The organism is Lamprobacter modestohalophilus, from assembly GCF_016583905.1.
GTDB classification, from domain to species: Bacteria; Pseudomonadota; Gammaproteobacteria; order Chromatiales; family Chromatiaceae; genus Lamprobacter; species Lamprobacter modestohalophilus.
Window position 1 is genome coordinate 1 of the sequence record NZ_NRRY01000015.1, and the last position, 99174, is coordinate 99174.

At 63.2% G+C, this 99174-nt stretch carries 83 protein-coding genes and 3 pseudogenes; 36 read left to right on the forward strand and 50 right to left on the reverse strand.

Annotated features, from left to right (window positions below):
- Positions 1-330: 330 nt before the first annotated feature.
- The 5 genes from CKO42_RS10645 to CKO42_RS10665 form a co-directional block, all read right to left on the reverse strand.
- On the reverse strand, positions 331-618 hold the full coding sequence (locus tag CKO42_RS10645; RefSeq protein WP_200243424.1) for a hypothetical protein: 288 nt from the start codon (positions 616-618) through the stop codon (positions 331-333).
- Positions 619-921: 303 nt separating this feature from the next.
- Entirely contained in the window at positions 922-4593 is a 3672-nt protein-coding gene (locus CKO42_RS10650) for a mechanosensitive ion channel domain-containing protein (protein ID WP_200243431.1), read from the reverse strand.
- 35 nt (positions 4594-4628) lie between these two features.
- Positions 4629-5240, reverse strand: coding sequence for a rhodanese-like domain-containing protein (locus CKO42_RS10655; RefSeq protein WP_200243434.1), 612 nt, complete (start codon positions 5238-5240; stop codon positions 4629-4631).
- A gap of 129 nt (positions 5241-5369) precedes the next feature.
- A complete protein-coding gene (locus tag CKO42_RS10660; RefSeq protein ID WP_200243438.1) occupies positions 5370-6152 on the reverse strand; it encodes a 3-hydroxybutyrate dehydrogenase in 783 nt (260 codons plus the stop codon).
- A 198-nt stretch (positions 6153-6350) separates the two neighbouring features.
- Positions 6351-6728, reverse strand: a complete 378-nt coding sequence (locus tag CKO42_RS10665; RefSeq protein WP_200243441.1) for a PLDc N-terminal domain-containing protein — start codon at positions 6726-6728, stop codon at positions 6351-6353.
- Positions 6729-6940: 212 nt separating this feature from the next.
- Between CKO42_RS10665 and CKO42_RS10670 the strand changes: the two genes are divergently transcribed.
- The 3 genes from CKO42_RS10670 to CKO42_RS10680 all read left to right on the forward strand — a co-directional run bounded on the left by CKO42_RS10670 (position 6941) and on the right by CKO42_RS10680 (position 11035).
- Positions 6941-8797, forward strand: coding sequence for an SLC13 family permease (locus CKO42_RS10670; protein WP_200243443.1), 1857 nt, complete (start codon positions 6941-6943; stop codon positions 8795-8797).
- A gap of 142 nt (positions 8798-8939) precedes the next feature.
- Positions 8940-9734, forward strand: coding sequence for a hypothetical protein (locus CKO42_RS10675; RefSeq protein ID WP_200243445.1), 795 nt, complete (start codon positions 8940-8942; stop codon positions 9732-9734).
- A gap of 176 nt (positions 9735-9910) precedes the next feature.
- On the forward strand, positions 9911-11035 hold the full coding sequence (locus CKO42_RS10680) for a baeRF11 domain-containing protein (protein WP_200243447.1): 1125 nt from the start codon (positions 9911-9913) through the stop codon (positions 11033-11035).
- 108 nt (positions 11036-11143) lie between these two features.
- Here the strand turns inward: CKO42_RS10680 and CKO42_RS10685 are convergent, their stop codons facing one another.
- The 6 genes from CKO42_RS10685 to katG form a co-directional block, all read right to left on the reverse strand.
- Complete coding sequence (locus CKO42_RS10685; RefSeq protein WP_200243448.1) at positions 11144-11434, reverse strand: type II toxin-antitoxin system RelE/ParE family toxin; 291 nt, start codon at positions 11432-11434, stop codon at positions 11144-11146.
- Positions 11434-11655, reverse strand: a complete 222-nt coding sequence (locus CKO42_RS10690; protein WP_200243450.1) for an addiction module protein — start codon at positions 11653-11655, stop codon at positions 11434-11436. The genes CKO42_RS10685 and CKO42_RS10690 overlap by 1 nt, the downstream gene beginning before the upstream one ends.
- Before the next feature lie 136 nt (positions 11656-11791).
- Positions 11792-12331: a hypothetical protein gene (locus CKO42_RS10695; protein ID WP_200243452.1), complete on the reverse strand. Its 540-nt coding sequence runs from the start codon at positions 12329-12331 to the stop codon at positions 11792-11794.
- 63 nt (positions 12332-12394) lie between these two features.
- Positions 12395-13195: a response regulator transcription factor gene (locus CKO42_RS10700; RefSeq protein ID WP_200243455.1), complete on the reverse strand. Its 801-nt coding sequence runs from the start codon at positions 13193-13195 to the stop codon at positions 12395-12397.
- Between the two features lie 227 nt (positions 13196-13422).
- Positions 13423-16020 carry an ATP-binding protein gene (locus CKO42_RS10705; protein ID WP_200243458.1) on the reverse strand — a complete coding sequence of 866 codons (2598 nt, stop codon included), beginning with the start codon at positions 16018-16020 and terminating at the stop codon, positions 13423-13425.
- A 156-nt stretch (positions 16021-16176) separates the two neighbouring features.
- Entirely contained in the window at positions 16177-18363 is a 2187-nt protein-coding gene (gene katG, locus CKO42_RS10710) for a catalase/peroxidase HPI (protein ID WP_200243471.1), read from the reverse strand.
- 294 nt (positions 18364-18657) lie between these two features.
- Here katG and CKO42_RS27280 point away from each other — a divergent pair, with 294 nt between their 5' ends.
- The gene (locus CKO42_RS27280; RefSeq protein WP_242479295.1) at positions 18658-19176 is read left to right on the forward strand and encodes an SLC13 family permease; all 519 of its coding nucleotides are present in this window, start codon (positions 18658-18660) and stop codon (positions 19174-19176) included.
- Between the two features lie 110 nt (positions 19177-19286).
- Here the strand turns inward: CKO42_RS27280 and CKO42_RS10720 are convergent, their stop codons facing one another.
- The 10 genes from CKO42_RS10720 to CKO42_RS10765 all read right to left on the reverse strand — a co-directional run bounded on the left by CKO42_RS10720 (position 19287) and on the right by CKO42_RS10765 (position 27767).
- Entirely contained in the window at positions 19287-19889 is a 603-nt protein-coding gene (locus CKO42_RS10720; RefSeq protein WP_200243472.1) for a HupE/UreJ family protein, read from the reverse strand.
- Positions 19886-20497, reverse strand: coding sequence for a HupE/UreJ family protein (locus CKO42_RS10725; RefSeq protein ID WP_200243473.1), 612 nt, complete (start codon positions 20495-20497; stop codon positions 19886-19888). Before CKO42_RS10725 ends, CKO42_RS10720 begins: the two co-directional genes overlap by 4 nt.
- A 10-nt stretch (positions 20498-20507) precedes the next feature.
- The gene (locus tag CKO42_RS10730) at positions 20508-21512 is read right to left on the reverse strand and encodes a HupE/UreJ family protein (RefSeq protein WP_200243474.1); all 1005 of its coding nucleotides are present in this window, start codon (positions 21510-21512) and stop codon (positions 20508-20510) included.
- Complete coding sequence (locus CKO42_RS10735) at positions 21509-22393, reverse strand: peptidyl-prolyl cis-trans isomerase (protein WP_207148712.1); 885 nt, start codon at positions 22391-22393, stop codon at positions 21509-21511. The genes CKO42_RS10730 and CKO42_RS10735 overlap by 4 nt, the downstream gene beginning before the upstream one ends.
- A gap of 50 nt (positions 22394-22443) precedes the next feature.
- Positions 22444-24396 (reverse strand): DUF3604 domain-containing protein, encoded by a 1953-nt coding sequence (locus CKO42_RS10740; RefSeq protein WP_200243478.1) that lies wholly within the window; start codon positions 24394-24396, stop codon positions 22444-22446.
- A gap of 301 nt (positions 24397-24697) precedes the next feature.
- Complete coding sequence (locus tag CKO42_RS10745; RefSeq protein WP_200243480.1) at positions 24698-25222, reverse strand: hypothetical protein; 525 nt, start codon at positions 25220-25222, stop codon at positions 24698-24700.
- 132 nt (positions 25223-25354) lie between these two features.
- Entirely contained in the window at positions 25355-25690 is a 336-nt protein-coding gene (locus CKO42_RS10750) for a hypothetical protein (protein ID WP_200243482.1), read from the reverse strand.
- Complete coding sequence (locus CKO42_RS10755; RefSeq protein ID WP_200243484.1) at positions 25687-26475, reverse strand: DUF2092 domain-containing protein; 789 nt, start codon at positions 26473-26475, stop codon at positions 25687-25689. Before CKO42_RS10755 ends, CKO42_RS10750 begins: the two co-directional genes overlap by 4 nt.
- 110 nt (positions 26476-26585) lie before the next feature.
- Positions 26586-26906, reverse strand: a complete 321-nt coding sequence (locus CKO42_RS10760; RefSeq protein WP_200243486.1) for a hypothetical protein — start codon at positions 26904-26906, stop codon at positions 26586-26588.
- A gap of 45 nt (positions 26907-26951) precedes the next feature.
- Positions 26952-27767 carry a porin family protein gene (locus CKO42_RS10765; protein WP_200243487.1) on the reverse strand — a complete coding sequence of 272 codons (816 nt, stop codon included), beginning with the start codon at positions 27765-27767 and terminating at the stop codon, positions 26952-26954.
- Positions 27768-27939: 172 nt separating this feature from the next.
- Between CKO42_RS10765 and CKO42_RS10770 the strand changes: the two genes are divergently transcribed.
- Together CKO42_RS10770 and CKO42_RS10775 are read left to right on the forward strand one after the other, a co-directional pair.
- Complete coding sequence (locus tag CKO42_RS10770) at positions 27940-29010, forward strand: AraC family transcriptional regulator (protein WP_200243492.1); 1071 nt, start codon at positions 27940-27942, stop codon at positions 29008-29010.
- 140 nt (positions 29011-29150) lie between these two features.
- Positions 29151-29591 (forward strand): annotated as a pseudogene (locus tag CKO42_RS10775) (DUF3037 domain-containing protein); the annotation flags it as partial.
- Here CKO42_RS10775 and CKO42_RS10780 read toward each other — a convergent pair.
- Positions 29536-30567, reverse strand: coding sequence for a phospholipase A (locus CKO42_RS10780; RefSeq protein ID WP_242479296.1), 1032 nt, complete (start codon positions 30565-30567; stop codon positions 29536-29538). The pseudogene CKO42_RS10775 and the gene CKO42_RS10780 sit on opposite strands and share 56 nt — an antisense overlap.
- Positions 30568-30737: 170 nt before the next feature.
- On the reverse strand, positions 30738-31067 hold the full coding sequence (locus CKO42_RS10785) for a hypothetical protein (RefSeq protein ID WP_200243495.1): 330 nt from the start codon (positions 31065-31067) through the stop codon (positions 30738-30740).
- A gap of 102 nt (positions 31068-31169) precedes the next feature.
- Between CKO42_RS10785 and CKO42_RS10790 the strand changes: the two genes are divergently transcribed.
- The 3 genes from CKO42_RS10790 (at position 31170) to CKO42_RS10800 (ending at position 37742) form a co-directional block, all read left to right on the forward strand.
- Positions 31170-33032, forward strand: coding sequence for an autotransporter assembly complex protein TamA (locus tag CKO42_RS10790; RefSeq protein ID WP_200243498.1), 1863 nt, complete (start codon positions 31170-31172; stop codon positions 33030-33032).
- A gap of 28 nt (positions 33033-33060) precedes the next feature.
- A complete protein-coding gene (locus CKO42_RS10795; RefSeq protein ID WP_200243505.1) occupies positions 33061-36282 on the forward strand; it encodes a translocation/assembly module TamB domain-containing protein in 3222 nt (1073 codons plus the stop codon).
- A gap of 188 nt (positions 36283-36470) precedes the next feature.
- Positions 36471-37742, forward strand: coding sequence for a V-type ATPase 116kDa subunit family protein (locus tag CKO42_RS10800; RefSeq protein ID WP_200243507.1), 1272 nt, complete (start codon positions 36471-36473; stop codon positions 37740-37742).
- Between the two features lie 33 nt (positions 37743-37775).
- Here the strand turns inward: CKO42_RS10800 and CKO42_RS10805 are convergent, their stop codons facing one another.
- From CKO42_RS10805 to CKO42_RS10815, 3 genes are all read right to left on the reverse strand, one after another.
- Positions 37776-39305: an esterase/lipase family protein gene (locus CKO42_RS10805; protein WP_338034900.1), complete on the reverse strand. Its 1530-nt coding sequence runs from the start codon at positions 39303-39305 to the stop codon at positions 37776-37778.
- A 117-nt stretch (positions 39306-39422) separates the two neighbouring features.
- Positions 39423-39656, reverse strand: coding sequence for a glycine zipper family protein (locus tag CKO42_RS10810; RefSeq protein WP_200243510.1), 234 nt, complete (start codon positions 39654-39656; stop codon positions 39423-39425).
- 142 nt (positions 39657-39798) lie between these two features.
- Complete coding sequence (locus CKO42_RS10815; RefSeq protein ID WP_338034901.1) at positions 39799-40197, reverse strand: Rap1a/Tai family immunity protein; 399 nt, start codon at positions 40195-40197, stop codon at positions 39799-39801.
- Between the two features lie 781 nt (positions 40198-40978).
- Between CKO42_RS10815 and CKO42_RS10820 the strand changes: the two genes are divergently transcribed.
- The 3 genes from CKO42_RS10820 (at position 40979) to CKO42_RS10830 (ending at position 44732) form a co-directional block, all read left to right on the forward strand.
- Positions 40979-42181: an alpha/beta hydrolase gene (locus tag CKO42_RS10820; RefSeq protein ID WP_200243512.1), complete on the forward strand. Its 1203-nt coding sequence runs from the start codon at positions 40979-40981 to the stop codon at positions 42179-42181.
- Between the two features lie 116 nt (positions 42182-42297).
- The gene (locus tag CKO42_RS10825) at positions 42298-44043 is read left to right on the forward strand and encodes an alpha/beta hydrolase (protein WP_200243514.1); all 1746 of its coding nucleotides are present in this window, start codon (positions 42298-42300) and stop codon (positions 44041-44043) included.
- Positions 44044-44294: 251 nt separating this feature from the next.
- Entirely contained in the window at positions 44295-44732 is a 438-nt protein-coding gene (locus tag CKO42_RS10830) for a YqaA family protein (RefSeq protein WP_200243516.1), read from the forward strand.
- Positions 44733-44909: 177 nt separating this feature from the next.
- Here CKO42_RS10830 and rfaE1 read toward each other — a convergent pair whose 3' ends face one another.
- Both rfaE1 and CKO42_RS10840 read right to left on the reverse strand, forming a co-directional pair.
- Entirely contained in the window at positions 44910-46454 is a 1545-nt protein-coding gene (gene rfaE1 / locus CKO42_RS10835; RefSeq protein WP_242479297.1) for a D-glycero-beta-D-manno-heptose-7-phosphate kinase, read from the reverse strand.
- 7 nt (positions 46455-46461) lie between these two features.
- The gene (locus tag CKO42_RS10840) at positions 46462-47073 is read right to left on the reverse strand and encodes a D-sedoheptulose-7-phosphate isomerase (RefSeq protein WP_242479298.1); all 612 of its coding nucleotides are present in this window, start codon (positions 47071-47073) and stop codon (positions 46462-46464) included.
- A 354-nt stretch (positions 47074-47427) separates the two neighbouring features.
- On the opposite strand from CKO42_RS10840, the gene pstS reads away from it, so the two are divergent.
- Entirely contained in the window at positions 47428-48498 is a 1071-nt protein-coding gene (gene pstS, locus CKO42_RS10845) for a phosphate ABC transporter substrate-binding protein PstS (RefSeq protein ID WP_200243520.1), read from the forward strand.
- Between the two features lie 5 nt (positions 48499-48503).
- Here the strand turns inward: pstS and CKO42_RS10850 are convergent, their stop codons facing one another.
- The 3 genes from CKO42_RS10850 to argH all read right to left on the reverse strand — a co-directional run bounded on the left by CKO42_RS10850 (position 48504) and on the right by argH (position 52793).
- On the reverse strand, positions 48504-49973 hold the full coding sequence (locus tag CKO42_RS10850; RefSeq protein WP_200243524.1) for a glycogen synthase: 1470 nt from the start codon (positions 49971-49973) through the stop codon (positions 48504-48506).
- A 37-nt stretch (positions 49974-50010) separates the two neighbouring features.
- Positions 50011-51324 carry a serine/threonine-protein kinase gene (locus CKO42_RS10855; protein WP_200243527.1) on the reverse strand — a complete coding sequence of 438 codons (1314 nt, stop codon included), beginning with the start codon at positions 51322-51324 and terminating at the stop codon, positions 50011-50013.
- Positions 51325-51395: 71 nt separating this feature from the next.
- Positions 51396-52793 carry an argininosuccinate lyase gene (gene argH, locus CKO42_RS10860; protein WP_200243532.1) on the reverse strand — a complete coding sequence of 466 codons (1398 nt, stop codon included), beginning with the start codon at positions 52791-52793 and terminating at the stop codon, positions 51396-51398.
- A gap of 236 nt (positions 52794-53029) precedes the next feature.
- Here argH and hemC point away from each other — a divergent pair, with 236 nt between their 5' ends.
- Together hemC and CKO42_RS10870 are read left to right on the forward strand one after the other, a co-directional pair.
- Positions 53030-54004 (forward strand): hydroxymethylbilane synthase, encoded by a 975-nt coding sequence (hemC, locus tag CKO42_RS10865; RefSeq protein ID WP_200243538.1) that lies wholly within the window; start codon positions 53030-53032, stop codon positions 54002-54004.
- On the forward strand, positions 54001-54789 hold the full coding sequence (locus CKO42_RS10870) for a uroporphyrinogen-III synthase (RefSeq protein ID WP_200243540.1): 789 nt from the start codon (positions 54001-54003) through the stop codon (positions 54787-54789). Before hemC ends, CKO42_RS10870 begins: the two co-directional genes overlap by 4 nt.
- Before the next feature lie 90 nt (positions 54790-54879).
- On the opposite strand, the gene CKO42_RS10875 is transcribed toward CKO42_RS10870, so the two are convergent.
- A complete protein-coding gene (locus tag CKO42_RS10875; protein ID WP_200243543.1) occupies positions 54880-55911 on the reverse strand; it encodes a CDP-6-deoxy-delta-3,4-glucoseen reductase in 1032 nt (343 codons plus the stop codon).
- Between the two features lie 94 nt (positions 55912-56005).
- Between CKO42_RS10875 and CKO42_RS10880 the strand changes: the two genes are divergently transcribed.
- The 5 genes from CKO42_RS10880 to CKO42_RS10900 all read left to right on the forward strand — a co-directional run bounded on the left by CKO42_RS10880 (position 56006) and on the right by CKO42_RS10900 (position 59726).
- Positions 56006-56875, forward strand: coding sequence for an SDR family oxidoreductase (locus CKO42_RS10880; RefSeq protein ID WP_200243664.1), 870 nt, complete (start codon positions 56006-56008; stop codon positions 56873-56875).
- Between the two features lie 265 nt (positions 56876-57140).
- Positions 57141-57488: a Rap1a/Tai family immunity protein gene (locus tag CKO42_RS26930; protein WP_242479299.1), complete on the forward strand. Its 348-nt coding sequence runs from the start codon at positions 57141-57143 to the stop codon at positions 57486-57488.
- A gap of 79 nt (positions 57489-57567) precedes the next feature.
- Positions 57568-57795 carry a glycine zipper domain-containing protein gene (locus tag CKO42_RS10890; RefSeq protein ID WP_242479300.1) on the forward strand — a complete coding sequence of 76 codons (228 nt, stop codon included), beginning with the start codon at positions 57568-57570 and terminating at the stop codon, positions 57793-57795.
- A 163-nt stretch (positions 57796-57958) separates the two neighbouring features.
- Positions 57959-59266, forward strand: a complete 1308-nt coding sequence (locus CKO42_RS10895) for a permease (RefSeq protein ID WP_200243550.1) — start codon at positions 57959-57961, stop codon at positions 59264-59266.
- 193 nt (positions 59267-59459) lie between these two features.
- Complete coding sequence (locus CKO42_RS10900; protein ID WP_200243552.1) at positions 59460-59726, forward strand: RNA recognition motif domain-containing protein; 267 nt, start codon at positions 59460-59462, stop codon at positions 59724-59726.
- A gap of 99 nt (positions 59727-59825) precedes the next feature.
- Here CKO42_RS10900 and ubiD read toward each other — a convergent pair whose 3' ends face one another.
- The 3 genes from ubiD to egtB form a co-directional block, all read right to left on the reverse strand.
- Positions 59826-61292 carry a 4-hydroxy-3-polyprenylbenzoate decarboxylase gene (gene ubiD / locus CKO42_RS10905; protein WP_200243555.1) on the reverse strand — a complete coding sequence of 489 codons (1467 nt, stop codon included), beginning with the start codon at positions 61290-61292 and terminating at the stop codon, positions 59826-59828.
- A 148-nt stretch (positions 61293-61440) separates the two neighbouring features.
- Positions 61441-62424, reverse strand: a complete 984-nt coding sequence (gene egtD / locus CKO42_RS10910; protein ID WP_200243556.1) for an L-histidine N(alpha)-methyltransferase — start codon at positions 62422-62424, stop codon at positions 61441-61443.
- Positions 62421-63713: an ergothioneine biosynthesis protein EgtB gene (egtB, locus tag CKO42_RS10915; RefSeq protein WP_200243557.1), complete on the reverse strand. Its 1293-nt coding sequence runs from the start codon at positions 63711-63713 to the stop codon at positions 62421-62423. Before egtB ends, egtD begins: the two co-directional genes overlap by 4 nt.
- A gap of 331 nt (positions 63714-64044) precedes the next feature.
- On the opposite strand from egtB, the gene CKO42_RS10920 reads away from it, so the two are divergent.
- The 6 genes from CKO42_RS10920 (at position 64045) to CKO42_RS10945 (ending at position 69032) form a co-directional block, all read left to right on the forward strand.
- Positions 64045-64950, forward strand: a complete 906-nt coding sequence (locus CKO42_RS10920) for an MDR/zinc-dependent alcohol dehydrogenase-like family protein (RefSeq protein WP_242479301.1) — start codon at positions 64045-64047, stop codon at positions 64948-64950.
- Positions 64951-65066: 116 nt separating this feature from the next.
- The gene (locus CKO42_RS10925) at positions 65067-66365 is read left to right on the forward strand and encodes a cation:proton antiporter (RefSeq protein ID WP_200243559.1); all 1299 of its coding nucleotides are present in this window, start codon (positions 65067-65069) and stop codon (positions 66363-66365) included.
- An 11-nt stretch (positions 66366-66376) separates the two neighbouring features.
- Positions 66377-67393, forward strand: coding sequence for a serine/threonine protein kinase (locus tag CKO42_RS10930; RefSeq protein ID WP_200243568.1), 1017 nt, complete (start codon positions 66377-66379; stop codon positions 67391-67393).
- Positions 67394-67577: 184 nt separating this feature from the next.
- Positions 67578-67895, forward strand: a complete 318-nt coding sequence (locus CKO42_RS10935) for a DUF4342 domain-containing protein (RefSeq protein ID WP_200243570.1) — start codon at positions 67578-67580, stop codon at positions 67893-67895.
- Positions 67896-68016: 121 nt separating this feature from the next.
- Positions 68017-68235 carry a hypothetical protein gene (locus tag CKO42_RS10940; RefSeq protein WP_200243572.1) on the forward strand — a complete coding sequence of 73 codons (219 nt, stop codon included), beginning with the start codon at positions 68017-68019 and terminating at the stop codon, positions 68233-68235.
- Positions 68236-68321: 86 nt separating this feature from the next.
- Entirely contained in the window at positions 68322-69032 is a 711-nt protein-coding gene (locus CKO42_RS10945; protein ID WP_200243574.1) for a lipid-binding SYLF domain-containing protein, read from the forward strand.
- Between the two features lie 210 nt (positions 69033-69242).
- On the opposite strand, the gene CKO42_RS10950 is transcribed toward CKO42_RS10945, so the two are convergent.
- The 4 genes from CKO42_RS10950 to CKO42_RS10965 form a co-directional block, all read right to left on the reverse strand.
- Positions 69243-70112, reverse strand: coding sequence for a phosphatase PAP2 family protein (locus tag CKO42_RS10950; protein ID WP_242479302.1), 870 nt, complete (start codon positions 70110-70112; stop codon positions 69243-69245).
- A 142-nt stretch (positions 70113-70254) separates the two neighbouring features.
- Positions 70255-71874, reverse strand: coding sequence for an ArnT family glycosyltransferase (locus CKO42_RS10955; protein ID WP_200243576.1), 1620 nt, complete (start codon positions 71872-71874; stop codon positions 70255-70257).
- A complete protein-coding gene (locus CKO42_RS10960; RefSeq protein WP_420844289.1) occupies positions 71874-73040 on the reverse strand; it encodes a glycosyltransferase family 2 protein in 1167 nt (388 codons plus the stop codon). The genes CKO42_RS10955 and CKO42_RS10960 overlap by 1 nt, the downstream gene beginning before the upstream one ends.
- Positions 73041-73173: 133 nt before the next feature.
- Positions 73174-74187 carry a class 1 fructose-bisphosphatase gene (locus tag CKO42_RS10965; protein ID WP_200243579.1) on the reverse strand — a complete coding sequence of 338 codons (1014 nt, stop codon included), beginning with the start codon at positions 74185-74187 and terminating at the stop codon, positions 73174-73176.
- 300 nt (positions 74188-74487) lie between these two features.
- On the opposite strand from CKO42_RS10965, the gene CKO42_RS10970 reads away from it, so the two are divergent.
- A complete protein-coding gene (locus tag CKO42_RS10970; RefSeq protein ID WP_242479303.1) occupies positions 74488-74838 on the forward strand; it encodes a hypothetical protein in 351 nt (116 codons plus the stop codon).
- 163 nt (positions 74839-75001) lie between these two features.
- On the forward strand, positions 75002-75754 hold the full coding sequence (locus CKO42_RS10975) for a HesA/MoeB/ThiF family protein (RefSeq protein WP_200243581.1): 753 nt from the start codon (positions 75002-75004) through the stop codon (positions 75752-75754).
- Here the strand turns inward: CKO42_RS10975 and CKO42_RS10980 are convergent.
- From CKO42_RS10980 to CKO42_RS28490, 4 genes and pseudogenes are all read right to left on the reverse strand, one after another.
- A complete protein-coding gene (locus CKO42_RS10980; protein WP_200243583.1) occupies positions 75751-76794 on the reverse strand; it encodes a cytochrome-c peroxidase in 1044 nt (347 codons plus the stop codon). The genes CKO42_RS10975 and CKO42_RS10980 overlap by 4 nt on opposite strands.
- 356 nt (positions 76795-77150) lie before the next feature.
- Positions 77151-81203 carry a DUF7948 domain-containing protein gene (locus CKO42_RS10985; protein ID WP_200243584.1) on the reverse strand — a complete coding sequence of 1351 codons (4053 nt, stop codon included), beginning with the start codon at positions 81201-81203 and terminating at the stop codon, positions 77151-77153.
- Between the two features lie 651 nt (positions 81204-81854).
- A pseudogene (locus CKO42_RS10990) lies at positions 81855-86226 on the reverse strand (Lhr family helicase); the annotation flags it as partial.
- Between the two features lie 6 nt (positions 86227-86232).
- Positions 86233-87009, reverse strand: a pseudogene (locus CKO42_RS28490) (DEAD/DEAH box helicase); the annotation flags it as partial.
- 69 nt (positions 87010-87078) lie between these two features.
- On the opposite strand from CKO42_RS28490, the gene CKO42_RS11000 reads away from it, so the two are divergent.
- The 6 genes from CKO42_RS11000 to CKO42_RS11025 all read left to right on the forward strand — a co-directional run bounded on the left by CKO42_RS11000 (position 87079) and on the right by CKO42_RS11025 (position 91797).
- Positions 87079-87759, forward strand: coding sequence for a hypothetical protein (locus CKO42_RS11000; protein WP_200243585.1), 681 nt, complete (start codon positions 87079-87081; stop codon positions 87757-87759).
- On the forward strand, positions 87756-88508 hold the full coding sequence (locus tag CKO42_RS11005; RefSeq protein WP_200243586.1) for a MotA/TolQ/ExbB proton channel family protein: 753 nt from the start codon (positions 87756-87758) through the stop codon (positions 88506-88508). The genes CKO42_RS11000 and CKO42_RS11005 overlap by 4 nt, the downstream gene beginning before the upstream one ends.
- Entirely contained in the window at positions 88498-88887 is a 390-nt protein-coding gene (locus tag CKO42_RS11010; RefSeq protein WP_200243587.1) for an ExbD/TolR family protein, read from the forward strand. The genes CKO42_RS11005 and CKO42_RS11010 overlap by 11 nt, the downstream gene beginning before the upstream one ends.
- A gap of 69 nt (positions 88888-88956) precedes the next feature.
- Positions 88957-89400, forward strand: coding sequence for an ExbD/TolR family protein (locus tag CKO42_RS11015; protein WP_200243589.1), 444 nt, complete (start codon positions 88957-88959; stop codon positions 89398-89400).
- 12 nt (positions 89401-89412) lie between these two features.
- Positions 89413-90369 carry a TonB family protein gene (locus CKO42_RS11020; RefSeq protein ID WP_200243591.1) on the forward strand — a complete coding sequence of 319 codons (957 nt, stop codon included), beginning with the start codon at positions 89413-89415 and terminating at the stop codon, positions 90367-90369.
- A 171-nt stretch (positions 90370-90540) separates the two neighbouring features.
- Entirely contained in the window at positions 90541-91797 is a 1257-nt protein-coding gene (locus CKO42_RS11025) for an NRAMP family divalent metal transporter (RefSeq protein ID WP_200243594.1), read from the forward strand.
- A gap of 126 nt (positions 91798-91923) precedes the next feature.
- Here the strand turns inward: CKO42_RS11025 and CKO42_RS11030 are convergent, their stop codons facing one another.
- The 5 genes from CKO42_RS11030 to modA all read right to left on the reverse strand — a co-directional run bounded on the left by CKO42_RS11030 (position 91924) and on the right by modA (position 96165).
- Complete coding sequence (locus tag CKO42_RS11030) at positions 91924-92481, reverse strand: YeeE/YedE thiosulfate transporter family protein (RefSeq protein ID WP_200243598.1); 558 nt, start codon at positions 92479-92481, stop codon at positions 91924-91926.
- 170 nt (positions 92482-92651) lie between these two features.
- The gene (locus tag CKO42_RS11035; RefSeq protein ID WP_274608904.1) at positions 92652-93191 is read right to left on the reverse strand and encodes a YeeE/YedE thiosulfate transporter family protein; all 540 of its coding nucleotides are present in this window, start codon (positions 93189-93191) and stop codon (positions 92652-92654) included.
- A 113-nt stretch (positions 93192-93304) separates the two neighbouring features.
- Positions 93305-94648: a molybdenum ABC transporter ATP-binding protein gene (gene modC, locus CKO42_RS11040; protein ID WP_200243602.1), complete on the reverse strand. Its 1344-nt coding sequence runs from the start codon at positions 94646-94648 to the stop codon at positions 93305-93307.
- Positions 94645-95322, reverse strand: a complete 678-nt coding sequence (gene modB, locus CKO42_RS11045) for a molybdate ABC transporter permease subunit (RefSeq protein ID WP_200243613.1) — start codon at positions 95320-95322, stop codon at positions 94645-94647. Before modB ends, modC begins: the two co-directional genes overlap by 4 nt.
- Before the next feature lie 90 nt (positions 95323-95412).
- Complete coding sequence (modA, locus tag CKO42_RS11050) at positions 95413-96165, reverse strand: molybdate ABC transporter substrate-binding protein (protein WP_200243615.1); 753 nt, start codon at positions 96163-96165, stop codon at positions 95413-95415.
- Positions 96166-96415: 250 nt separating this feature from the next.
- Here modA and CKO42_RS11055 point away from each other — a divergent pair, with 250 nt between their 5' ends.
- Both CKO42_RS11055 and modD read left to right on the forward strand, forming a co-directional pair.
- Positions 96416-96844, forward strand: a complete 429-nt coding sequence (locus CKO42_RS11055) for a TOBE domain-containing protein (RefSeq protein ID WP_200243626.1) — start codon at positions 96416-96418, stop codon at positions 96842-96844.
- 183 nt (positions 96845-97027) lie between these two features.
- A complete protein-coding gene (gene modD / locus CKO42_RS11060) occupies positions 97028-97873 on the forward strand; it encodes a ModD protein (RefSeq protein ID WP_200243632.1) in 846 nt (281 codons plus the stop codon).
- Between the two features lie 24 nt (positions 97874-97897).
- On the opposite strand, the gene CKO42_RS11065 is transcribed toward modD, so the two are convergent.
- Complete coding sequence (locus CKO42_RS11065; RefSeq protein ID WP_200243674.1) at positions 97898-98557, reverse strand: methyltransferase; 660 nt, start codon at positions 98555-98557, stop codon at positions 97898-97900.
- A 35-nt stretch (positions 98558-98592) separates the two neighbouring features.
- A partial coding sequence (locus CKO42_RS11070) for a TOBE domain-containing protein (RefSeq protein ID WP_200243638.1) occupies positions 98593-99174 on the reverse strand: 582 nt, incomplete at its 5' end.

Genomic DNA, 99174 nt, shown 5'->3' on the forward strand with positions numbered 1-99174 from the left:
GACTCCGCGATGCCAGCCGCTCGAAGAGATCCCAACTCGGGTTCATCATCAACACGTCCTTCGCCTGGGCTGCGCTCCTGAGCACGGATGTCGGGGTTTCCACAGCCTGGGCTGAAGCCGCTGGAGGTGAGGCGATGGCAGGTTTCAGCCCCGTGAACGGTTACGCCGTTATGTGTCGCGTTTTTGGCGCGTGATTGACGCCTGCGAGTTAGACAGGATTGAGCAAAAGGACATCCTGACAACCATCAACCAAGGCGAAGACATGATTGCTGCCGCGACATTGCTTGCCAAGCACTTTGCAAAAAGAAGCGGGCGTGATTTTGCGAGGATTCAAGCGGCCTTGCTGTTAACCGGAGCTGCGCGCGAAGACCTTTTTCTTGACGCGCTCTCTGGCGTCATCGAGTCCCAGAGCAACTGAGTCGCCACGAAATCTTGATCGGACACCTGGCCAATGAACGACATGGACCGCTCCTGGTCGCCGCGCATCGCAAAAAGCGAAGCAAGGTCGATCAACGCTTGATCGTTCGTGATGCCTTCAAGATAGCGATCCTTACCCGCCGGGCCTGAGAAATACCGCAACTCTTCGGCCGTCGGATCATGGTCAAAAATCGTCTCCATCGTTTCACCCTCCAAGCACAAAACCGACCTAAAGCCTAGCGCCAGTGCGCCGAATCAGCAACCCTGTCGGCGCGACAGGCACCGCCCGGTAGCGGTGTCAGTGACCGAGGGCGTGCCACCGAGATCGAAGAGTAAGCAAATCGTCTGCCTGGCAACCTACCGCAAGGTTTGAAGGCCGTGCGCGAGGGATGGCCAAAAGAAAAGGCGCCGAACTGCCCGGCGCCTTGCATCGTTTCCCGCGCGAGCCGACAGCGGCCTTCCGGTACTTCGACGCTTCATTCATAGTCTAGATGCCCTCGTTGTTCAACTAGGGTCTCTCCCACCTGCTCTCGCCAGCGCCTCATCGCGCAGCCGCACGTCCCGCTGCGGCAGCCCAATCGCAATGCCAGCAGCACGCAGTTGCCGGTCGATGGCGACGATCAGCTCGCCGCGGATCTGGATGCGGTTGGCCAGCGTCGGCAAGAAATAGAGGAATAGCAGCTCGATCCCCCGCTCACCGAACTCGGCGGCGGTGATCACGGGTGCCAGGTCGGTCAGCAGGCGCGTATCGGCGGCGGCGATCTCGGCGAGGATGCGCAGGGCGGCCTCGATGTCGCTGCCGTACTCGATGCTCAAACGGATCTCGCCGCGGATGACCTGATCGGTTAGGGACCAGTTGATGACCTCCTGCGTGATCAATTGGTTATTGGGCACCAGCAGCTCGCGCTGGTCCCTGATCCGAACCGTGGTCGCGCGCGCCTCGATGTGGGTGACGATGCCTTCGTTGAGGCCCACGGTGACGGTGTCGCCGACCCGCACCGGGCGCTCGAAGAGCAAGATCAGCCCGGCGATGAAATTGGCCGCGATCTCGCGCAGGCCGAAGCCGATGCCGACACCTAGCGCTGCGACCAGCCATTGCAACTGCTCCCAGTGCAGCCCCAGCCGCCCCGCCCCATTGATCAAGGCCACCGCAATGATGCCGTAGCTGGTCAAGGTGATGATGGTGTAGCGCGCACCGGCGCTGACGCCGGTGTGCTTGAGCATCAGGATCTCGAGCAGGGCCGGCAGATAGCGCACGGCGACAATGGCGCCGGTGGCGATAATCAGCACGATCCCCAGGTCGGCCAGGGTCACCGGCAATAGGCGGCTCTCGCCTTCGACCAAGCGGGTGCTGTGCCAGAGCGGGATACGCTCCAGGACACCGAGCGCTGGCAGCACATCGGACCACAGCATCCAGAGCGCGAGGCCAGTGCCGATCGTCAACAGTGCACTGATTAAGCTGCGGGTTTGACCGTCGAGCGCCATCAGGTCCAACGCGGTCTCGAACGCCGTCTCGGTCCTCGCAGCGGCCGCGCCACCATTGTCCCCAGCCTTGCCCCCGCCCTCGCCCACACCCTCATCGCCAACCTCGGTGCCGAACTCGCTGAGCGCTGCGAGCCGGGCGCGGCGTGCGAGCGCGGTGCGCAGGGTCAACGCACGCCGGGTTACCAGTAGCCAGCGCACGATCGCCTGTTGCAGCACCACCAACCCCAGGACCAGCCAGAGCTGGTTGATCCAGAGCTGAAACAGGGTCGTCGCGGTATATTGAAAGCCGGCCAAGGTCAGCCCGGCCAGGGCCAGCGGCACCGCCACCGCGAGCGGATACCAGAGCCAGCGGGTGCGGCTGGTCAGACCGCCGGGCCGCGACCGCAAGAGCTCTGTGAGCACACCGCGGGTTGGGTGTAGGGCGCCGGCCAGCAGCAGCGCGAAACCGAGAGTCACCGCGGCCAGCAACAGCCGTCCCAGCGTGGCGGCCTGAATCTCCCCGAGCTCGTTGACGGCTGCCGCGAGAAACCCGATTGGCAGCAGTATCCAGATGGCCAGATTGAGGCTGCGCCGCAACCGAACCAGGGTGTCGGCACGCCAGCGGAAGTGCCGCTCGGCCACCCCGCCCGGCATGCACAGCAACCGGAACGCGCGCAGGCAATAGAGTCCGGGCGCGACCTGCAGCAGGCCGTAGCCGACCGCGTAGACAAAGCCGTCGGCCCCCGGGGCGCTGTGCAGCATCAAGCCGGCCAAGGCCAGCAACAGCGAGACCGGTGCCGCCAGCACAAAGGTCAGCGCAATCGCCCACAGGGTATAGCCGAAACGGTCGGTGCGGATACGACGCAAGGGCTCGGCCGTGGCGCGGATATGCCGGCGCAGAGGTCGGTCGAACGCCAGCAGCAGCGCCACCAGCGCCAGCCCGCCCCACCAATACCAGGCTTCGGTGACACTGGCGCCCAATGTCCGCATCATCCCCAGCCAATGGGCCGGCCGCAGGAGCTCGGCGAGCACCGCCGGCAGTGCGGCAAAGCTCTGCTGGGTCAGCGGGACATGGCTGCGCAGCCAGAGCAGATGCTCGGCTAGGAAGTTATCGTAGTCGATGGCCAGGACGCGCAGATCGGCCGCCGCCAGGTCCAGCTCCGCCAACACCTTCAGGTGCCGATCTTCGGCCGCGATGGCACGCTCGAGCAGCTCAAAACGGCGCGCTTGCAGCTCGCTGAGCTGGGCCTCGATGGCGGCGACATCGGCCGGCGTCATGCCTGCGAGCACCGAGTTTGAGACGGAACTCGACAGCGACTCGGCCCTCGCACGCAGCATCAGCAGCTCCTCGTGCCAGCGCAATTGGGCCAGCCGGGCCTCGGCCTCGGCATCCGCGCGTTCGGCGGCCTCTCGGCGCAACTCGCGCGGATCGGGCAGACGCTCCCGCTGGTCCACCAACACCCGGCCCAGGGCACGGCTGATGCCCGCGGCGGCGACCCGCTGGCGGTCGTTGGCGAAGTCCTGCGCCAGCGCCGCTTTGGTCGCGGTGGTTGCGGCGAGCTGGTCAGTAACCGCAGCGGTGCGCTGATCGACCGCTTGGATGACCTCGGCCAACTCGGCATTGGCACGCGCCAGCTCCTGCACCGGCGGATGGGCGTCGGCCACCGCCGCCCGCGCGGCCTCGGTCTCGGCGCGAAGCTGGGCGGCCTCCTCGCGGCGCCGCTCGTCGACCGCCAGCGTGAGCCATGCCTGGCGGCCGCGGGCCTGATCCAGGGCGAGCCGTGCCTCATCGCGCCGAGCCTGGGTGAGCGCTCGACGCGCCTCGGCCCCATTCACCTTCAGCTCCAGCACCAGCGCCTCGGCACGCAAGCGGTCGCGCTGGCTCTCCAGCAGCCAGCGTCGGATCAGCCTCTCGATGTTGGCATCGGCAGTACTGGCAGCTTCAGCAACATCGGTGGCCTGGATGCCCGTGGAACGATTGATGCCGTCCGAGAGATTGGCGCCGTCAAGACGACTTGCTCCCTCGGCAACCGTGGTCAGGACACTGGCAAGCTCATCATCAAGATCTTGCACCTGCTGGCGCAGTTCCTCGAGCTGACGGCGCCAACCAGGAAGCGCATCGGCATCCTCGGTTAGCTCCTGCTCGAGTGCCGCCAGCCGGTCTTGCTGGGCAGCAACAGCTGCGGTCTCCTGCGCCAGCTGTTGCTGCACCGGCTCCAGATCGGCGTCGACCGGCAAATCCACCGGCGGGTCTGGCAACGGCTCGGCTGCCGCCAAGCGGGCGCGGATGGTCGCGGTCCGCCCAGGCGCGGTTGCCTGGGTCTCGCGCAGCTCGAGCGCCGTCTCATTGGCCTGGGCCAGGGCCTTCAGGTTGGCCAGCACCCGATCCAGATCCGCATTGAGTCGGGCGCGCTCCTCGATGGTCAGGCTCGGATCATCGGCCAGTGTGTCGCGGGCAGCGGCTACTTCGGTCGGCGTCGGCGCGGAGCCGAACAGCCCGCTGCTGTTGGCAGCCGGCGAAGAGTCCGCCAGGACCGACGCGGCGCCGACGGCCAGCAGAAGGAGAAAGAAGAGACCGGCGAGGGTTGCCGGCCAGCGGCAACGCCAGCCGCCCTGGTTGGTCGTGCGGCGGGAGATGGGCAGCGCGAATTCCGAGGGAGCGGGCCATACCGCCGGTTCGGCTGGCCGGCGGTTGGCCCTATGAGCGGTCAAGCCCGTACGACCGGGAGGGGCACATGACCCGGCGATCAAGCCAACCGTCGCGTTGCGGCGATCAGTTGCTCGATCACGACATCCGGACTCGGTCTGGTTGCTCGGTTCCAAGGCAGCTTCGCTAAAAGTTGCTCCAGGCCGCAGAAGTTGGTCCAAGCTGCAACGATCAGCCCGAGGCCGATGAACAGCGCGACCCACTTCAGCGCCGGGACAAATCCGCTCAGCAGGATCGAGATCACCACGATTGACCCTGTAATGAAGCGGACCTGCCGCTCGGCGCTCCATACCCGCCGTCCGCGCTTCAGCTCGCCACCGGCCTGCTCCCAGGCACGCAGGCCGCCCGCGAGCACATGGACGTGCCCGAGACCGCCGTCGGCGAGTGCACCGGCGTCGCTCTCGGCGCCTGCCATCTGCTGTGCCTTCTGCGCGCGCCCGCCCATCTGGCAGACGAAGACGATCGGGTCGCTGACCACCTTCAGTATGCGCCCGACGTGCTCTTCCAGCGTGCCCATCGGAATATTCAAGGAGCCGGGGATGTGTTCCGACTCGAACTCCGCTGCTGAACGGACATCGATGACGCGAATCGCAGGATTCGACGCCATTGCGCTGCGCAGCGTTTGCGCATCCCAAGAAAGTGTCTCTTGCATCACTCTACCCTCCAAGGGCCGTCGGCTGATGGTTGCAACATCGAGGAGCTGGCGCGATAGGCGCGGGCGTCGCGCAACAAGGGGCCGAATAGGCTTGCGCCGCAACCGGCCCATGCATGCGGTGCATCGCTACTGCGCCAGCCAGCCGCCGTCGACCGGCAGGCCAACGCCGCGCATGTTGCAGGCGGCATCCGAGCACAAATAGACCGCTAGCGCCCCGAGCTGCTCCGGTGAGGTGAAGGACTGCGACGGCTGTTTGTCGCCAAGCAGCTTAACGCTAGCATCTTCGTTGGAGAGCCCCTCACGCTCGGCCAGGGCATCGATCTGCTTCTGCACCAATGGGGTCAGCACCCAGCCGGGGCAGATCGCATTGCAGGTGACGCCGGTGGTGGCGGTCTCCAGCGCGACGGCCTTGGTGAAGCCCATGATGCCGTGCTTGGAGGCGACATAGGCGGACTTGTCGACCGAGGCGACCTGACCGTGCACCGAGGCGATGTTGATGATGCGGCCCCAGTCGCGCTCGAGCATCTGGCCCAGGACCGCGCGCGTGATCAGGAACGGGGCGGTCAGATTGATGGCGATCACCGCGTCCCAGCGATCGACCGGGAACTCCTGTACCGGCGCGGTATGCTGAATGCCGGCGTTATTGACGACGATGTCGATCCTGCCGAGCTCCCGATTGGCGGTCTCGATCATGCGCTCGATGTCGGCGGCCTTGGTCATGTCGGCACCGCAGTAGGCGACCTGACAGCCGTACTCGCTGGACAGCTGTCGGCGCAGCGCTTCGATCTCGGCGGCATCGCCGAAGCCGTTCAGCAGGATGTCCGCGCCATCGGCGGCCAGCGCTCGCGCGATGCCTAAGCCGATGCCGCTGGTCGAGCCGGTGACGACGGCGGTTTTACCGTTCAACATGGTTGCTTCCTCTTCAGTTGGGGTTGGAGACAGGGCTTTGGTCGATGTCGTCCACCTCAGCACGGATCTGATCCATGCGCTCGGCGACGCCGCCAAGCCTGGTCGCGCGGATCATCAGCGGCCTGCTCGGTGATCGAGGCGATGGGCTCGAGGGCTCGATTGCGAAAGACGAAGCAGCGCCGTCGGGCTCGCGACCACCTAGGCGAGCGCTTTCTCCTTCAGCTTGTCGAATTCGCTCTGGTTGATGGTGCCCGCATCGAGCAGCGCCTTGGCGGCGGCGATCTGATCGGCGGGAGCCGTTCTCGCCAGGTCCCGGATGTAGGCCTCGGTATCCGACCTGGCTCGCTCGAGGGCGGAGCGTTGCCGCGTCCCCATGCCATTGCCGCGGATCAGCACATAGAGCAGTGCCGTCAGGAATGGCAGGAATAACAGACCGACCAGCCATAAGGCCTTGCGTCCCCCACCAAGCACAGGGTCGCGAAACAGGTCGATAACAATATGAAAGAGGATGATCAGATAGGCGAAAAATAAAAAACTCGACGCGACCAGGTAAAGGATTTCCCAGACGTTGCTCATTAGCTTTGGACTCAAAGGTCAGTGATGGTGGCGATGGGCGAACACCATAGTCATGCGACTCAGTGCAAGGAAAGACGCAAAAGCGCGATAGTTGCTGACAGCTCATTTTTTGCGCCTCACTGCATAGAAACGCGAAGGCTGGACATGCCTCGTCCGCTTTGCCAATTGCTATAGTCGTCGCCTCTGGACCAGCGGCCGAACGAGGAGTAGACGTGACCTTCGAATTGACCCTAGTGCTCGCCCTGCTGGCCGGCGCCATCCTGATGTTCATGCTTGGCCGTCCGCGCGCCGATGCCGTGGGCCTGTTGATGATGGTGGCCCTGCCACTGACCGGCGTGATCAGCGCCCGCGAGGCCATCTCCGGGTTCGCAAACCCGAACATCATCCTGATCGCGGCCATGTTCGTGATCGGCGAGGGCCTGGCACGCACCGGCGTCGCCCAGCGCTTGGGCGATTGGCTGGTGACCCGCGGCGGCAACCGGCCAGCACGGCTGGTGGCGCTGCTGATGCTGATCGTCGGCTCACTGGGCTCGGTGATGTACTCGACGGGCGTGGTCGCCATCTTCATCCCGGTGGCCTTGCGCATCGCCCGCAATACCGGCATGAGCCCGGCGCAGGTGCTGATGCCGGTCTCCTACGCAGCGCTGATCAGCGGCATGCTGACCCTGGTCGCTGCCGCGCCGAACCTGATCGTCAACTATGAGCTGACGCGCACCGGGGCCGAGGGGCTGGATTTTCTCGCCCTGACGCCGATCGGCATCCCCGTCCTGCTGCTCGGCATGCTCTACATGATGATCGCGAGTCGCTGGCTCGGCGCGGAGGCGAAGGCCGGCGCGCAGGACGATGCGAACGCCAAGCCGCGGCTCGGCAGCTGGGTCGAGCAGTATCAGCTCGCCGAGCGCGAGCTGCGCGCCCAGATTGCGCCTGATTCGCCAGCCATCGGCCAGTCGCTCGCCGCGCTCGGGCTGACGCCGGATCGCGGTCTGCGTGTCATCGCCCTCGAGCGCAAACGTGCGTACGGCGGCTGCGTCATCGGTCCGGATGATGAGACGCTCCTGGCCGCCGGCGACGTCCTCCTGCTCGATCGCGCGACCTCGACCGCCACTGATGACGCGCAGACGCAACCCCTACCCCAATGCGCCGAGCTTGGACTCGAGCCCTTGCCGCTCTCCGGCCTTTACTTCGCCGACCGCGCCCAATCGATCGGCATGGCCGAGGTGATCCTGCCAGCCGAGTCACGGCTGCTCGGCAAGACCCTGGATGAGGCCGGGGTGCAACTGGAGCGCGGGCTGCATGCCGTCGGTCTGCGTCGGGGCCGCAGCGTGCTCGATGCCGAGGCGCGGGCTGAGACCAGGCTGCAGGCCGGCGACACCCTGCTCTTGGTCGGCGCCTGGGCCGCGATCGAGCAACTGCGCGGTCAGGACCATGATCTGGTGACGACCAACCTGCCGAAGGAGTTGGATGAGCGCCTACCAGCCGCCAAGCGCGCGCCCTATGCGGTGCTCTCGCTGGCGGTCACGGTCGGGCTGATGGTCTCGGAGCTGCTGCCGGCGATGCATGCCGCTTTGGTCGGGGTGTTGTTGATGCTGCTGTTCCGCTGCATCGATCTGGACAATGCCTACCGCGCGATCAGCCTGCGCACCCTGGTGCTGATCGCTGGCATGCTGCCGTTTGGCATGGCGCTGGAGCGCACCGGCGGCATCGAGCTAGCCGCTGACGCACTGGTCGGCGTGCTCGGCGCCGCCAGCCCCTACCTGGTGCTGGCGACGGTCTATTTGATGACGCTGGCCTTAGGGATGTTCGTGGTGCCGGCCGCCACTGCGGTGCTGATGGCGCCCTTGGCGATGGCGCTCGCCGCTGAGATTGGCGCCTCGCCCTACCCGTTCGCGATTGCCGTCGCGCTCGCCGCGTCGAGCGCCTTCATGACGCCGGTGGTGCCGGCCAATGCGATGGTTGGCACCCTCGGTGGCTATCGCTTCGGCGATTATGCCAAGATGGGCCTGCCGCTGGTGCTGCTGGTGTTTACCTTGACCTTGACCCTGCTGCCCTGGTTGTATCCGTTCTATTGATCACACCTGATCGCACCGAGATCGCACCGATGCTGCTCGCCCTGGTCCTAGTCCTCGCCCTCATCCTCTCCACCCCTCTGTCCAGCCCGAGCGGTGCGCTGGTGACACAGAACGCCAGACAGCTGCTTCGGAGCCTGAGCCAATGAGCTGCGCGATCGCCGCCTTTGAATTCGAGATCGCCAGCACGGCCGGCTGGTATTCGTCGATCGCTGGGCTGCTGACCGGCTTCGCGCTGCTGGCGATCCTGCTACCGCTTGATCACGAAGCCGAGCGCGAGGATATCGAGTGCACCAACGCGGTGGTGGTCTTCACCTGCGCCTTCTTCGCGTTGCTGGTGCTTTCGATCAACTACGCAGTGCTTGCGGGTCGGACCGCCGGCGGCATGGTTGCGGCGGTCGCCGCGCATGAGCAGATGCTGTTCGGTCCCACCTTCGGTCTCGCGACCCTGTTACTGCTGTTCGGCCTCAATGCGGTACTGCGAACCTACGGCGCCAACCGCGAGATCTTCTTGCCGGCACAGTCGGTCATCATCCAGATGACTTCAGTGCTCGGACCGGTCATCGTGCTCGCGCTGCAGTTCTCGAACGCGCTCGATGTGCAATTCTTCCGGATCGAGAACGCGCCAGAGGCGGCCAGCTGCAGCATCGCCAGCATGCCGGACTCGACCTGGATCAATCTCGCGATCACCGGGGGCGCAATGGTCGCACTCCTGATCCTCGCCGCGCTTGGGCCTCGGCTTCGCATCCCGCGGCAAGCGCCGATGGTGATCGCCAAGATCGTGCTCGGATTCACCGTCGCCGCCACGGCCTGGACCGCGATTGCGGTGCCGCTGCTGCCGGTCGAGCTGGTCACCAGTGCCCTGTTCGAGCACAGCCTGTTGGCGCTGACCGCAGCCGCGACGGTCGGTTTTGCTGCCGCCGCCCATGCTGGTCGCTAGGGCGCACCGCATGCCGGGCGCACTGTGACATGCAGACAACCCAGATCATCGACACCCTGAGCGATCTCGCTGTCGATCTCGCAACCGGCATGCTGCTCCGGCTGCGCTGACGACCCCGATCGCGACGCTATCGCGCTGAAACGCGCCTCTCTAACAACCGAACCCCGGAAGCCTCAATGCTCTACCTTGATATCCCCACCGCTGATGACTACGCCGACCTGGCCGCCTTCCGCGGCGACATGGCGGTCTCCATCGCGCTGCCAACCACCCCGGTCACCGATGACACCGATGCCGACCGCATCCAGCTGAAGAACCTTGCCAAAGAGGCCGTCGACCAGCTCGAGGCTGCCGGCGCCGACAAGCGTCGTGTGCGCGACCTGATCGAAGAGCTCGACGACCTGCTCGAAGACGATGTCTTCTGGGCCTATCAGGCGCGCGGGCTGATGATCTATGCCACCCCAGACAACCTGCGCAGCTTCCGCGTACCCAATGCGCTACAACCGCTGGTCAAGGTCTCGGATCGGTTTCATTTGAAGCCCCTGCTGCGCTCGACCACCTTCTGCGATGCTGGCTATGTGCTCGCGTTGGCGGATGGCGGCGTGCGCCTGATCGAGGTCAGCAAGGATGTGCCGGCGGTCGAGGTGGCGGTGCCGGATCTACCCACCGATGCCGCCTCGGCGGTCGGCAAGCGCACCATCTCGACCCGCTCCTACAGCGGCCGTATCGGTGGCAGTGAGGGCAAAAAGGTGCGGCTGCGTCAGTATGCGCGGCAGGTCGACACCGCGGTGCGGGCGATCCTCGCTGGTCGGCAAGAGCCGCTGATCCTGGCCTCGGTCGATGCCCTGGATGCGATCTACCGCTCGGTCAACAGCTATCCGCACCTGCTCGAAGAAGGCCTGCGCGGCAACCCGGAGCGCCAGAGCCCGGGCGAGCTGGCCAACGCTGCTCGCGCCCTGCTCGATGAGGTCTATCGGGCCAAGATCGCGGACTGGCAGGAGCGTTACCGCCAGCGCATCAATGAAGACCGCGCCACCACGGATATCGTGCGCGCCGCGCGGGCCGCGACCGCCGGCGCTGTCGCCAGCCTGCTGGTCGATATGGATCAGGTGGTCAATGGTACCGTCGACGACGCCGATGGCAGTGTCACCTTCGCCGACGAGGCCAGCGCGGAGACCTATGGTGTGGCCGATGAAGTCGCACGGCGGGTGCTCGCCACCGGCGGTGAGGTGCTCAGTGTGCGCGCCGAGGATATGCCTGAGTCTGGCAAGGCGGTTGCGGCCATTCTGCGGTATCCCATCTGAGCCAGAGGAGTGACAGGTCGTCGGCAACCTGCTGCTCGCCAAAGCGGCAGCCCTTTGTTGCCGACGGCGTGGATCAATGAACCCTGAACCTTGCTCCGGCGCGCAGGATCACACTCGATGCTTCCAGTAGTCTGGTGCTCGGTGAAGGTTCATAACCGCGAGGATCAAGATGCCATCGGACTCTTCGCTATACAGCACTCCGTAAGGGAAGCGCTTGACGAGCGAACGGCGCACATCGTCATCAAGGGTGGCCCACGCCTTTGGGAAGTCTAGAATACGATGGATGGCCGCGTAGACCTCGAGCGCGAAGTCATAGCCCAAGCCAGGCTCAATAGCCTCATAGTAGTCGATCGACAGGTTGAGCTCGGCCTCTGCCTCGGGATGGAACCGATAGCTCATCACTTGAAGCGATCCCAGACGCGCTGGAACACGACCTCGCCGGAGATGGCCTCGACCTGACCGGAGCGCAGCGCCGTCAACCGGCGCCTCGATTCCTTGGCCCATTGGGCGTCGATCTCGGACTGTGGTGGGTTCAGGCTTCGCAGCAAGGAGTCCACGACCAAGGCGCGCTCCTCAACCGGCAACGCGATCGCTTGATCAATCAATTCTTTCGTGTTCATCGGGCATCACCTCGAGTTGGGCGCTTGACGAAACATCAGTGTGACAGCATGCATCAGACCAAGCATGTTGGATCGACCGGAGGCTCTCGGGCAAGTCGAGGTGCGACGATGAGGCCCAGCCTGGTGACCGCCCCGCTCAGCCCTGAACCTTGATCCGGGCCGCGGCGAGGCGCCGGAACAGGTTGGCATCGCGACGGATCGGGCGCCATTCGTAGAGGAAGATCTCCAGCGGTCGCCAGTTCACCACCCAGCCGAGGATGATCAGGCTCTCGGCGATCAGTGCGAGTGATGGACTCTCGCCGAACTTGATCACCAGCACCTCCGCGCCAAATAAAGCGAGCACCAGGATCAGCAAGCCGATCGCAAGGTAGATCCGGCCAAAGCGGAACAGCTCGCGCAGCTCGCGCTCGGCGACCTCGGCACGATGCTCGAAATAACAATGGATCGCAGCGCTGACATCCTCAGGGGCATCATGCTCGGGTCCAGAATCCTTCACATTGAGATGGATCTCGATCGGCACTCGGCGGTTCAGCTCACGCGCCCAGTCGACGATGAAGGCGGTCGCATCCGGGTCCAAATCCCGCTCGCGAAAGGGCGAGGGATCGAAGGTCTGGAAGAGTTGATCAACCCGTCCAATGCGGATGTCGATCTGGGCGGGACTAGGTGCTGTCGCCATGGTCAGTGCGCCGTCCTAGAGGTTGAGTCCACACATCTGTTCATCACTCTTGATCACTCTTGATCACTCTTCATCAACGTCATCGGGCTGCAGTCGACCCTGCCGGTATTGCCGTGGCGTCACCCCAAAATGACGGCGGAAGGCGCGAGTGAAATCCCCGGCATTGCGGTAGCCAACCCGATCCGCGATCAACTGGACCTGAAGATCCGTATCCAGCAACAGACTCCGCCCACGCTCCAGGCGCATCTCTTGCAGATATTCATAGGCGCTCATCCCCACCTGCTCGCGGAAGATGCGCGTCAGCCGCTGCTGATTGGTGCCGACCTGATGGGCCAATTCAACCGCGCTCGGCGGGTCGACGAGCCGCTTGGTCAGCACCGCGACCGCGTCGGTAAAGAGACGCTGATCGAGCCGATTCGCCGAGGCCGAGAGTGGGATGTCTTCGAGCTCATCAATCGCCTGGCTGCTCAAGGCGCTGAGCTGTTGGTGGTTGCCGATCTGCAGGTAGACCCGCGCCAGCACCTCCTGCTCAGAGAAGGGCTTGGTGATGTAATCCGCACCACCGGCGGCAAAGCCGCGCAACTTATCCTCAGTCTCGATCGCCGAGGAGAGGAAGATCACTGGGATCGAGCGGGTGTTTGGCGATTCCTTGATCCTTTGGCAAACGCTAAATCCGTCCAATCCCTGCATCCGCACGTCGAGCAGGATCAGATCGGGCTGACCCTCAGCCGCAATCCTCAAACCGTCTTCGCCGGTCTGCGCGACCAGGAGGTCGATATCGCGCCCTTGCAAATAGGCGATCAGGAGGCCAATCGATGCCGGTTGATCATCGATGATCAGGATACGCGCGACGTTTTCGGCCATGCTGATGGGTTGTCTTAGCGTTCGAAACGATTCGTCATCTTAACTGAGCCAATCGTCTGATTGCAGCCGAACAGGGCTCGCGGCATAGTCTTATGCTGACGCGGCAAAGTTTGTCGGGCTCGGCCCTGAACATCGGGCTCGGCCCTGAGCAGCAGTCTCGCCACCGGGACCAAGGGGGTCAGGGCGCAATCGAAGCGAGCAAACCACTGAGGACAGGCCGGTTGCGCTCAATCATCCAACGATGCGGCAGCCAATCGCTGCAAGGCTTGCAGATCCAGCGCACGACACAGCTGCTCGATCCCCTGCCACATCGGCTTGCGCCCGACATCCTGGGTCGCCATGGTTGCCGCCCATTGCTGCAGCCCAATGACCTGCCCCATCGCGACCATCGCTCGCAAGCGCGCACGCTCTTCGGCGGCCAGAGAGGCCGACAGCAACGCCGGATCGGTTTGCGGCGCCTCTGCGGTTGACGAGGCGACCTCATACTCCCAGTCGAGCGCCAGCGATTCGGCCAAGAGTCTCGCCAAGGTCGCTTCGGTCAGCGGCTTCATGGCGAATCCATCGAAGCGCATCGCCTCGGGATAGCCTGCCGGTCGCTGCGCTGGTACCGCCGAGAACAGGATTACCGGCAGCTGGCGGCCCCACTCCATGCCGCGCAGCGCTTGCAAGCATCCCCAGCCATCGAGCCGCGGCATGAATTGATCGACCAAGACCGCATCCACCGGCGTCTCAAGCGCCTGGAAACAAGCGACGGCCTCGGCGCCATCGGCCGCCTCGATGACCTCGAACCCCCAACCGCGACAGCATTCTGACAAGAAACCGCGACTCGTCGCTTGGTCGTCGGCGACCAGTAGGGTACGACGCCGCCCTGAATACCCCACGATGAACAAGTCCTCGTTGGTGTCCTGCTCCAGCTGTGCGCCCATCGGCAAACGCAGCTCGAAACAAAAGGTGCTTCCAGAATGCAGACCTGACTGGCTGCGCAGACGGATGCTGCCACCCATGGCGGTTGTCAGTTGCTGCGCGATCGCCAACCCAAGCCCGACACCAGGCAGACTGCGGTGACGTTCCAGGCGCTGGAAGGGTTGGAAGACCGTCTCCTGCTTGCTCGCCGGAATGCCAACACCGGTATCGCTGACACGAAAACGCACCAGGCAGTCGGCACCCATTGCCCCCTCATCTGCCGCTGAATCTGCCCCCTCCCTTTCTCCTGCCTCTGCCTCTGCCTCTGCCTCTGCCTCTGCCTCTGCCTTGATGGTCCGCGCCTCGATCAGCTCAATCGCCAGTTCAATGCGTCCATCGCGAGTGAACTTGAAGGCGTTGTCCAACAGGTTGCGCAGGATTTGGGTCAGCCGCATCTCGTCGGCGATCACCCAGTCCAAGCCGCCTGTCTTCAGCGCAACGACAAACTGATTCTTGCCTCGCTCAGCAACCGGCCGATAGGTCGCGGTCAGCTGTCGTGTGAGCCGGACCAGCGAGAGCGGGCCTGGCTCGAGCGGGATGGGGCTGACCTCGCCGCGGCTATAGTCGAGGATGTCGTTGATCAGCCGCAGGAGTTGATGACCACTCTCTGAGATGATGTCGAGCTGATGGCGAGCCTGTTGCGGTATCTGCCGAGTCAGTAGCCCCGCATAGCCAAGGATGTCGTGCAACGGCGAGCGTAGCTCGTGACTGACCGCTGACAGAAAGGCCGATTTGGCCTGATCGCTCTCTTTGGCGCGGGCCGCTGCTTGGTTAAGAACGCGGGTACGATCCTCGACCGCCGCCAGCAGCCGAGCCTCTAGGTTGGCATTGAACGCTTGCAGTTCATCCTTCTTGTGCTGTAGCTCAACCTTGGTCTGCTGCAGGCTGTTCGTCTCTTCTAGGAGTCGAGCCTCAGACCTGCGCAGCTCGGACTCAACGCGCTGCCTGACCAGGATCTCGCGCGCCAACCTACGGTTCCAGAGAAAGACAGCGATGATGACGAGCGAGGCGCCTGCCAAAATGCTAAACGCCAGCCTATAGTCGCGCCGCGGTTGCATCTCGAGATGAATCCATTTACCAAGGATGGCATTGCGATCCTCGAGCGTCATCGAGGCAATGCCCTTGCTAATCAGACTGGCCAATTCCGGCCAGTCCGATCGCACCGCCATCGCCTGGGTGTTGATGCCATAGTGCGTCGGCGCGGCCACCATGAGGTTGGTGAGCCGATGCTCTTTGACCAGATAGCTACCGACAGCCAGGTTGCCGACATAGGCATCGGCTTGCCCGGTCGCCAAGGCCGTCAGTGCATCCAACGCGAAGGGCACCTCCAGGATGTTGACGCCAGGCACATCGTGCTTGAGCTTGTCGATGATCAAGAAGCCTTTCTCGGCCGCCAGGGTTTTCCCGGCCAGGCTCTCGAGGCCAACCAGATAAGGGCTGTCCTGGCGGGTATAGATCACCCAAGGCGCGCTCAGGTAATCAGCGCTGACGGCGAACTGTTTCTCCCGTTCCGGCGTCCGCGTAAAGGTGGGCAGCACATCATAATGCTGCCGGCTGCCGGCGAGGTCAGCCACGGCAGCGGCAAAGGTCATGTTGGCTGGAACGTATTCAATCTCGAGATCGAATTGCGCCGCGATATGATCAAGATAATCGACCGCCAGCCCCTTTGGTCGGGGCTCCCTGATCATGTAGGGCGGATAGTCGCTGATGCGCACACGCACCCGGTGACCAGCGGCCAGCCAAGCGCGCTCCTGATCCGTCAGCTCAGGTGAGCCCGCATGTCTCGCTTGCGCGTTTGCGGCATCAGGAATGGTAAGTCCCAAGCTCAGCCAGATCAGCAACAGGCACTGTATGCGCCACATCGTCCAGGCTGTGTGAGTCTCTGCCATGTTGCTGGCCCGTCGTTGAACCGCGAAAACCGCGTCCAACGATAACATCGCTGTCCCTGACACCGACCAAGGCCGGTGTCAGGGATTGGGCCATTGGGCCATTGGGCCATTGGGCCATTGGGCCACAGCCTAGCCGAGATCGAAGCGATCCGCATTCATGACCTTGGTCCAAGCGGCGACGAAGTCGCGAACGAACTTCTCCTGATTATCATCCTGCGCGTAGACCTCGGCATAGGCACGCAGGATCGCGTTGGAGCCGAACACCAGATCGACCCGGGTTGCCGTCCACTTGACCTCGTCGGTCTGGCGATCGCGAACCTCGTACAGATTCCCGCCCACCGGCTCCCAGCGATACGCCATGTCGGTCAGATTGACGAAGAAGTCGTTGCTCAGCACGCCCTCGCGCTCGGTGAAGACGCCGTGCTTGGTACCGCCATGGTTGGTGCCCAAGACGCGCAGACCGCCGACCAGCGCCGTCATCTCGGGGGCGGTGATCCGCATCAACTGGGTGCGGTCGAGCATCAGTTCTTCGGCGGTGACTGCATAGTCCTTCTTCAGCCAGTTCCGATAGCCGTCGTGGATCGGCTCCAGCGGCTCGAACGACTCGGCATCGGTCATCGCGTCGGTAGCATCGCCACGGCCGGGTGCAAAAGGCACGCTGATCTCGACGCCCGCCGCCTTGGCCGCCTGCTCGATACCCACATTGCCAGCGAGCACGATGACATCGGCAACGCTGGCGCCGCTCTCGGCCGCAATGCCTTCGAGCACAGCCAGCACCTTGGCTAGCCGCTCGGGCTCGTTGCCCTCCCAGTCCTTCTGCGGGGCCAGACGGATGCGCGCCCCATTGGCGCCGCCACGCATGTCGGAGCCGCGGAAGGTGCGCGCGCTGTCCCAGGCAGTCGCGACCAGCTCGCTGATGCTCAGGCCGCTGGCTGTTATCTTGGCTGCGATCTTGGCCTTCACCGCATCGATGTCATAGTCAGTGCTGCCAGCGGGCACCGGGTCCTGCCAGATGAGATCTTCCTGTGGCACATCGGGGCCGATGTAGCGCGCCTTCGGACCCATGTCGCGATGGGTGAGCTTGAACCAGGCACGGGCGAAGACCTCGGAGAGATGGTCCGGGTCGTTGTAGAACCGCTCCGAGATCTCGCGATAGACCGGGTCCATCTTCATCGCCATGTCGGCATCGGTCATGATCGGGTTGTAGCGGATCGAGGGGTCTTCGACATCGACCGGCTTGTCCTCTTCCTTGATCTCGACCGGCTCCCACTGCCAGGCGCCGGCCGGGCTCTTCTTGAGCTCCCACTCATGGTCGAGCAGCATCTTGAAGTAGCCGTTATCCCAGCGCGTGGGGCGGCTGGTCCAGGCGCCTTCGATGCCGCTGCTCATGGTGTCGCGACCGATGCCGCGCTGGGTCTTGTTGATCCAGCCGAGACCTTGATCCTCCAGCTCCGCGCCTTCCGGATCGGGGCCGAGTAGCGCCGCGTCGCCGTTGCCGTGACACTTGCCGACGGTGTGGCCACCCGCGGTGAGGGCGACGGTCTCCTCGTCGTTCATCGCCATGCGCGCGAAGGTCTCGCGCACGTCGACGGCGGTCTTGAGCGGATCGGGGTTGCCATCGACGCCTTCGGGGTTGACATAGATGAGCCCCATCATCACCGCGGCGAGTGGGTTCTCCAAGTCACGCTCGCCCGAATAACGACTGCCCTCGCTGTCGCTCGGCGCCAGCCACTCTTTCTCGGAGCCCCAGTAGGTGTCCTTCTCCGGATGCCAGATGTCCTCGCGGCCGAAGCCGAAGCCGAAGGTCTTCAGGCCCATGGATTCATAGGCGACGGTGCCGGCGAGGACGATCAAATCGGCCCAGCTGATCTGGTTGCCGTATTTTTTCTTGATCGGCCAGAGCAGCCGACGGGCCTTGTCCAGATTGACGTTGTCCGGCCAACTGTTGAGCGGCGCGAAGCGCTGATTGCCGGTGCCGGCCCCGCCGCGGCCATCGGCGATGCGATAGGAGCCGGCGGCGTGCCAGGCCATGCGGATCATCAGACCGCCATAATGGCCCCAGTCTGCTGGCCACCAGTCTTGGCTGTCGGTCATCAGGGCGTGCAGATCTTGCTTGAGCGCGTCGACATCGAGCTGCTTGAGCGCCTCGCGATAATCGAAGGCGTCACCCATCGGATCGGTCTTGCGATCGTGCTGATGCAGGATGTCGAGGTTCAGCGCCTTCGGCCACCAGTCCATGACCGTGGTCCCAGCAGCGGTGTTCGCGCCGTGCATGACTGGACATTGGCCGGCGGTGCTCATTGGGGTATTTGCCATCTTTGCCTCTGCTTGTGGTGTCAACGAACTCGGTTTGGCGGCCAGGTGCCTGCCTGTCGGGTGCCTGCTTGGGCAGATTTTTAGGCTACGCACGAGCAGCATCGGTGGCTAATCGGTTTGCCGCATGCCCCTGATCGACATCACCGATTGCACCAGCTCGCCTGATAGAGCGAGACTCGGTTACCCGCTTCCAAGGGTGTTAGCATCGACAAAGTGTTGTTATGCCGATCGATCGATTCATCGTGCTCCTGTTGCTGGCGGTGGCCATCGGCATGTTCGCCATCAACAAGCGTAATGAGCTCGACCTGGGTGGTGACGATCTTCGTGCCGAGCGTGCTGTGCATGGCGAACCGCAGCGGCATTGCGCCGGCGCAACTGATGATGCCGATGGCCTACGCGGCCTTGATCAGCGGCATGATGACGCTGGTCGCCACCTCGCCCAACCTGGTCATCAACTACGAGTTGGTGCGCACCGGCACGGACGGCTTCGACTTCTTCAGTTTCACCCCGTTCGGGGGAGTGCTGCTCGGGCTATTCATCGTCAACACCGCCAACGCAGTGCTGTTGATCCCGCTTGCGCTCGCCGTCGCCGAGGAGTTGCAGGCCTCGCCCTACCCGTTCGCGATGATCGTCGCGCTGGCCGCATCGGCCGCCTTCATGAACCCGATTTCACCGATCAACACGCTCGTCACCACCGCCGGCAACTATCGCATCAGCGATTTCATCCGCATCGGCCTGCCGCTGACGCTGATCATCATGGCCGTCAGCGTCGCCATGGTGCCCTGGCTGTTGCCGCTCTATCCTACCCGCTGACACCCATACTGAATCCTCAGGGTGGCTTGGATTTCCTATCCTTTCTACGCGTCATGCGCTTCGGCTACTTGTCATCCGGTGCCACATCGAAACCTGGCGATGATTTGGACTCAGACCGCGCCTTGTGCTAACCAGCCCAACATCAACATCCCCACCGCTACGACCCAGCTGCCGGCGACTCTGACGGTTATCCGGGCCCAGAATGCATGCAGCGGGACCACGGCTGCCGAGGCGAGCAGGACCAGCATGAAGGCCGTCAGCACTATCCCGAGCAAGCTCCCTACACCCGCATCCATGGTGGCCAGGGTGGAGCCGTTCAGTAGGCCAAGCAGCGTACCGTAGACGCCAGCCAGGGCGGCGATGATGACCGGCGGCAGCCGGACATCGAACGCAACCAGCACACCCAGCAGCATGAATGCGAGTGTGCTCAACCAGGCCAGGTTCGGTATGACCGGCAGCGTCAGGCCGATCAGGCCCGCCAGCAGCAAGGCCGTCGGCAGGGCGGTCACCGCCGCTCTGGCCGCTGTGGTGCCGCGCAGGCCAGCGAGCAGCGCTAGGGCGAGGAGACCCAGTAGATCGCCGGGGGACAGCAGTAGGTGCAAGGCTCCGTCGTAGAAGGGGCCGAGCCCGGAGTTGACCAGGTGAGCCTGTGCCGCCCCGGGCAGTGCCGCCAGCCCGGCGGCCAACCACGGGAGCAGGCCCAGGCGCTTCATGTCGCCGCGCCCCACAGGAAATAGAGCCCCGCCGCCATGACCAGGGCGCCGGCGCCCCGCAGTATCTGCGCCCCCGGTTCCCAGCGCTGGATGAGCCCGCTGGTGATGCCGACGCCGTGCAGCAGGCCGGTGGCGATGACGAAGCCAAGGCTATAGAGCATCGCGTTCTGGCCGGCCTGAAGCTCGGTGCCGTGGGCATGGCCGTGGAAGACGGCGAAGCAGGCGACCACGATCACCGCGACGGCCAGGGGCAACCGTACCCGCCCGAGCACCAGGGCGCCGAGCACCACGGCCGACAGCGCGATGCCGATCTCCACGCCGGGCAGGGGGATGCCGATCAGTCCCAGCATGCCGCCGAAGGCCATCAACATCGGAAAGGCCACCGGCAGGACCCACAACGCCGGCATGCCGAGCTGGGCGCCCCACAGGCCCACGGCAATCATGGCGACGACGTGGTCGAGCCCGGAGACGGGGTGGGACAGGCCACTCAGGAAGCCGCCGGCCTGTCCGGATTCCACGTGGGCCCAGGCGGCCAGCGGCCAAAGGGCGACCAGTACGAGCAGGGATGCGAGGATCGCTTTACGGCCGCATCGCTTGGCAGGGTTCATTTGCTCCTCCTCAGAACATCATCGCGGTGCGCTGGATGGTCCAGTAGGCACCGAGGGAGCCAATCGCGTACGCCGGCCCCAATTCGGCCCAGCGGGGCCAGCGGAATTCCAGCGTCCGCATCGCTCGGTAAGACAACAGGATCAGGGCCACGAAGGCGAGCTGCCCCAGTTCGACACCGACGTTGAACATGGCCAGCGTGAGCGGGATCTCGGCGCGTGGCATTCCAACCACGGACAGGCCACTGGCGAAACCGAAACCATGCAGCAGCCCGAAGCAGAACGCGACCACCCAGGGATGGCGGATGGTCAAGCTGGTGTGCCCCCGCCACACCCGCACCATCTCTGGGCCGAGGAACAGGATCGACAGGGCGATGGCCGCGTTGAGTGGCGGCCCCGGCACACTGGCGTAACCGAGGGTGGCGAGCCCCAGGGTGATGCTGTGGGCGACGGTGAAGGCGGTGATGGTCTTCACCAGCATGCGATTCCCGCGCACGATGACCAGCAGCCCGAGCACGAACAGCAGGTGGTCGATGCCGAGCAGGATGTGATGGAAACCCAGCACCAGGTATTCCCCAGCCGTGACATGCCACGGCCGCTCACCGCGCAGCACCGCCTCCGGCTTGCTAGGGCGCACCACCTGGGACGCCTCGCTGCCATCCAGCCGGGCGAGGCGCACGAACACGTCCGTGATGGTCTGCTCCAGCCCAGGGAAGCCGATGACGCTGCCGTTGAGGGTGCCCGGTGGCACCGTCACGACCTGCCGGCGCAGGTCCGCGCTCGCCAACCGCTGCACGCTGGGCTCGCCCACGGGCCGCCAATCCGCCGGCAGCGCCAGACGCGCCGGATGCGACTTGCCGTAGTAGATCGGTGCCCGCCAGACGATCTCCCAACGCTCGGTGGTAAGCTGGCGGATCTCGAGCAGGCCGGGCTGGGACTCGTGCGCGCTGCCCGGGACCGACCAGAACCCGGCCATCAACAGCAGCAGCACGGCAAGTTTGCGCAGCGCCCTGTTCACTGACCGGCCTGTACCTGCGCGGCTTGTTGTGCAGCGGCGGTGTCAGGCGCTGGGGCTGCCGAGTCCTGCTGCATCACGATCTCGTAGCGCTCGCGCAGGCGCTGGTAGGCCTGCTCTTTGGTCTCGTGGCGGCGTTGGTCGCGCCACTCGACCAGTACCCTGTCGCGGATCTCCGCCAGCGCCGGCTGCCTCTCAGGCTCGCACTGCGTGACCAGAACCAGGTGGATTCCGTAGGGAGAGCGAACCGGGCCATCCCAGCCACCCGGTTCGAGCACAACCAATGCCTCGGCAAAATCCTCCCCGAAATGCCGGGCAATCTCGTCCGGGCTGGCCGCCGCCAGGCCGGGGATGAGCATCGAAACATCACCGCGCGCGTTAGGGTCGCCCCCGTCACGCAGCGTCTCGAGCAGGCGCCGCGCCTCGGCCGTCGGGTCAGGATGGCGCTCCGGGTTCAGGTAGACCTGCCGGAAGCTCAGCCGGGCCGGTTTGGCGAAACGCTCCGCGTGTGACTCGAGAAAATCCGCCAACTCCGTATCGGCCGGCTCGGCCTCCGCCGACAGATCATCGAGCAGCACTTCCAGCTTGAGCGCCAGGCGATTGCGCACATAGGGATCGTCCTGGCCGAGCCCCATGGCCAACGCCTCCCGGTAGTAGATCTCTCTGCGCACGTAGCGCTCGATCAGCCCGTCGAGCTCGCTCGGCGTGGGCGGCCGCAGCCAGGTGCGCGAGAACTGGGCGGCGAGCTGCTCGACCTGGCCGGGCGTCACGACGATCCGTCGCTCGCCCGCCTGGTCGGTCTCGCCCGTGAGATTAAACACCAGGAACAGCGCCGCACCCAGCACCAGAAAATGGACCAGTGGCTCACGCAACAGTCTCTGCATAAACCTGTTCACCCTGATCCTCATCCTTACCTGGCGGGAATCAAGATCGATCAGCCTTTGACCGGCGTGTACCAGATCGGCGAGGTGTAGGCGCGCTCCTGGTGTGTGGTCTCGGCTTCCTCGGGGATCTCCACGCCGAAGCGGAAGGCGTCGTAGACAACCCAGCGCGGTGTCGGGATCTCCAGGACACGGGCGTAGTAGAAGGCAGACTGGTCGGGGTCGAAGTCCGGGTCGGTCCAGACGGTACCCAGCTCCGACGCGCCGATGGTGTTGGTCCAGTTGGCGTTCTCCACGTCCACCGTGTTGCCCACCGGCGGCAATGCGCCATTTGCGTCTGGCTCACGGCCCGCGGACCAGGCGACGTCGTAGACCTTTTCGTGCGTCTCTCCGTCCTTGTCCAGCCAGCCCTTGACGATCTGGACACGGTCCAGGTTGGCGCCGATCGGGTCGCGCAGCGCGTAGACCATGAAGGTCGGTGCCGATTTGCCTTGCTCGGGTCTTAGGTCACCGCCCATCGGCACACCCTTCTCGTAGCCGCGGAAGGCCGGCTGGCGGCTGTTGAGGTCATCGGCCGTGTAGTCCCAGCCGCCGAAGAAGCGGACCATCATGCGGGGACCGGTGGTGGCATAGACCTCCTTGCGCTCCATGGCGTCGAAGATCGCGGCGCGGGTGTTCTCCTCGGCCCAGACCGCGGCGTAGCCCGAGGCCACCAGCATGTCGCCACGGAACTCACCCTTCTCAGTCTTGGCGAAGGCGTGGCCCATGCGCTCCGGCTTCGGCTCGGCATTAGTGGCCTTGCCGAAGAAGTTCTCCTCCTCGACCGCGGCCAGCGCGGTGTGACTGTCGGTGGAGCCGACCAGGCCGAACTTGTAGGGGTTGGCGCCGTGGCGCTGCTCCAGCAGCAGCCCGTTTTTCAGGGCCTCGCGGGCGTATTCGTACTGCAGCATGTCCTGCGTCTTGGCCTCGGTCAGGTCAAGGTTGCCGACATCCCAGGTCTCGTAGTCGGCGAAGGCATCATCCGGCGAGAGGAAGGGGTGCGCCTCGCCGTCGCCCTTGATTTGCGTGATCTCGTACATCGGCTCCCACTTGGCCCGCAAGCGAACATACTCGGCATCGATCGCCTTACCGGTGTACTGGGCATCCACCGGGAACATGATGCCGTTGGAGAGGTTGCCGTTGTGCGCCAGCGCCAACGCGGTGCCGCCGGTGGTCTTCTCGTAGTTCTCGAGCCAGGCATAGAGGTCCAGCGGATCGGTGGAGCCGACCGGCGCCTGGGTCGTGTAGGGAACGACACGCCCAGCCTTGTTCGCCCCGTCGCGGAAGATCACATTGCGGTGCAGGTTGGCGCCATTGACTAGCGAGGTCCACTCGAAGCCGATCAGGGTCGTGAAACGGCCGGGGTCGTTGAAGCGCTCGGCCGCGTCGACGACGTCCTCCCAGATCGACTTGTAGGTCTTACCGCCGGGCGAGTACTCGGCCATCATCTCCGGGTCGATCTCCCCCTGGGAGAAGGTCGTGATGAGATCAAGGGCCGCGGTCGCCGAGGCTTCGCCCCCTTTCTGTAGCCCCTCGTACCAGCCCTTGGCCTGGTCGAAGGCGATGAGGCCGGGCTTGCCGGACGCGAGGTCGTTGAAGAGTCCCATGCCGTCGGAGTGATCGGCGATCACCAGCCAGTCCAGCGGCCGCGAAAGCTTGGCCGGCTGGCCGCTGGAGGCCATGACCTCCTCGCCGCGGGCGAAGCGGTAGGCGTCGTCCAGCCCGAGGCGGGCACCGAACAGGCCCGCGTCCATCGACAAGCCGGTGTGCAGGTGGGTGTCGCCCCAGAACACGCGGCTCGGGAAGCTGCGCTGGGCATAGGGGGAATAGGCCTTGCCGGGGTAGAGATCCGACAGCGACTCCTCGGCAGGCGTGAACTGCGCCAGGGCCACCTCAGGCAGCAGCAAGGGCGCCGCGGCGAGCAGCACAGCAGCGGCAATCTTCTCGATTCGGTTGTCACTGGTCATCTTGGTTCTCCTCTGGATTCCGGTTGTTGTTCTTTGCCTTGGCCGTTCTCATCGATACATTCGGGTGGGGCGAAGCGTCGACCTGCCGGCCAAGCGTCCAGCGCCCGCGACCTAACCTCAGCATCCCTGCTGCCGATGCCTCGGCTACTTGCTGAGCTGGCGCCCGAGCGCGGGAATCCAGAGGAAGCCCGGACCGATGCCGAAAGACTCGGACTTGAAGTCGCCGAGGGTCGCGCCGGAACCGATGTCGCCCGTCAACTGGTTTTAGTAGTTCGCTCGGTGGTACGGAGCGCTCGGATCTCTACCTCTGATCTAAATTAGGGTCGCTCGGCAAGGGTCCGAAGAACATCTGCTTGGCCTTGTCCTTACCGACCAGGCGGACCAATTCATGCAGGGTGCAGTACATCAGAATCAGCAGGAACAGGAGGATCTGAACGGCCCAGAAATGTGGCCAGACGATCTCGGCGAGCAGTTTCTCGTTGCCGGCGACCACACCGCCGGCCTGTCGAGCGAAGTCGACAAGCCGCTCCGCATAGTGCACCACCGCGGCAACCAACTGATACAGGAGTGTCTTCCAGACCACGTTGTAGATCAGCGGTTTTTCGGGGTAACGATTGATGATGGGCAGCAAGTCGGCGATCAGCACCGCCTTGCCGAGGATGAGGGCCGCAAGGGCAACCGATACCGATGTCGTGGCCGGGATGCCGGTCCCCTCGAGCATCAAGACGCGGATCACGACCACCAGATGCAGGGCGACGAAGAAATAGAGCGTCGGCGGCAGGATCGCCAGAAACTCCTTTTTAAGCTTGGTGAAAACGCTGTTCATGGTGTCCGCGGTTCCTGCCGGGCAGGATGCCCGACGCTGTTCAGGTCTCCCGATCCGCAAGAGCGGCTCGGGCTGGGTGGATCGACCTGGGTCAATCGTCCAGGCGCGTCCGGACATCTCAACCCGGACATCTCAACGCACGCCAACCCGATTGACGGGACCACCGAGATTGACCCCGACGCCGCCGCTGTAACCCACGCCGACCTGCCCTGCGCCGGCCCCCGGCAGCACGCCGACGCCGGACGCCGGTCCTCCTACCCCGCCGGCTCCGACCCCAGGGGTCACCGCCCGCACCGTCGTGCGTCGCGCCACGCCGGCATAACTGATCGGGGTCGCCGGCCGCCCGACAACGGCCTCGGCGCTGGCGATCCAACCGCCTGGGGACGAGGGCGCGAGCGCGCCATTGGCCAGCCAGCCGGCGGTTGCCAGGCTCAACATCATCAGCGATCGACCTGGATTGAATCTCATGGCGTCTCTCCGGCGGGCGCCCCGGGAGGCAGTTCGTCGAGTCCGGTCAACGCGTCCGGCTCCAGTCGGGTCGCGCCATCGGGCACCTTGAAGACGAAGGCATCGGCCGCCGGGGCGGCCTCGGTGCTCCAATCCTTGACCTGGAGCGTGTATTGAGGCGCGCTGTTGACGGTCTTGCTGGTGATCACGAGTTTCCTCGGGATGGGCCGTTCGCCCAACTCCACCCAGAGCTGCCAGTCGGTGTCGGCATTGCGGAAGGCCAGATGTTCGCACTCCACGCCGTCGATCACGCCGCGCCCGATGTGCTTGGACTCCAACACCCCGGCGACCAGCGCCTCGTAGGCGTTCGACAGGAGCAGATCGGCGCCGGGCAAGGCAATGCCGTGCCCCATCCGCAGTGCCTCGATCAAGGCATCCAGGTTGTCCGGTCCCTCGAATTGGGCGTAGGCGTCCAGATTCCGGCCCAGAATGCTGACTGTCTTGCCATCGAACACTAGCTCAACATCCGCGTAACCGCCGACCCGGTGAGCGCGCAGTTTGTCCGGACGCTGGAGCCGCAGATCGCCCGAGTTGGTGAACTGAATCTTTTCGAGCCGAGGGGTGATGATCTCGATCGAACTGTCGAACGTCAGCGACAGAGTCTGCTGCTGGCTGACGTAGTCGAGCGAGGTCTTGAGGATGGCCTTGGCGTCATCGGCTTGGGCCTGGGCCTGGGCCTGTGCCAGCGGCAGTCCGGAAAGGAGTGCGGCCAAACCGGCGGCATAGAGGCTAGGGTGGAGTGTCATTGGGCATCGACCTCGTCGTCAGGGTTGCGGAGCAGTGGGGGCGGGAAAAACAGCAGCGCTCGAACGCCGTGCCTTCGCAATCAGCGGGTCGCTGACACGGACATGCCGAATTACTCGACCCGCACCACGACATAGCGCCCGCCGGTCGCCTGGTAGTAAGTAACGCCGCATTGATGCAGCGCCACGCCGTCGATGACGACCGTGCGACAGCCCGCGGGCAGTGTGGCCGCGTAGACCGAGGTGGCATAGATGGCGCGCCGCGTGGAGCGACGGGCCACGCCTGCGACACTGACCGGCGTGATGGGACGCCCGATGACCGCTTCGGCGTCGCGGATCACCCAACCGTCCGGAGCCCCGGCGGCTAGCAGCAGCAGGGTCGTCGCCACGCCCAGACCAAGGCCCAGCGGGCGAAGTTGCGTTCTCGTTTTCATCATCGATGCCTCTTGCGGAATGCTGGTGAGCGAGTCGGTGAGGGTTTAGAAACGGAAGGTCGCCCCCAGTCCCGCGCCACTGAAGCCAAGGTCCAGATCGACCTTGGCGCTGTCATCGAAGGCATAGTCGAGATGACGATAGGCGAGGACGATATCCCCCCAGTCGAACCGATAGCCGACGCCGAACAGTGCCTGCCAGGTGAGGCTCGAATCTCCGGTGCCAACATCAACGTAGTAGGGCAGGATCCAGTCGCCACCAGGCCGGAACTCGCCACGCAGGCCAATAATCCCGTCCCACTGCTGAGGATTGCGCGACAGATGGGCGGTCGGCAGCTCGGGCGGCAGCGGGCCATCAAGGGTCAGGTCCAGCGCCACGTCCAAGGCCAGGTAGCGAAAGCCAAGGACGGCGTCCGCCGAGACCTGGGGCGCATCCAGCACGCGGTACTGACCGGCCAGTGTCCAGATGGTGCTTTTGAGTTCCAGCGCGGCATCGAGTTGGACACCCGGTCCACCCGGAACCAGGGCATTCAGCGACTGGCGGTCGTTTCCACTGAGGTCCAGATAGATCAGATCCGTGAAGGCGCCCCAGTCGCCCTTGCGCATCTCGAAACCGCCCAGGAAGACGAAGTCGAGGGCATTGAGGATGTCATCGGCGCTGACGTCCAGATCCCGACCGCTACCCGCCGGCGTGCGGGCGCCATTCTTGAAGGTGACATCCCCCGTGACGCCGGGAAACCAGCCGTAGAGATTGACGCCGAACTGCCAGTCGTCCGCGCGGGCCGCTGTCGACCCCGCCGCCAGGACCATCGCCGCGAGCAGGACGGTGCGACAGTTGTGTGGAAATGCAGTGAAGGAATCCATCGCGGACCCTCTGGCTGTGCAGCTGATGGGTTAAGGATGCCGTCGTGCCCAACGGACCGCTGAATGGCGGATCTGGAACAAGGCCGAAAATCTAACAGAGACCTGACCACATCGACTTGACGATTCGTGCCATTATTCGCAAAACACTCGGGAATTCTGGAGATACGACCCGATGAGCGTCGCCCCGCCGAGCATCCCCTCGCTGCGTCTTGAAAGTCGATTGGGCTGCGCCGAGGACTTGCGGGTGCAGCCGCTGCTCGGCGTCCCAGCGCTGTTGCGCGAGTTTGGAATCGATCCCAGGGCCGCGCTCGAACGCGTCGGGATCGATCCGCGCGTCTTCCTTGATCCCGAACAACGCGTCCCCTTCGAGCAGGTCGGACGCCTGCTGGTCGAATGCGTCACCCTGACCGGCTGCCCCTGGTTCGGACTGCGGGTCGGCGAGCGCGCGGGCGCGTCCGTGCTGGGTCTGATCGGTGAGCTGGCGGGCCAGTCGGCCACCGTTGGGGCCGGGCTGCGCAGCCTCATCCTGCACTTTCATCTGCATGATCGTGGTGCGGCACCCGTGCTCCATGCTGGCCGTGGTCAGGACGTCGAGCTGGCCTATGTCATCCACACGTTCGGGATGCGGGGCGCCGCGCAGATCGCCGATGGCGCGATGGCGATCGCCTACCATCTGCTGCGGGGGCTCTGCGGTCCTGGCTGGGCACCCATCAAAGTGACCTTCAACCACCAGGCACCGGCCGATCCCGCGCCCTACCGTGCCTTTTTTGGCGCGCCGGTGCACTTCAACCAGAGCCGCCCGGCGCTGGTGTTCGCGGCACAGTGGCTCCAGCAACCCATTGCCGGGGCCGATGCCCTGACGCGCGAACACCTGTTGCGGCGGGTCGCCGAGATCGAGCGCGCCAAGCCGGCACTGTTTACGGACAAGGTCCGACAGGTTCTGATCGAGCTGATGGTGATCGACAAACCCTCGCTCGCAGCCGCCTGTGTGCTGCTCGGCGTGAGCCGACGCACCCTCTATCGTCGGCTCGAAGCCGAGGGCGCCCGTCCCGGCGAACTGCAGGACGAGGTGAACGAGTCTGTGGCGAAACAATTGCTGCTGGAGTCGCGGATGCCCATGAGTGAGATCGCCGCCACCCTGCATTATTCCGAATCCTCCGCCTTCTGGCGTGCCTTCAAGGGTTGGACCGGCATGACGCCGAGCGCCTATCGGCGTCAATTCGCCAGCCCCGCCGGCAGTTGACCGACAGGCGAGACCGCGGTGCCAAAAAACGACAAACTCCGGGTCTCGGGGCATTCCATCAACGAGCACGCCTTCAGGCTTGGTCTTGATGGTCGGCGCACCCCCGAAACCGTCCCGAAAAGGACCGTTCAGGCGAGTTCGCCAACGTGGGTATCCTGATGATGGCGCCGGCGGCAGGCTATTTTGGATTCAAGCTGCTGACCCGTCGCCATGGACGCATCACGAAGTTCTTCGCAGCGCTCGACGCTAAGGTATTTCGTCAGGCCATGTTAGAACTCCAAGAGGAGCTGGAACGCGTTCACAGACTGCTGAAGTCCGAGGGTTTTGATCGACACCCCAAGACCAACGATAGCGAGCTCGCAAAGCGAATGTTCGCAGAGGTTCTACGCCCGCGCGAGACGATCATCCGATTTAGCGAGCAGCGCGTGGTGTTGGTGGATGATCCAATACAAACCCTGAAAGAGCTGTTTGCGTACTACGTCGAACGCAATTTCGTCACGAAAGAGTATCGCGAAACAGTCTTGGTTAGCGATCAAGCACGTCATTCAGCGCAATCCCGATCGAGATCGTATTCTGCTTGAAGTTGTAATCGATCAGCGTATCGCCATAGCCACTAAAGCCGACCAGATAGCCGCGCAGCGGCCCGATGAGCTTCGGCGTCATCCAGCTCGCTCTGACCGCTCCCTTCGCTTCGGCCGGATTGCCCCGCGCCATCAGCGTGAAGCTATGGCCGCGCCATTTGTAGATGGCGGTGATGTCGCCATAGCCGTAGTAATCGGTGATGTCCGGGTTATCCTTATCGGAGCTTGAATCGTCGATCCTGATCCAAGGCCGGATCAGGAGCGCGAAGTTATCCTTCTCGAGCCCGATCTCGGCCACCAGACGATCCCAGCTGCGCGAGATCGGGTCGGAGCGACCATTGGATTCGTGGGTGTAGCCCAGGCTCAACAGGCGCCAATCGAAACCACCGAAGGACCATTGCGGCTGCCAGGCCACCTTGAGTTCCGGCATGTAGTTGGTATCGCGAAACGGGCTCGAGATATCGCCGTTATAGACCTGCCAGAAGCTCTGCTGGGTATAGGCGAACCAGAACCCGAGGCGCCGATCATTGGTCGCCCAGACCCGAGTCTTGAAGCTGATCTGAAAGGCGGCCTCAACCTTATCAAGATCGCCGTCCGTGCTCTCAACGGAGTTAAAGAGCGATTCAAAGGGCTGGTCGTTGGTGCGGCTCTGATAGCGCATCGGGTTGAGGTAATTGGGGCGGTAGAGCTTGATCAGATAGCGATCGCTGTCGGGCTCAAAGCTCCAAGCTCGATCGAACATCGACGCTGATGGCTCGGAGGCTGTCAATGCTGCCTCGCTGAAATCCGCTTGTTTCGCATCCGCAGCGTTCACCTGCATCGGCTTGCGAGCGGCTGTATCAGATTCAACCGGCTTCGCTGTCGCGAGCGGAGCGAGTTCCGGTGTTCGACCACTGATCTGGTCATAACAGGCCAGACGGCGTTGATCATCGCGAATCTCGGCACAGGATTGCATCCCTGCCGCAGCATTGGCCATAGCTGGTAACGCCACGCACGAAGTTGCGAGCAGCATTGCAAGCACCGTTGTAGGCAAACCACGCTGGCGCAACGGGTTGATTGGTTGAAACACGATTACTCGCCTCCTGCATATGAATGATGGGTCATCAATGAGACTCCTAGAGTCTCCGGAAATGCAATGTGGCCTTTTTATTCACAACGCATGATCGCAGCCCAAGATTTCAGGCTGCGCTCGATGAGAAGCGAATTGGCGAATTGACAAATCGATCGTTTGCTGCTTTCAGTGGTGCGACGATCAAAGGCCAAAAGTGTAGCATCATCATCGGCAGCGCTCGGCGGCGAGAGCGCGACCCAGCCGTTGCTGCTGAGAACGAGATTCTGAAACCTCTTTTTCCACATCCAAGCCGAACGTTGAGACGTCGCCCAACAGGCGTGCGCTGTCTTCTGCTCTGCGGCGTTGTCACGAGACCTGCTTGGCCGCTGTTCTTCGCCTTGTTGCTCCTGGCGTCCAACGGCCATGCGCTCAACAGCCAGGCATCAAACGGTCACCCGGAAGGCGCCTGGATAGCTGCGCTCGGGAGCGGCCCGGCAAGCACCCCGGAAGGCAGGGCAGCGGATGACATGCAGGACGGCATTGATCCAACGGCGACGGATAGCATCACCTACCAGCTGACCATCGAATCGCTCCCGACCCCCTTGCTGGAGCGCAGCATCATCGAGACTTCGATGCTCGAGCGCCTGCGCGAGTCGGCACCGGTTGGCGCGTTTGGGCTGATCGCGCGCGCCAACAACGATATCGATCGCATCGATCAAGTCCTGCGCAGCTTTGGCTACTACGATGCGCTGATCAGTCTCCGCATCGACGGCCGCGATCTCAGCGATCCCGGCTTGCTGCCACAGCTCGAGCGGTATACACCAGCGACGACCGTGGCGGTCGAGGTACTGATCGACAGCGGCCCGCTCTATCGGATCGACCGCGTGCAGCTCGAGGGTCCGGTGCCACCCGCCGCCCGCGCGGCCTTCGCCCTGAAGCCCGGCGCGCCGGCCACCGCACCCGAGGTGCTGGCCGCCGGCATCGCACTGCTCGACGCGCTGCAAGAAGACGGCTTTCCACTCGCGCAAGTCCCCCCACCCGAGGTCATCGTCAACCATTGGACAAGGACCATGGCGGTGACCTATCGCGTCGAGCCTGGCGACCGCCTACCCCTTGGCGAGATCGAGATCATTGGCCTCGAGCGTTTGCGCGAGGGCACTGTGCGGCGTCGGCTTGGCCTAAGGCCGGGGGAGCCGTTCAGCCCGAGCCGGCTCGAGACCGCGCGGCGGGCCTTGCTCGCGAGCGACGCCCTCGCCTCGGCGCGACTGACCCCAGCCACCGCGCCGGACGCCGGCGGGCGCCTTCCGCTCCGACTTGAGGTCGTTGAGCGCCCGCTGCGGGTGCTGCGACTGGCCGGCGCCTACTCGAGCGACGAAGGCGGCAGCCTCTCGGCGTCCTGGAGTCATCGCAACCTCTTTGGTGGCGCCGAGCGGCTGACGCTGGGCGCCGAGGTCAGTCAGCTCTCCGCAGGGCCGATCGGCGACATCAACGATTTTGTCCGCGCCAGCCTGCGGATTCCCGATCTCTGGCGCCGCGATCTCGATCTGCAGCTCGAGCTGGGCGCGGTCAGCGAGCGCCTCGAGGCCTACAATCGAGACGCGGTTACCGCATCGGCTGTGTTTGAGCAGCGGGTCTCGGCACGGCTCAGCCTGGGCGCCGGGATCGGTGTCGAGAACGCGCGCATCGTCCAGGACGGACCGGCTCAAGACCTTCGACTGCTGTCGCTCCCGATCACCGCCAACTGGGATTCCAGCGACGACCCACTCGATCCGCGCCGCGGCTGGCGACTGGCGGCCCAGCTAACGCCGACCCCCTGGGTGGAGGGCGATGAGGGCGACAGCTTCGTGCGCGCACGCCTGGTCGGCGCGACCTACTTCGATCTCTCGGAGCCGACAGCCGGCAACGAAGCGCCTGCATCGCCCGCATCGCACTCATCGCCGACCGATGGGGCCAGGCCCAAGCTGCTTGGGCGCCGGGTCTTAGCGCTGCGACTCGCGATCGGCCGCATCCTCGGCACCAACGTGAGCGCCATCCCGCCCGACTGGCGTTTCTATGCCGGCGGCGGTGGCTCGGTGCGCGGCTATCCCTACCAGTCGATCGGCCCGCGCACCGCCAACGGCTCGCCGGCGGGTGGCGATGCCCTGCTCGAAGGCAGTCTGGAGCTGCGTCAGCGGATCGGCGCACGCTGGGGGATCGCGGCCTTCGTCGATGTCGGCGACGTCTCCGCGGACGGCTTCCAGGGGTTCGGCAACCTTGCCGTGGGCGTCGGGCTCGGTGCGCGTTTTCATACCCCGGTGGGTCCGATACGCGTTGATCTGGCGAGCCCATTGACCGAGTCCGAAGACGATGCCTCGGTCCAGCTCTACATCGGCATTGGGCAATCATTTTGATGTCCAGGCAGCCGTGGCCCTGATGATGATGACGCACAAGAAACCGTTGAAACTGAAACGCTTGCTCAGGCATCAGCAGCGCCAAAAACGGCTGCGCCAACAACCTCTGAGCCAGCAGCGCTTCTGGACCTGGCTGAGGCTGGCCTTGGGTCCATCCCTCGCGCTCGTGCTCGGCGTTGGCCTGCTGATTGGCCTCAATAGCGAGCACGGCCGCGACCTGATCGCAAGCGCAATCAACAGCGGAACCGCCGGCCGGGTGCAGATCAGCGGCCTCGGCGGTTCGCTTCCGTTCGCACCGCGGGTGGAGTCGCTCGAGTTCGCCGACGCGGACGGATGCTGGCTGCGGATCGAACAGGCTCAGCTGGAGCTCAATCCCGCCGCGCTCTTGGTCGCCAAACTTGAGATCCGCGCGCTCACGGCCAATGCCGTTGACCTGCTGCGTCTACCGTCGGGCAACGCAGGCTCCAGTGGCGATTGGTCACCCCCGCTCGCACTCAACTTACAGCGACTGGAGATCGACCGACTCCGCCTGAACGGCCTGCTCGGGGCGGCACCAACCCTGTCGATTCAGGGCTCCGCTGCGCGATCGCGCCAAGGCTCGCTCGAGACCAAGCTCGCGATCAGACCGCTCGATCTGTCCGACCTGAGAGGTCTCGCGACCGTCAACCTTTGGCTCGAGCTCCGATCCGCGACAGCCGAGGCAAGCCTGACGCTCGCTGGTGACTGGGCTGGCCAACCGATCGCGGTGCAGATGCATCTGCGCCGCGACCAAGACGAGACGCTAGAGCTCTCACTGGGCGACAGCCACTGGTCCGGAGTCGGCGCCTCGGGCCAGCTGCGATGGTCAAGCCAAGAACCCCTTCCCTTCGGCGAAATCCGTCTTCAGGTCGCCAAGCTGGAGGCGCTGAATCCGCTGGTCGCGCCTTGGCTCCCGGTATCCGCGCCTGTCGCGCTGGCCGGACGTCTGAACGTCGAACTGAGCTCAGTCCCGAACGGGTTGCTGATTGCCGAGGTTGAGGGTGAGGGATTGCAGCTTCTGCAGCAGGTCCGGCTGGGGCGCTTGGCACTGCGGACCGAGATCGAGGACCTGTTGGAACAGCCCCGGATTCACTCGGTCCTTAAGCTCATTGACCTGAACTTGCCCGGCATTGGCGCCGACCTCAACGCACAGGCCAGCGGACCGATCACCAACTTGCTGCTGGATACCGAAGCCAGACTGCGCCTGAAGCCGTTGAGCAGCACCACCGAACTCCAGCTCAGCGCCACGGGCGAGCTAGAGCCCTTCGACCGGCGGCTGGGGCTGAGCGCAGCGTCGCTCGAAGTCATTCGACACAGGCCAGTTGCACCAGACCAAGTTGCACCAGACCAATCGGCACCACAGAGAGAGGGTCTCCGTGAAAACGGATCTGCGCTTGCGCGAGCCCCGGCGGTCACTGCTAACGGCCTTGGACTGCGACTGCTCGAGTCAGGGTATCTCGATTTCAGCGATGGCCTAAGCATCGACAAACTGGCATTTGCGCTCTCGGCACCGACGGCGAGCGGATTGCGGAGAGCCAGTGGCCGTGTCGGGCTCAGCGGACGGCTCGCACCAGCGCTTGCGCTGGATGCGCGCGCAATCGACGTCCCGCTCGCGACCCTGATTGACCTCGTGCCACTCAGTGCCGCGCTGCCCGAGCCGATCCGCAGGTTCAATGGACTTGTCGACGTCGAGACACGTCTGGAGGGTGAGCACAGCGCACCGAGCGGTCGTCTGGATCTGCTCGCACGAGAGATCCGTTCGGAGAACGGTGCCGCAGTCAGCCTGCCAAGCGGTGAGCTGAGGATCGCGCTGCGTATCGACCCAAAAGCGACGACGATCGAGGCATCGGCGTCGGCTGGCAAGCGCGCTCATCTGGACCTACGTGGTCAAATAGACGGCTCGCCGTTCACGACACTCGGAACCCTCTCGCTACGCTCACGCGGCCGTATCGACGCGAGATTGTTGAACCCTCAACTTGCCGCCAGTGGCCGAACACTGGATGGCGAGTTGGCCGTGGATCTCGGCATCAGCGGCCGACCAAACAAGCCACAGCTCGATGGCATCGTCCGATTCAGCGATGGCGCCTGGAAGGATCAGCTCAGCGGCCTGGTCCTGACTCAGATCGATGGCGAGATGGCGCTATCCGGCGACAGTCTCAGACTGACACGGCTGAGCGCGAGGGCCGACCCCGGAACGATCCAACTGAGCGGCAGTCTCGGATGGCTCGCGCCCGGACAACCCGTTGACCTCAACCTCAGCGCCCGAGCGGCGAGCCCGCTCCAGCTCGACCAACTTCAGCTCCAAGCCGATGCCGATCTTCGGCTCAGCGGCGAACTAGCGGGCGATATGAGACTCGAAGGCGGCCTTCGTTTCGACCAGATCGCGCTGCGCATCCCCGAGCGTTTCCCGGCGACCGTTGCGACGCTGGAGGTGAAGGAGATCGGGCCGCGTCGCCAGCCGCGGCGAGACCCGCCGCGCCGGAGCGGCTTTAACCTCGGCTCGCCAGCCGAGGTCGCGCTCGACCTGCGCATCGATGCCCCAGGCGCCATCACCCTCACCGGCCGCGGTGTCGATGCCGAGCTTGGCGGCCAGATCAACGTCCGCGGCAGCCTTGCCCACCCGGCCATCACCGGCGACTTCCGGCTCCTGCGCGGCGAGTACGAGCTGCTCGGTCAGCCGCTACGCTTCAGCCGCGGACGCATTGGTTTCGATGGCGCCTCGGTGCTCGACCCGACGCTCGACCTCGAGGCGCGGGTCCATGCCGAAGGTGCCACCGCCATCCTCAGCGTCGAAGGCAGCGCACGCCGGCCAGAGATCCGGCTCTCCGGCGAACCGGAGATGCCCGAGGACGAGGTGCTCGCCCGGCTGCTCTTTGGCCTGTCTCGCTCTCGGCTCTCGGCGCTGCAGGTCACGCGACTCGGACTTGCGGCAACCTCACTCGCGGGCATCGATAACCCGGCACTCGGACTGCTCGAGCGCACCCGCAGCGGACTCGGGCTCGACCGCTTTCGCCTCGATCGCGGCGCCGAGCGCCAAGGCCGCGGCGACGCCGTCCTCGAGGGCGGTCGTTACCTCAGCGAACGCGTCTATCTCGGCGCCCGCCAAGGCACCCGAGCCGGCGACACCCAAGGCATCCTGCGCATGCAGGTCAGCCCGCGCATTCGCCTCGAGACCGATGTTGGCGCCAACAGCGGCGCGCGCGCCGGCGCGGCCTTCGAGCTCGAGTATTAACCCGCACCAGAAGGGCGATATCGACGGAGGGCCTGGGGCATCACAGCCACTTCCTGTGCAAATGCCTGTTCGCCTGCCCGCAAGACGACAACGACCGTGAGCCCGCGCTGCAGGCGCTGGTACACCGGGTCGTTCGCGGCTCCCGGCACGACTTTGCGCTGCTGCTCGGCAAGCCCGAAGACGGCGACATGGTGCGCCGCATGGTCTTGGAGCACGGCTGCGAGCCGGTCGGCATCCCCTCTTGGCTGAGCAACGACCGCGGCCAACAAGGTCGCGACATCGACTCACTGCGCCGAGACAAACAGGCGCGCCTCGAGGAGATCGAGGGCGAGCTTGCGCAGCTGCGCACTGACCCCAAGATCGCCACCGCCCACGCCAATCTCGAGACCCTGGCCTGGTATCTGGAACATGCGGCACGTCAGCTCGGCGCACACGATCTCTGCCACATCACCGGCTGGACCATCGCGCCCGAGCCAAGCCAGCTCCAGCAGCGCTTATGGGATGCTGATATCCGCGCGATCCTGCGCTTCCCCGAGCCGCCACCCACGGTCAGCTCGCCGGTGATGACCCTCGATACCTGGTGGGCGCAGCCGTTTCAGCCGCTACTGCTGATGTGGGGCACGCCAGGCCATACCGAGGTTGACCCCAGTGGCGTCCTCGCGCTCATCGTCCCGCTGCTGTTCGGCTACATGTTCCCCGATGTCGGCCACGGCCTGATGCTGGTCGCATTCGCGATGCTTTTCTGGTGGCGCTGGCCGCAGATCCGCTTCCTGCTCCCCTGCGGTCTCTCGGCGATGCTCTTCGGCCTGCTGTTTGGTGACCTCTTTGGCTTCGACACGCTCATCCCCGCGCTCTGGATGAAGCCGCTCGAGGCGCCGATGATCGTGCTCGGCGTACCGATGCTGTTTGGCGTCCTGCTGCTCCTGCTCGGGCTCGTCTTTGCTGGCCTAGAGGCGCAGTGGCGTGGCACTTTACAACAATGGCTGCAGGTAGACGCGGCAGTTCTCGTGCTCTATCTACTGCTCCTGCTGACCCCATTCGTCCATGAGATCCTCTGGCTGGCGCCCTTGGCGCTGCTGCACTACTTCGTCGGCAGTGCCATGCAGGCGCGGGAGCAACGGCTCGCGGCGCTTGGCGCGGCGCTGGGCGAAGCGCTTGGCAGGCTGCTGCTGAGTCTCTTCGAGCTGGCGCTGAACACCCTCTCCTTTCTTCGAGTCGGCGCTTTTGCGCTCGCCCATGCGGCCCTCTCGCACGCGATCATGACGCTCGCGGACAGCGTCCAGCATCCCATGGGCTGGCTACTGATCCTAGTGCTCGGCAATCTGTTCGCCGTCGTACTCGAGGGTCTGATCGTGTTCGTGCAAACCACACGGCTGGTGCTCTTCGAGTTCTTCATCCGCTTCTTGCATGCCGATGGCCGCATCTATCAGCCAGTCCATCAACCACCCACCACCCAATGAGTCCTCAACCACTCACCACTCACCACTCACCACTCACCACTCACTACTCACTACTGCAAGATCCTCATGCAAGATCCGGATCAGCTCCTGCACCGCCAGCGGATGCGCGAAACCACCATGGCCGGTTGGCACGATCACCTCAGACTCGGCACTCGGCAGATGGGCACTCCAATAGGGGACGACCCCATCGGAGCTGCGACTGAGCTCGCCGCGCCGGCCACGGTTACCAATCACTGAATGCATCGGCACGCTGATCTCGGCCTGATCGAGCGCTGCCAAGAAGGGGGAGTCGGGTGAGAGCCCTTGGATGCTGGTTGGAATCCGATCGGACTCGAGACCCGCCAGACGATCAGTGACCAACTCGAGCTCATTGCGAACCCAGTTTGGCAATCGGATCAGGCGCGAGACCCAGAGCGCTACATTAAAGGTGGCAAGCCGGCTGCCGCGATGTGGCGTAAACATGAAGATGGCACGGCTGATGTCGTCGCGCGGCTCGAAGATCAGCGCCTGCCGCACCGGGCTGCTGGCCGGCAGCTGCGAGACTCCGGGCACGATTTGCTCCGCCGCAACGGCGTCCAACCCCGTAATCTGGGCTCGGGATAACACCCCGCCCATGCTATAGCCGACCAAGACGATTGGTTTGGTCGGTCCATGAACCGCCACCGCCTGATCGAGCTCCTCGCGGAGCTGCATGGCCGAAAGCGGTACCGGTTGTGCCGTTGGATAATAGAAGAACCAAAACTGGTAGTGCTCCCGCACGCTCGGGTCCGCCATCAACTCGCGCACCAGTCGGTTCCACATCTGCGGCGTGGTCATCAGGCCGTGCACCAGCACCAGCGGTCGCTTATCGGGATCAAACGGCTGCAAGAAGGTCAGCCGCGACTGACCCGCAAAGCGATCGGCACGCAGCAGATAACGCAGACCAGCGAGCGGCCCCGGCCCCAGTGCGCGAGTGGCGTCGAGCGGCGCCTCGAGGTCCATCGCGACCGGCAGCGGCTGGCGTTGGTCTCTCGGACCCGCGACAGGACCGAGATCAATCGACTCCACGCGCAGCGGATCAGCGAGAGCGACCCGGAGTTGATCGGCCTCCGGTGCCGGTAAGGCCAGCGCTGTGATCGGAATCCGGTAGCCACGTCTAGGTGCGTTGGCCCCGCCCGGAATGATCGAACCGACCGCGGGCGCTCCCAGCCCAGGCCGCTGCAGGCCTGAATCGGCCTTGAGTGGCCGACGCACCGGATCGATCTCGGCCAAGTCCTGCGGATCGCGCCAGTCCGACGGATCAGCGGGGGCCATGATCAGTTCAGGTGCAACCTCACCCTCGGCAATCGCAGGCAGAACGCGCTCCAGCATGCGCCGATACTGGGTCTGCGCCCGGGCGCGCTTGGCATCGCTAGCCTGCGTCGAGCCCAGGAGTTTGAGGGATTGCTCGAGACGCTCACGGGCCAGTTCTGGCGCTGGCTTGGTTGGCGCGAGGGACTGACAGCCACTCAGCGCGAGTGCCATCAGCGCCAACGCAAGCCATGCTGGCGACGGTGATCCCAACTGTCCGACAAGCCACGACACGGCCCACCGCTCAAATGGTCGCGGAGGTCGCTCTATGGCTTGTTGAATCAGCGCCAAAGCGGATCGGAAGCCGATGTGCTCTGCAGTTGCACTCGGTCTGGTCACATAGGTAGCGACCTAGTCGATATTGCCACGCCGATGTTGGTCGAACAGATAGCCGCCGATCAGGCCGGTACCAGCGCCAATCGCAGCGCCACGGCCCGCGTTGCCACTGATCGAGCCAATCGCAGCACCACCAGCCGCCCCCATCAGGGCGCCGCTGCCGGCACGGCTGGTGGTAGTCTCACCACAACCTGTCAACACCAGCATCGCCACAACCATCACTGAAACCAGGAAACCAATACGGTTCATCGTCAACACTCCACTCTAAGTCGATATAGCTCGATATAGCTCTAATTCCACGTCGCTTCGCGCAGCCTTGCGTCTTCGGCAGCAGCCGCGCTCTTTCGACATCGATACGCAAGCCCGGCGCAACCCCGGCGCAACAACGCGCTCAGCGGCAGGGATAGGCCTTGGCCAAGGCCCGCACCAAGCCAACCACGGGCTGCTCACCCATGAGCGTCGCATCGCCCTTGTTCGCCTCTGCCCAGGCGACGAAAACCGTGCGGCCCTTCGCGACCGTGGTGCCCTCTGGGTAGCAGATCAGACGCTTCATATCGCGCTTGTTTGCGACCCCATCGTGATACTGGACAGTCGCTTCGATAAAGCCGGTGCACGCCAGCTGGGCTGGCGAGCTTGGATCAGCGGCGCAGACCTGATAGAGGTCTTCCGTGGTGTCGAAGCGCAGGTCCTCGACTTCGACGGCGATGGCTGGAGCTGCCAGGATTCCAACCAAGGCGATCACAGAGGTCAAAGCGGCGGTCTCACGACCAAAACGACGGGGAGAAGACACGGCGGGACTCCTTCGCTAGTTTTAGGGGAACAGATTAGGGGAACAGATCTGAACTTCGGTAGGGCGACCGCAAGATTGCTGCCAAGGCAAATCGATGCACCGGCAGTCAACGTCGGCTGACCAACGCGCGACCTGTCGACTGACATCGTACGATTTGGGCGTATGCGAGCCGCAGAGCAGGCCTCAGGTCTAGGCGGCAGGATGATAAGCGATCGCGCCGCCGCAGGGTTAGCATGTTCAGGCTTAGAAATGAGCCGTGACCCACGCCTTGGGTGGCTGGTCGCAGCGAAGTGGCCGAGTTCAGCATGGCCTTCAGCGGCGATCGAAAAAAGTTCCGCGCTGTTCAGCGATTGACCGATCTAAGCAGAACGACACAAAACCGTAACCTGGGCAAGGGTCAGGAGGCCCGAGCCTACCAATTACGCACAGGGTTATCCACAGGCGCCGTGGATAACCCGAGCTTGACAAAGGGCGATCGAACGTTCTCGAGACGGGAGCGCTAAATCGCGCTAAGTCTTTGATTTAATGTCGACTGCTCAGTCAATGCGCATGTCGATGATGGAGCCTGCAAGGCCCTGTTCAGCCAATGAATTGCGTTTGTTATCGGCAATCCATCAACAGGGTTGTGCACAGGGTCTGTGAATAGATGACGGGCAGCAGAGTGACGCTGACCCAGTGGATCAGCGGAGAATCCAGTCGTCTGAGCCGGGTCCGCAGTCGCTTGGATGGCAGACCAGATCCGGTTACCCTCTCGCGGCATGAAGTAGCAACAGGTCAGGCAATGAAGATCACAAAGAAACGGGCGCTCTGGATCGTCGGCCTGATGCTGGCGCTGCTCGCCGCGCTTAGCGGTTACGTCTTCTTCATCTCCACCAACGCCGCCCTGAGCCGTGCTGAGGCCTTTGAGTTTCGGCGCATGCAGGTGGCACGCGTCGGCGCTGAGAACGTCTTTCGCTTCTTCTTTGTCAGCAACCGGACCGCTGAGCCTGGCGCAGGGCCGCTGATCGAGCGGATTGGTAACCAGCGCTCGTCGGAGCTGCTGTTCGGCTCCTTCGATACCGAGATCGAGCCAACCTTGGGCCTGGGCATGTGGCTGGACGAAAGCAGCTGGCTCCTCGATGAGGAGATCCAGATCAGGAACATCACCCGGCTCGATCAGACCGCCTTCATCCAACAACTGCGCGGCATGGTCTCGGCCTCACCCCATCAGGGCATACTCCTTCTTGTGCATGGGCTGCGCACGGACCTGGATTACGCGATGCGCGGCACCGCCTTCCTCGCCCACATCCTCGACATCAATGCCCCGGTGCTGGTGTTCGACTGGCCGGGGAACCAAGGCGACACCTTGCGCGGATACCGCCAAGCGCAACGCATCGCGACCACCTCTGGCGCCGAGTTCGCAGCGACGCTGCGCCTGCTGATCGATGAGGTACGCCCGCAGCGTCTGTGGGTGGTGGCCAACAGCTTAGGCTCTCAGGTTGTGGTCGATGCAATTTCAGTGCTCGCCCAGGCCCCGGACCTCGCCGACGCCGAGCGCGAGATCAGCGATGTCATCCTGACCGCGCCCGACATCAGCAGCAGCCGATTCAACGCGCAATTCAAGCATCAGCTCGCAGCGCTGGTCGACGACACCACCATCTACGTCTCCTCGAACGACCGCGCCCTACTCTTGAGTCGGCTGGTCAATCTGCAACGCCGACTCGGGCAAAGCACACTCGACAAGACCGATGCCGAGCTCATCGACGAGATCGAGCAGCTGCTGGAGCTGGTCGAGGTGGAGAGCAACGACGGCCGGGTCGCGCTGGTCGACGTGACGCCGGTCAATCGCACGCGCAACTTCCACAACTTCAGTCTCGAGGTGCCGGAGTATTTCGACGACATGTTTCTGCGCCTGACCAATCCCGGTAGCCCGCTGAACCGTCAGCGCTACCAATTCCGCACGCCCGACGGCCGGCTCTACTCGGTCCTCACCCGCGGTCGCTGATGCACGATCCGGATCGCACACTCTCATATCGCATGCTCATCTCGCACGCACATATCGCACGCACATATCGCATGCTCATCTCGCACGCACATATCGCACGCTCATAGGCACAGCACATGATGAACCCCCTGCGCGCACTCAAGCGCCTGCTCAAACGCCTCGGCCTCTGGGCGCTGATCGCCACACTTGGATTCCTCACCGGCGTCGTCGTCCTCTATGTGCTTTGGGTCCGCAGCGGACCCCCGGTCCAGCTCTGGCATACCGTTGAGCTGGAGGAAGAGTTCAATGCTGATCGGGCTGAGGAGATCACAACCTTTGCCGACTACCAAGCGTTAGAGGCGCGGCTCTTCCAGGAGCTTGAGGATAAGGTCTACGCCGTCACGCCCACCGGTCCCGATCAGATCCTGAATCGCTTTAGCAGCGGTAGCGCCTCCGATCCAAGAGATCGGGAGCCGAACTGGAATCGCAGCTTCGAGCTAATGCCCGCCGGACAGCCAATCGGCGGCGTCTTGCTGTTGCACGGAATGTCCGACGGCCCTTACAGCCTGCGTGCGCTTGGGCTGGCACTCGCCGAGCAGGGCTATCAGGTGCTAGGCCTGCGCATGCCCGGCCACGGCACGGCGCCGGCCGGCTTGCTCTCGGTGACCTGGGAGGACATGGCGGCCGCTACTCGCCTCGGCATGGCCCATCTGGCCGATCAGCTCGGTGGCAAACCGCTGCACATGATTGGCTACTCGACCGGCGCCGCGCTTGCGCTGGATTACACCCTGGATGCAATGGCAGCGGACGAGGCACTGCTAGCGGATGCTGCGCCTAACGCTAGCGATGCTAGCGATCGCAAATCAGATCACGAATCAGCTCAGCAATCGACCACAGACTCCGCAGCCGGCTCTGATACGGGCTCTGTTGAGCACTCTGATGCGGGCTCTGAAGCGGCCTCAACAACGGGCTCTGAATCAGCGGTCAATGCTGGCTCTGAAAAGCGCGCCGCAACAGGCTCGGGCTCGGGCAAGGCCGTATTGCAGGTACCAACGAGTCTGGTGCTGGTCTCACCGGCGATCGGCATCACCAAAGCCGCGGCGGTGACGCCTTGGTTGGTTCGTTTGTCGAAGCTACCGGGGTTAGAAAAGGTCGCCTGGACGACGCTACTGCCGGAGTTCGATCCGTTCAACTACAACGCCTTCACTGCCAATGCCAGTCTGCAAGTACACCGGATGACACGCTCAGCCACCGCGCGAATGCGGCAGCTCGCGCGCCAAGGCCCCATCACGAACTTCCCCGCCACTCTGGTGCTACTCAGCGTGGTGGACGCGACCGTCTCGCCCGATGCGGCCATCGACAATCTGCTCGGGCTCCTTACGGAGGGTAGCCACGCGCTGCTGCTCTATGACATCAATCGCGTTGCGGTGACGTCCCCGCTGCTGGTCACCGATCGCGCTGCGCTCGCGCAACAGCTCCTCGCTGATGACAGCCTGCCTTTTGAGCTGACGCTGATGACGAACGCGAGCCCCGAGACGCGCGAGGTGGTCGCCTTGCGCAAACCACCCTTCAGCGCCGAGCCGATGACGCGAGAAACGTTAGACGAGCCATGGCCTCAAGATGCGCTCTCACTCTCTCATGTCGACCTGCCGTTTCCGATCGATGACCCGCTCTACGGGCGCTACCCACCGGAGCAGAGCACTGAGGTGTTCTTAGGTCAGCTTGCGGTGCGCGGCGAGCGCGGCGTGCTCAAGGTGCCGGCTCAATGGCTCTTGCGGCTGCGTCATAACCCGTTCTACGACTACCAGGAGCAGCGGGTGCTCGATTGGATCGATGACGCCAGCGCACAACGCGCACGGGCACCGAACATGGCGATGCCATAAGACTAACACTGGCTGTTTGGACGGTTCTATCGGGCAATGCGACCTAACCCTTGAAGCCTTGCATTCGCCTCCCCTCGATTGAATCATCCGACCAGGCGCTTTCGTTGTTGCCCTGACATCGCCTTTGGTGTGGACCTAACGCTCATGGCGCGGCGCAACACCGGAAAATGAATCGCGAGAGATTCACGTTAACGGCCATCGAAAGCTGTTCTGACGTGATGCCCTCAGGCCGGAGGTTGGCCGCGTTTACAATGGAAGCCTATTTCGGGTTGTTTGCAGCGGCCTTCGTGGCTGCGACGCTGTTGCCGTTCTACTCGGAGGCGCTGCTGGTTGGCCTGCAGGCCGCTGACTACGACCCGCTGACGCTTTGGTTCTGGGCGACCGCCGGCAACACGCTGGGCGCTGCGGTGAATTGGGCGCTCGGCCGCTGGCTGCTGCGTTTCCAAGATCGGCGCTGGTTCCCGTTCAAGCCCGAGAAGCTTGGCGTTGCCCAGCGTTGGTATCAGCGCTGGGGTGTCTGGTCCCTACTCATGGCCTGGCTACCGGTGGGCGGCGATGCACTCACCTTTATCGCCGGGATGATGCGAGTGCCGTTCGCGCTGTTCTTTGTGCTTACCTGGATCGGCAAGGGCGCGCGCTACGCAGCGCTACTTGGGCTCTTCGGTTGGGCCGCGAACCTGGCATTTTAGGCATCCGCAGGAACAGAATTTTAGCGCTTCAAAGCTTGATTAGCGCAACCTCTGCGCTGGCTCAGCCTACCGGTGCAGGGGTTGTTTGCACCGTTACTTGGAAGACGTCTATCAACTGCTTCCCGATTTGAGTGCCACTGTCCGGCAAGCATCGGGAAGCAGAAAATGGACGGCCACTTAGCCCTGCATGCGCCGAATGATGCCGCTGGTGCTGCGCTCTTCGAGCAGCGGTATCAGGACCAGCTCGCCGCCCCAGCTGCGGACTTGCTCGGCGCCGACGACCTGGTCTGGCTGGTAGTCAGCACCCTTGGCGAGCACGTCGGGCCGCAATGCCTCGATGAGCTTGAGCGGGGTGTCTTCGTCGAACAGCACGACGGCATCGACGGCGGCCAGAGCGGCCAGGACCCGCGCGCGATCCTGCTCGCCGATGAGCGGACGTTCTGGGCCCTTGAGCGCACGCACCGAGCGATCGCTATTCAGACCAATGATCAGACGCTGGCCATGGCGTCGAGCGCGCTCTAGATAGGTCACATGGCCGGCATGCAGCAGGTCGAAGCAGCCGTTGGTAAAGACCACGCGCTCACCGCGAGACTGCCAACTGCGCACCCGCACCTGCAGCTCCGTGAGGCTGCAGAGCTTGGCGGCCTGCTCCAAGGCGGCCTCGTCGCTGATGGCATGCTCAAGCTCGCCCAGACGGATAGCAGCGGTGCCGACCTTAGCGACGACAACCCCGGCAGCGAGGTTGGCAAGATGGGCGCTGTCGATCGGGTCGAGCCCGGCAGCGAGACCAGCGGCGAGCGTGGCGATGACCGTATCGCCGGCGCCCGAGACGTCGAACACCTCGCGTGCAACAGCGGGGATGCGCGTCTGGCGGTCGGATTCGACGACCAGCAGGCCGAGCTCGCCGAGCGTCAGCACCAGGCGGTCGAGCCTCAAGTCGGCGCGCATTTGGCCGGCGCTGGCGATGAGATGCTCGAGATCGGTTGGGTCGACATGAGCGGCTTGCGCCAGCTCGGCGCGGTTCGGCGTGATCAGGCTGGCGCCGAGATAACGATCGAAGTCGCGGCCTTTGGGATCGACCAGCACCGGTACCCCCTGCTCACGCGCCGCGCTGATCAGACGCTGGCAAAGGCCACCGTAGAGCACACCCTTGGCATAGTCAGACAGTAACAGGACCGAGGCATCGCTGAGCTGGGACAGGATCAACGCAAACAGCCGATCTTCCAGCTCGGCGCTGAGCGGCGCGATGCGCTCGGCGTCGATGCGCAACATCTGCTGATGATTCCCGAGCAGTCGGGTCTTGGTGGTGGTCGGCCGGCTTGGATCAGCGAGCACGGCGCTGGTCTCGGCCCCCTGCTCAGCGAGCAGCCGCAGCAAGCGCTCGCGGTTTTCGTCTTCACCGGTGACGCCGGCGATGCTGACCCACAGACCAAGCCCGATCAGATTGCGCGCGACGTTGGCGGCCCCGCCCGCGGTCTCCGTCTCGCGGTCGAGATGCAGCACCGGCACCGGCGCCTCCGGCGAGATGCGCCCAACCTGGCCCCAAAGGTAGCGGTCGAGCATTAGATCACCGACGACCAGGACCCGCACACCGCCAAAACCGTTGCGCACCGCGGCCAGCGCCTGGCCGGAGATCAAGCCTGGGTCGTGCTTTGGCTCCTGCTCTGGCTCCTGCAGCTGAGCTACCGTTTCAGACTCCGCCTCTAGTGGGCTCATGGACATGATCCCTTCAGTGCCTATTGGCGGCGTTGTAGGCGCGCTGCTCGACCAGGTCGCACAGAATATGGCCGATGAGCATCTGTGCTTCTTGGATGCGAGCGGTATTGGCCGAGGGGACCTCGAGCCAAAGCTCGCAGCACTGTCGCAACCGCCCACCGCCCGCGCCGGTCATGCCGACACGGTAGACCTGGAGCCGCTCGGCACGTTCCATGGCGCGCACGACGTTGGCACTGTTGCCCGAGGTTGACATCCCGACGAGGACGTCGCCAGGACGGCAAAGCGCCTCCACCTGACGCGCAAATACCGACTCAAAGCCGTAATCGTTGGCGATCGAGGTCAAAACGGCGGTATCGGTGGTAAGCGCAATCGCCGGGAGGCCAGGACGCTCCCGCTCGAAGCGACCGACCAGCTCTGCGGCCAGGTGCTGGCTATCGGCTGCACTGCCGCCGTTGCCCATCCAGAACACGCGGCCGCCGCGCTCGATGGCGGCGGAGACCTCGGCGGCAAAGGTCTCGATCGGGGCGCGCAGTTGCTCGAGCGCTTGCACCAGCTCGATATGCGCGCTCAGGGCGGAACTGATGGGATCGGGCTGGAGGCTGGTTTTAAGGTCGCTCGTTGACAAGGCGGCTCCTGTTTGGCGGGACGTTACCATGAAACAATCGCGTCTCTTGCGGGTTGGCGACGCGCTCTGTCTTTTAGCCCGGTGCTGCGACGCATTAGCAGCGCCGTCTCAGACCCGCAATCACCAAGCTAAGAAAGCGTCCACCAACTGCTTCTCGATTTGAGCACCACTGTCCGCCAAGAATCGGGAAGTAGAAAATGGACGGCTACTAACGGTTTCCGTTTCATGACGCCTAGGTGACCGAATGAAGGTAGCAACAGCGGCCGCTTCTTCACTATGCTCCGGGACCCCGCTCAGGGTACAACCAGCCGCAAAGAGGCGTCGCTCTCCAGTCACTCGCGCCGAGGATAATCCATGAAACGACAAACCAACAGCCTGCTCATCAGCCTTTCAGCCTTGGTGCTGAGCGGGCTCTTGCTCCTGCCATCGATGCTGCTCGCGGCCGAGAAACCGCTTCGCCTCTATGGCGTCGGGGCCACCTTTCCAGCCCCCTTGCTCTCGAGCTGGATGCACAGCTTCACCGCCGAGCACCCGCTCATCCAACCGGATTATCAAGGCATCAGCAGCGCCGGCGGTCTGCGGGATCTGGCCTCAGGCCACGTCGATTTTGCCGCTGCTGATTATCGGATTCCGGAAGAGGATGCCGCCCAGTTGGCCGGGGGCATCATCCAACTGCCAATGGCGGCAGCAGGCATCGCCCTGATCTACAATCTGCCCGAGGTTGGACAGCTGCGGCTGTCACGAGCTGCGCTGATCGGCATCTTTGGTGGCCAAATCGGGCGCTGGAACGATCCTCTGATCGCCAAGACCAACCCCAACGCCTCACTTCCTGACCTGCCGATCACCTTGGTAGCACGGGCTGGCGCGAGCGGAACCAGCTTCAATCTGACGGCGCACCTGAGTGCGATCAGTCCAGACCTCACCAAGCGCGTCGGCACCACGCTGACCCCGGACTGGGGCAAGGTGATCAACCGCGCGGGTGGACTGATCCGCGCCTCGGGCAATGACGGTGTCACCTCGCTGGTCCGTTCGATCCCAGGCTCAATCGGCTACGTCGCCTATCCTTATGCAGACTTCACCAACACACCAATGGCCGCGATCGAAAACAAGGACGGCCAGATGGTCGTGCCCACTGCGCTCAGCTTCGCAGCTTCGATGGCTGCGATCAGCCAGTCGCCAACGGCCACTGCGCTGATCGACCCCAGCGGCGAGAACGCCTATCCGTTGATCGCGCTGTCTTACCTCATGCTGCGCAAGCACTACGATGATCCGCGAAAACAACAGGCGCTTGTCGACATCGTCGACTATGCACTCGGACCAGGCCAAAAGCTCGCCGCGCGTATCGGTTACATCCCCTTCTCAACCGGGGCGATCGAATACGTGCAACAGGCGCTCGAGCCGCTCAGGCAGACAGCGGCCCCGTAAAACCGCTAGCGCACACGGATGTGCTGGTAGATATTCAGGTAGTCCTGTGCTGGCCTGGCCCACGAGTTGTCCATTCGCATCCCGTTGAGGCGTAGCTGGCGAAAATGATCGGGGTGCTGCTGCCACAGCCCAATGGCACGGCCGAGCGCGGATTCCAGCCCCTCGAAGGTCAGCTCATCGAAGACGTAGCCATTGCGCTCTTCGTAGGGGCGGTCGCTGTAGTTGGCGTCGAACACCGTATCCGCGAGACCGCCGACCCGTCGCACGATGGGCACGCAGCCGTAACGCATCGCGATCATCTGGGTCAGACCGCAGGGCTCGTAAACGCTGGGGATCACAATCATGTCGGCGCCGGCGTAGATCAGATGCGCCAGCTCCTCGTCGTAGCCAAGCTCAAGGTGAGCGTCAGGATGATCAGCCAGGGACTGCTTCGCATCCCAGAAGATGGCGTTGATCGCCGGCTCTTGGGCGCTGCCAAGCAGCACGAACTGCGCATCCTGCTGCAAACTGTAGTCGATGCTATGGCGAATCAGGTCGATCCCCTTCTGCCGATCAAGCCGGCTGACCACCGCGACGATGGGCTTGGGCGTATCAACCAGACCGAGCCGCTCGCGCAGGGCAGCCTTGTTCTCTGCCTTGCCTGGCAGCTTTTCTAGAGCGTAGTTAGTGGCGATAAAGGGGTCGGTCGCCGGGTTCCAGGTCGTGGTATCGATGCCGTTCAGCACGCCGCCGAACTTGCGGTCCTGGTCGCGCAGCACGCCCTGCAGCCCCATCCCTTGGTCGGTGTGCTGAATCTCCCAGGCATAGCGCGGCGAGACCGTGGTGACGAAGTTGGAGAAGACGATACCGCCCTTCATCAGGTTGACGGCCTGTGGGTTGCCCGGGTCTTGTAGGCGATCCGGCACCATCAGGCGGCCCACATCGAGGCCGTTCATCTCCAGCACCTTAGGCGTCGTCCAACCTTGATGACCCAGGTTATGCAGCGAGTAGCAGACGCGAGTCTTGTCCAGCCCGAGCGCGGTATAACGCTCGAACAAGAGTACCGGCACCAGCCCGGTTTGCCATTCGTTGCAGTGGATGATGTCTGGACACCTGCCAGAGGCCACCAGAAACTCGAGGATGGCGTGCGAGAAGAAGGTAAAGCGGTCCGGGTCGTCGGCATCGCCATAGATGGCGCCGCGGTTGAAGAAGCCGTGCTCGGAATGGGCATCGATGAAGTAGCAGCGCAGCCCGTCAACCAGACCAACCTCGACATCACAATGCACAGCGCGGTCGAAGAACGGCACCCAGAGATCCGGGTGCTCGAGGGTCATGTCCTCGACCCGGTCGTAGCGCAGGCAGTCGTACTTGGGCAGGATGATCTCGACCTGGTGGCCTTGGGCCGCAAGCTCGCGGGATAGTCCCTGCACGAAATCGCCGAGGCCACCGGCCTTGGCAACCGGCGCGCACTCCGGCGTGGCCATCAGGATATACATACAACCGTTCTCAATCAGATAGCTAGAGGATCAGGGGTCAGGACTCGCGCTCGTCGACCGGCAGCCGCGGCAGCCGCGCGAGGAGCGCTGCCAGCAGCTCGTCGTCATCGAGCGCGACGCGAAACGAGAAGCGTCCGCCCGGCCCGACGCGAAACGGGTGCCCGCCAAGGTCGAGCAGGCTACCAGGCGCAGCGCTGCCGAAGACATGCAATTCACCACGGATCACAGCGCCCTCGCGGGATGGATACGGGGACAGCGGTCCACTGCCGCGCGAGACACGCGTTTCCGATGGCGCAACATCTTGCCGGTTTGGCAGCGCCTGGTCCAATAGAACCTGCACTGAGTTGGTTTCGATGAACGGATCAGGGACCGGGTCTGGAGACGAATCAGGGGTCGAATCAGACCCCAGATCACCGGCTGTCCGAGACTTCAGATCATCGGCCGCATCAGACGTCGCAGGCGCGACCCTGACCAGCGGAAAGGGGCTACCGCGCAACTCAGGACGCTCCGAGAGCGCCGCTAGGGAGAGATCGGGAAAGCGGGTCGCGGGCAGCAACCCGCTCCAGTCTTGTGCAGATCCCGGGCTACCACGATCAAGCGTTAGCGCCGCCGCAACGTCGACCTGCTCTGCTGCAACAGACCCCGCTAGCGGTTGCTCGGCATTACCCTTGACCAATGCTCCTGCGAGTGCCGAGGTCGGTGCGGGTGCCGATCCTAACGCCGAAGCTGGCGCCTGTGCCGCGCTAACGCTTGGACTCGACGTCAACATCGAATGACGATTGAGCGCCTGCAGATCAGCAGCTGAATCAGACAGCGGAGCGCCTGTCGAGGCCAGCCCTGCCGGGCGTCTCGGGGCCTCAGAAACAGGCTCGCGAGGAACCGAGATCGCTGGTGCTTGGGCAATGGCCAGCGCGTCCGATGACGCATCGACTTGCGCATCGACTTGCGCAACGCCGGCGTCCGCGGTTCTAGGCTCGAGTCCGCGAGGCTCCGGAACCGCATCCAGGCGATTCGAGCGCGCCAGCAGCAGCCAGCCGCCGTCGCGCTGCCCTTCAAAACCAAGCTCGGCCTGCAGCGGGCCAACCACCGGCGCCTCGAAGCGAGCGTAGCCGGTAGAGAGGCTGCTGAGGTCGGCGAAGACCGCCTCGGCCAGACGGCCCCCTTCGCCATCGGCACGTCGATGACAGAGCTTGGCGACAGGCTGAAGCGCGGCAAAGGCCATGCGCGCCTGCTGGATCAACGCCGGATCGAGCGACCACTCGAGCGCGACACCACCACCAGCGATGGGATAGAGCACCAGCCGCGGTGCCAGATCTGGATTCGGGAACTGCGCTGTGCGCTCAGGCGACATGGTCGCACTCCATGCGCGCGGCCGGGGTCATGGCAGCAGTGCGCCAGCTGAGCAAGCTGCGCCCTGTCTGCTCAGCGCGTTGAGGCACGCCGCGAGCGGGCGCGCGCAATCGCGGCATGGACCTGCGCCGGTGCGGTGCCGCCAATGTGGTCGCGAGCGGCCACCGAGCCATCGAGACTCAGCACGTCGAAGACATCGCTGCCGATGGCGGGCGAGAAGCGTCGCAGCTCATCGAGGCTGAGCTGCGCGAGATCGCGGCCCTCCTGGATGCCATAGGCCACAGCCTTGCCGACGATCTCGTGCGCATCACGGAAGGCGATGCCCTTGAGCACCAGATAGTCCGCAAGATCCGTCGCGGTCGAGAAGCCCTGGCTGGCCGCTTCGCGCATACGCTCTGGTTTGCAGCGGAGCTTGGCCATCATCTCGGCGAAGACCTTGAGCGAGCCGCGTAGGTTATCGGCCGTGTCGAACAGCGGCTCCTTGTCCTCTTGATTGTCTTTGTTGTAGGCCAATGGCTGCCCTTTCATCAGGGTCAGCAGCGCCATCAGGTGGCCGAAGATGCGCCCGGTCTTGCCACGAATGAGCTCGGGGACGTCTGGATTCTTCTTCTGCGGCATGATCGAGGAGCCGGTGCAAAAGCTGTCCGAGAGCTCGATAAAGGCGAACTGGGCCGAGGTCCAAAGGATCAGCTCCTCGGCAAAGCGCGATAGATGCATCATTAGGATCGAGGCGGCGGCGACGAACTCGATCGCAAAGTCGCGATCAGACACGGCGTCGAGCGAGTTCTCGCAGGGGGCGTCGAAGCCGAGCAGCTCGGCGGTATAGGCGCGGTCGATCGGGTAGCTGGTGCCGGCTAGCGCTGCAGCGCCCAGTGGCATCTGGTTCATGCGTGCCCGGCAATCGGCGAAACGCCCGGCATCGCGCTCGAGCATCGCCTGCCAGGCCATCATGTGATGACCGAAGGTGATCGGCTGCGCGACCTGCAGATGGGTGAAGCCGGGCAAGATGGTCGCGGCCTCGCGCTCGGCGAGGTCGAGCAGCGCGTCTTGCAGCCGTTGCAGAGCTTCACTGATGGCATCGATCTCGTTGCGCAGCCAGAGGCGGATGTCGGTGGCAACCTGGTCATTGCGCGAGCGCCCGGTGTGCAGGCGTTTGCCAGCCTCGCCAATCTCCGCTGTCAGCGCCGCCTCGATGTTCATGTGGACATCTTCGAGCGGCACCGACCAAGCAAAGCCGCCGGCCTCGATCTGCGCCTGGATGCGCCCAAGACCAGCCACGATGGCCTCGGATTCCTCATCGCTGAGGATGCCTTGGCGCGCCAGCATGCGGGCGTGGGCGACAGAGCCGGCAATATCCTCGCGATACAGGCGCTGGTCGAATCCGACTGAGGCGGTAAAGGCCTCGACGAAGGCATCGGTCGGCTCGGAAAAACGGCCAGCCCAGGGTTTCGAAGCAGCACTCTCGGTCATCGCGGGTTCTTGCTCATGCGCCTTGCAAAAGCACCACCATAGTACAGATCAGTGTCCGGCAACAGCCTGAGATGGATGCGGAGCGCTGTCTGCGACCCTGCCGACAGGTTAAGCTAACGCGTTTCGCCCCGATTGACCGCTGCCAACGTCGGCGAGGTTGCATTTCGGTTACCTTTAGGGGTCGACTAGCCGTCGACTCAACTCATCACGACCACCAGCCAGCTGGATTCGCTTCCATGCCAGAGACCATTCGCATTGCCACCCGAAAATCCGCGCTCGCCATGTGGCAGGCAGAGCATGTTGCCGACGCGCTGCGCCGCCTGCACCCTGGGCTGACGGTGGAGATCATCGGCATGACCACCCGCGGCGACAAGATCCTCGACGCGCCGCTGGCGAAGGTCGGCGGCAAGGGGTTGTTCGTCAAAGAGCTGGAGCAGGGCATGCTCGCGCGCGATGCCGACATCGCTGTGCATTCGATGAAGGATGTGCCGGTCGACTTCCCCGACGGACTGCATCTGGCCTGCATCCTAGAGCGCGAGGACCCGCGCGACGCCTTTGTCTCGAACAAGTACGCCGCGCTCGACGAGCTGCCGCAAGGGGCCTGTGTCGGCACCTCCAGCCTGCGCCGCCAGTGTCAGCTCGCGGTGCGGCGTCCAGACCTGCGCATCGAGCCCTTGCGCGGCAACGTCAATACTCGCCTGCGCAAGCTCGACGAGGGCGTCTACGACGCGATCATCTTGGCGGCGGCAGGCCTGATCCGGCTCGAGTTTAGCGAGCGCATCCGCTCGTTCATCGCGCCTGAGGATAGCCTGCCGGCGATTGGCCAGGGCGCAATCGGGATCGAGTGCCGAACCGACGACGAGCGCGTGCATGCGCTGATCGCCCCGCTGCATCATCAGCCAACCGCTGAGCAGGTCATGGCCGAGCGGGCGTTGAACGCGCATCTGAATGGCGGCTGTCAGGTACCGATTGCCGGTCATGCGGTGCATCGCGATGGCAGCCTGTATCTGCGGGGTCTGGTCGGCATGCCGGATGGCTCGAAGATCATGCGTGCAGAGATCAGTGGCCCGATGGCCGATGCCGAGCGCATGGGTCGCGAGGTCGGCGAAGCACTGCTGGCTCAGGGCGCCGATACGGTGCTGGCCGCGCTCGCGCATGAGCCGGCTGATCCGGCGGCAGGCCAATCGTCGGAGTCTGCCTCACAGCCATGAACCTGACCTGTCCGCTGAATGGGCGCGGGGTCCTGGTGACGCGGCCTGCTGCCCAGGCCGAGCACCTCTGCCAGCTGATCCGCGAGGCCGGCGGCGAGCCGATTGCGTTTCCAACCTTGGAGATTCGCGCCACCGAGTCTCCCGAACGCGCGCGCCAGCTTCTGGCCGAGCCCTGGGATCTGATGCTGTTTGTCAGCCGCAACGCGGTCGAGTATGGGATGAAGCTGTCCCCGGCTGGCCTGCATTCAGGGCCGGATTCGGAACCGGCTCGTCGCCCCCTGCTCGGCGCCGTTGGTCGCGCCACCGCGGCGGCACTACGCGAGCAAGGTCTGGCGCCAGATCTGGTCCCAGCGCGCGGCTTCGACAGCGAGGCCCTGCTGGCCTTGCCGGCGCTGACCCGGGTGGGCGGCAAGCGTGTGCTGATCGTGCGTGGCGAGGGCGGACGTCCACTGCTGGGCGAGACCCTGCGCGCGCGCGGGGCCGAGGTGGCCTTTGCCGAGGTCTATCGGCGCAGCCTGCCAGATGTCGATGTCAGCGCCGAGCTGTCGGCTTGGCAAGCGCGGGTCGGCTTCATCACCGCGACCAGCGACGAGGTGCTGCACAATCTCCTGCAGCTGATCGGCGGCGCGAATCAGGCCTGGCTGTTGTCGACGCCGCTCGTGGTGATCAGCGACCGCGGCGGCGCAACCGCGATGCAGCTCGGCTTCCGCCGGGTCGCGGTCGCCGAGGAGACGAGTGACGAAGGGCTCATCGATGCGCTTTGCCGATTGGCGATGAGCCGATGAGCCGATGAGCCGATGAGCCGATGAGCCGATGAGCCGATGAGCCGATGAGCCGATGAGCCGAGCCTAAACCGACGGCTCCGGGCGCCGGGCTCAATCGGCCCGGCGGCTGTCGGCCGCATACTCGAAGGCATCCGAGAACAGATGCTCGATCGCCAATCCGGCGGCCTCGAAGGCGCTGCGACCGGCCTCAACCATTGCCGGCGGCCCGCTGAGATAGCAATCGAAGTCGGTCAGCGCAGGATGATCCTCGAGCACGGCTTCATGCACCCAACCGCTGCGCCCGGTCCAGTCGCGATCAGGCTCTGAGAGCACCGGCACACAGCGAAAATTCGGATGCGCCTCGGCCCAGGCTGCCGGCAGCTCCGGCAGGTACAGATCGCGCTGCGAGCGCACCCCCCAATACAGGTGGATCGGTCGCTCGATACCGCGATGAAAGGCATGCTCGAGCATCGCCTTGAGCGGAGCGAAGCCGGTGCCGCCGCCCACCATCAAGATCGGCCGCTCAGCATCCTCGCGCAGCACGAAGGTCCCCAGCGGGCCGCGGATGCGCAGGATGCAGCGCTCTTGCATCTGCTCAAAGACCTCGTCGCTGAAGCGCCCTCTCGGCACCCGACGCACATGCAGCTCGAGCAGCTCATCATCATGCGGCGGATTGGCGATCGAATAGGCACGCCGAGCGCCGTCACGCAGCATGAACTCAAGATACTGGCCCGCAACGAAGGCCAGCCGTTGGCCTTCCGGTAGCTTCAGGCGCAGACGCATCACATCGTGATTGAGGCGCGTTTTCTCGGCCAGCCGACAGGGCAGCGTGCGGACCTCGATATCGCTCAGGCGTTCGAGCTCGGCGACGCGCAGCACCAGGTCTGTGGTCGGCACCGCCTGACAGGTCAGGCAGGCATCCGCTGGTTGCCCGTCGAGCGCCGCGGTCTTGCCGTTCGGATACTGGACCTCACCGGCGAGCAGCTGTGCGGTGCAACTGCCGCAGGTACCCTGCCGACAGCCATAAGGCAGCCCAATGCGCTGCGCCGACGCGGCTTCGAGGATGGTCTGGTCGGGCGCGACATCGAATTGATGTCCAGCAGGCTCGGTGCGCACGGAGAAGCGCGTCGCAGAGACACTCATGGGTCGTTCATACTCCAGGGCTTGGCGGTGATGGGATGACCCTTACCTTGGGGCATGATGACCTGGAATCGAAGCGACCAAGAGGGCAGAGGTGATGATCATACTGGGCTGCGGCTATATCGGGCAGGCGCTCGCCAAGCGCTATCGGCAGCGAGGGGAGCCGGTTGTCGGCATTGTGCGCAGCGCGGAGACCGCTGTGGAGGTCGAGGCGGCCGGCGCGCAGGCCCTGCAGCTCGATCTCTCACGAGACGACTTGGCCTCGCTCGAGCCCGCGGGAAAACAGCTCTTTCATCTCGCGCCGCCGCCGAGCGAGGGTGACGATGACCCACTGACGGCACACCTCATAGAGGCCTTCGAGCGCAACGGGCATCCGCGTCGACTGGTGTATATCGGCACCACCGGCGTCTATGGTGATTGCGAGGGGGCCTGGGTGGACGAGGCATGGCAGCCACAACCGACCGCGTCACGCTCGTTACGCCGTTGGGATGCGGAGCAGCGCCTGCGCCAATGGAGCCGCGAGAGCGGCGCCGAGCTGGTGATCCTGCGCGTGGCCGGCATCTACGCCTGTGACCGGTTGCCGCTGGCGCGCATCCGCAGCGCTCAGCCGGTGGTGAAGGCCGATGAAGCCCCCTGGTCGAATCGCATCCACGCTGAGGATCTGGTCGAGATCTGCATCGCCGCGATGGAGCGGGCACCGTCCGATGCGATCTACAACGTCTGCGACGGGCACCCGAGCACCATGACCGACTACTTTTGTCAGGTGGCCGATGCCGCAGGCCTACCCCACCCGCCGCAGATCCCATTGGCCGAGGCGGACGGCCAAGTCTCGGCCGGCATGCTCTCGTACCTGAAAGAATCGCGACGTCTGAGCAACCAGCGTCTGCTCGATGAGCTCGGGGTCCGCCTGCGATATCCGGACCTGGCTCAGGGATTAGCCCCGTGCTTCCAGGGCGAGGCTGTCTGACCACGGTTCCCTCGACCCTAGCTCTAGCTCTAGCTCGACCGCCGCTGCTGCCGGCGCCGAAATGGCTGCAGCAATTGTCACGATCGCGCTGGTAGAATCGGCTCCAGGGTTGCGATCCGCCTTCGATGGCGCGCAACATGCTCGCGACGTCGGCAGAAGGTCGCTTCGGTCAGACGTCAACACCACTGGTTAGATTCGCTCACTGAGGACTGGATTGATGAAGACGTTCCTAGCCGCCGGCATCGCCGTCGCAGCAGCAGCAGGCTTGAGCCTGTCGGTTCAGGCCGCGCCTGTCGCGGACGAAGATTTCAACTTTGACACCACAGGCGATCTCTATCAGGTCTGCGCGACCCCAAGCGATGCAGCCGAACACCTGGTTGCAAGCTTTGCCTGCCGCGCCTTCATCGAAGCGACGGTTCAGTACCACGATGCAATATCCGGCAAAAAGAATCTGAAACGGCTGATCTGTTACCCAAAAACTGCCACCATCGCTGATGGTCGGCGCGCCTTCTTGGCATGGGCAGAAGCCAACAAAGACGACAAATCCCTGATGGATGAACAACCTGTGGTCGGACTCGTGCGAGCGCTAGCCGCAGAATATCCATGCCGCTAATGCGTCTTCAGGCCTGCATGCGTCCCAGGAGATTTGCCTGCGATGGCCGCAACACACCCTTTTTCCAGGAGTCTAAATGATGAAAATGATGCTCTTACCGGTGATGGCTTCAAGCTTGTTGTTGATCTCGGCCTGCGGAACAACCACCGGTGAGCGCTCCGGTAGCGGCGCCCTCATGGGTGCCGCCGGCGGCGCCCTCATCGGCTCATTGAGCGCCAATGCGGGCGCTGGTGCGCTGATTGGCGCCGGCGCCGGCGCCTTGGGTGGCTTCCTGGTCGATCAGCACGCGAAAGGCAACATCGACTAGGACCGCATCGATTGAGGCGGGCATGCAAACCCGCCTCAGCTAAACCCGCCTCAGCTAAACCCGCGTCAGCCGGCTGCGCTGCTGCTCGTCCGCTGGAGTCGAGCGCCCACCTTGACCAATCCAGCGCTATCGGCACTGACTGAACCTAGGCACACCCCTGCTCATGGATATCGTCACCGCCTTTCCGACCGCTCTCTGGGGCATTCTGCTCGAGCTTGCGCCGTCGCTCTTGGTCGGTCTGCTCATCGCTGGGCTGATCCATGCCTATGTGCCATCCGCTGTCATCCGGCGCGGACTGAGCCGGCCTGATCTCGGCAGTGTGGTGCGGGCCTCGTTGGTCGGCGTTCCACTACCGCTTTGCTCCTGTGGGGTGATCCCGACCGCGCTCGGCTTGCGACGCCAAGGGGCCTCGCCTGGCGCTGCAACCTCCTTCATGATCAGCACGCCGCAGACCGGGGTCGACTCCATCCTGGTCACCGCGGCCTTTCTCGGCTGGCCGTTCGCACTCTTCAAGCTGATCGCTGCCTTCGTGACCGGCGTCGTCGGCGGTGCACTGGTCAATCGGGTGGTACCTGCAGCGCCGAGTGATGAAGCACAGGACGGGCTCGGCCACCCTGATGATGAACGGCCGCGCGGATGGCTCGCGCGGATCATCGAGGCGGTGCGCTACGCGGTGTTTGATCTGCTCGGCGCCATCAATACCTGGCTCGTCATTGGCGTGATTGCAGCCGCCTTGGTCACGACCCTGACCCCCGTCGACTTCTTCGCCGATCGACCCTGGGCCGACGGTATGCTCGGCATGCTTGTGATGCTGGCCATCGCCCTGCCCCTCTACGTGTGCACCACCGCATCAGTCCCGATCGCCGCCTCCTTAATCGCGGCCGGTTTACCGGCAGGCTCGGCACTGGTATTCCTGATGGCCGGACCGGCAACCAACCTAGCGACAATCGGCGCCGTTTACCGCACACTCGGCGCCAAAGTCCTGTCGGTGTATCTAGGAACCGTGGTGGTCATGAGCCTCGGTTTCGGTCTGATCTTCGACCAACTGTTGACGACTGTGCCGGTGCAAACGCTCGTCCACGAGCATCAGCAGAGCTGGCTACCCGTGCTGTCGGCGCTCCTGCTGCTGGCATTGATGGCGATGCTCGGCTTACGCCAGTATCGGGCGCAAACCCAGGCCAAAGCACGTCTGGCAACCTTGCAGGGCCTCGATAGCGGCGCGAATGCGGGCTCACAGCAGGATCTCGCTGCCAAACCGGGCCGAGATGCGCTGATCCTCGAGGTGAAGGGCATGACCTGCGGACACTGCGTCGCGACCGTCAAGAACGCGCTGGAATCACTCGAGCAGGTGCATGAGGCGTCGCCGGATCTCGCCACCGGGCAGGTGGTGATTCGCGGTGGTTTCGTCGAGACCGAGACCCTTGAGCATACCATCGAGGGTGCTGGCTTTCAGTTAGCCAGGCGCGATTGACGTCGGCTAAGCGCATCGTAGACACTGACGCTAGGCCAACAGCAATGCGCCAGATCAGCACGGGGGATGCGCCGGACCGGCAGCACTCCCAACCCCATACGGCCCAGCCTGCCGTATCGCTATCGTTCGAGTTGTGCGTTGATCGACCGATGGTGTGCGCGTGCTCAATGCACGTCCGTTGCGAGAGTGAGCGATGAGGATCTACGTAGGTAACCTAAAGTACTCGGTCAATGATGACACCTTAAGAGCGATGTTCAGCGAGTTCGGCGAGGTCGCCAGTGCCGATGTGATCAAGGACAAGTTCTCTGGACAATCGAAGGGCTTTGGCTTTGTTGACATGCCGAGCAAAGCCGAGGCTGAAGATGCGATCCAAGCACTAAACGACACCATGCAAGATGGCCGTAAGCTGACAGTGAACGAGGCCAAACCCCGAACCGAACGAGCCCAACAGCGTTTCTAAGCACGGGGCCGCCTCCGCCCTGGACGTCTTCTGCCCTGGATCGAAAACGTCTGTCACCAGCGTTGATACCATGGCAGCCGCAAGGTGCGGAGGCGGCCGTCAGACGATACCCAGTCGCGGCCAGAGCGCATCGACCCGCGCCTTGACCTCCGCATCCATCCGGATCGGCTGTCCCCATTCGCGCGTCGTCTCACCCGGCCATTTGCTGGTGGCGTCGAAACCGATCTTGGAGCCGAGCCCGGAGACCGGTGAGGCGAAGTCGAGATAGTCGATCGGCGTGTTCTCGATCATCACCGTATCGCGCGCGGGGTCCATCCGCGTGGTCATGGCCCAAATCACGTCTTTCCAGTCGCGTGCGTCGACATCGTCATCGATCACGATCACGAACTTTGTGTACATGAACTGGCGCAGGAAGGACCAGACACCGAGCATCACGCGTTTCGCATGACCGGGGTACTGCTTCTTCATCGCCACCACCGCAAGCCGATAGGAGCAGCCCTCGGGCGGGAGATAGAAGTCAGCGATCTCAGGGAACTGCTTCTGTAGGATCGGCACGAAGACCTCATTCAGCGCAACGCCGAGGATCGCGGGCTCATCCGGCGGCCGACCCGTGTAGGTGCTGTGGTAAATCGGCTGCTTGCGCTGGGTGATGCGATCAATGGTGAAGACCGGGAAGTCGTCGACCTCGTTGTAGTAGCCGGTGTGGTCGCCGAATGGCCCTTCGGGCGCCATGTCATTCGGATGAAGATGGCCCTCGAGGACGATCTCGGCGGTCGCCGGCACCTGCAGATCGGAGCCGATACAGGCCGCAAGCTCGGTGCGACTCCCGCGCAGCAGACCGGCGAAGGCGTACTCAGAGAGGCTGTCTGGCACCGGCGTGACAGCACCGAGGATGGTGGCCGGATCGGCGCCCAGTGCAACCGCAATCGGGAACGGCTTGCCCGGGTGCGCGCGCTGCCAGTCGCGAAAATCGAGCGCGCCACCACGATGCGCAAGCCAGCGCATGATGACCCGGTTGCGGCCGAGCACCTGCATCCGATAGATGCCGAGGTTCTGCCGCGATTTCTCCGGGCCGCGGGTGATCACCAGTCCCCAGGTGATCAGCGGTGCGGCATCGCCGGGCCAGCAGTGCTGGATCGGAAAGCGCCCGAGGTCAACCTGGTCGCCCTCGAAGACCTGCTCATGGCAGGGCGCATTGCGGCGCACCTTCGGGGCCATGTCCAGCACCTTCTTGAAGATCGGTAAGGTCCGCCAGGCCTCCTTCATCCCCTTCGGCGGGTCCGGCTCCTTGAGAAAGGCGAGCAACTTGCCGACCTCGCGCAAGGCCTCGACCGATTCCTCCCCCATGCCGAGCGCGACCCGCTGCGGCGTACCGAAGAGGTTCCCGAGCAGCGGTATCTTGGAGCCTTTTGGGCGCTCGAACAGGAGGGCTGGACCGCCGGCACGCAAGGTGCGATCGCAGATCTCGGTGGCCTCGAGGTATGGGTCGACCTCGATGCGGATGCGTTTGAGCTCGCCCCGCCCCTCGAGCTGGTCGATGAAATCGCGCAGATCCTGGTACTTCAATGGCTGTCTCGTTATTCCGTCGCTAATGCGTACCGACCTCAGGCGCCCAGGTCGATTCCGATCTGTCTGTTCTCATCCATTTGATGTCTTATCCATCCCGGCTCAGCTGTTCCATCAAGGCTCAGCTGCGCCGTTTCTCCGCCACCCATCACGGCCGATGGACGAGGCAATGGACGCTAAAGAGCTGCTCGGGATCGGTCCAGACCTGCTCGGGCTGGAAGCCAGCACGGCCGGCCAAGGCGTGGAAGCCTTCCACGCTGTACTTGTGTGAGCATTCGGTGTGGATGGTCTCGCCTTCGCGAAAGCGGAAGGTCTCGCCAGCCACATCGACATCTTGGTCACAGGTGCTGAGCAGGTGCATCTCAATGCGCCCCTGTTCGGCATTGAAAAAGGCCTCGTGCCGGAACCGGGCAAGATCGAATTTGCCATCAAGCTCGCGGTTGATGCGGCTGAGCAGGTTCATGTTGAACGCCGCGGTCACGCCCGCCGCATCATTGTAGGCACGTTCGAGCCGCGCGCGATCCTTGATCAGATCGACCCCGATCAGCAGCCGGCCCTCAGGACCCAGAATCGTACCCACGCGACGCAGCAGCTGCTCAGCCTCCGCAGGCTCGAAATTGCCAATCGAGGAGCCTGGGAAGAAGGCGGCGCGCGGGTGCGAGTGATCGTCGACAGGAAGCTCGAACGGCGTCGAGTAATCCGCACAAACCGCATGCACCTCGAGCTTCGGGAAGGTCGCCGCAAGCGCCTGTGCCGACAGCTGGAGATGCTCGCTGGAGATGTCCACCGGCATATAGACTGCCGGCTGCAGCGCCTCCAGCAACACCCGGATCTTGAGGCTGCTGCCGCTGCCGAGCTCGACCAAGAGCGCCTCGCGACCCAGCCGCCGGGCCATCTCGGCGCCATGCTCGCGCAGGATCGCGATCTCGGTTCGGGTCGGATAGTACTCCGGCAGCTCGCAGATGGCGTCGAACAGCTTCGACCCCTCGGCGTCGTAGAACAGCTTTGGCGACAGCTGTTTGCGGGGCCGTCCAAGCCCCGCTAGCACCTCGGCGCGCAGGTCCGAAGGGGTCGGATGGTAATCGTGGAAGTAGATCGGGTTGGCCGTGGTCGGGTCGGTCGAAGAGATCATGCCAAGTCCTCCGCCAGCCGGATGCCTTTGAACTGCCAGCGCTCGTGTGGATAGAAGAAGTTCCGATAGGTGAGACGCGCATGATCGCGCGAGGTGGCGCAAGAACCGCCGCGCAGCACCATCTGCCCATTCATAAACTTGCCGTTGTACTCGCCGAGGGCGCCATCCACCGCGCGGTAGCGTGGATAGGGCAGATAGGCCGACCCGGTCCATTCCCAACAGTCGCCGAACAGCTGCTGCAGCGAACCAGTACTCGCTGGTCCCGGATGCAGGCGGCCGTCGTCGACGAAGTGGCCCTCGACGGCCCGGTCAGCGGCTGCGTGCTCCCATTCGAACTCGGTCGGCAGTCGGCGTCCGGCCCAGCGCGCGTAGGCCTCGGCCTCGAAGTAGCTGACATGGCAGACGGGCTCGGCCGGGTGCAGAGGGCGGCGGCCGCTCAGCGTGGTCTCGTGCCAGACGCCATCAAGCTGTTCCCAGTACAGCGGTGCCTGCCAGCCCTCGGTCTTGATCCGTGCCCAGCCGTCAGAAAGCCAGAGCGCCGGATTGCGATACGCGCCGTCGTCGACAAACGCTTGGTACTCGGCGTTTGTGATCAGCCGATCAGCGAGCCGAAACGGCTCTAACAGCCGCTGATGGCACGGGAATTCATTGTCGTAGGCGAAGGCCGGGCGCCCGGCCTGGGGCTCGGTCTGGCCCTGATCGACGGCACCAAAGCTGTGGATGCCGCCTTCGAAGGCGGTGAAGGTGAGCGGCACCGGGTCTTGCAAAGGCAGCGGGGACAGTTCGCTGCGATAGGCTGGGCGCAACGGATTGTAGGCCAGGTTGTACTTGATGTCTGTCAACAGGAGCTCTTGATGCTGCTGCTCATGATTGAGTCCGATCTCGACCCGCGCCCTCACCGTCGCTTGGTGTTCGGTCGGACAGTCGCTGAGCAACCGCGCCATGGCGTCGTCGACATGGCGGCGGTAGGCATAGACCTCAGCCACTGTTGGGCGCGAGATCAGCCCACGCTTGGAGCGCGGCCAAAAGCCCGCCTCCGTCTGCTCGTAGTAGGAATTGAACAGATGATCGAATTGCGCATGAAAGACCGCATAGCCCGGCAGAAACGGCCGCAGCAGAAAGGTCTCGAAGAACCAGGAGACGTGCGCCAGATGCCACTTCGGTGGGCTGGCCTCGGCTGCGGCCTGGAGCATGTAATCCTCGATCTCGAGCGGCTCACACAGCTGCTCGGTGAACGTTCGCACGCGGCGATAGGCATCGTAAAGACTAGGGTCGTCCATTGGGGGCATCAGGTTCTCCTGGTGTCCGGTCTCGTCGATTGAGAGAGAGGCTGGGATGGGTTGATCGCTCACCGGCCGCCGGCGATGAAGGCTGAAGAGCGGTGCATGATTGACTCTGGCGAGTGATTTGGCGGTATTGCAGCCGAATTTCCAGTCGCAGTCGTTTCGTTCGAAGGGGCGAAAGGATAACCTGAAGGCACAAACCGGCGCGGGCCTGTTCTCGAGGCTGTTTGACGGAGCGCATCTCAACGCGCGCAGCAACCCAAAGCGACTGTCGGAGGATCTATTGATGAAAGCGATTTGGCTCGACGACCAGCCTCGACTCAGAAGCGATCTTCCTATGCCCGCCCCGGCCGCCGGCGAGGCCTTGGTGAAGGTGCGTCTAGCCGGCGTTTGCTCGACCGACCTCGCCCTACTGGACGGCTATTATCCCTTCACGGGCGTGCTCGGGCATGAGTTCGTCGGTGAGATCACGGGCGCGCCGACCGCGCCCGAGCGCGTGGGAGAGCGCGTCGTCGGGTCGATCAATATCAGCTGCGGTCACTGCCGCGAATGTCTGGCCTGCCGGCCGAATCATTGCTTGAACCGCGAGGTGCTCGGTATCAAGCACCACGACGGTGCCTTCGCCGAGTATCTCTGTCTGCCTCTGGACAATCTGCACCGGGTGCCCGACGGCGTGCCAGATCCTGCTGCTGTCTTCGCCGAGCCACTGGCGGCGGCGCTCGAGATCCCGGAGCTGGTCCCGATCAAGCCTTCCGATCGGGTGTTGCTGGTCGGAGCCGGACGGCTTGGGCAGCTAATCGCGCGCGTCCTAGCCTTGACTGGGGCCGAGCTGGATGTCGTCGCACGACACGCCCACCAACGCCAACGCCTGCAGGGCATCGGCGCGCGCTGCATCGAAGAGCAGGAGGTGGCCGATGGTCACTACGATCTGGTGGTCGAGGCCAGCGGCGCGCCCGGCGGCTTCGCCTTGGCCCGGCAGGCACTGCGCCCGCGTGGCACGCTCTGCCTCAAGAGCACCTACCGAGGCGAGGTGCCAGTGGCTTTGTCAACGCTGGTCGTCGACGAGATCCGCATCATCGGCTCGCGCTGTGGTCCCTTCCCGGCCGCATTGAGGCTGCTCGAGCAGCAGCGCGTCGACCCAACCCCATTGGTCGATTGCGTTGAGCCGCTCGCCAACGGCGTTGTCGCATTGCGGCGTGCCGCCGAACAGTCTGTCTTGAAGGCGTTGATCGACTGCAGCTGACAACCAACCGCACTCACACCGAGATGCGCCGCACTCAGGCCAAGACAGCGTTTGACCAACATAGGCATAATGCTCGCTCTCTTGGACCGCCGCTGCCACGAGCCCGAGCTGACCTCATGAATCTTTTCAATATCATTGCGGTTCTGATCACGCTGTCGGCAGTCTTCGCTTGGCTCAACGATCGCTTCCTGAAGCTGCCAACCGCGATCGGGCTGATGCTGATCGCGCTGCTGATGTCGCTCTTCCTGCTGCTGCCGATCCCCGGCACGGAAGGGCTCGAAAGCGATGTCCGGCTGATGGTCGACAGCATCGATTTCGACGCAACCGTCCTGCATGGGATGCTCAGCTTCCTCCTGTTTGCGGGGGCACTGCACGTGAGTCTCAAGGAGCTCGCGGAGCACAAATGGGTCATCGCTGTGTTGGCAAGCGTTAGCGTCTTCATCTCCACCATCCTGGTCGGCGGCGTTGCTTGGCTGTTGTTCAGCCTGCTCGGACTCGAGATCCCGCTGCTCTATTGCCTGCTGTTCGGGGCGCTGATCTCCCCGACCGATCCGATCGCGGTGCTCGGCATCCTCAAAAGCGCAGGCGCACCGCGGGGGCTGGAGCTGAAGATCACCGGCGAGTCGCTCTTCAACGACGGCGTGGCGGTGGTGCTCTTCTTGGTGTTGTTCGATATCGCTGTCGGTGGCGAGCAGGTCACGCTCGGCGCGGCCTTGCAGCTGTTCTTGAAGGAGGCAGTCGGCGGCCTGCTGCTCGGGCTCGTAAGCGGCGGCATCGCCTATCTGATGCTGCGCAAGATCGACAATTATCAGGTCGAGGTCCTGATCACCCTGGCCGTGGCGAGCGGCGCCTATGCGTTGGCCGAGCATCTGCACCTCTCGGCCCCCATCACCGTGGTGGTCGCCGGTCTGCTCATCGGCAACCAAGTGCGCCTTCATGCGATGTCGGACAAGACCCAGAATCATCTCGATGACTTCTGGGAGCTGACCGACGAGATCCTCAACGCGGTGCTGTTCGTGATGATCGGCCTCGAGGTCCTCGTCCTCAGCATCAACGGCCCGACCCTCATCGCAGGGCTATTGGCCATTCCGCTGGTGCTCGTGGCTCGGGTCGTGAGCGTTGGCGCCCCAGTCGCCTGGATGCGCCGGTTTCGCAGCTTCTCCACCGGCGCGATCACCATCCTGACTTGGGGCGCACTCCGCGGTGGAATCTCGGTCGCGCTGGCACTCTCGCTGCCTGAATCCGAGGTGCGCAATGTCCTGCTGACCGTCACCTACATTGTGGTGGTGTTCTCGATCCTGGTGCAGGGCCTCACCCTTGGAGCAGTGGTCAAACGCGTCGGAAAGCGCGCCGATCTGGAGATGGAGCGCACCGAGCTGCCGCGACCGCCTGAGCAAGCGGACAGTGCACACTAAGGCGATGCGCTATGTCCCTTAACCCATCGGCAACCCCTCAAGACCCTGCTCAGCTCAGGCCTTACGCCGATCTGACCCCCGACGTGGTGCTCGATGCCGTCGAATCGCTCGGCTTCCTCGTCGATGGCCATCTGCTGGCTCTGAACAGCTATGAGAACCGGGTCTATCAGGTCGGAATCGATGACGCGGCACCGCTGATTGCAAAATTCTATCGGCCCGGACGCTGGTCCGATGAAGCCATCGCCGAGGAACATGCCTTTGTCGCGGCATTGGCCGAACGCGAGATCCCTGCAGTCCCGCCGCTGCGGATCGATGGCCGCAGTCTGCACCGACATCAGGGCTACCGCTTCTCCCTCAGCATCCGCTGTGGCGGCCGTGATCCAGAGCTCGAGGACCTTGAGATCTTGACCCGGATCGGCCGCTTCATCGGCCGCATCCATGTCGTTGGCGAGAGTCAGCCATTTCGGCATCGCCCGACGCTGGACCTGCAGCGCTTCGGTGAGGAGCCGAGCCGATTCTTGCTCGAGCAGGGCTGGATTCCGACCGAGCTCGAGACCTCATACCGGAGCGTCCTGGCGCATGCGCTGAGCGAGGTCGAGGCCTGCTACAAGCGCGCCGGAGCCGTGCACATGCTGAGCCTCCACGGCGATTGTCACCGCGGCAACCTGCTCTGGACTGATACCGGGCCACACTTCGTCGACTTCGATGACGCACGCAGCGGCCCGGCGGTCCAGGATCTCTGGATGCTGCTCTCCGGCGACCGTCAAGCCATGGCGCTGCAGCTGGATGCGGTGCTCGAGGGTTATCGGGACTTTGCCGATTTTGATCCCCGCGAGCTGCATCTGATCGAAGCCCTGCGCACGCTGCGTCTGATCCATCATTCGGCCTGGATCGCGCGACGCTGGGAAGATCCGGCCTTCCCCAGCGCCTTCCCCTGGTTCGACTCGCCACGCTATTGGGAAGAGCAGATCCTGATCCTGCGCGAGCAGATCGCGGCGATGCAGGAAGGCCCACTGGCGCTGTTTTGAGCCGGGCCAATCATGCCGATGGTGCGGGTTTCCAATATGACCGCTACCCGCGCTGAGCGACTCGGCCGCTTCTGCTCATCAAAGTCTGGCGTCGAAGTTGACGCACCCGCAAGGCTCAGTCGATGATAGGCGGTCCGTTCGACAACCCTTGCATTGTATTGACGCGAGCCGAGCAACTCCCAAGATGTCAAAAGATCCCTACGAGCCCCGGCGCGGCCTCAGCGAGCGCGTCACCGTCGCCGGCAGCGAGCTGGTTGACTACGTCAAGCAGCTTGTCGCCGAGGGCAATGTGCGCCGTCTCATCATCCGCAAGCCGGGTGGCGCGACACTGCTCGAGATACCGTTGACCGCCGGTGTCGCCGTCGGCGGCGCACTGACACTGCTGGCGCCGATCATCGCCGCCCTCGGCGCCATGGCAGCGCTGATCACGAAGTTCGAGATCGATATCCAGCGCTCCGATGAGCAGACTGAGGATAAGAACGACCCGAATGTGCTGCCTTAGCCACTCGCTAGCACGCAGACTGCGAGCCTAGCCAGCACGACGACCGAGCGCCCAACGGCTCCAAGCCCCGATCGAATCTTCCTAAACCCCCTCTTCCTTAACCCCCTGACAAAGGCAACCGATGAAGAAGCTCAAGACCACCAGCGACCATACGATTTATGAGAAGCGCTCAGGCCGCTATGCCGTCAAAGACAAACGCAAACGTTGGGTGCAAGGGGACGACAAGGTCGCCGTACTCAGGACAGAAGGCTTGCTGAAGACGCCCGAGCCAAAGGCAGCGCCCGCCGAGCCCGAAGCCGAGACGGCCGAAGGCACCGAAACCGAAGCGGCAGCCGAATAGGCTGAGGTCAGCCGAACCAACAGGCGCTATACCGGAGCCAGATCCAGATGAAACATCCTGTCCGAGTCCGATCTGCAGTAGCCATCATGGCTCTGGCTGCCGGCTCAACCCTCGCTGTCGCCGACGAGCCAACGCTGCTCGAGAAGCTTAAGGAGGGTGCGGCAAAGACCGCGGAACAGATCGGCACCGCGACCAGCGCGGCCACCGATGCGGCCGGCAAGGCCTTAGACAAGGCCGCGGAAAGTGCAAATCAGACCGTCGAATCAACCAAGTATGATCTTGCTGATGCGGCCACTCCGGAAGAGACGCGCGCCAAGCTCGATGCGCTGACAGAGGAAACCCTGGAGCAGTTGTTTGCTAAGGAGCCTGCGGCCAAGAAGCTGTTCGACGAGAGTGCCGGCTACGCGGTCTTTGTCAGCCGACAAGTTGAGATGCTGGTCGCAGCTGGCTACGGGCGCGGTGTTGCGGTCGATCGCGAGACCGATCAGCGCACCTACATGAAGATGGGCAGCGGTGGTGTCGGCGTCGGCTTTGGGCTCGGCGGATTCGCGACCAAGACCGTGATCCTGTTCGAGACGCCATTCGCCTTTAACAAGTTCGTCACCCAAGGCACCGATGCCAGTGCCGAGGCGGGCACCATGACCGGCGATCAGACCGACCAACTGAAGTTCAACTTCAACGACAGCGGCCAGGCGATCTTCGTCCTCACCGGCGACGGCTGGAAGATCTCGGCCAAGCTGCTAGCGACCAAGTATTGGCCTGATCAGAGCCTGAATAAAGCACCTTCCGCTGACTGAAAAGCTGGCTCTTAGACGATCTACGGCAAATCTCATACGATCTTCCCAAAGATAAGAACCACAGATGACCACAGATCAAGCTGGATAGAAACAGCAAGGATCTGTGTCTCGTCTGAAGATCGGCTGTTGCAGGTTGATGATCCGTCAAGTCCTGCGCTCCGTGGTACCAGCGGTTTCAAAAATGGCCTGAAGTATCCGTGGAATCCTTGCTCAGCCGGAGTCATCTGCTGCCCGTGAACGCAATAGAGACCTGCTCATAGGCCGCAGGACGTACTGCACTAGCGCTATGGTCAACGCGAAGAACGCAAGAACCTGCAACGGTCGTGCAGCGGCCGGATAGCCACCGTCGTCGAAGAAGAGACCCATCGCGGCAAATCCGGCGAGCACGACGAAGGCGAGATGCACGCCCGGATCGTAAATGCCCCAAAGGCTGCGCCGGGCGAGCGACACGCCAGCCAACGCCGCTAGCGCACCACCTGCAAGACCGGCCATCACATCGACCGGCCAATGCACACCAACCGCAACCCGGCTCAGCCCGGCGGCGGTCGCTAAAACGAGAAAGATGAGGCGCCAGCGCGCCTGCTGGGCATAGTAGATGAGCACCCCGAAGAAGACCGCGGCGGTCACGCTGTGGCCCGATGGAAAGCTATGCTTGCGATGCTGAAGGCCAATCAGCTCAAAGCTTTCGGGCGATAAGACCGCAGGCGGACGAGCAGCGTCGATCAGGGGCTTGAGCCCGCGTGCGTAGGCAATCGCCACCAGCGCGGCGCAGAGCAACGCCCAAAAAACGCGAGGATGCCGGTACGACAGCAAGAGTGCCAAGGTCAATGCGACCCGCTCGTCGCCAAGCATAGTCAACCACTGCCAGAGGCTGGCGGGCAGCTGAGCGAATAGGCTGTTTAGCGTCAAGAAGCCGCTGTGATAGCCCTCGTCACCAATTAGCTGCAAGCCAATGCCGAGCAAGGTGCAAACCAACGCCCAACCAACCAACCAGATGACGCCTCCGGCCGCGACATCCGGATCACGCTCAGCCCCAGCCGTCAGCGCCTGTTCCAGGCCCATTCCGCGTTTGCGTTTCAAACCAACCTCGGGCTCGCGGGCCCTTGTGGCAGCAGCTGCTCCGGGCGCCTGTGGACTGGCACCTCGACGGTAGTGACAGTGACCAAAACGGCAGCATCAAGTCCGTCAGGGCCATCAGACGCTCTATCAATCATCCTAATCCTCATGGCGCCGTGCCACCCCGAGCCTCTACCGATGGGGCCTCCGGCTGCTCAATCAGCACCAACGCCACCGGCCCTTGACGATAACGAAGATCAAGCTGATTCGGCGCCACGGCTTCGGCCAAACGCTCGAGCTTATCGACGCGCAAGAACACCAGCTCACCAACCTGTGGCCGATCGCTCTCAGGCGTGATCGCATCGCGATAGACGCTGAAGCTCGGCATGCTGGTGCGATAAACCACCGTTGGCCGGTCAAGCTCACGCGCCAACAGTCCAGCCTGCTTGACCGGCTCCTGCATCACCGCAAACACCGCAGGCACCACGAGACCAAACACCAGCAGGGTTTGGACGACACCGATCATAATAAGGCGCTGCCAGAGTGCCGCCCGCGACCAGAGCAGCAAACCCAGCATCGCGACGAGTCCAATCCAGGTGCCCAGCCGATACCAGCCGTCGAGCACTCGCGCCCCTTCCGCAAACATGGCCTGCTCATGGACGCGATCGGCCTGCCCTTCCAGCAGCCCAAGGACGTCGGGCAGTGCCACCATCAAGGCCACCAACAGCAGCGGCGGCAGACATGCCAGCCAGCGGTTGCGCAGCGCATCGCGATGTCGCGCCATCAGGATGAACAAGGGCGTGATGCCATAGACCAGATAGTGCGGCAACTTGGTACCCGAGAACGAAAACACCGCGAACACGGTGACGAACCAGAGCAGCAGAAACCGATCCAGCTCATCCACCCAGAGTCGGCGCACCCTCGGTAGCAGACTGAAAAACCAGCCTGTAAAGGGCAGCAACACCAACGGCAGCATCACAAAGTAGTAGCCGGGGAAGCCGGAATGGCCATGCTTCACACCGCTGTAACGTCCCAGATTGTGGCCGAGGAAGAAGCTCTGAAAGAAGCCCGGGCCGTCGTCGAGATAGATCGCCAGATACCAGGGGCCAGCCACCGCGATGAAGACCAGCCAGCCGCGCCATTCGAAGACCGCCGCGAGCCAGGCGCGCCATTCGCGCAGCGAACCGAAGTAGAGCAGGCTCACCACCAAAGGGAAGAACACCGCGACCGGGCCTTTGGTCAGGAAGCCTAGACCGAGCCAGAGGTAGACTCGCAGCAGGGTTGCGCGGGTCGGCCGCAGCCGCCAGCGGTAGATCTCGAAGAAGCTGAGCGCGATGAAGAGGTTCAGCAACGCATCGGCGACCGCGGCCTTGCCGATGATCGCGACCTGCAGCCCGAGCGCCATGACCAAGCCAGCAATGGTCGCAGTCGTCGCATCCAGCCGCTCACGCACGAACCACCAGAGCGCCAGCAGCCAGAGACTGGCGGCAATCGCCGATGGCAACCGCAGCGCGAATTCGCTCCAGCCGAGCACTGAGACCGAGGCCGCCTGCAGCCAGTAGATCAGCACCGGCTTGTCATAACGCGGCTCGCCGTCGCGGTGCGGGGTGATGAAGTGACCGCTGTCAAGCATCTCGCGGGTCGCCTCGGTGAAGGCGCCCTCATCGAGATCGTAGAGCGGTACCGCGCCGAGCTGCCAAAAGAAGGCCAGCCAGACGATCAGCACCAGGAACCAAGGCGAGACCAGAAGGCGCGTGAGCAGTGAGTCAGGCGTCGTCCTCGCCATCAGCCCGGCTCTTCCCTGTTCGCGTTCGGTTCGATTGCCTGCCCTCGGTCTGCCTGCTCATGACCCAGGCCATCCCGACTCGCCACTGACCAGGCCGCATGATCCCTGCTTGCCTCATGACGGCCTGCATTCTCAGCGCTCGCATGCGACCTTTGCTCGAGCTTCCAGTCGGAAGCCTCGGGATCAGTCTGCCGACTGATGCAGTGATGCGTGCGCTCACCGGAGGCAAACAGGGTGCGGGTCATGATCTCGGCGAGAACACCGGTGGTCAGGAATTGGATCGAGGCGACTAGTAACAGGATCGCCACGAAAAACAGCGGACGGTCGCCGATATCGGTACCGAGCCCGAACTTGACCCAGGCCAGCCAGCTCATCATCAATCCGCCAAGCAGGCCGAATGAGAGCCCAATACCACCAAAGAAATGCCCAGGCCGTGCGCCGAAGCGGAGAAAAAAGAACGCGACCAGCAGATCGAGCAGCACGCGGAAGGTGCGCGAGATCCCATACTTGGACTGCCCCAGCTCGCGCGCCCGATGCCCGACCTCGGTCTCGCCGATGCGCTCAGGCGCGGTGACCCCGGCCACCCAGACCGGGATGAAGCGATGCATCTCGCCGAATAGGCGGATCTCCTTGATCACCTCGGACCGGTAGACCTTGAGGCTGCAGCCGTAATCATGCAGGTGAACGCCGGTGACCCGAGCAATGAGCCCGTTGGCAAGACGCGACGGGATCTTGCGCAGCAGCAGGGCATCTTGACGGTCGCGCCGCCAACCTTGTAAGAGATCGAGATCACGCGCCAACAGCTCGTCGATCAGACGCGGGATCTCAGCCGGATCATTCTGCAGATCGCCATCGAGGGTTGCGATCAGCGCACCGCGCGCGGCATCGAAGCCGGCCTGCATGGCGGCCGTCTGGCCGAAATTACGCCGAAAGCCAATCACCCGCACATGCGTTCCGTAGCGGGCGGTCTGCTCAAACAGCGCTTGGGCGGTGCCGTCGCGACTGCCATCGTCGACCAGGATCAGCTCCCAGGGATGGAGGTAGATTTGCAGACCCTGATGGATGCGGGCCAACAACGGCTCGATATTATCGCGCTCCTGATAGAGCGGAATCACCACCGAGAGACTGCGCGGATGGGGGTCAGGCTGGGGTTCGAGCATAGCCATGGTTGAACCTTAACCGGACGACACCCGCTGAAGATGATTGCGCCGGCAGTCTAGGGCGCTGTGCCAAACGACGAAACCGCCTAGCCGCGGGACTCGAACCCGCGGCCAACAAGGCGAGGCGCTAACCTACGACTCAGCCCTCGTTGTGATAGCCCTGCAGACGCTCGACTTCATCACGCGAGCCAAGAATCACCGGCACACGCTGATGCAGACCTTCAGGCTGCATCTCCATGATCCGCTCCTTACCGGTGATCGAGGCACCGCCCGCCTGCTCGACGACGAATGACATCGGGTTCGCCTCGTACAGCAGACGCAGCTTACCGCCCAGCCCCTTCTCGACCATCTTCGCATCGACCGGATACATGAACACGCCGCCACGGGTCAGGATGCGATGCACCTCAGCGACCATGGAGGCAATCCAGCGCATGTTGAAGTCTTTGCCACGCGGGCCTTCCTTACCGGCTAGGCATTCGTCGACGTAACGCTTGACCGGGGCCTCCCAGAAGCGTCCGTTAGAGGCATTGATCGCGAACTCGGCGGTCTCAGTCGGGATCGTCATGTTCGGATGTGTCAGGATGAACTCGCCGATATTCTGGTCCAGCGTAAAGCCGTTGACGCCGTTGCCGGTGGTCAGCACCATCATGGTCGAAGGGCCATAGAGTGCGTAACCGGCCGCAACCTGCTCGGTGCCGGCCTTCAGGAAGTCGCGCTCGGTGGCGTCGCCATCGGTATCAGCCATACGCAGAATGCTGAAGATGGTGCCAACCGAGACATTGACGTCGATATTCGACGAGCCGTCGAGCGGATCGAAGGTCAGCAGATACTTGCCGCGCGGGTATTCCTTCGGAATCTCATAGATCTCATCCATCTCCTCCGAGGCCATGGCGCCAACATGACCCGACCACTCGGTGCACTGGATGAACATCTGGTTGGAGAGCACGTCGAGCTTCTTTTGCGTCTCACCCTGGATGTTCTCGCTACCAGCGCTGCCCAGCGCGCCGACCAGCGCGCCGTGGTTGACCTGATTCGAGATCATCTTGCAAGCGGTGACGATGTCGTTGAGCAACGCGGTGAACTCGCCAGTTGCTCCCGGCGCATGGCGTTGTTCTTCGGCGATGAACTGGGTGATGGTCGTACCGTGGTGCATAAAGCAGTCCTCTGGCTGATCTGAGTGGATACTTTGGCGCGCTAGCCGAGGCTCGGCTCGGGCGACACAACAAAGCACACGAAAAAGTAGCGGGTAATCGCGCAGTATAGCGATCAGCGACCGATGAAGCACTCTCTGTGCGCAAGCAATGCCCGTAGTCAAATAAGTGCAAGACACGTAGTATGACAAGCCAATGACGAGATCATCGCTGGGGCCAGACGTTTCGCGCCTGCGCACCGCCGACCCCAAATCACGCTCTCCACCGTCTCCCACGACCCTTTTATAGGAGTCTCTGTAACGATGCATACGACGCCACCGCATAGGCGCCAGACCCTGCTCGAGCTCATCACCGGGCTGGTCCGCAAGGTTCAGCGCTTCGTCACATCGCTGCTCCTGCCCGTCGATGCTGGCAGGCGCGGCGATTGCAACCGCTGCGGCGCCTGTTGCAAGCTGCCCTATCCCTGCCCGTTCCTGCGCGTCGATGCCGAAGGGCTGAGCAGCTGTGCCGTCTACTACGCGCGTCCGCCGAGCTGCCGAAAATACCCACGCACGGTCAGCGAAAACGTCACGCCAGCCACCTGCGGCTACTACTTTGTTGATGTCACCGAGATCGGCCGCGCCCAACCCGCCACCGAACAGGCCGGCGGCTAAACCTTGGCCAACCCAAACACTGATGACCAGCCGGAACCGCTGTCGGCCCGCCCAGCGCAACGATGAGCGCGCGCTTCTGCCAACTGAGCGCACAACGCTAGCCCCTTGTGCGACACCAAGTTCTGGGCGGCAACAGTGTCCATAAAAAGTGGGAGCGCAATCCATGACGCCGGATGAACAAACCCGCTACAGCCGTCAAACGCTGCTGCCGGGTTTCGGCGAGCGGGCACAGGAAGCCCTGAAACAGTCGCGGGTGCTGATCGTTGGGCTTGGCGGACTTGGATCACCCGTGGCGATGTATCTTGCCGCTGCAGGCATCGGTCGTCTCTTGCTCGCCGACTTCGACGCCGTCGACCTCTCCAACCTGCAGCGGCAGATTCTGCACAATAGCGAGCGCATCGGCTGGACCAAGGTCGATTCCGCCATCGCCACCTTGAGTGCGTTGAATCCCTGCTGCGAGTTGGTCCCGATCAAGCGTAGCCTAAGCCCGAGGCGCCTTAGTGAGCTCGCCGCCGAGGTCGATCTCATCGTCGACGCCAGCGACAACTTCCAGACCCGTTACGCTGTCAACGATGCCTGTATCAAGGCTCGCATACCGCTCGTCTCCGGCGCTGCCATCCGCGCGGAAGGCCAGGTCGCGGTCTTCTCAGGCCGACCGGGCGATCCCTGCTATCAATGCCTTTATCCGGACGACGGGCAAGAAGGCGAACGCTGCGCCCGCGAAGGCGTGCTGGCACCGCTGGTCGGCATCATCGGTAGCATCCAAGCCACCGAGGCCATCAAGGTGCTCAGCGGCTACGGCGAGCCGCTGTTCTCAAAGCTCCTGTTGCTCGATGCGCAGAACATGGCAATACGGATGTTAGCAATCCCGCCCGATCCCGCGTGCCCGATCTGCGCTGATAGCAGCGCTCGCTAAAAACGAGGCCTTGGCGTCGCCGCCGTCTCGACTGGCAGCACTGGATATCCGATGTGCGGCTGCTCACCCTCGAGGCTGCGCAGGAAGTCCGCGATCAAGCCGGCTTGCTCGTCACTCAGCTCCACGCCAAGCTGAGACAGCGCCATCACCGACACCGCCTGCTGAAGATCCCAGACCTGGCCAGAATGGAAGTAAGGCGCGGTCAACGAGACGTTACGCAGCGGCGCCGCACGGAACACATACTCATCGGAAACGGTCTTGGTTACCTCGAAGCGACCCTTGTCATCCGGGGGGAGGATGTCGGCGCCCGGCTTCTTGATCAGACCGAACGGAAAGTAGCCCTGGCCGCCGACATTGACGCCGCTATGGCAAGCCGTGCAGCCCTTGTCGACGAATAGCTCCAGCCCTGCCTTCTGGGCATCGGTCAGCGCGTCATCATTGCCGCGCAGCCACTGGTCGAACGGCCCGTTTGGCGTGACTAGCGTTACCTCGAAGACCTCGATCGCCTTGGCCATGTTGTCGAAGGTGACCGGATCAGCTTGGCCCGGGAACGCTTGTTCGAACCGCTCGACGTACTCCGGCATGCTGTTCAGCGTCTTGACCACACTGACTGAATCATTGGCCATCTCAACCCCGGCCTGCACCGGCCCCTTGGCCTGCTCCTTGAGGTCCGGAGCGCGACCGTCCCAGAATTGGGCGCTATTGAACACTGAATTGAGCACTGTTGGCGCGTTGCGCGGCCCCTTCTGCCAGCCATGACCGACTGAAGTCGGCAAGTTGTCATCACCGCCCGTCGAGAGGTTATGACAGGTATTACAGCTGATCAGCCCACTCGCCGAGATGCGCGGATCAAAGAACAGCATCCAGCCCAGCTCCAGCTTCTCCTGGCTGAGCGCGTTATCGTTGACCCGCTGATAAGCCAGCGGGATCGGCTTTAGACCAGCGTTCTCGGCCTTGGTACGCAGCGCGGCATCATCGGCCCAGGTCTGGCCCGACACGAGCACAAGGGTAACGGTGAAAGAAATTAGGGTTTTGTACATCATTGCCTCAAGAAACCGTTAGCGACTGGCGCGTCTATTATCCGCACCAATAACATTAGTCCAATCAAGCCCGATGACGCAGCAACCGACATTAATCTAGGACGAGGCGATTGCGTCCAAAGAGTAACCGTTTGTCTCGCCGCCTGGCTCGATAGGGCGCCACTGAGACGCCCTAGCCTTTGACTCGTACAATCTTCCGTGGTCAAGAATCACTCTTAGAAGCTCAGGGAGAAACGCCGTCCACCCGCCGCATCTCAAAGACATCGGCAATGGCTGAATTCGGCGCTGGCTGTTCCGTCGCTCGAGCAGACCTGCACAGCGGATAGAAGCTTTGATCAAGGGCTTTTAATCTCAGCCTACTGGTCCGTCACCACGGCTGGCAGTAACGTCGGCAAGCTCTGGATTGCAAAGTCGCGCGTCACCGGGTCTGAAGTCACGCCCTGGAGTACGACGCGACCCGCGCTTCGAAGATCCTGTCGCGAGCTTTCAGAGAGCTGACTGAACAAAATGCCGAGATCACCCTGACGAGCGGCGAAGGCTAAACCTACCTGAACCATATGGGTGACTTGCCGCATGTCTTGCACCATCGAAGGATTTGCATAGCCAACGTCGATGATGGTCGGGATGGCGTCGCCCCGAGCGATACTCCCCGAGTCAAGCTGCCAGGTCCAGAAGACCAACTCAGCTTCATTCGGCGCACGACTGAAGAGACGCATGAAGATGTCTGACACGAAAGCTTCATTCGACAGCGCCTCATATAGCGCCCGCCCGACATCGCTTGAGTAAATCGCTCGAGCCAGCTCGGCTCGAGTCAATCCTGAGCCATTCCGTAACTGATCAGCCCAGAAGACAAGACCTTCTTGATCAGGCGCAAACTGCAGGATCGCGACGTAGAGTTCAGTCACCTGCCAGGGCAGACTGCTGCGATTCGGGGCATCGCTAATGGGATTGCAGGAGAGGATTGAATTGGATTCGATCGGCACAGCTTCGGCTGCCGGAGTCGCGGCAGAGGGTACCTGAACCACATTCTGAAGATCCGCACAGCTTACACCCGGAGCGAGCGTAGCCGTCAGGCTCGCCATCACGTCACTGGGGAATGTCGTCGAATTGATGCCGTAAAAGGTAATCCTAAACCAACCCGGTCGCAAGGTTTCAAAAGCTATCTGCTTATTTGCGTTTTGAGTTCCGCGCCCTGGAACGGCTTCAATGCCAGTGATTTGCTCGGGATCATAATAGATATCGGTCGCTAAAACCGAGATAGCTTGACCGTTGGTCTCCAATTTGAGATCAAAAGCAACAGAACCCGCCACAGCATCGTATTCGATATTCGCAAAATTGAGCTGACTGGTCGCCGCGACAACTGCTCGCGTGCCACCCGATCTTGTGCTGTTTCTGCGCTCTGCAGCTGCGTCTAAAAGATCCTGCTCAACGATGCGATCGTCGTAATTATTAATGGTCTCTTGCAGATCAGTCGCCCGCATCGTGCTGTAGTCTCGCTTCACGCAAATCGGTTGGTGTTCCGGTAACCAGCGCGTGAAGTAATCGACTGCCGTCTGAATCTCGAAAAGCCGCACCTGCCCACTGCAGTCACAATCCCCAATGATGTTGTTGCAGCGACGCTCGATGACCATCGCCCCCGGCATCCCGTCGATCTGCGTACCTTGACCGCTGATGTCGGCCGCGGCAAGGCCACCTTGAGTAAGGCGAATCAAGTGTGATGGCAACGGTGGATTATCATTGACCGTTCCAACCTGTACCGCCGCGAACTCCAGCGTGCCAAGGAGTCCCGTCAATGGCGCAAAATCCACAACCCCAATCGGCTGATAAATATCGATCCCAAGCTGTCCGGGAACTGTCCGATCGAGCTGAAGATTTGCCGATGCAGGTAACTCAGGGTTCCAGTGGATCGTCTGGAACTGAAGCTCTGATGGATCGAAAAAGACGGTCGTGGAAAGCGCGCTGATCCCAACGTTTCCCGGATCATTCAAGCTGAGGGTCACTTGACCGAAGCGTCCATCGATCCCAATGCGCTCGGGCACGAACGGCACTGGATTGCAGCCAATGATGAGCTCAGGGTAGTTGCTGTCGCGCGTACTTTGTATCTCGTCCATCAGGGCGACGAAGGTGTCCACACCGCCGGGAAAGACCTGCCCCGTAGGTAGAAGAGGGAAAAGCGGAGTTATGTCACCCTCTTCCAACTCGGTTAATCCGCTGATCCAGAGTCCTTGACGGGTATCGTCTGCAGCGTCAGTTAATGGTCCAGTCGCCAGCGCGGTAATCGAATCCGCCTCGCGACCGCCGAAGTAAGACGAGAACCACAATTGCTGCCCACAAGGATCAAACCGAGCCAAATAGCCATCGCCATTACCAGCATGAAAGTTCTGATATGCGTTTTGAACCGGCATGAAATGCGATTCTGTCTGGCCGCCGACATAGATGAATTGACTATGCTGCGATGCACCGGCCGCCGCCGTGCTGCGGTCCGCCGCAACGGCAAAGATGTTGTCGTCTTCGAGCCCCCCGAGATAGGTCGAGAAATAGATGAAGCGGCCTGAATCATCGATCTTCACGAGCACACCATCATCTCCCCCGGCAGGCTCAGGCTGCCATGCATTCACAACCGGGAAATTAGTCGACGCGCTCGTCCCGACCAGCAAGAAATTCCCATCGTTATCCCTGACCAAGTCGTTTAACTCATCAGTACTGCTACCGCCAATATAAGTGCTAAACGCAAGCTCATCACCGCTGCGTGAGATCCGGGAGAGAAACATATCAGTGCCACCGCCACGCGCAAGTGGCTCACCATCCTGGTCTAGCGGCGGATGCTTTACAGGGAATCGACTGGAGCTGGTATTACCAGCAACAAAGATATCTCCGAGGTCAGTAACCACAAGGAAGTTGAGATTATCCGTGCCGTTATCGCCAAAATAAGTCGAATACTCGAGTGCCGTTCCGTCACCGTCAAAGCGTGCGATAAACCCATCGACACCGCCGGCAAGCTCGTCCTGAAGTGCACCGCGCACGATCAAATCCCGCGAGGTCGTCGTTCCAGCAATGACAACATCGCCGCCTTCACCTAAAGCAATCGCATTACCAGATTCGGAGCCTGTACCACCAAAATAGGTCGAAAAAACCAAACGGCTACCATCGGGGGTCAGCTTTGCCAAAAAGGCATTCTGTCTACCCGAGAGCACTGGATAGAGCGCAGTCTCCATGGTTGCGAAATCCTCAGAGCTCGTCGAGCCGGTCACATAGAGGTAACCTTCTGCATCGATCGCAAGATCCTCAATACTGTCATCGTCACTCCCTGACAGCACGGTCACAAAGACCAAGTTGCCATTCTTGTCTATCTTGTAGATGAACCCGTCCGCAGGGCTGCCGACCGGATTCTCCGGTGGAGGCTCGATGGGTACCGGATTGATGATTCGTCCGCTGGCATCACTCGGAAAGAGCTCAGAATCCGTCATTCCAGCCACGAATGCATTACCCTCGGCATCAAGCACAAACGCATTAACGACATCATCGTCTTCGCCGCCAACGATGCGAGAGAACATGAGCGTTGGCTTTTCCTGGTTGGTCGGTGTGGTTCTGAGCGTAAAACTCGGGTCAATCACAAGCGTCTGCGTGGGATCGTACTCAGCAACTTCGAAACCGTACACCAAGGCCCCCGCCGCATCTTGCTCGAGCAACCTGAAGCCACCGTCGATCACCTGGCGCTCGCCAGCAACGAGCTGATAGATCAGCGGAGCCTCTTGCCGAACCTGGTCGCCGTCACCAAAGCTCATCACGAGCGCGCCAGACGGATCGATGTCTAGGCTCCTTACGCCTTCGACGGCAAATCTTAGATCTGTTGGGCTCGAACCAGGAGCCAGATAGAGATCATATGCAAGCTGCCCCCCGCGAGACAAAAAGACCATGTCGACGCCTGGATAGATCTGCTGATAACGCACTGAGCCGAAGGTCGGGATATTCGACCAAGATCTCGACAACCCTGCCCCACGGAGCAGATTGAGCTTGGTCAAATTCTTGTCGAGTGGCTCCAACTGTGTGTCTGTGTTCGGCATCAGCGGCTTCAGCGAGAGCGTTCGACCACCTACATCCCTTGGCTGCCTCAGCTTCACGTCGGCGGCGCCAAACGTCGCCACCGTTCCGCCCAGTGAAACGGCCTTGAAGCGCTCGGAGCGATCCCACTGGCCGACATTCGGCACAAAAAAGATCTGTTCAACAGCTTGGAGCTGCTCGCTGGAGACCTGATCAGCCGGCGGAGCTGTTGGTGACGGTTCAAACCCAGCAGCAGCAAACACTCCTTTTGCTGGCGACAACTGAAGCAGCAACAAGAGAGTCACCGAAGCAAAAACTGAACCAAAATAGCGCGAAGCGAGCATAAAAATATCCCGACTTAAAAACATGGCGAAGTGAACGCCACTGATTGCAGAGTCACGAAATAGCGAAGCGCGGCACAGCACAAATCTAGACCATCTTTGCGATCTTACCAGAGGTTGAAAGTGCATAACGTGAAGTGGGGCCCATATCCACTTCCCGGAAATCCTGGACTGGATCGTGGCAGAAGCGCTGCTCCCCTTGTAGACGATAGAACCGGCCGCGCTGACGATGTCGTTATTCGCACTGGTCTGGTCAAATCTGCGGCCCAGCGCACGTGATCACGTTGGGATTGCGACCACTACTGCGCTTGTTGCCTGCGTCCGAGGCGAAGCGCGCAGGCGCGAGCGCATCGTAGTCGGCCTCGAATCCGGCTGTGAGCAGCGCCTCGCGAAGCGGTGACTCGAGTGCTGGAACGCCATCAATATGTTGGATCAGCAGCCGTTTACGGCCAGCCGAGGGCACCCGCACCAGCTCGGCCAGCGCCAGCTCGAGCTCATTGCCCTCATCGCTGACGGCATCGGGGAAGGTCAGGATCTGCTTGCCGCTGGTGGCAACATAGACCACCGGCTTGCCAGCAACCAGGATGACCCAAGCGCCAGCAATGCGTTTCGGGCCGGACTGACCCGCTTGTCGAACAGAGCGGCGGCAAGCCCTCTTCGAGTGGACAGCCTGCGCGACCTCCGGCCAAGGTAGTAGGGCGCCGTAGGGATTGGCTGGGTCGACTGCAGCCAGGATGCAGACATCGGCCAGATCGAAGCCATCGAGCGGCGGTTCATCGATTCGGGCCGCACGCAGATGGTCGATTGCAGCAGGCAGCGCGAACTGGGCGCCGGACAATCCCTCGACGAAGTAACCGCGGCGCACCTGGCCGACCTCCTCCATCTGCTTCAGTACCCTGTAGAGTGGGCCAAAGCCGCCGGGCAGATCCTCGGCCGCGACAGCCTCCCGGCTCAGCACACCATAGCGCTCGAGCAGCATCTGCGCCTGCGCGAGCAGGCGCTCGGTGGCTTGGGTGGCAGGAGCTGCTGCAATCCCGCCCGAGGCTGTGGAGACCCCAATCACTTCGCTCGGAGCGAGGTCTAACCCAGCCGGAGATTCATCGGTGATCCCACCGGAGAGCCAGACATCAACGCCGGCGAGATCGCTGACCAAAGACCAACGCCCACCCGCGAGGCCACCCCTGAAGGCGCTGTTCCCTGCCACGACGCCTACACGAAAGCGCCCTCGGCTGCGCGGACGCGAGGTCTTCGATCGAGTGGAGCCAAGCGAGCGCAGCGGCGCGAAGGTGTCGTTGGTGATGCGCCCGGCCCAGACCAGATCCCAGAGCACTGTTTCGAAGGTGTCTTGGTCGGACTTCGACCCCTGCGGCAGCCTCGCCCGCTCCACCACCTGCTGCAGCTCCAATAGAAAGCAGGCGCCGCGACGGTTCAGATGTACCAGGATCAGCTCAGCGATCGCAGCGGGTGGCTCAAGGGCAGGCGCGGGAACAGGAGCAGGCGCGGTTGCGGCTGCTTTCGCTAACACAACATCGCCAGCCGGCAAAGCCGTTTGGGTCTTACCAGTCTTGGCCCGTGACAGATCAAGCGCCGACGCCGCATGCTCAGTGCGATAGATCGCGATGCGTCCGTCCTTGGGCCCTGCCGCACCTCGCCCAACCCAAATAATCTGCCCGCTGGCGGCGAGCAGATCCAGATCCTCGCTGCGATAGCCAGGCACCCGTGCGGGCAGCAGCACGCGGTCGAGTTGGCGCCAACTGACGCTCAGCCCTTCGAGCTGGATCAGTGCGTCCAACAGGCGCTCCGGTCCCTTGCGCCTCTCACCGATGCCGTGCCAAGCCGGCAGGAACCGGCCGAGCGTGGCGCCGTCGACCGGCGCGACCTGATCACGCGCTCGCGCTAAGGTGCGGCGACGCAATTGGCGCATGACCTCGGCATCGCACCATTCGGGGCCGGTGCCACTGGGCCGGATCTCACCTTGCACCAAGGCACCTTGGGACTCGAGCAGCCGCAGCATCGGCTCCAACTGGGCCACGCGCAGCCCGAACCGCTCCGCAGGCTCGGTGGTCGTAAAAGGGCCGTGCGTGCGCGCATAACGGCGCAGTAGCTGCTCTAACGGAGCTTCGGTAGCGCCGATAAAGGCATCCGGCAGACCAGCCGGCGGCACACAACCAAGGGCGTCGCGATACAGACCTGCATCCTCGGCGGCGATCCAGCGGGGCTCGCCGGCGATGCGCACCTGGGCGGCTCGACGCTGCTGCTTTAGCCCATCAAGCCAAAGGCGAGTCACAACATCAATGCCTGCAGCGGCACCGGCATCAGCGACGCCGGCGGTGGCTCCGTCTGCGTCTTCCTGGTCCGCGCGCTCTCGGTGTTCAGCAGGATCACCGATACCGGAATCGGCTACCCTCATTAGCGCCGAGGTTCGGCAGCGCTCGCGGAGCTCGGGCTCAGTCAGATCGCCGAGACGGCGCAGTAGATCGTGCATCTCGTCGGCGTCGCGTGCGCGGCGATCATAAGCGTCAACATCGCCATCATCCGCGCGGCCCAACGGCGCCAGATGCTGCAATTCGCGCTCCAACGCATCAAGCACCTCGGGATCGATCAACGCGCGCAGCTCAGCCTCGCCGAGCAGCTCGGCGAGCAGCCCACGGTCGAGCGTCAGGGCTTGTGCGCGCCGCTCTGCAATCGGTGCGTCTTGCTCATAGATGTAAGCCGCAACATAGGCAAAGACCAGCGAGCGCGCGAACGGCGAGGCGCTGCGCGTCTCGACCTCATGCACGCGGATGGCGCGCGAACGAATCGCGCTCAAGACCTCCTTCAGACCGGGCAGATCAAACACATCGCTGAGCGCCTGACGATAGGTCTCGAGCACGATCGGAAAGGCTGGATAGCGACGCACCACCGCGAGTAGGTTCTGCGCCTTCAGCCGCTGCGCCCAGAGCGGCTGACGGCCTTTGGCTGAGCGACGCGGCAACAGCAGTGCGCGACCGGCATTCTCGCGGAACAGGCTGGCGAAGAGCGCTGTGTCGGCCAGCTGCTCGGTGACGCGATCCTCGATCTCGTCCGGATCGGGCAGCAGCCCGGTCAGATCGGGCAGCTCATCGCCATCGGCTAGGCGCAGCACGATGCCGTCATCGGTGTACATCACCTGCAGCTCGAAGCCCTCGCGGCGCTCGAGGCGCCACTGCAACGCCATCGCCCAGGGGGCATGGATGCGCGCGCCAAACGGACTCAGGATGCAGATCCGCCAATCGCCCAGCTCATCGCGGAAGCGCTCGACGACGATGGTGCGGTCGCTCGGTACCTGCCCGGTCGCCTCGCGCTGATCTTGGATGTAGGCGGCCAGGTTGTCCGCAGCCATCGCGTCAAGCGGTGTGCGCTGGCAAATCCAAGCTGCGGCCTGCTCTAATGCCGGATCAGTTGATCGATCCGTCACCCGATGAATTCCCCCATCAGGCGTGGGAGCAGCCCCAAGCGCCGCAACCTCCCGGCAAAAGGCGCCAACCGCCCGCCCCAGCTCCACCGGACGCCCTGGCCCATCGCCGCGCCAAAACGGCAGCTTGCCCGGCTCACCCGGTGCCGGCGAGACGATCACCCGATCGCGACTGATCTCCTCGACCCGCCAGGTGCTGGCACCGAGCAGGATGCACTCGCCGGCGCGGGTCTCGAACACCATCTCTTCGTCCAGCTCGCCGATGCGCGGCCCCTCGGAGCCGAGATGCACCGCGTAGAGCCCACGATCCGGGATGGTGCCGGCGTTGAGCCGGGTGATCATCGGCGCGCCCTTGCGTGGGCTGAGCAGATCGGTGCTGCGGTCCCAGACCAGCAGCGGGCGCAGATCGGCGAAGTCGCTCGACGGATAGCGCCCGGAGAGCATATCGAGCACCGCCTCGAGCGCAGCGCGGCTGAGCTCGCGATAAGGCCCGGCGCGATTGACCAGCGCCAGCAGCTCGTCGACGCTGCGCGGGGCCATCACGCAGTGCGCGACCAGCTGCTGCGCCAGCACATCGAGCGCATTACGCGGCATCCGGAACGGCTCTAGCTGGCCGGCCAACATACGCTCGGCGATCACCGCGCATTCGAGCAGATCACCGCGATACTTGGGGAAGATGCGCCCGGTGCTGACCTCGCCGACACCGTGCCCGGCACGGCCGATGCGCTGCAGCCCGCGCGCCACCGAGCCTGGCGACTCGACCAGCAGCACCTGATCGACCCCACCCATGTCGATGCCCATCTCCAGCGAGCTGGTGGCGACGATCGCCTTCAGGGTGCCGCGCTTGAGACCCTCTTCGATCTCGCTGCGCTGCTGATGACTGACGCTGCCGTGATGCGCGCGCACCAGCTCAGGCAGCGGCACGGTTGGCTCATCGATGCCGTCGAGCCAGTGCCTGCGAGCTTTTCGCTCAGATGCTGCGCTCAGCCTGCCGACGCGAGTCTCGTCACTGTCCAGCCCAACCTGCGCTTCGTCATGACCACGCTCTGCACGCTCAAGAGCCGCCTCCGGATTCGCGATCAGGTCGCGTTCATCAGCGAAAGCTCGCGCTTCAGGAGCAGCATCCGAATCCAAAATCGCGCCAAGGCCTTCTGCTTGATAGACGCCGTCGGCATCTTCGTCTCTGTCCCTGCCCCTGTCTCTGTCTCTGTCTCTGCCTTCGTCATCCTCCACTGCTGGCTCGGCCGCCAAGGCGTTCAGCCGCTGCGACAGCCGCTCGCAAAGCCCACGGCTATTCACAAAGACGATGGTGGAGCGATGCGCCATGATCTCATCCAATAGCGCTGGATAGATCGCCGACCAGAGCCCCTTCTCGGCCGAGCGGTTTTCGCTCGGATGCTGTTGCTCGCGGGCGAACAGCTCCCCCAGGATTGGGCCGCCTTCAGGCTCGACCGAAGCAGCCGTCGACCGCCGATCGACCCTTGGCTGGGGTGGACGCTCCATGTCGGGGACCGGTACGCTGACGCGTAGATCGAGTCTCGGCGGTGCCGCGGCATCGACGATCTCGACCGCTCGATCGCCTCCGAGCCAGCGTGCCGCCTCGGTCAGCGGCTGCATCGTCGCCGACAATCCGATACGCTGTGGCTCAGGGTTGCCGGACTGGGTGACCAGCAGGCATAGCCGCTCGAGTGACAGCGCCAGATGCGCGCCCCGCTTGGTCGGCGCCAGCGCATGCACCTCGTCGACGATGATCGTCTCGACCTGGCTGAGGGTAGTGGCGGCCTGCGAGCCAAGGATTAGGTACAGGCTCTCTGGCGTGGTGACCAGGATCTCGGCCGGGGTCTTGAGCTGGCGCTGGCGCTCACGCGCAGGAGTGTCGCCGGTGCGGATCGCAACCTCCGGCGGCCGTAGCGCAGCCGTCTGGCCGCCGGTGCCGAGCATTGCGGCGGCCTGGGTGATGCCGGCCAAGGGCGCACGCAGGTTGCGCTCGATGTCGACCACCAGCGCCTTCAGCGGCGACAGATAGAGCACACGCGTACCGGGCGGAGCCGACCGGCGCGCCTCAACACGGAGACCGGCGCAGGGCACTTGGGTCGACGGCTGGCTTGGCTTGAGCGCCGATTGGCCCACTTCTTGGCCTACCTCTTGGCCCATCTCTCGGCCCACCTCAACGAGCAGGCGATCGATGGCCCAGAGAAACGCCGCTAAGGTCTTGCCGCTACCGGTCGGCGCAGTGATCAGGCAGTGCCGGCCACTCGCAATGACCGGCCAACCGCGCCTTTGGGCATCGGTCGGACCGTCGAAGTGCTGAGTGAACCAGCGGCGAGTTGCGGGACTAAACGCCTTCATGATCCCTGTTATGGGGGCAGATCTTCCCATCCCCGCGCAAAGCCGTGGCATCAGAGCCTCATCGCGCGATAATGGTCGCGCTTGACCCACCCCTAATCACAAGATTAAGGACTTAGAGCCATGTCGAACCGAATACTGCCGTGGTCTTGGACCCATCTGCTCCTCGAGCAGACCGGGCCGCACCCCAGACGCTGTCTGCTCGCGATGATCACAGCCGCCATGTTGGCTTCGCCGATCGCCGCCTTCGCTGAGGATGAATCCTCTACTAAGGCCAGCGACAACACAGAGACTGCCTCAGCAGCAAACGAAGGCGAGGATGACGCCACCGCTGACGCGCCGACTGCGGATCATGAAAGCGATACCGATGCGGATAAGGATGACAAGGATACGGATACGGATACGGATACGGATACGGATACGGATACGGATACGAAGACAGATACAGACAACTTAGGCCGACTCAGCATCGAGCTGAACAAACTGGAGCAGGTGGAGGATATCTGCCGCGTCTACTTTGTGTTCGAGAACGCCATCGATCAACAGCTCGAGACGCTGCAGCTCGAGCTGGTTCTATTCGACACCAAAGGGTTTGTGAAACGTCGGCTCACCCTTGATGCGGCGCCCATCGCCAAAGACAAGACCAGCGTCAAGCTGTTCGACCTTCCCGAGACCCAGTGCACCAATGTCGGACGCATCCTGATCAACGATGTGGTCAAGATCGCTGGACCCGACGGGGACTTGCCCGATGATGTCTCGCAGCTCGATCTGTCGTCGAAGCTCGACGCTGACCTGTTCAAATGAGTACCAGCGCCTCAGCCGCATCCGGCGCCTTTGCCGAGAGCTTTGGCCAAGGCGGACCTGTGCTCTGGATACTGGCGTTGCTCTCCGTCGCTGCGCTAGCCATCATCTTGGTGAAGCTATGGCAGTTCTCGCGCCTCAAGCTCAATGCGAGCGAGCCGACTGAGCAGGCACTGCGCTACTGGTACCAACAGAACCCGCAACAGGCCCTCGCGGTGCTTCAGGGTAGTCCCCAGCCGACCGCCCAACTGCTCGCGCGGACCTTGCAGGGGCTGGCGATGCCTGCTGTTGATCTCGGGCTGTTGCGGGAGGAGTTGACTCGGTTCGCCAGCGCCAAATTGGAGCAGCTGCGCGCCTGGCTCCGTGCCCTCGAGGTGATTGCCGCGCTCAGCCCGCTGCTGGGCCTGCTTGGCACCGTGCTGGGCATGATCGAGGCCTTCCGACAGCTGGAGCTGGCTGGCAGCCAGGTCGATCCGGCCATCCTCTCGGGCGGCATCTGGCAGGCCCTGCTCACCACCGCCGCTGGCCTCAGTGTCGCCATTCCGGTCGTCCTGGTGCACAGCTGGCTGGAACGACGCGTCGAGCGCTGTGGTCATCAGATGGAGGATGCGGTGACGCGGGTGCTCACACGCGACCTGAGCCATGGATCGAGCGCCCTGTCGGCAAAGGGCACGCGCGGGATGGACACCGGCAAGCCTCCGGTCAGCGGTAGCGACAACAGCATCTCGGTGCCGGCGACCGATGCAGTTTGAGCCCCCGCTCCGGCCACGGCGGCGCCTGATCAGCTTGACGCCGCTGATCGATGTGGTCTTCATCCTGCTGCTGTTCTTTATGCTCGCATCGAGCCTGACGCGGCTGAATGCGGTTGCACTCGATGCACCCAATACCCAGATCGCGAGCGCCGACAGCCAACCGGCGTTGCTGTTGCGGATTCAGGCCGATGGTCGTCTCGACCTCAATGGCGAGCCGGTCGAGACCGAGGCGCTGACCGATCGGCTGCGCGCCCGACTGCAGCAAGCGCCGGATCTGCAAGTCTGGGTGCAACCGGACGATGACGTGTCCTTGCAGATGACCTTGCAGGTCTTCGATCAGCTCGCTGCTGCCGGTATACCGGTGTTGCGACTGCGCTAAGGTGTATGACGGCTCGCCACCGCTGCCATCGACCCACTGTTTCCGACCTGCCCAAGCCCACCAGACACCATGCGATTCACCGCCCCTCGACAGCGAGCCAACACCGACGATGCCCTGATCCCGTTGATCAACGTCGTTTTTCTGATGCTGATCTTTTTCATGATTGCCGGACAGATCAGCCCCCCAGAGGCACTACTGGTTGAGCCGCCAAGCTCGCAACAGGGACGACTGTCAGAGCCTGAGCGCATCCTGTTGCTGATGGATGCCCAGGGACGCATTGCGCTGGACGGCGAGCTTGTCGCACCAACGCAGCTCAATGACCGGCTTGCGGCACGACTGGCATCCATGCAAGGGGCTCAGGATGACGGCGACGCCAATCGCCTTGGCATCACCTTGAAGGCCGATGCCGCGGTCACCCAAGGTCAACTGCGCCAGCTGCTCGAGCAGCTGCGCGCGCTCGGCGTTGAGCGCCTGCAGCTCCTCGCGCAACAAGCGTCCGGCTCAGACACATAAGACCCCACCGCTGTGGAGATCACCCCTCGCCATTGGCTCATCGCCTTACTGATTGCCAGCCTGACGCATGCCGCGTTGGCGCTCGCGCTGGTACAGCTGTCAACGCCGCCCCCGATCGCGCCAGCGGGTATCACCATCGAGCTTGGTGACGGCGGCCTCTCGGCAGCAGCGGGCGCCGATGGGGATGGCTCGCCGCCTGGCTCGGCTGTGCTGCAGCCGGTTGCCAGCCCCGCGCCTGCTGCCAGCCCGATGGCAGCGGCATCTGAGGATCAGACGCAGCTGGCCATCGACGCCGAGCGTGCGCACGAGCAAGAGGCTGTCTTGCCGCCGGTGGCAACGGTCGAGACCGTCGCCGCCAAGCCCCTGCCAGAGCCAGAGCCAGAGCCAGAGCCTGAGCCTAAGCAGAAGCCAGAACCAGAACCACAGGCCGATCCGCAGCCAACACCGACATCAGCTAGAGTGGCAACACCTCAGCGCGTCAAGCCCGAGCAGAAGCCAAAGGCCACCCAGGACAGGCCAGGCATCGCTGCAACGAAGGCGAATCCAGAGCGTCCAGACAAGGCCGCGGCGCGCGCGCATTCTGGATCTGGCGATGGCAATGCTGAGTCGTCAGAGGCTGGGGCCATCGGTCATGGCAAGGGCGGTCGCAACGGCTCGGGCAGTGGCAATGATGGTCAGGCCAACGCCAGCAACTACTACGGGCGCCTCGCAACCTGGCTCACGCGTCACAAGCGCTACCCCGCGCAAGCACGACGGCTACGCCAAGAAGGCACGGTGAAAGTGACCTTCACCATCACCCGCAGCGGTCGGGTGGTGTCGAAACGGATCATCCAGAGCTCAGGCTACGAACTGCTCGACCAAGAGGTTCAAGCCATGCTCGAGCGCGCCTCTCCAATGCCACGCATCCCCTCTAGCCTCGGCCGCTCCAGCCTGACCATCACGGTGCCGGTTGCCTTTACGTTGCATTGAGCCTAGCAACAGTCGTTGAATGGCGTCAGTCTTGAAAAAGCAGCTACAACTCGACCTGATCGCCCTGATGACTGACGCGCACCGAGTCCGCCCACCGCTGTATGAGTTCGTTCTTGCCCAAGCCCCACGCATCAGCCCCACGCATCAGCCTCACCCCATCAACCTCACCCCATGAATCAAACCTCTCGCGCATCGTTGATGAAGGCGCTCGGCCCCGGGCTCTTGGTGGCCTGCGCGGCCATCGGTGGCTCGCACCTGGTCTGGTCAACCCGAGCCGGCGCTGAGTTCGGCTGGCAGTTGGTTGGGCTGGTGTTGCTCGCCAATCTCTTCAAATACCCGTTCTTCCTGTACGGACAGAAATACACGGCGGCCACTGGCGAATCCTTGCTGGCCGGCTATCAGCGCAGGGGCAACCTGTTCGTCTACATCTTCCTGGCGATCAATATTCTCACCGGCATCATCAACATCGCCGGGGTATCGATGCTGAGCGCGGCCTTGCTCGCCGGCTTTGGGCTCGAGGCGTTACCGCTGCCGCAGTTGACGGTGCTGATCATGATCGGCTGCGCGGTGTTCATCTTCCTTGGCCATTACCGACTGCTCGATGGTATGGCGAAGCTGGTCGTCATCGTACTGACCGTATCGACCCTGGCAGCGCTGTTGCTTGCGATCGGAGAAGGGCCAGTCATGCAGCCCGGGTTCGAGCCGCCTTCACCCTGGACCTGGGCCTCGTTCGGCTTTCTGATCATGCTGATGGGCTGGATGCCGGCGCCACTGGATCTGTCGGCTTGGTCGTCGCTGTGGATGTTCTCGCGCGAGCGCCAGACCGGACACCGGGCCACCGTTGGCGAGACCCTGATCGATTTCCATCTCGGCTATTTCATGGCCGTCGCCTTGGCAATGGTCTTCCTCGCGCTCGGCGCGCTGGTCATGTATGGCAGCGGTGAGCGCTTTTCGCCAAGCGGCATCGCGTTCTCGAACCAGTTGATCGAGCTCTATTCCCGCAACATCGGCGCCTGGTCCTATGGGCTGATCCTGTTTGCCGCCTTCGTCACCATGCTCAGCACCTCGCTGACCTGTGTCGATGGCTATCCGCGAGCGCTCGCCGCCTGCACCACACTGCTCGCACCAAAGCTGCTGCCGGCCTTCACGCGCGTGCATCAGGCCTGGATCTTGATTGCGGTGATCGGCGCCTCGGCCATCGTGCTCGGCTATGTGCAGAACTTGCTGCAGCTGCTTGGCTTCGCCGCCATCATCTCCTTCATCACCTCGCCGATCTTGGCGGTGATCAATTTTCTGGTCATGAGTGGCGACAATGTCCCGCCAGAGCATCGGCCGGGGCCGATCCTGAAGCTGTTGAGCTGGGTCGGCATCCTGTTCTTCTTCGGCATGACCGCGGGCTTCATCTATGCGGAGTTTCTGCTCGATTGACCTAACGCGCATAGCGCCGCGCCACCCCTGACGATGCATCGCGCGAGATTCGCGTTAAAAAGAGCGTTTGAATCGTAGGTCCATCGGGCTCCTGTAGCTTGGAACGGGTCTGTCGTGCAATCGCAGCTAACCGCCAAAACGCTCGATAAGCCAGAGCAGCAGGCCCATCACCAGGATCATCGGCAAGACCAGCGTCCAGGGTGAGACACCCCAGAGCTCGGGTAAGGTCTGAGCCTGAATCCGGCCTTTGTTCAAGATGTGCTTGTCCAGCCAGGGATAGCAGTGAGCGAAAAGGCCGGCTCCCACCAAGATGCCGAAGAAGCCACCGGTGAGCGCATCATAGGATCCCTGCCCCATCGCGCCGGTGACCGTTCCCGGGCAATAGCCGAGGGTGGCCAGCCCAGCGCCGAAGATGATGCCGCCGATCGCCGACCCGCCAACTGAGGCCGGCTTCGGCTGCAACCGAACATGGCCGAAGGACCTCAGTAGAAAGATCCCGATGGCGCCAACGATGATGGCCGAGAGCATGATCTTGACCACCGTCCAGTCGCGGAACAGCAGCTGCCCAAGCACGACGTCGTAGTGGGTCAGGCCACCCTTCTGCAACAGGATGCCGAACAGCACCCCCATGAGCAGCCCGAGCAGGAGTTGAAGCCGACGATGTTGATGCAGTCTATCGAGCATGGGATCAGTCTCTGCTGCCACGCGCCGCAGGCAGCTCATGGCCGGTTGGGTCGGTTGATTCAGGTTGATGTGCGATCAGCGGGCTCAGCGGTGCCCAAGCCGGGCGCAATCCATGCGCGTCAATCATGCGCGTCAATCATGCGCTCGATTCATGCGCTCGATTCATGCACTCAGTACATGAGCTGAGCGACGATCACGCCAGACGCAAACAGAAAGACCACCGCAATCCAGCTGCTGATCGCCAGCTGCAGCGCGCCGCTGATGGCATGGCCGCTGGTGCAACCATCGGCCCAGCGCGAGCCGATGCCCATCAGCACGCCGCCGGCGAAGGCGACCAGAAACCGCAGCACCGGCGTGTCGCCGAAGTGCTGGCGCCAGAGCTCAGGCACCATCTCCAGGTGCAGCGAATCGGACAGGAAGGCGGAGAGAAAGGCACCGATGAAGATGCCGATCACGAACATGAACTGCCAATCGACGATCAGCGGCGTCTTGCGATAGAACGCCTTCTGCTCGACCACAGACCCGCGCAGGCGACGCTCCACCATGCCGCTGAGACGGGCGTAAGTGGTCGAACAGCTCAAGTACTTGTCTGACAACAGGAAGGTAAACCAGCTCAGTACGCCCATGGCAGCGCCAACGACATACGGCGACCAACTCTGCATCTGCAGCCAATGCATGCGTGCTCGGCCTCGTTCAGTAGGAGAAAGCAAGCCTTTCTCCAGTACCAGAGGCCAGCTGTCAAGTACTAAGGCTTCGCTGCTGCGCTGTCGCGCAGCAGCTGAATGGATGCTTGCGCAACGCCGATGGCAAGAACAGCCCGTGCTCAGAGTAGCGCCACAGCCTTGATCTGCGCATAGACCAATTGCCTAGGTGCCAAGTCGAGCTGGTCGGCCGAGCGCCGGGTGACGCGCGCCAACACCGGCGAGCCGCTGATCTCGAGCTTGACCAGCCGCAGCGCCGGATGACTGTCGTCGCCCAGCGACAGAATCGTCGCTGGCAGCGTGTTTTGGATACTGCTCGCATGGCCCGGATCACGAGTGATGCTGACATCGCGGGCGAGGATGCGCAGCCGCACATGGGCACCGATCTCGGCACCGCTATCTCGGGTCCACAGGCTGGCGCCGCAGCAGGCAACGCGCAGCAGATGCCATTGCTCATCGCGCTCTGCGACTTGGCCATCGAGCACCACACCGGCATCCTCACCAAGCCGAATCGGCAGATCGAGCCGTGACAGGGTCTCGTTGAGTGGTCCGCTTGCCAGCACTCGACCCTCGTCCATCACCAGGATGTGATCGGCCAACCGCGCAACCTCGTCGGGGGAATGGCTGACATAGAGCACCGGGATCTCAAGCTCGTCGTGCAAGCGCTCCAGATAGGGCAGGATCTCCTGCTTGCGCTTTAAATCCAGTGCCGCCAGCGGCTCATCCATCAACAGCAGCCGCGGATTCACCGCCAGCGCTCGTGCGATGCCGACGCGCTGACGCTCGCCGCCAGAGAGCGCGGCTGGTTTGCGCTGTAGCAGATGACCGATGCCGAGCAGCTCAATCGCCTGTTCCAGACTGAAGCGGTCTGTGACTGAGCCAGTATCAGTATCAGTATCAGTATCAGTATCAGTATCAGTATCAGTATCAGTATCAGTATCAGTATCAGTGTCAGTGTCAGCGCTGCTTTCAGTGATGGCCAAGGCCCGCTTGCCAAGACTGTTGCTCGCGTTGGGCTTGCCAAGACTGTTGCTGTCACTGTCACTGCTCTTGCCAAGACTGTCGCTCGCACTGCCCCCGCGACTGCGCCGTTGTCCGTAGCGCAGGTTTCCGAGCACCGTCAAATGCGGAAACAGGCTCGCCTCCTGGAACACGTAGCCAATGGGCCGCCGATGGGTCGGCACCCAGGTCTTGGCATCCTGCCAGACCGAACCCTTGAAGCTGAGCCGGCCGACTGCGGCATGCTCTAGGCCGGCAATGCAGCGCAGCAAGGTGGTCTTGCCGGAGCCGGAATGGCCGAACAGGGCGGTGACGCCACGCGCTGGTAGCCGTTCGTCCACATCCAGCGTGAAGCCCGGCCAGGCGACCCGGAAACGGGCCTCGATCTGCGACCGCATGCCGGTTTCGGCACCAGCCGCTGCGGCTGCCGCTGCGGCGGTATTGGTGTTCGCTTGCGTCTCGTTCATCGCTTCTTCGCCCCCGGATTCCAGACATACAGCGCCAGCAGCACCAGAAAGGAGAACACCAACATGACCGCCGCTAGCCGGTGGGCGTTGCCGTATTCCAGCGCCTCCACATAGTCGTAGATCTGCACCGAGGCGACACGGGTTACCCCTGGGATGTTGCCGCCGATCATCAGCACCACGCCAAACTCACCGACGGTGTGCGCAAAGGTGAGAATGCCGGCGGTGACGAATCCCGGCAGCGCGAGCGGCAGCGCGACGCTGAAGAAACGATCTAGCGGTGAGGCACGCAGCGTCGCCGCGGCCTCCAGTGGACGATCACCAATCCCCTCGAAGGCGTTTTGCACCGGCTGTACCATGAAGGGGAAGGAGTAGAACACCGAGGCCACCACCAGTCCCCAGAAGGTAAAGGGCAAGAGTCCGATACCAAGCGTTTGGGTCAGCTGCCCCACCGGTCCGTTTGGACCCATGGCGACCAAGAGATAAAAGCCCAGCACCGAGGGCGGTAACACCAGCGGCAACGCGACCACGGCGCCAATCGGCCCTTTCCAGCGCGAACGGGTGCGCGCCAGCCACCAAGCGACGGGCGTACCAACCACGAACAGAATCAGGGTGGTGACCGCCGCCAATCGCAGCGTCAGCCAGATGGCCTCGAGATCGGTTTCAGTGAGCCACATGGGCGGAATCCTTGATGGCATGTTGAAAGACGTTGATCGCGGAGATCAGCAACAGGATGCCGAGCAGGGCCGGCACCGCGACGCTGTCTGTCACTCGGTCTCGTAGCCGAAGTCGTGGATGATCGCCTCTGCCTTCTCGCCCTTGAGATAGGCGAACAGCTCCGTCACCGCCGGGTTGTCCTGGCCGCTGTTCAAAATCAACGCATCCTGGCTGATCGGTGCGTGCATCTCGCTGGGCACAATCCAGCCCGAGCCTTTGACGATCTCGCCGTCCTTCATGACCTGCGACAGGGCGACGAAGCCAATATCGGCGTTACCCGTGTCAACGAACTGATAGGTTTGGGCGATGTTCTCGCCCATCACCAGCTTAGGCTCGACGTCGGCCTTCAGGCCAAGTGCTTCTAGGGTTTCGATGGAGGCCTCGCCATAAGGCGCCAGCTTCGGGTTGGCGATCGACAGCTTGTTGAAGTCGCCGGACTTCAACAGCGCCGCACCATCCTCGACCTTGTTGGCGTCAGCGGACCAAAGCACCAGCGCGCCGATGGAATAGGTATAGCGCGAGCCGGGTACGCCCAGTCCTTGCTCCTCGAGCAGTTGCGGACGCTCCTGATCCGCTGCGAGCAGGGCCTCAAAGGGAGCGCCATTTTTGATCTGGGCATAGAGCTTACCGGTCGAGCCGTAGGAGGCCTTAACGATATGGCCGCTATCTTGCTCGAAGCTGGCGATGATCGCCTTCATCGGCGCGGTGAAATTGCTCGCGACCGCAATCTGGGCCTCTGCGGCAGACACACTGCCACTCGCCAGCAGGCTCACAGCGAAGAGAACGGGGCGAATCGGTTGCATCAGACGGACTCCTGAATTGAGTTAAGGAAGGAAACTGCCACCGGCGCTAGATCCTGCAGAGCTTACAAGGATGGCGAGATCGTAATATAGTCAAACAAACAACGCCAGGCAGCTCCTCATCTGGTATGCAGTATGCATGCCGAGTTTCTGTCGCACCCATCTGCTAAGGCGAGCGCTCATCGCTCGATGCGCTAGCAAAGCACGACAGGTGCGCCGCAACCGAAGACCGACACTTTGATGAGGAAACAGCATGAAGATCAGCGCCCGTAATCAGTTCCGCGGCAAGGTGGCAGAGGTCACCTTGGGTGCCGTTAACGCGGAGGTCTTGGTGACACTGACCGGTGGCGAGCAGATCGTTGCCATCGTCACCAACGAGAGCGTCAAGTCACTCAATCTAAAGGCTGGATCGGATGTCATCGCGCTGATCAAAGCCTCGTCCGTGCTCGTGATGACCGACGATGCGGGCATTCGCCTCTCGGCTCGAAACAGCCTCAAAGGCAAGGTAACGGCCTTGGAAAAAGGGCCGATCCACGCTGAGGTTTGCATCAGCCTGGCATCCGGCGACAGCGTTCATGCAACCATCACGCATGCCGCCTGCGATGTGCTCGGATTGGCGGAAGGCGTCGATGCAACTGCCGTGATCAAGGCACCGCAGGTCATCCTCGGCGTGCCAACTTAAACGTGCCTTACTCGGAGCGCAATATGCACTAGGATATAGCGCGACTCCATGAGCGGGGGCACCCCTTGCACAATGACGGTGCACCTCGCCATGACAGCCCTCGCTGTCTTCTTCTCTCTTCTTCACGACACTGTTGGACAGTGACAATGTGCCGTTCTCAACCCAACCGAATCGATGTTGACCATGCCTAGCTTCAACCCGCCGGTGCTCAGTGACCACGCGCTACAACAACTGCTGGCCGAAGATGTTCCCTTTGGCGACCTCACCAGCGAATCGCTCGCCATCACCGCCAAGTTCGGCAACATCCGTTTCTTCGCTCGCGACCCAATGCACGTCTGCGGCGTTGAGGAAGCGGTGCGGATGTTCCAGCTCTGCGGCGCCGAAGCCGAGGCGCACGTTGCCTCTGGCGCCGAGGCCGCTCCAGAAACGCTACTGCTCGAGGCGCATGGCAGCGCTGGCGCACTGCATCAAGGCTGGAAGACAGCGCAGACGCTGATGGAATGGTGTGGTGGCATCGCCAGCAGTGCTGCCGCCATCGTCGCCGCCGCGCGACGCGGTGATCCGAACGCGATAGTGGCTGGTACGCGCAAGAATGTCCCTGGTAATCGTCGGCTCGCGGTCAAGGCCTTCAAGGCCGGCGGTGCGGTGATGCACCGCAATGGCCTCTCGGAGACGCTGTTGATCTTCGCCGAGCATCGACTGTTTCTCGGCGACGAGACGCCGGAGGAGACGCTGGCCCGGCTCCGCCGGCAGTGTCCGGAGAAGCGCGTCGTGGTCGAGGTGGCAACGCCCAAGGAGGCGCTGACCTGGGCCGAGGCGGACGTGCTGCAATTGGAGAAGTTCACCGCCGAGCAGGTGGCCGAGACCGTCGCGGCGCTCACCGCGCGTGGTTCGCAGGCCGTCGTTGGCGCCGCCGGTGGCATCAATGCCAGGAACGCTGAAGACTACGCCCGGGCTGGTGCCCGGCTGCTGGTGACGACGGCACCGCACCTAGCGCCGCCGCGCGATGTGCAGGTCCGGTTTAGCTAGCGATATCGGAACCTAAGATTCAGTTTAGTATTCCACCGAGGACCGGTAGCCGGCATCCGAGTGCTCCCGGTCTGGTTGCCTGCTCACAGGTCTGGCCACGGCAATGCAAAATGCACGACTGCCGTGGCGCGCCAAGGTCGTTAGCTCCTCCAGCTCCAAGCCGGCGGCGTCGATCTGCGCCCTGAGCTCCGGCTCGTAGGTCACGCGACCGAACTCGATGCTCGTCACCCGCTTCAGCATCGGCTTGAGGATCTCCATCCAGCGGTCGGGTCGCATCTGAATGGTCTGGGTAAAGTAGAGACGTCCGTCCTCGTTCAACAGCGCCGAGCAATGCCGCAGCGCCTGCTCCGGCTCGGGCAGCAGCATGAAGCTGCCGGAGAAATAGACGGCATCGTAGGGTCCGCCTTGGTGATCGTAGACGCATTCGAGACGGACCTCGGCGCTCTTCGCCAGCGCGGAATCCTGCAGCCTGCGCAGGGCGCGCTTGACATAGTCGGCATCGATATCGATGCCGGTCACGCGCAGTCCCTTGTGCTTGACCAGCTCGGCGTTCGCCAGCAGGGCTCCGGCGGTGCCGATGCCGACGTCCAGCATCGCAGCGCCCTCGGGCAGGCGCCTGAACACCTCCGCGTACCATTGGGAAGTGAGTCTGAGAATCAGTGCGTCGTAGATGTAGCTGCGAATCATGGGATCGAGATAAAAAGTTGCCGCGCTTTCTCTTAGTCACTCACGCCGATGATCACGCTCGCGGGCTCAAACAGCGCGCAGGCGGATGTTTGCTCACGGATGCCGAGCGGCTCCAGACGCTCGGCATGGATCAGACCGCGCACCGTGATGCCTGCTTCGAGTGCAATCACCACCTCGGCCGGGCCATCGCTGCGGGTGATGCGCTGCACCTGTCCACAGAGCCGATTGAGATTAGGATCGGAGATGCCGCTAGGCGTTTCAGGCTCGATCCGCACGGCCACGGCCTTGATCAGCGCCCAGACATGGCGCCCCGGCTTCAGCCCAAGACAGTCGACACTCTCATTGGTCACGCCAGCGCGGACCCGCGCACCACCCTGAATCGCGATCTCGACCTCGGCATCGACCGGACGCGCGGTGACTGAGACGATCTGTCCGATGAACTGATTACGGGCGCTGGTGCGCAGTGCCAACCGTTGCAACATCGCAACACCGGCCTCCCGATCACCCAGGGCCGCATTCACGCTCTCCAAGAAATGCCGGTATTCGGCGGAGAGGGTGCGATAGGCCACAATCAGACGACGACCTTCGTCGGTGAGTCGTGCACCACCCCCACC

What these genes read in the sequence shown, in the direction of transcription:
- CKO42_RS10800 (WP_200243507.1), top strand. Translation starts at nt 36,471, where the DNA reads ATGGTGCGCCGCATGGTCTTGGAGCACGGCTGCGAGCCGGTCGGCATC.
- CKO42_RS10810 (WP_200243510.1), bottom strand. Translation starts at nt 39,656, where the DNA reads ATGAACCGTATTGGTTTCCTGGTTTCAGTGATGGTTGTGGCGATGCTG.
- CKO42_RS11015 (WP_200243589.1), top strand. Translation starts at nt 88,957, where the DNA reads ATGCGATTCACCGCCCCTCGACAGCGAGCCAACACCGACGATGCCCTG.
- CKO42_RS10955 (WP_200243576.1), bottom strand. Translation starts at nt 71,874, where the DNA reads ATGGCGAGGACGACGCCTGACTCACTGCTCACGCGCCTTCTGGTCTCG.
- CKO42_RS11025 (WP_200243594.1), top strand. Translation starts at nt 90,541, where the DNA reads ATGAATCAAACCTCTCGCGCATCGTTGATGAAGGCGCTCGGCCCCGGG.
- CKO42_RS10935 (WP_200243570.1), top strand. Translation starts at nt 67,578, where the DNA reads ATGTCAAAAGATCCCTACGAGCCCCGGCGCGGCCTCAGCGAGCGCGTC.
- CKO42_RS10770 (WP_200243492.1), top strand. Translation starts at nt 27,940, where the DNA reads ATGAGCGTCGCCCCGCCGAGCATCCCCTCGCTGCGTCTTGAAAGTCGA.
- CKO42_RS10920 (WP_242479301.1), top strand. Translation starts at nt 64,045, where the DNA reads ATGCCCGCCCCGGCCGCCGGCGAGGCCTTGGTGAAGGTGCGTCTAGCC.
- CKO42_RS10680 (WP_200243447.1), top strand. Translation starts at nt 9,911, where the DNA reads ATGCTCTACCTTGATATCCCCACCGCTGATGACTACGCCGACCTGGCC.
- CKO42_RS10695 (WP_200243452.1), bottom strand. Translation starts at nt 12,331, where the DNA reads ATGGCGACAGCACCTAGTCCCGCCCAGATCGACATCCGCATTGGACGG.
- CKO42_RS10925 (WP_200243559.1), top strand. Translation starts at nt 65,067, where the DNA reads ATGAATCTTTTCAATATCATTGCGGTTCTGATCACGCTGTCGGCAGTC.
- CKO42_RS10965 (WP_200243579.1), bottom strand. Translation starts at nt 74,187, where the DNA reads ATGCACCACGGTACGACCATCACCCAGTTCATCGCCGAAGAACAACGC.
- CKO42_RS10785 (WP_200243495.1), bottom strand. Translation starts at nt 31,067, where the DNA reads ATGGCCGTTGGACGCCAGGAGCAACAAGGCGAAGAACAGCGGCCAAGC.
- CKO42_RS10830 (WP_200243516.1), top strand. Translation starts at nt 44,295, where the DNA reads ATGGAAGCCTATTTCGGGTTGTTTGCAGCGGCCTTCGTGGCTGCGACG.
- CKO42_RS10975 (WP_200243581.1), top strand. Translation starts at nt 75,002, where the DNA reads ATGACGCCGGATGAACAAACCCGCTACAGCCGTCAAACGCTGCTGCCG.
- CKO42_RS11055 (WP_200243626.1), top strand. Translation starts at nt 96,416, where the DNA reads ATGAAGATCAGCGCCCGTAATCAGTTCCGCGGCAAGGTGGCAGAGGTC.
- CKO42_RS10700 (WP_200243455.1), bottom strand. Translation starts at nt 13,195, where the DNA reads ATGGCCGAAAACGTCGCGCGTATCCTGATCATCGATGATCAACCGGCA.
- CKO42_RS10825 (WP_200243514.1), top strand. Translation starts at nt 42,298, where the DNA reads ATGATGAACCCCCTGCGCGCACTCAAGCGCCTGCTCAAACGCCTCGGC.
- CKO42_RS10765 (WP_200243487.1), bottom strand. Translation starts at nt 27,767, where the DNA reads ATGGATTCCTTCACTGCATTTCCACACAACTGTCGCACCGTCCTGCTC.
- CKO42_RS10970 (WP_242479303.1), top strand. Translation starts at nt 74,488, where the DNA reads ATGCATACGACGCCACCGCATAGGCGCCAGACCCTGCTCGAGCTCATC.
- CKO42_RS10930 (WP_200243568.1), top strand. Translation starts at nt 66,377, where the DNA reads ATGTCCCTTAACCCATCGGCAACCCCTCAAGACCCTGCTCAGCTCAGG.
- CKO42_RS10725 (WP_200243473.1), bottom strand. Translation starts at nt 20,497, where the DNA reads ATGAACCCTGCCAAGCGATGCGGCCGTAAAGCGATCCTCGCATCCCTG.
- CKO42_RS27280 (WP_242479295.1), top strand. Translation starts at nt 18,658, where the DNA reads ATGAGCTCGACCTGGGTGGTGACGATCTTCGTGCCGAGCGTGCTGTGC.
- CKO42_RS10945 (WP_200243574.1), top strand. Translation starts at nt 68,322, where the DNA reads ATGGCTCTGGCTGCCGGCTCAACCCTCGCTGTCGCCGACGAGCCAACG.
- CKO42_RS10665 (WP_200243441.1), bottom strand. Translation starts at nt 6,728, where the DNA reads ATGAGCAACGTCTGGGAAATCCTTTACCTGGTCGCGTCGAGTTTTTTA.
- egtD (WP_200243556.1), bottom strand. Translation starts at nt 62,424, where the DNA reads ATGATCTCTTCGACCGACCCGACCACGGCCAACCCGATCTACTTCCAC.
- CKO42_RS11010 (WP_200243587.1), top strand. Translation starts at nt 88,498, where the DNA reads ATGCAGTTTGAGCCCCCGCTCCGGCCACGGCGGCGCCTGATCAGCTTG.
- hemC (WP_200243538.1), top strand. Translation starts at nt 53,030, where the DNA reads ATGCCAGAGACCATTCGCATTGCCACCCGAAAATCCGCGCTCGCCATG.
- CKO42_RS10850 (WP_200243524.1), bottom strand. Translation starts at nt 49,973, where the DNA reads ATGTATATCCTGATGGCCACGCCGGAGTGCGCGCCGGTTGCCAAGGCC.
- CKO42_RS10820 (WP_200243512.1), top strand. Translation starts at nt 40,979, where the DNA reads ATGAAGATCACAAAGAAACGGGCGCTCTGGATCGTCGGCCTGATGCTG.
- CKO42_RS10900 (WP_200243552.1), top strand. Translation starts at nt 59,460, where the DNA reads ATGAGGATCTACGTAGGTAACCTAAAGTACTCGGTCAATGATGACACC.
- CKO42_RS10855 (WP_200243527.1), bottom strand. Translation starts at nt 51,324, where the DNA reads ATGTCGCCTGAGCGCACAGCGCAGTTCCCGAATCCAGATCTGGCACCG.
- CKO42_RS10685 (WP_200243448.1), bottom strand. Translation starts at nt 11,434, where the DNA reads ATGAGCTATCGGTTCCATCCCGAGGCAGAGGCCGAGCTCAACCTGTCG.
- CKO42_RS10655 (WP_200243434.1), bottom strand. Translation starts at nt 5,240, where the DNA reads ATGCAAGAGACACTTTCTTGGGATGCGCAAACGCTGCGCAGCGCAATG.
- CKO42_RS10985 (WP_200243584.1), bottom strand. Translation starts at nt 81,203, where the DNA reads ATGTTTTTAAGTCGGGATATTTTTATGCTCGCTTCGCGCTATTTTGGT.
- CKO42_RS10880 (WP_200243664.1), top strand. Translation starts at nt 56,006, where the DNA reads ATGATCATACTGGGCTGCGGCTATATCGGGCAGGCGCTCGCCAAGCGC.
- CKO42_RS10790 (WP_200243498.1), top strand. Translation starts at nt 31,170, where the DNA reads ATGCAGGACGGCATTGATCCAACGGCGACGGATAGCATCACCTACCAG.
- egtB (WP_200243557.1), bottom strand. Translation starts at nt 63,713, where the DNA reads ATGCCCCCAATGGACGACCCTAGTCTTTACGATGCCTATCGCCGCGTG.
- pstS (WP_200243520.1), top strand. Translation starts at nt 47,428, where the DNA reads ATGAAACGACAAACCAACAGCCTGCTCATCAGCCTTTCAGCCTTGGTG.
- CKO42_RS10980 (WP_200243583.1), bottom strand. Translation starts at nt 76,794, where the DNA reads ATGTACAAAACCCTAATTTCTTTCACCGTTACCCTTGTGCTCGTGTCG.
- CKO42_RS10735 (WP_207148712.1), bottom strand. Translation starts at nt 22,393, where the DNA reads ATGCAGAGACTGTTGCGTGAGCCACTGGTCCATTTTCTGGTGCTGGGT.
- CKO42_RS10690 (WP_200243450.1), bottom strand. Translation starts at nt 11,655, where the DNA reads ATGAACACGAAAGAATTGATTGATCAAGCGATCGCGTTGCCGGTTGAG.
- argH (WP_200243532.1), bottom strand. Translation starts at nt 52,793, where the DNA reads ATGACCGAGAGTGCTGCTTCGAAACCCTGGGCTGGCCGTTTTTCCGAG.
- CKO42_RS10940 (WP_200243572.1), top strand. Translation starts at nt 68,017, where the DNA reads ATGAAGAAGCTCAAGACCACCAGCGACCATACGATTTATGAGAAGCGC.
- CKO42_RS10890 (WP_242479300.1), top strand. Translation starts at nt 57,568, where the DNA reads ATGAAAATGATGCTCTTACCGGTGATGGCTTCAAGCTTGTTGTTGATC.
- CKO42_RS10645 (WP_200243424.1), bottom strand. Translation starts at nt 618, where the DNA reads ATGGAGACGATTTTTGACCATGATCCGACGGCCGAAGAGTTGCGGTAT.
- CKO42_RS10780 (WP_242479296.1), bottom strand. Translation starts at nt 30,567, where the DNA reads ATGGCCAATGCTGCGGCAGGGATGCAATCCTGTGCCGAGATTCGCGAT.
- CKO42_RS10660 (WP_200243438.1), bottom strand. Translation starts at nt 6,152, where the DNA reads ATGTTGAACGGTAAAACCGCCGTCGTCACCGGCTCGACCAGCGGCATC.
- CKO42_RS10875 (WP_200243543.1), bottom strand. Translation starts at nt 55,911, where the DNA reads ATGAGTGTCTCTGCGACGCGCTTCTCCGTGCGCACCGAGCCTGCTGGA.
- CKO42_RS10720 (WP_200243472.1), bottom strand. Translation starts at nt 19,889, where the DNA reads ATGAAGCGCCTGGGCCTGCTCCCGTGGTTGGCCGCCGGGCTGGCGGCA.
- modC (WP_200243602.1), bottom strand. Translation starts at nt 94,648, where the DNA reads ATGAACGAGACGCAAGCGAACACCAATACCGCCGCAGCGGCAGCCGCA.
- CKO42_RS10870 (WP_200243540.1), top strand. Translation starts at nt 54,001, where the DNA reads ATGAACCTGACCTGTCCGCTGAATGGGCGCGGGGTCCTGGTGACGCGG.
- CKO42_RS11030 (WP_200243598.1), bottom strand. Translation starts at nt 92,481, where the DNA reads ATGCTCGATAGACTGCATCAACATCGTCGGCTTCAACTCCTGCTCGGG.
- CKO42_RS10675 (WP_200243445.1), top strand. Translation starts at nt 8,940, where the DNA reads ATGAGCTGCGCGATCGCCGCCTTTGAATTCGAGATCGCCAGCACGGCC.
- CKO42_RS10760 (WP_200243486.1), bottom strand. Translation starts at nt 26,906, where the DNA reads ATGAAAACGAGAACGCAACTTCGCCCGCTGGGCCTTGGTCTGGGCGTG.
- CKO42_RS10705 (WP_200243458.1), bottom strand. Translation starts at nt 16,020, where the DNA reads ATGTGGCGCATACAGTGCCTGTTGCTGATCTGGCTGAGCTTGGGACTT.
- CKO42_RS10960 (WP_420844289.1), bottom strand. Translation starts at nt 73,040, where the DNA reads ATGGCTATGCTCGAACCCCAGCCTGACCCCCATCCGCGCAGTCTCTCG.
- CKO42_RS10740 (WP_200243478.1), bottom strand. Translation starts at nt 24,396, where the DNA reads ATGACCAGTGACAACCGAATCGAGAAGATTGCCGCTGCTGTGCTGCTC.
- CKO42_RS10895 (WP_200243550.1), top strand. Translation starts at nt 57,959, where the DNA reads ATGGATATCGTCACCGCCTTTCCGACCGCTCTCTGGGGCATTCTGCTC.
- CKO42_RS11000 (WP_200243585.1), top strand. Translation starts at nt 87,079, where the DNA reads ATGTCGAACCGAATACTGCCGTGGTCTTGGACCCATCTGCTCCTCGAG.
- CKO42_RS10745 (WP_200243480.1), bottom strand. Translation starts at nt 25,222, where the DNA reads ATGAACAGCGTTTTCACCAAGCTTAAAAAGGAGTTTCTGGCGATCCTG.
- modD (WP_200243632.1), top strand. Translation starts at nt 97,028, where the DNA reads ATGCCTAGCTTCAACCCGCCGGTGCTCAGTGACCACGCGCTACAACAA.
- modA (WP_200243615.1), bottom strand. Translation starts at nt 96,165, where the DNA reads ATGCAACCGATTCGCCCCGTTCTCTTCGCTGTGAGCCTGCTGGCGAGT.
- CKO42_RS10750 (WP_200243482.1), bottom strand. Translation starts at nt 25,690, where the DNA reads ATGAGATTCAATCCAGGTCGATCGCTGATGATGTTGAGCCTGGCAACC.
- CKO42_RS10795 (WP_200243505.1), top strand. Translation starts at nt 33,061, where the DNA reads ATGACGCACAAGAAACCGTTGAAACTGAAACGCTTGCTCAGGCATCAG.
- CKO42_RS11005 (WP_200243586.1), top strand. Translation starts at nt 87,756, where the DNA reads ATGAGTACCAGCGCCTCAGCCGCATCCGGCGCCTTTGCCGAGAGCTTT.
- modB (WP_200243613.1), bottom strand. Translation starts at nt 95,322, where the DNA reads ATGTGGCTCACTGAAACCGATCTCGAGGCCATCTGGCTGACGCTGCGA.
- rfaE1 (WP_242479297.1), bottom strand. Translation starts at nt 46,454, where the DNA reads ATGTCCATGAGCCCACTAGAGGCGGAGTCTGAAACGGTAGCTCAGCTG.
- katG (WP_200243471.1), bottom strand. Translation starts at nt 18,363, where the DNA reads ATGGCAAATACCCCAATGAGCACCGCCGGCCAATGTCCAGTCATGCAC.
- CKO42_RS10755 (WP_200243484.1), bottom strand. Translation starts at nt 26,475, where the DNA reads ATGACACTCCACCCTAGCCTCTATGCCGCCGGTTTGGCCGCACTCCTT.